Here is a 101,455-nt window from a genome sequence, read left to right on the forward strand (position 1 = left end):
GCTTTTCGAAACACATGTGGCTTCTCAGCTATTGGATTCTTCTCTGTGGTTGGTTAGTCTTCCGGTTTCTAACCAGCCCCCCCTATTCACACTTCACACCGATACGAGGAATGTATTTCCATGACTTCCGTTTTTCTTACCCGCCGCGCGATGTTGAGCGGCGGCGCATTTGTGGGCCTTGGCGCCCTGCTTGCGGCGTGTGGCCAGCAGGCAAATAACGAGGGGGCAGCCACCGCCTCTGCCGCGCCGAGCGAGACCGCTTCGGCGTCTGCAGTGGCATCTGAGTCTGCATCTGCTTCGGTCTCAACCACCCCGAAGCCTGTTGTGACTCGTGGATATTCGGGCAATTCCAAAGCCCCGGATGGCGAGTATCGCAAAGCTGATGGTTACGGCCCTGCGCAGAACGTCCAGGAACCCCGCAAAGAGCCCGCACAGTACCCTGAGACCGAACAAGGCCTCTACCGCATGATGAAGGACTGGCTTGTCTCCCATAACTACGCCATCCAGACCGGTGACTGCTCCTACGCGTTCAAGTACATCACGAAAGACGCTGAAGAATATGAGTTCTACCTGTATATTCAGGGTCTTTATCAGCGCGGTGGTTGGACTGTTGATGGTCTGGATAGCTACCAGCCAGAGGGCCCGCTTATCTACGATGAAGCAAAGAAAATGTATCGTATGAAGCATCGTCGGTTCTGGAGCACTGTTATGTACGTGGAATCTAATGGCCACCTCACAATGCAGGCTAACACTGAGACTAGTGACGATACTTTCTATTTCCTTTTCACCTACTCTGATGGCTATTGGAAGATTGCTGGAAGTAAATCAATTGAGGAAATAGATAGCTAGCAATAGTCTCTTTCTTCAATTCACACACCACACTGATAGAAGGAATTTACTTCCATGACTTCCGTTATTCTTACCCGCCGCGCAATGTTGAGCAGCGGCGCGATGCTGGGCCTTGGCGCTCTGCTTGCGGCGTGTGGCCAGCAGGCGGCTAACGAGGCGGGGCACCTCGGCTTCTTCGGTAGCTACGCCAAGTGAGACCGTTTCAGCTTCTGCGGCAGCATCTAACGCTGCTTCTGCTTCCGCTACTCCGAGCCCGGTCATTACCCGCGGCTACTCCGGCGGATTAAAGGCGCCCGACGGCGAATACCGTGAAGCTGATGAATACAGTATGGCTCAGAACCTCCCTCTCCCCCAAGACTAAGCCGCAACAGTACCCTGAAACCTTTGCTGGTCTTCGTGAGATGATGACCGATTGGGTCAGAGCCCGTAACTACGGTATTCAGACCGGTGACATGCAGTATGTATGGCCCTCTATGCTGGATACCTACGAGAAGGATATTAAGTTCCTCAAGGATATCGAAGGCCTTTATCAGCGCGGAGGCTGAGGTGGTGCGCTCCCCGGACTGGGTCTGTATTCCTACTTTCTAGTTTACCAAATAAGACTATAATAAGGAGTATCTATTTTCGGAGGTTTTTATGTCATTTCTATCAAAAAATTGGGCAGGGCTGTCAGTCTGTCTGATCATTTCTATCATCTCTTGGGTTTTAGGAGGATTTCTGCCTGTTGTGGGAGCACCTGTTTTCGCCATTTTTATCGGAATGATTCTCCATCCCTTTCTCACTTCCTATACACAACTGGATGCCGGTTTGACTTATAGCTCCAAAAAATTGCTTCAGTATGCTGTTATTTTGCTTGGGTTTGGACTCAGTATCTCACAAGTTTTCGCAGTTGGAAAATCTTCCCTTCCTGTCATCATTTCGACCATTTCTATCGCTTTAATTATTGCTTTCTTTTTCCAACGCTTTTTTAATCTGGATACAAAGCTTGCTACCTTGGTCGGTGTAGGTTCTTCTATCTGTGGCGGTTCTGCCATTGCAGCGACTGCTCCTGTTATTCACGCCAAGGAAAAAGAAGTGGCCCAAGCCATTTCTGTTATCTTTTTCTTCAATGTCTTGGCAGCTCTTATCTTTCCAACTCTAGGTTCTTGGCTCCATCTTTCCAACGAAGGTTTTGCTCTCTTTGCGGGTACTGCGGTCAACGATACTTCCTCTGTGACAGCTACTGCTAGTGCCTGGGATAGTCTTTACAATGCAAACACTCTTGAGCCTGCAACTATTGTCAAGCTGACACGTACTCTAGCTATTATCCCTATCGTTCTCTTCCTCTCCTATTGGCAAAGCCGTCAACAAGGCAACAACCAAGGAGTGAAGCTTAAAAAAATCTTCCCCGTTTTCATTCTCTACTTTATCCTAGCTTCTCTGCTAACTACTCTTCTCACATCTTTCGGTGTCAGCAATAGCTTCTTTTCACCTCTCAAACAACTCTCCATATTCCTCATCATCATGGCTATGAGTGCTATTGGTCTCAAAACCAACCTCATTGCTATGATCAAATCCAGTGGAAAATCCATTTTTCTTGGAGCCCTTTGCTGGATTGCTATCATCTTGACTAGTCTTGGCATGCAATTACTCATCGGTATTTACTAAGAAAAAAGGGAGCCTAAAGGCCACCTCAGAACGTAGACAAATCAGATGGATTTTGGACTGTCGTTGGCTCGCTTTCTCAAGAGCAGCTGAAGGAAAAAGGGTTACTGAGATAACCCCATAACCATTGAGAAGCCACATGTGTTTCGAAAAGCCACCATTATTGTGGCTTTTCGAAACACATGTGGCTTCTCGGCGCATGGGTATCAGCGCATAGGTATCAGCGCATGGTGACTTCCGTAAAATGGTGTCTATGGCTAAGAAAACTAAAGGTAAGAAGAGCGGCGCAGCAACCGCCGCCGTAGCACTGCTGACCGAGACGAACACCCCCTTCCAGATGCGTGAATACGAGCACGTTGAGGGCGTCACCTCCTTCGGTGAAGAGGCCGCGAAGAACCTCGGCGCCTCCGAGGAGCAGGTGTTCAAGACCCTGCTGATTGTGCACGAGAAGGATTTCGCGGTCGCAATCGTACCCGTGTCTGGCAAGCTCAACGTGAAGGCGGCCGCCGCAGCCCTCGGCTGGAAGAACGCCTCCATGTGCGACCCGAAGGTCGCCGAACGCCGCACCGGCTACGTGGTCGGAGGCATCTCCCCGCTGGGCCAGAAGACCCCCTCCCCCACCCTGCTCGATGAGTCTGCGCAGCTTTTTGACACGATCATGGTCTCTGGCGGTAAGCGCGGCCTGGATGTTGAGCTCGCCCCGGACGACCTGCTGAAGCTCACCAACGGCAAGTACGCTGACATCCGCGCTTAGTCCGCGCTCAGCGGGAATAATCCGCCCGGCCGCGGCGTTACATATGCCGTAGGAGCCTGGGCATGAGAGCAAACTGAAAGGAGTCATCATGGGCAATTCGCTACCCGGCGTGGGTGCTATCGCCAAGAACTGGCGTGAAGTGCTCAAGCCTGAAGAGTACGCTGTTCTGCGTGAGGGCGGCACCGAGCGCGCGTTCACGGGCGAGTACTGGAACACCCACACGGAGGGTGTGTATTCTTGCCGTGCTTGCGGTACGGAGCTGTTCCGTTCCGATCAGAAGTTCGATTCGCATTGTGGTTGGCCGTCGTTTTTCGCGCCGCTGGCTGAGGATCGTGTGCGTTACCTGGAGGATACGACGTTCGGTATGCGCCGTGTGGAGGTGCGTTGCGCCGCCTGCGATTCGCATCTGGGTCACGTGTTTGAGGGTGAGGGTTTTCCGACTCCCACGGATTTGCGGTATTGCATTAATTCGGTGTGTCTGACGCTGACCCCGGCGGGTGAGGCACAGCCTAGTGAAGCACAGCCTGGTGATACTCCGGTTGACGAGGCGGAAGCCGCCGAATAGAGCCCGGCAAGCCCCCTCGCGGGCGTACCGGTGAACCCCTTATTGTGAGTATCTCTAAATTCGAGGCTTTAAGCTCGGGCGGGTAGAATGGCGTAGTGCCTTCGCGGGCACGCCACCCCGCCCGGGCTCGTGTTTGCTCGGGCGTACGCCTACCCGGGCATCTGGCGCGTCGAATCAGACAGAGGAAAAGGATTGAGTGCATGAGTACCGCAGCTGAACAGAATGCCGCAGGCACCCCTCAGCTGACCCTTCACGGTATCGAAGTTCCGGACGTTGTTCCTCTGGAGGCCCCTTCCTCACCGATTCCGACTCTCATCACCACTGAGAGCGGTCTGCGTCGTGCCGCTGAGCAGTTGGCGGCGGCGTCCGGCCCGGTGGCTGTTGATACTGAGCGTGCTCAGGGCATCCGCTACGGTTCGCGTGCTTTTTTGGTGCAGCTTAAGCGTGAAGATCAGTTGTACCTGATTGACCCTGAGGCGTTTAAGGATTTGCGCATTATTAACGATGCTTTGGCGGATGCTGAGTGGGTTATTCACGCCGCGATTCAGGACTTCCCGAGCCTGGACATGCTCGGTATGCGCCCGAACCGCCTGTTTGATACGGAGCTTGGTGCGCGTCTTGCCGGTCTGGAGCGCGTGAATCTGGGTGCGACCGTTGAGGAGCTGCTCGGCTATAAGCTGGCGAAGAAGCACTCGAAGGAAGACTGGTCGCGCCGCCCCCTGCCGGAGTCGTGGCTGAACTATGCGCTGCTGGACGTTGACGTGCTCATTGATTTGCGTGACGCATTGGAGGATTTGCTCCGCCAGCAGGGTAAGCTGCAGTACGCCCTGGAGGAGTTTGAGTACCTGTGCAAGACCCCGGTGAAGGATCCTACGGATCAGCCGGAGCGTTGGCGTAAGACGAAGGGCCGCACGATGTTGCGTTCGGTCAAGCAGCTGACGGCGCTGCGTAACCTGTGGCTTGAGCGTGACTCGCTGGCGCGTAAGAAGGACGTTGACGCGAAGCGTCTGCTGCCCGACTCTGCGATTGTGGAGGCGGCACGCACCATGCCGCGTAACGTGCCCGCTATCATGGCGATTCCTGGTTTTCAGACGCGCGGTTTGCGTCGTGAGGGCCCGCGCTGGGTGCGTGCTATTGCCGCGGCGGCACGCGGTGAGAACGCCGTACCGTTCACTTTGCCGTCAACTGCCCCGCCGCCGTTGAAGGCATGGGAGTCTAAGCGCCCCGAGAACTTGGCGCTGTTCACCGAGGTTCGTCAGGCAATTGATGAGCTCTCGGAGGAGCTGAATATCCCGGCGCAGAACCTGATCACGACCGATTATGTTCGCCGCCTCTGCTGGGAGCCGCCGGCTCGTTTTGACGAGCAGACCCTGCGGGATGCGCTCACCGAGTACGGTGCGCGTTCGTGGCAGACGGGTCTGGTTGCCCCCGTGATTGCGCCGATTTTTGCCCGCCACCTGGGGTAGATTTCTCTAACGTTGAATAGATGTGTGTGCCGGTTGGGTGCGTTGCTGATGCGACCGCCCGACCGGCATTTTGTGTGCCTCAGGAGTTTGTCTCGGGTTTTTGTCTCGGGGAGTTTGCATGAGGTGCAAACGCGAACCAAGCTTAGCCTGCTCTCATTCGATTTTTGTCCCAAACCGGCATAGGGTGGAGAGAGTACACGAAAGGAACCACTATGCCCGCACCCAACGGATGCTGCCGCTCTCAGAAGGCGTGTGCCTCCCCCGCCGCAGTCGAATCTAATGCCGTCGATGCCGCAGCAGCTACCGCAGAGACGGATTCTTCTGCTCGCGTCTTCTCCCGCCGCGCAACCCTCATCACCGGTGCCGTCGCATCCGGTGCGTTGCTCGCCTCCTGCGCTGAAGGTGACTCCAACGTCACCGCCCCCGAAGGCACCGTTGAGGTGGGTTCCGCCTCCGCAGTGGGCGTGGGCAAGGCAGCTAAGCTGACTCACGGTTCCACGACCGTTATCGTGTCCCAGCCGTCCGCGGGTGAGTACAAGGCGTTCAGCACCGTGTGCACCCACCAGGGCTGCCAGGTGCAGGTGCAGGATTCCAACCGTATCGTGTGCCCCTGCCACGGCTCCGAGTACGCCGTAGCTGACGGCTCGGTCGTGCACGGCCCTGCAGAGGAGGCGCTGACCAGCTACCCGGTGCAGGTGAAGGGCGGCAAGATTTTCGTCACCCACACCTCCAACGATTCCTAAACCGGCGGCTCAGAACCTACGTACAGCAAAACCTCTACACAGCAAGACCTGCGCACAGCAAAGTCCCGCCCATCACGACTGATGGGCGGGGCTTTATGCTGTCTGATGGTGCCCGCGGCTACTGATGCCCGTTACTAAGGCGCGCTCAGGCGGCACTCAGATACGACCGCTTAGCGGGTGTGTCGCGGCTTCTGACCCTCTTCACGAGCGAACGGAACCTTATCGCCAGCCAGTTGCGCACGCAAATCCGCGATAATGGTTTCGGCGGTCAGGCCGACCTCCTCCAGAATCTGCTCGCGAGAAGCATGCGGAATGAACTCCGCCGGAAGACCCAGCTCGCTCAGCGCGGTATCCACGCCAGCCGCACGCATTTCCTGGCGGATGCGCGAACCCACACCACCGGAACGCACGCCGTCCTCAATGGTCACCACAATGCGGTGATCACGAGCCAGCTCAACGACCGAAGACGGCACCGGCATCACCCAGCGCGGGTCAACCACGGTGGACTGGATGCCCTCGGCGGCAAGCACCTTGGAGGCTTCCAGAGCCACGCGAGCCATAGCGCCCACGGCAACGAACAGCACGTCACGCTGACCGGTCTCCGGGTGGGGTTCACCGGTGCGTGCCAGCACATCCACGCCGTCGCTGCGGCGCTCCAGGGCGGGAATGTCCTCGCCCACGGAGCCCTTCGGGTAGCGAATCACGGTCGGTGCATCGTTAATAGCTACAGCCTCACGCAGTTCTTCACGCAGGGTCGCACCATCACGCGGAGCCGCCAGGTGCAGGCCCGGAATGAACTGCAGCATCGCCAAATCCCACATGCCGTGGTGGCTTGCGCCGTCCGGGCCGGTAATGCCGGAGCGGTCCAGCACCACGGTCACGCCCGCCTTGTGCAGGGCAACGTCCATGAGCAGCTGGTCAAAGCCGCGGTTCAGGAAGGTTGCGTAGAGGGCAACCACCGGGTGCATGCCGCCGTACGCCAGGCCGGCGCTCATCGCCACGGCGTGCTGCTCAGCGATACCTACGTCAATAACGCGCTCGGGGTGGCGTTTCTGGAATTCGCGCAGACCCACGGGGATGAGCATCGCGCCGGTAATACCGACGACGTTCTCCTGCTCATCCGCAATATCCGCGATTTCGCTACCGAAGACACCGGTCCACGACTCGGAGGTGCTGGTCGAAACATCCTCACCGGTCAGCGGGTCAATCTGGCCCACCGCGTGGAACTGGTCGTCCTCATTCGCGCGGGCGGGCGCGTAGCCGTGGCCCTTCTCGGTAATGGCGTGCACAATCACCGGGCCGGCGTAGTTCTTCGCCGCTGTCAGTGCGTTCTCCACAGCCTGCTGGTCGTGGCCGTCAATGGGGCCCACGTACTTCATGCCCAGGTCTTCAAAAATGCCCTTGGGTACGACGACGTCCTTAATGCCCGCCTTCATGCCGTGCAGGCCGCGGTACACCATCTGACCGACGGGGCCGCCACGCTGCAGACCGATGCGCACCGCATCCAGAGCATTGTCGTAGCGGTGATCGAGGCGCACACGATCCACATGCTGCTGCACACCGTGCTTGAGCTCAGAGAGCTGGTTCGCGAAACCGCCAATGGTCGGCGCGTAGGAGCGGCCGTTATCGTTGACCACAATCACGACCTTGCGGGTGCGGTCGGCAGCAATATTGTTCACAGCCTCCCACGCCATGCCGCCGGTCAGCGCGCCGTCACCAATGAGGACCACGGTGTAGCGGTCATCTTCACCGTTGAGCTTGTGCGCGCGAGAAATACCGTCAGCCCACGAAATCGAGCTGGAGGCGTGCGAAGACGCGATAATGTCGTGCTCAGACTCGCCACGATCCGGGTAACCCGACAGGCCACCCTTCTGACGCAGAGTCTTAAACGCGTGACGACCAGTCACCAGCTTATGCACATAGGACTGGTGGCCGGTGTCGAAAAGAATATTGTCCTTGGGAGATTCGAAGACACGGTGAATGCCGAGGGTCAGCTCCACAACGCCCAGGTTCGGGCCCAGGTGACCGCCGGTCGCCGACACGTTCGTCACGATGAACTGGCGGATTTCCTTAGAGAGCTCCTCCAGCTGCTCGTAGCTGAGGTTCTGCAGGTCCGCCGGGGACTGAATACCCGGGAGCAACTTGGCAGTGGCACCATCGCCAATGCTGTAGTCGGCGGTGGGTGCGCCACCGGCGGCGCTATTCGGGGTCTCCTCCTGCGGCAATGCGTTTTCAGCGGACATACACCCACACTCCTCAAGGTCGGGGCACGGCTCATTCCGTGCGTTGGTTCTTCAATGATTCTACCGTTTACGATGCCAAAAAGCAGATTTATGCGCCCGCAGAGCAAGACGCACCGGGTTGAGCGAAAACGGCCTGAAATAACCCCTAGTGGGCAGGCTGGTGAACAGCCCAACCCGTCCAACACGGCGATTATTTGCTGCTTTGTTACGGCTACTAGCCTCGCGCTACTCTCCGCACTACTTGGTGCGGCGGCGGCGCGGACGAGGTTTCGCCGGGGCACGCTCAAAAAGCGCAACCGTCTCCACATGATGCGTATTCGGGTACATATCAAACGCCCGAAGCTGCACCATGTCCCAGCCCAGCTCACGCAAAATACCGGTGTCACGACCCAGGGATGCCGGGTCGCACGCCACGTACAGAATACGCTTGGGGTCCAGCGCATCCAGGCGTTCCAGGGTGGTGCGGTTCGCGCCCTCACGGGACGGGTCAAGGACCACCGCATCAATAGCGGGGATTTCGCCAAACTCAAGGGCGGTCTTCAAATCGACCAGGTGGCGTGCCACATCGCCGCGAATCACCTCAATGCGGGTGTCCGCAGAGTTCTCGGTGCGGGAGCAACCATCCGGCGCGAAGTTCGAGCGCGCATCCTTATGGGTCACCGGGGAGCCCTCAATGCTGACGACGGTACCGGTTGCGCCCACGGCGTCCGCGAGCGCGGCGGTGAACAGGCCCGCGCCAGCGTACAGGTCGAGGGTGCATTCGCCTTCCTGCGGGCGGAGCATGGTGAGCATGGTTCCGACCATGGTGGAGGGGGCGGCGCGGTGAATCTGCCAGAAGCCGCCGGCGGATACCTGGTAGCTGAATCGGCGGGAGCCGAAGGTGACTTCTTCGGTGACGGAGCGCAGGCCCGCGCCGAGCAGCTGGTCACCTTCGGGTACGCGGCGGTAGGGGGTGTGGGAGGAGCCGGGGCGGCGGCGCTTGGGCTTGCCGTTGGAGGTGGCCTGCGGGGTGAAGAAGAGGGAGATCTTGCGCTTGGCGAGCAGACCCCAGGCGTCGGATGCCTGCTGTTCGATGTCCTTAGCGACCTCCTCGACGGAGAAGCGCGGGTCGACGATGAACTGCAGCAGGACCCTACCGCGGGAGGAGACGGTCGCCTCGACTTCGCGTACGCCGCGCAGGTTCAGCTGTTCAAGCTGCAGGTTACGCAACTCGGTGGCGGCGAGGGGAAAGTCGACGACCGGTACGGGCTGGGAGGCGCGGTACGGGTGCATGCCGACGCGCCAGGTGACGGCAGGGCTCTTCTTGCCGCCGTTCTGCTCTTCGCTATTGTGCGCGCGGACCTTGGTCACGTTGTAGCGCACGCGGCTACGCCAGGACAGACCCTCGTTGTTATCGCGCAGGGGCAGCTCTTCAACCATGAGGTTGGTCAGCAACGGCGATTCGAGGGGCAGGCCGCCCAGGCGGTTGATTTGGGTGCGGACGATATCGGTCTTGTAGCGTCGCTGCTCATCCAGGTTGATGTGGCCGTACTCCATGCCGCCGAGTAGTTCGGGTACGCCGGTTGCTGCGGCGCGTTCCTCTTCGGTGGCGAGCGCATCCGCCTGAATCCAGGGGTGGGCACGGCGCGCCAGGGAGGGTACGGGTACGGAAATAACGTCCGCGAAGTAGAAGCGGCGCTTGGGGCCGATTGCGGTGATGCGCACTTCAGCCTGTTCGCCGACGATGCCGTGACGCACAAAGATGACGCCCTGTTCGGTGCGCGCTACGAAGGCGCCGCCGTGTGCGGGTGCCTCACAGGTGACGGTGAGGGTCTGCCCGACGCTGTATCCGTCTACTTTTTTAGAGGCGGCAGGCGTGGTAGCAGTGTGAGTCACAGCATTGTCTCCTAAAGAATCACTTAATGTGAACTATTTTACACCGGTTTGTATCTTTATTCCGATTCCGACGCCCCGCTAGGGGTACCGAATAGGGCGTAAAGGGCAAAGTCCAGGCGCTATTCGAGGGGATGTACGAGGCTACGTACGGGGTGTACGGAGGCTCAGAAATCGGCTTAGCCGATACGGCTAGCGCTTCTTCTCGCGCGCCACAGCGTCCGCCTCGTGCAGGCGGCCGCGGTACACCGCGTGGCGGTTGCTCTGAATCAGCTCGCGGCCACCACCGGCTGAACGAGTAATCTTCGGGGCGACTGCAGCCGCAGAGCCGTCAGTATCAGCCTCTGCGGTCAGCTCATTGGTAGCCGAGTCCTTACCCTGCAGGCGCTGATCAAAAATCTCATCATACACCTCATCCTCGTGCATCGCCCAGGGCACGGTTGCCGTCATAACGCCTGGCTCATGCAGAAGCGCCTGCTTGAGGCGGCGCACCGTGCGGCGGTGCAGAAGACGCTGCCACCAGTGCTCCACCACGAATTCCGGCAGGTAGACCACCAAAATATCGCGCGGTGACTTCTTGCGGCGGCGGCGAATATACGAGACGACAGCATCCACCGTGTCACGGTACGGCGAGTCAATGACCGACAGCGGCACCGGAATACCGAGGGCGTACCAGCGCTTCTTCACGACCTCCAGGGCGGCCCGGTCGTTGTTGACCGTCAGCGCCTCAATCGTGGAGGGGCGACCGGCACGCGCATAGGAGAGAGCACGAACCACCGGGCGGCGCACACGCTCCACGTACACGATGGCGTGCACACGCGAAGGCAGGGCCGCCACATCCGCAACGGATTCGGCGTTCAGGGGGACGTCCAGGGCGGCATCCACCGCATCGTAGTGGCGGCGAGTCACAACCATACCTCCAACCATCAGGGCAATCATTCCAAGGGAGAGCCACGCACCGGCGGCGAACTTCGTCACCACGACGATGACCAGCACCGCGGCGGTTACGACCACGCCCACCGCAGAGACAGCGATATCACGTAGCAGGGCGCGACGCGGCATCTGTGCGAGAGTAATACGCAGCAGGCGCATGCGGTAGCGCACCACCGCCAGCTGCACCAGCACCATGGACAGGCACATGCCCACGATGTACAGCTGAATCAGCGAGTACACGTCCGAGCCGAAAACGGTGGTGAGGAAAATTGAGAATGCCGACAGCGCCAGCACACCGTTCGCATACAGGCCGCGTGATTCCATGCTGCGGAAGAACACCGGCAGGTACTGGTAATCAGCCAGCGACGAGGCAATCACCGGGAAGCCGGTAAACGCAGTCAGCGAGGCAATAATCAGCACGCCCACCGTGGCAAACACCAGCAGCTGCGCGAAGAACGGAACACCCTGATAAATCGCCAAAGCCACCTGGTACAGCGCCGGCTTCTGGTGGAAGTACTCCCCCGGCGCGTGCCCGTCAATGAACAAGAAACGGGTCGTATCGTGCACCATGTGCACGCGGGTTGCCGCCGCAAAACCGAGCAGGCTCACCAGCAGGACCGAGGTAATCAGGCCCATCATCATCATGGTGACCGCCGCGTTATATTTCTTCGGACGGCGGAAATACTTCACCGAATTAGAGATCGTAGAAACACCCGAGAACGCCACCACACCGGCGGAGAACGAACGCGCCAGAAGCAGCACCAGCGCCAAGCCTTCCAGGGCATGATCGTGGTATTCGGGGGCAATCACGTAGGTCGCCGACTCAGCCAGCGGCAGGGTACCCGTCGCGGCACGAATCCAACCCACAATGAGGGTCGCTCCTAACAGCGCCAAGAAAACGTACAGCGGCCAGTACGCAATCTTGCCCAGCAGCTGCACGCCACGCAGCGCAAACAGCGTCAGGGCAACAATGAGCAGCACCGCAATGAGGGTGCGCCAATCCTGAATCTGCGGGTACAGCGCCACCAAAAACGAGGACGCCGAAGACATCGACACCGCCACTGTGAGCATATAGTCCATCAGCGACGAAGCGCCCATCACAATCGACGGCAGCGCACCCAGTTTGCGGTGCACCAGCTGAATATCGCCCTCAGAAGCAATCTGATTAATGTTGTACCGGTACGTGCCAATCACCAGCAGACCCACCATCGCCACCCCCAAACCAATCCAGGGCGAAAAAGCGAGCGCAGACGCACCCGCGGCGGCAAGGGTCAAAATCATCTGGTCGGCGGCGTAGGCGACCGAAGAGATGCCGTCGGCACCGAAAAGAGGCAGGGCGTAGCGCTTCGGCAGATTGACAGCCGAAAGATTTCGCGTGCTGACCGGCCTGCCGGTCAGGGCGATGCGCATCTTATCCCAACGATTCCTCACGCTGTTAAGGCTATAGGTCGCGGCTTCAAAGCTCAATTTTATTCAGCCGAATAGTGGGCATGGCGAGCGGAATATCACGGAGCATCGGCGCGGAGGCTCACCCGCCCATTACACTGGTAGGGGTAGGCGGTAACGCCTTATCGACACAAAACATCAACACATTCGGAGGGATGTATGCCTCACTTCGTCATTATGGGTGCCGGGCGCGTGGGCGTCATGTTGGCGCGCACTCTGGAAGCTTCGGGGCATACGGTCGCCGTCATTGACCAGGACGAACGTGCTTTCCAGCCGCTGCGTAAGGGCTTTGAGGGCCGTCTGGTGACCGGTGTTGGCTTCGATGAGGACACTCTCAAGCGTGCCGGTATTACCGAGGCGTATGCTTTTGCCGCCGTCTCTTCGGGCGATAACTCGAATATTATTGCCGCCCGTGTGGCACGCGAAATGTTCAAGGTGAAGAACGTTGTGGCGCGTGTGTACGACCCGAACCGCGCCGAATTCTTCCAGCGCATGGGTATTCCCACGGTCGCTTCGGTGCGTTGGTCCACCGACCAGGTGCTGCGCCGTCTGCTGCCCGAGCAGGCGCTCAAGGGCGACTTCCGCGAGCCCTCGGGCCGCCTCATGCTCACCGAAATTCCGCTCGACGACGGCTGGGCGGGTCACGCCCTGACCAGTATCGAACGTGCCGCCGGGGTGCGCATCGCCTACATCACCCGCTTTGGTGAGGGCATGCTCCCCCGCCCCGATTCCGCCTACCAGCAGGGCGATAGTGTGCACGTCATGATGCGCACCGACGACGTTGCGGACGTAACCCGTATTCTCTCCCGCCCGCCGCGCGTTGAAGACGAAGAAGTGGAGGCGAACTACGCCCCCGCCTCGGGCCACCGCAAGCACCCCCACGCCCCGAAGAAACCCGCCGAGCAGAAGCACAACGACGGCCCCGTTATCGAGCATGAATTCCACCTCGGTGACACTCCCCCGGAGCTGCCCGACCCCCTCGAACTCATCGGCCGCCATCGTGATTCCTCGAAAGGTGAGAAGTAAGTGAAGGTCCTCATTGTTGGTGCCGGTTCCGTGGGCGCCTCCATCGCTAAAGAGCTCATGATGAACGGCCACGACGTGGCCATCATCGACTCCAAGCCCGAAGTCAAGAAACGCGCCGATCTGCCCGGTGTGCGCTGGCATATTGGTGATGCCTGCGAACTGTCCGTACTGCGCCAGGTGCACCCGAACAAGGCGGATGTGGTCGTTGCCGCAACCGGTGACGATAAGGCAAACCTGATGGTCTCCCTGCTGGTTCGCAGTGAGTTTGGTGTGCCGCGTACCGTGGCGCGTGTGAACAACCCGCGTAATGAGTGGCTCTTTGACGATTCCTGGGGTGTGGATGTTGCGGTGTCTACCCCGCGTCTGATGACCGCCCTCGTCGAGGAAGCCGTGGAAGTCGGCGACGTGGTGCGCCTGCTGACCCTGCAGGCTGGCGGCGCGACCCTCGCCGAGTACACCGTGCCGGATGACCACCCCGTCATCGGTTACCGTGTGGATCACGTGCAGTGGCCCGTCGATACGGTGCTCACCGCAATCCTGCGTGACGGCGCGCCAATCCCGCCCAGTGCCGATGTGGCGATTGAGGGCGGCGACGAGCTGTTCTTCATCACGACCATTGCCGGTGAGGACCAGATCCGCGCACTGTTTGCATAGCGTTTATGCTTAAGTTTTTGAGGAGGCGAAAGCCCCGGTCACGGGTACCGGGGCTTTCGCGTACTTCTATGAAGTTCTTCTACATATGAAGTTGTGGGTTAGCGGCTTTCTGAACCGTCAGCTTCGGTAGCGGCAGATGCTTCAGCTTCAGTAGCCTCGGATTCCTCGCCCGTCAGCGCCTCCTCCGGTGCCGATACGCGCCACGCCAGCCACACACCCAAAGCGTACAGCGGCAGACCCATGATCAGGCGGGTCGCGCCCAGCGCCTCCACATTATTCGCAAAATACAGGGGCACCTGCACGGCAAGGCGTAGCATCATCAGCACGGTAATAATCCAGGTCGCCAGCATGTACTGGCGCAGACGCACCGGGTTCTGGCGCCAGCTCAGCGCCTCACCGCGAATGACCGCAAAAATCAGACCCATCAGCGGCCAACGCACCAGCATCGACAGCAGATACGCCAGGATGTACACGCCGTTCGTCCAGAAGCCCACCACAAAGTAGTCGCTCGCATTACCGGTACGGTACGCGGCAAACGCACAAATTGCCACGCCCACCAGACCGGTCAGCGCACTCACCAGCTTAGAGCCCTGCACCAGACGAATCAGCGTGAACACGCCCGCCGCAGCCAGCGCCGCAATCAGGGACAGGTTCAGTTCCTTCGTCACGGTGAACAGCACCAGGAACGCCACCGCGGGCAGGGAGGATTCCACCAGGCCGCGCCAGCCGCCAATAGCGTGCAGAATATCCACATCGCCGTTGGCGGTGCGGCGCATATTCGCACCCATGGAGGCGCTCAGGCTCTGCGCCAGCTGATTTTCCTCCCGCGCCGGGTCAGCAGCCGGGCTAGTTGCGGGGTTAGCGTTCGGATCGGGCTGGGTCGAAGACTGCTCAGCGCTCATGTTTTCCCTTCTCAGCAAAGAATTGCGGCACGATCTCATAGCGCGGGTTATAAATCACCGGCTGATGAGCCCTCACCGACACCACACCGGAACAGCGCAACAACGCACCGGCAAGCACGCCGGGCACCATCCGCTGCCCCTGCCATTTCAGCAGCACCCTATCCCCCGGGTTGAACGGCGCATACGGCGGGAAAGACACCTCGTGAGGCTCCTGCACCGCCACGGTCGCCAAAGACGCCGTGTTCAGATGGTGCTGCTTCTCGGGGTCCTCGGATTCCTCCTCGAAGTCCTCACCGGGCGGCTCCACAATCGGCATACCAATCAGCGCCAGCGGGCTCGACCACTGCAGGGGCTTCGACTTAGCCACCACCAGCTCGGCACGGTACATCGGCTTATCCTGCAGCGCAGGCAGCCATACCTGCTCCACGCGTCCGGCAAGGCGTACGCGAAAGCGCTCGGGGTACCCGGGAGCAAGAATCTGCTCCTCAGGAACCGCGAGCGCACTCGGGTAGTTCGAGAACTCAGGCATTAGCCAATCTCGGTAATCTCAGGGCCGCGGCGAGGCATCGGGCGCAGCTTGCTGTGCTCGTTCTCGGTTTCTTCCTCGACGGCGGGCTCTTCCTCAGCCGCAACGATCAGGTCGGCGGGCAGAGTCATGGGCAGCAGTTCACGCGGCGGGCGCGGCTCGTCGCCACGGTCCACCACGACGGTGCGGAATACTTCTTCCACGGAGGCGGCAGCCTTATCGTCACCGAGCACAGCCGCGCCGGAGATGACGCCTCGCAGGAACCAGCGGGGGCCGTCCACACCCACGAAGCGGGCGATGCGCTCGCCGGGCTGGCCGTCGGGGGTGACGGCGGGCAGGCGGGTGAGCATTTCTGCACCGAATACGCCGGCGTAGATTTCGACGATGCCGCCCTGGGATTTGACGGACTCGGTCAGGTCGTGACGGATGTCGTCCCAGATGCCGGTGGTGCGCGGTGCGGCGAATGCCTGCACCTGCAGGGTTGCGCCGTCGCGGGTGATGGTTGCGGCGATCACCGCGCCGGTTGCGTCGTCAGTTTCGAGGCGCAGGTTCATGCCGTCGAGCAGCTTGATGCGCAGCGCACCCAGGTCGACGTAATCTTCGAGGTCTTCGGCGGTGACTTCTTCAATGTCGTGCGGGCCGTTGACACGGTCGTACTTGATGACCTCGGGAGAGTTCTCCTCTTCCTTCAGCTCCTCAACCTCGACGCTGGTCTCCTCAATCTCTTCGGCGACAGCCTTGTCGATGGCGGCCTTTTCAGCCTCCTCGGCGTGCTTCTTCTTACCAAATCCGAACATGGTATTCCTACTTTCACCGCACGCAGGGTGCGGGGGTTTCTTCTCTTCTCTCGTGCGACAATCGCGGTGAGGGCAGACTAGTAGATTCCGCTGGAACCGAAGCCGCTGGAGCCGCGTTCGGTCTGTTCCAGTTCATCCACCACGGTAAAGGTTGCGTGCTCGTACTTCTGAATGACCAGCTGGGCGATGCGGTCGCCGCGCTGCACGTGGAAGGACTTGGTCTTGTCAGTGTTGAGCAGGGTGACCATCAGCTCGCCGCGGTAGCCGGAATCAACGGTGCCGGGTGCGTTCACAATGGTGATACCGTTCTTGGTTGCCAGGCCGGAGCGCGGGTGCACCAGACCAACGTAGCCTTCGGGCAGGGCGATTGCCACGCCGGTGGGGACGAGGGCGCGTTCGCCCGGTTCCAGTTCGAAGTCGATGCGGGAGCGCAGGTCAGCGCCGGCGTCGCCGGGCTTTGCGTAGGCGGGTGCGGGCAACTCGGGGTCGAGCAGCTTAATGTGGACGTTTACGGGGGTCATCATGGTCAATACTCTAACCTTTCGCGGGTGTCTGTGCCATCACCTCGCGCTGTGTTGAGGCTCTACTGCGGGGTGTTTTCGTTGTGTGTTCGCGTTCAGCACGTGCGGCGGCGTGCCGTGTTGGGTGCGACGCGGCGCTGTTCTTGCGTGCGCGGCTTTCACATACTCAACGGGGCGGGTGCACTCGGCACTCGCCCCGTCATGAGGTGTATGTCGGGTGGGTGTTAGCCCTTCCCTAAAGTTTTAGCCCTCGCACTCGATGCAGTAGGACAGGCCGCCCTCTTCGCGTGCAATCTGCGAGCGGTGGCGCACCAGGAAGCAGGATGCGCAGGTGAACTCGTCGTCCTGAGCGGGCAGAACAACAACGTTCAGCTCCTCGTTGGAGAGGTCAGCACCGGGCAGCTCGAAGCTTTCTGCTGCGCTGTTCTCGTCTTCGTCCACCGCACCGGACTGCATCTCGGAACGGCGGGCGTTCAGCTCCTCGTAGGACTCTTCGTTCTGCTCTTCGTCCTGCTTGCGAGGTGCATCGTAATCAGTTGCCAAACTTTCACGCTCCGTTGGTTCTGTGGCTGTGTGTTGGACTAGGCCACGCTGGTTTATTGAGTGCTCTAGGTGCCGCTGGTGTGTAATTAACCCTGACGGCATGCCAGGTATTGTTCACCATTGGCACCCTATTTGTCTAATCCTGGGTAGGCTTTGGACTGTTTAGGCGTCACATTCTAGCTTTTTCGGCGCGAAAAGTACATCTTTTTTTGGTGAAAATCCCGCCTCCGCTACTGATTTACCGCGCTTTCACGGTACCCTGGTAGGTAGTTTGCGTTCCGTGCAACACATTCACGAACGCGTCCGGTTCACCTATGGAGGTTCTCATGCTTGAACTGCGTCTGATTGGCGTTCACGATGACGGCGAAAATCTGGTGCTTGAGTCTGCTGACGGCACCCGCTTCTTGCTGCCGATTGACGCGAACCTGCGCACGAGCATCACCAAGGCTCGCCGTATTCAGCCCGCCCGCGGTCTGGGCGCTAAGGGCACCTACGGTCCGCGCGATATTCAGACCCGTTTCCGTCAGGGTGCCTCCGTTGAGGAAATCGCTGAAGAGTCCGGTTGGGAGCCGGAGCGCGTGCGCCGCTACGAGTGGCCGATTGTTGCTGAGCGTGCCCACATTATTCGTGCCGCTCAGAGCGTGAAGATTGGTCGCCGCAGCTCCGCTTCGGGTACCGCACAGATTCCCGTGACCCTGAGCGCCCGCATTGAGGAAGTCTCCGAGCGCTACGGTTTTGAGGACGCAACCCAGGACTGGACCACCCGCCAGCAGGAGAACGGCCAGTGGCGCGTTGAGGTTGATATTGCGCTGAAGGATTCGGTGCGTCAGAACCTGCCCGCGCAGGTCGTCTTCCCCGCACGTTGGGTGTACAACCCGGCGAACCAGGGCCTGTACGCGTCGAATGAGGCGGCGTACTTCCTGATGGGCAATAGTGAGGACGCTGTTGCCGCCGCCGCTAAGAAGGCTCCCGTGGAGGTTCCTCCCGCCCGCCTGCCGAAGGCACCCGAGCCTGCACCGGCACCCCTTACTTCTTCTGAGAGCGCTGATGAGCGTAAGCTCAAGGAGCTTCTGGAGCGCGCCCGTTCGGTGCGCCCGGCACAGGTTGAGGAGCCCGAGGTGTTCGTGCACCGCGAGTCCGCTCAGCCCGCTGAGCCTGTAGCACCGGCTGCGCCCGCTGCGCCGGTAGCGTCTGCCCCGGCTACGCCTGTAGCTCCTGCGGCACCCGAGCCCACCGTAGAAACCACCGACCCGCTGGCTGTGGATTCGGAAGCACCCGTTGAATCCGTTCCGGTCGAGTCCTTCGCCCTGCCGGCACCCATCGAGGACGCACCCGCAGATGCAGCTCAGGCACCCGCTGTTGAGGCACCCGCAGCTGAAGCACAGACTGAGTCCGCTTCCGAGCCCGCCTCCGAAGAGAAGCCTAAGCCTTCCTCCTCGAAGAAGCAGCGCGTGAGCGTTCCGGCATGGGATGACATCATCTTCGGTAGCCGCAAGTAAGCGAGCACCCTCGCGCCGCCCGATCAAGGGCATCTAGACATACGAAAACCGCTGGTTATTCACCCGAATAACCAGCGGTTTTCGTTTATCCTCCAACGTTTTAGAAGGTCTTGAGCATGCGCAACGGCACCAGACGTTCCGCGTCCGTGAGCGAACCGTGCTGACCAACCATGTGCAGGGCACGCTCCTGGTAGTGGCGCATATCGTACAGCGCCCAGTCGTCGCGAGCACACACCATTAGGTCGCCAATGCGGCCGCGCGCCGCATCCGTGATGACCGGGCCGAAGTAGCCGGCACGCATCAGTTCGCGAGAGTCAATCACCCAGGCGCGCTCGCCCCAGTACTGCGCCCAACGCTGAGCGGTGGCGGTACGTGCCGCCTCCGAGGTGTCTTCGAGGTACAGGTGCACGGCGCGCGGTTCACCGGCGGTCATGGCGATATTGCGGGTCAGCTCTTCCACACCGGAGTAGTCGATGCGATGGTGTGCGGGCACGTTCGCCATGCCGTGATCGGCGGTGACGAAGAGTGCCGCCCACGCTGGGGCGCGCTCCGCCAGACGCTTCAGCGCCGAGTTCAGTTCCTCCAGCTGTTGCAGCCATTTGTCGCTGCCCACACCGTAGCGGTGGCCCGCCGCGTCAATCTCGCCCCAGTACAGGTACACGGTGGTGGGGGTGCGGCTGGAGAGCGCCTCCAGGGCGTAGGTGACGCGGGCGTTATAGCCGACAGCATCCACGAAGTCGCCGCCACGCAGCGCCGCCTCCGTCAGACCGGTACCGCGGTACTTACCCAGCGAAATGGTGAGCACGCGGCGGTTCGTATGGTGGCGTTCCAGCACGGTCGGCAGCGGCTGCCAGGCGTGCGGGTCCACCGACTGATCCCAGCCGGACAGGTGGTTCATGACCGAGCCCGCTCCCCCATTACCTGCCGGGTTGCGCACCTCATAGCCGGCAATGCCGTGCGCGCCGGGTGCCGTGCCGGTACCCAGCGAGGTCAGGGAGGCGGCAGTCGTAGTGGGGAACGCGGCGTCCAGCGGGCCCAGGTTCAGGGTCTTACGCAGGGCGGGCGCGTAGCCACCGTAGCTGTTGAGCAGCTGCTCACCCAGGCCGTCCACCATGATCACGCAGGCGTGACGGAAAGACACCGGATCAACATCCTGCTCCGCGAGGCGGCCGGCAAGGTTCAGCGGGTCGGCAACAGCGTGGAACGCCGGGTCAGAATCCAGGGCGTGCGCGGGGCGCGCCAGGCTTCGCTGAGCCACCAGAGAGGAGGCGGACTCCAGCACATCGGCGATGCTATTGCTACCGTAGGCGGGCGCGGGAGGCAACGGCGCTCCCAGAACATCGTGCAGAGTGGGCTGTTCGGTGCGGGACGGGGCCGTCATAAGTTCCTCTCGGGTGTGTCTCTCAGGGTGTGGCGAGTGCTAATCGCGAGCGCCGTTGGGTGGCAGGCGCGGGATGCCGGTGGTTATCGGCGGGTTGCGTACATGCGGGCACGGTGCAGAGCACGCGCAAAATGCTGCGCACGCTGAACCGACTCCGGGCCGTCAGCGGTCGCAGACACACGCACCGCAATGTCCTCGCGGCGCGCATCACCGGTGTAGCCGTGGTCGGCGTTGCACTGCGGATCCTGGCAACCGGCGGGCGCCAGCTCCACGTGCAGGGAGCCGGTCCAGGCAATCTGGAAGGAAATCTCGGTCGGGGCGGTGCTACCGGCGTTGTACGCCTGCGGCTGGCTGAAACCGTAGCTGATGGTGACCGCGTTCAGGGCGCTCAGGTGCACCGCCTCCACGCTCACATGCGCCACGGTGCCCTGCGCGTCACCTTCAAGGTGCTGGTCGTCCAGGTGCGCAAAGATGACGTGCTCACCGCAGAGCACCATCACGGTGATGTGGCGGTGAAAATCATCGCGTGAGAAGTGGGTTTCATGCTGTACGAAGTGCGCGTCCGGGTTCATGCCCGCCAGCGCGTCATCCACCACTTCCAGCACGAGGTCGGGGTAGAAACCGGCATGCTTAATGTCTGCGACCAGTTGCTCGCGTTCGGGGGTGGTGGCGTACATCGTACCTCTTTCGTGCGGTGCCCTCATGAGGCGACGTCGGTCGGCGCACACGATGAGGGCGGTTAGGTATTACTCCCCTCTACCTTAGAGGGTTCCAGCCGGGCTGTGCTAGTTAGGCACGCTCTGACGGCGCATATGACGTCATACGCACCCCGCGATATCTCTGCTGTCCGTTTGTCGTTACCCCGTTGGCGTTCCCTTCTGCGCTTTGATGAAGGCTCCGCTACGTTCTTGGTACACCCCACAGATGATGCTGACCAGCCAGTCCGTCTCATCCGCTACCACCCGCTAAAATAGGAGGAGCGAAAACACACCGACACGAGGAGATATATGGCTCGCCGATCCAAATCCGCCGTCAGCGACTACCCGGTGGATGTGGTAGAGAATATCGTCGACATCGACGTATCCGCCGAGATGGAAACCAGCTTCCTGGAATACTCCTACTCGGTGATTTATTCGCGCGCCCTCCCCGACGCCCGCGACGGCCTCAAGCCCGTGCAGCGCCGCATCCTCTACATGATGCAGCAGATGGGTCTGCGCCCCGACAAGGGCCACGTCAAGAGCGCCCGCGTGACCGGCGAGGTCATGGGTAAGCTCCACCCGCACGGCGACGCCGCCATCTACGACGCCATGGTGCGCCTCGCCCAGCCCTTCGCGCTGCGTCTGCCCCTCGTTGACGGTCACGGTAACTTCGGCTCCCTCGACGACGGCCCGGCAGCCGCCCGATACACCGAAGCACGCATGGCACCCGCCGCGCAGGCACTCACCGCAGACCTCGAAGAAGACGTGGTTGACTTCGTACCGAACTACGACAACCAGTTCATGCAGCCCTCCGTGCTGCCCGCAGCGTTCCCGAACCTGCTCGTCAACGGCACCACCGGCATCGCGGTCGGCATGGCAACCAACATGGCGCCGCACAACCTGCGCGAGGTCATCGCCGGTACCCGCCACCTCATCGCTCACCCCGAGGCGAGCCTCAAAGACATCATGAAGTTCATCCCCGGCCCCGACCTGCCCACCGGCGGCACCATCGTGGGTCTGGGAGGCATCCGTGACGCCTACGAAACCGGCCGCGGCACCTTCAAGACCCGCGCGAAGGTCTCCATCGAGCAGGTCAGCCCCCGCAAGCAGGGCATCGTCGTCACCGAACTGCCGTACATGGTCGGCCCCGAAAAGGTCATCGAAAAGATCAAGGACGGCGTCAACTCCAAGAAGCTCACCGGCATCTCCGACGTGGTCGACCTGACCGACCGCACCCACGGCCTGCGCCTCATCATCGAAATCAAGAACGGCTTTAACCCGGAGGCGGTGCTCGCCGCCCTCTACAAGCACACTCCGCTTGAGGACTCCTTCGGTATCAACAACGTGGCGCTCGTGGACGGTCAGCCGCAGACCCTCGGCCTGCTCGACCTGATGCGCGTGTACATTGACCACCGCCTGAACGTGGTCCGCCGCCGCACCGAATTCCGCCTGGGCAAGCGCACCGACCGCCTGCACCTGGTGGAGGGCCTGCTCGTGGCGATCCTCGACATTGACGAGGTCATCCAGATTATCCGTGAGTCTGACGAGACCGCTCAGGCACGCGAAAAGCTGAAGGCCGTCTTCGACCTGACAGACACCCAGGCGAACCATATCCTGGAGCTGCGCCTGCGCCAGCTCACCAAGTACTCCCGCCTGGAACTCGAGGCAGAACGCGACACCCTGCAGCAGGAAATTGCGGAATTGCAGCGTATCCTCGGCTCCGATGCGGCACTGCGCGAACTGGTCTCCGAGGAGCTCGCAGAGGTCGCCGAACGCTACGGCACCGACCGCCGCACCCAGCTCAAAACCAAGGACGAGATGCAGGTCGCCATTGAGGCGGTCACCGCGCAGTCCAAGGCGAAGAAGAGCCTGGGCCTCGCCCTCGAAATCGCGGACGATCCCTGCTGGGTGCTGCTTTCGGCATCCGGCATGATGGGACGAACCCCCGGCAAGCCCATCCGCGAGGCGCTCGTGGATCCCGGCAAGCGTTTCAAGCACGACGTGTTCACCTCGATTGTGCCGACCACCGCGCGCGGTGAGATCGGTGCCGTGACCTCCGCAGGACGCATGGTGCGCCTGTCCGTCATGGACATTGCGGTGCTAGACGAGAACGGCGGCACCCCCTCCATGGCGTCGGCGGTGAAGGCCGCCGAGCTGGTTCAGCTCGCCAAGGGTGAGAAGCTGGTCGCCCTCGTACCGCTGAACACGGTGCTGGCACTGGCAACCGCGGGCGGCGTGATTAAGCGTCTCAACCCGGAATACCCGCTCAACCAGACCGAGTGGGACATCATGAAGCTCAAGGACGGCGACGAAATCGTAGCCGCCGCCCCCTGCCCCACCGATGATATGGTGCTCACCTTCGTCACTCGCGACGCGAAGCTGCTGACCTTCGACGCCGCCAAGGTACGCCCGCAGGGACGCACCGGCGGCGGTATCGCAGGCGTTAAGCTTGCTGACGGCGACCGTGTGATTGCCCTGGGCGTGACCGCACCCGGTGACGCGGCGGAGGTCGTGACCGTCACCAACGGCAAGGACGGCCTGGCGAGCGCCAAGGTCACCGCCCTGAGCGAGTACCCGCAGAAGGGCCGCGCAACCGGCGGTGTGCGTGCGCACCGTTTCCTCACCGGTGAGAGCCAGCTGGCTCTGGCGTGGGTGGGCGTGGGCCCGGCGAAGGCGGCGTCCACCGGTGGTGTGGCTCGTTCCCTGCCGACCGAGTACGGTGCTCGTGACGGTTCCGGTGTGATGCTCACTCAGAGCATCGGCATTGTGGGCCCGAACTATGCGGCTGTTTCTGCTGCGATGGCGGTTAGCCCGGAGGGTGAAAAGCTCTTCTAGGCGCGCGGTTCACGGCCTTTCGACCTCAGGTTGTTTACAAAGCCGGGGGTGAAGACACGTTGTGTGTGTCTTCACCCCCGGCTTTTATGTGGTGTACCTTAAGTAACACAGCACACATTTATTGACGCATTATTCCTAGAGGATTTGTCGTGCTTGATTTAATGTCCGTCACACCAGAGTTATTTATCGTGCTCCTGCTCGCTGCCTTCTGTGCGGGATGCATCGACTCTGTCGTGGGCGGAGGCGGCATGATCCAGCTCCCCGCACTGCTCATGGCACCCGGATTCTCACCCGTCGCCGCCCTGAGCACCAATAAAGTTGCCAGTTCCATGGGCACTTTGACGAGTGCCTCAACCTATATTCGCTCACTCAAAATCCCGTGGAAAATCCTACTCCCCGTAGCGTTCGTGGCGTTCTGCGCCTCCGCCGCCGGCGCATACTGCGCCACGATCCTGCCGGCACATATTTTCCGCCCCGCAATTGTGGTGGTTCTAGCCGCTATCCTCGTCTTCTCGGTGCTACAACCGCGCATACCTCGCGGGCAGCCTCGCGCGCTCACAACCTCATCGTTCCTAGTGCGCGGCTTTGCGCTGGGTCTGATTCTGGGCGGCTACGACGGCATCCTCGGGGCTGGCACCGGCGCGATGATGCTCGTCGCCCTGCAGATAGCCATGGGCTACGATATGCTCCACGCAACCGCAGCCGCCAAGATTCTCAACACTGCCACCAACCTCGGCGCGCTCCTCTACTTCATTCCGCTGGGCTCAATTCACTGGCTCCTCGGAATCGCCATGGGATGCGCCAACATGGCGGGAAGCTGGGTTGGTGCCCGCACCGCAATTCACCTGGGCGAGCGATTCATTCGCCGCGTGCTCGTTATCGTTATGACCCTCATGCTGCTGCGGTTGAGCGCGCAGATACTCGGCTGGGTCTAGCTCTCTCCTCCCCACCCTCACCCGAACCTATTCGCGCACAAGAAATGCCCCGGTACTTTCACGAAGTACCGGGGCATTCCTCGCAGTTTCTTGCGTTCAATCTCGCCCGCGATGGCTACGCTCAGCTGCGTTTAGAGACGAACCACCTCATCGCAACGGGCAATATCCTCAGGACGGTGCGACACCAAAACCGTAGCCACAGAGCTAGAGCGGGTCGCCGCATCCAAGTCAGCCATCAGCGCACGGGCAGACTCAGCGTCCAGGTGCGCGGTCGGCTCATCCAACAGCAGCACCGGCGAATTCACCAGCAGGGCACGAGCCACCGCCAGACGCTGACGCTGACCACCCGACAGGAAAGAACCGCCAGCACCCACCGGGGTGCGCAGACCCTGAGGCAGAGCGTCAAACCACTCGCCCAGACCCACACGGCGCAGAACCTCAATCAGCTCTTCCTCGCTCGGGCGATCCGAACGGTCACGAGCCAGCATCAGGTTACCCTCAAGGGTCGACTCAAAAATGTGAGCCGCCTGCGGGCACCACGCCGCGTAGCCGCGCAGTTGCTCACCCTCCAGGACCTCACCGGAAGCCAGCACACGGCCGGACTCCAGCGGCAAGAAGCCCAGAACGGTTGCAAGCACCGTAGACTTACCGGAACCGGAGGGGCCGGTCACCGCAGTCCAGGAGCCCGCGCGGGCGTTCATGTTCAGGTCGGTGAAGACCGGGTGATCCATGCCGGGCCAGCGGGCGGCAGCGTCCTGCAGGCTCAGGGCGGGGTCGGTGACCTTCACGCCAAGCTCCTGCGGGGTACCGCAGCTGACCAGGGTGGGCTCGCCGGGCTTCGGCGGGCGCGGGGTATCGCTCTTAGAACCAGCCGCAGATTCGGGGCGGTCAAAGCGGTGAGCACGCTGACGGTCAGCCTCCAGCAGCTCCTCCATCTCGGCCTCCGCGCGGGCACGCAGACGCTCAACACGACGCGGCAGAACGTGGGTGTCCACCTCAGCCTCGGTCGGCACGGAACGCTTCAGGGTCGAGGTGGCGACAATACCCTCCAGGGATACGTCACGCACGCTCGGGGCAATCGTCGCGAGCAGGCGGCTGAACGCGGGCCAGGAGCGGACCGCCTCAACATGGCCCAGGGAGCTTTCCAGCATGCCGGTGCACAGCAGTACCACAATCGCCGCTTCGGGGGCACGCACGGTGCCGTCAACAGCCAGCGGGTACGCAATGACTGCGCTCGCCAGAGCCGCACCGAACCAGCTCAGAGTCACGAGGGTACGACCCACGCCCTGAGCGGTCGAGCCCTTCTGCAGGGCGGACAGGTTCTCGGCGTCCAGAGCGCCGTTAGCCTTCTCAGCGGTGGTTGCCACGCCGTTAGCGCGCAGATCCTCAGCCGCCGAAAGCATGCCGGTGCCCAGGCGCAGCATCTGCGCGGTGGAGCGGCGAGCCAGCGACTCCGCACGGGCATCAGCGCGAAGCACAATCCACGGAGCCACAAAAGTGCTAACCAGCACGGCAAGCAGAACCGGAATCAGAGCCTGCGGCAGGATGCACGCGGTCGTAATCAGCGCCGCGGTCATGACCAGCAGGTGCGCAGCCGGCGGAATAATAACGCGCGGCACGCCGTCACGTAGCTCATCAATACCGCCCACGAGGCGTTCGAGCAGCGCGTCACCACGCAGCAGGGCACGCACGCTGCTCACGCTCTGCCATGCGCCAACCCAGGCGCGCAGACGCAGAATATTTGCGGCGGCAAGAACCTTCGAGTGGGTCATTAGACGCTCAGCGTAGCGGGCGCAGGCACGACCCAGGCCGAAGAAACGCACGCCCACAATGGCGACCATCAGGTACATCATTGCCGGGCCCTCGGCGGCGCGAACAATCAGCCAGCCGGACAGCGCGGTCAGTGCCGCAGCCATCAGGGAAGTAATCGCAGCCATGATCACCGGGCCGGTTGCGGCGCGAACACCGATACCGGTCAGTTCCTTCAGGGTGTGCAGGCTTGCGAACAAGCCGGCAGGCTCGACTTCCTTGACCTCGGCAGCTGCGGAGGCGCCCGCCGGGGCAGTGCTTTCAGCCTCGTACTCTTCCCTGTCCTTGAGCAGGTGCGCGGGGGCTTGCGCGGGAACCGCAACGCGGGCGGTGTTCGCCTCGGCGGTCCAGGTGTAGCCCTGGGCGGTCTGAACGGCACGAACGAGGGTGTCGCAGCCAGCGGCGAGTTCCTGCTCGTGGGTCACGATCAGCACGGTTGCGCCAAGTTCCGCCAGGCGGTGCAGGGCGCGGGTCACCAGGTATGCCGAGTAGGCGTCCAGGTGCGCGGTCGGCTCATCCACCAGGACGGTCAGCACGGTCTGCTCACCGCCGGCACGGTAGATAGCCTCGGCACGAGCCAGGGTACGTGCCACGGCGAGGCGGCGCGCCTGACCTGCGCTGAGGGCACCGGGTTCAAGGGCGGTGAGCTTCTCCATGCCCAGCTGAGCCAGCGGACCAACCAGCAGAGCAGACTCGGCATCGGTGGCGGACAGCTTCTTGGAGTCCATCGCCTCACCGAGCAGAGCGGCTGCGCGCTCACGCTCAGCCTCAGTGGCACTGAGTGCGTAGAGCGCCATTTCGGTCTGCACGGTCGGTGCGGTGAAGACCGGCGACTGCGGGATGACCAGGGTGGTGCCCAGACCGGTCACGCTACCGGTCAGGTGCACGGGTTCCTCCGAGCCGGTGGGCACCAGGCCCTCACGCACGGCACCGGAGAACACGTTCAGCAGGGTGGACTTACCGCAGCCGGATTCACCCATCACGCCAATGACCGCGCCGCGCTCACCGTTGGCAGTGGCAACGCGACGGTCCAGGTTCAGCGACAGGTGAGTCAGCACGGCAGGACGCGCCGGGTAGCTCACCGACAGGTCCTCAACAGCGATCACGGAAGGCTGAGCCTTCTGTGCTGCCGAATCCTGGGCAGTCGAGTCCGCAGCGGCGGCGGGCAGGGGCGCATCAATAATCTTCTGGGCGCTACGCAGGGCGGCAACGCCGTCCTCCGACTGGTGGTAGGCGGCACCCACATCACGCAGCGGCTGGTAGCATTCGGGAGCCAGCAGCAGCACGAGAATTGCGGTGTCCAAGCCCAGGGTGCCGTTGACCAGGCGCACACCAATCAGCACAGCAATCAGCGCCACCGAAATGGTGGTGATGAGCTCCAGCGCGAGCGAAGACATGAAGGCGCTACGCAGGGTCTGCATGGTGCGTTCACGGTAGCGCTGACCCAGGGCGTTCATGGCGCGGGTCTGCGCACGTTCGCGGCCCAGACCGATAATAACGGGCAGGCCGCGCACAAGCTCCAGAATATGGTCGGAGAGGCGATGCAGTTCAGCCTGAGCTTCTGCGGTTTCGTCGCGGGTGTTCTTACCAATCAGGATCATGAACACCGGAATAAGCGGCAGGGTGCATGCCAGCACCATGGCGCTCATCCAGTCCAGGGATGCCACAACGACCCAGAGGATGAACGGCACAATCGCGGTGGACACGAACGCAGTCAGGGTCTTGGTGTAGTAGTCATCCAGAGCGTTCAGGCCGCGGGACAGCAGCACAGCGGTCGCGCCGGTACCTTCGGGGGTGTCTGCGCCACCGGTGGCGAGCACGCGCTTGAGCAGCGAGGAACGAATCTGAGACTTCGCCCCGGAGGCGGCACGCTGCGCGCTCACAGCCAGCAGGTAGTCGGTACCCGAGCGGACAAGCAGGGCAGCCACGGCGACCGCAATCAGGCCGGGGGTAATGGTGTCTGCGTCACCGAAGATACCACCGAGGCCGAGCAGCCAGCCGCCGTGCGCCTCCAGCTGTGCCTGCGCGGAGCCAGCGAATTCGACGTAGGCGCGGTACACATCCGGCGCGCTGGTCTCTTTGAGGCGCGCGTGTTCGGCGGCGACAGCGGCGAAACCGGCGTGTGCCGCACGGGCAATAATCACAGCCAAGGCGGCACTGAAAAGTACCGTCGCGAGGGTGTGCACAGCGGTGATAACACCGAAGGTGCTGAGGGTTTTACGGGCGTCAGGGCCCAGGGGCGGGCGACGGTCAGCGCGGTCGTTGCGCTTTCCCGCGGTCACCTCTGGTGCCTCAGTGTTCTGATGTTTGTCAGCATGACGCGGTGTGTGCGTTCGACTCACGTGTTGTCCTTTGACCTAGTCTTCTGCTGTTTTTACCTTCTATCAGTTTAAGGGCTGGGCTATCTAATACCTATTTGACCAGTTAGGTTTCAGATATTTGGTTGCCCCCCACCCAGCGCTATCTTTAGCCGCGCATCGCGTCGGCGGGGCTCTTGCGGGACGCCACCCACGCCGGGTACGCCGAAGACACCAGACCGGTAAGGGCGCCAACGCCCACGCCGAGCACCACGAATCCGGGTGAGAGAACCGCCTGCCAGCCTTGCACGAGCGAAAGAATAATCGTCGCAATCATGCCGGAGCAGGCGCCGATGGAGCCGCCGAGCACACCAAGCATGACGCCCTCCATGAGGAAGATGCGGGCAATCAGCCATTTACTCGATCCGATGGCGCGGCGCAACGCAATCTCTGCGGTGCGCGATTGCACGGACAGGTACATTGCGGTTGCCGCCGAGAGGGAGGCAAGCACCAGCAGAATACCGGAGAGCACACCCACGTACAGACCCAGATCCGAGGCGATAGACGCGCGCAGGCTCTGCAGGTCGGAGGGGGTTTCCACGTTAATCTGGCTGGGTTCAGCGGGCTTGAGCGTCAGCGGAATTGCCTTGGCGACCGCCTTGCCGTAGCCTCGTTCGGTTTCGGCAATGTAGGTCACCTGGCCGCGTCCGGTGCGCTGAAGGGTGCCCGGCGAGACAATGACCGTATTCCTGAATTCGTAGCCGCTATTGCCGGGGTCGAAAAGGCCGACGACCGGCATCAGCTGACCATCCACCCAGATGCTCACACCGGGTGCCACCTGCGGCAGTCCGCCGAGCTTAATGCCGTACTCGACGGCGGGTAGCTCGCCGGGGCGGGGCTCGGTTGTGGCGTTATCTGCCGCTTTATCTTCGGGAATAATGCCGAGGGCGCGGGCAGCGGAGACCGAGACGATAGCGCCGGAGAGCTGCTCGGCGCGTTCACGGTCGGCAACGTTCTCCTGGGTGAGGGTCGAGTTCATCTGTTCAAGCGCACGCAGGGTTTCGGGGTTCATGCGAGCACCGATTTGCTCGAGCCTGGTCTTCGAGGTGGAGCTGAGGCCAATCGCCGTTTTGGGTTCGTCCTCGTAGGGGCTGAAACGGGTGATTCGCACGTCCGCTGGTGCCACGCTGCTGACGAATCCGGTGTTCTTCACGTAGTCCAGCGCGCTAATGCGGTCGGCAACATTCTGCGCGGATTCGCCCTGCCGGTAGGTTCCGAGCATGTTCTGGTCATTGTCCCTGTCGCTGATGTAGAGCGTGGATTGTTCGGATCCGAGCAGGCGCTGGTTCACCTGGTAGCTGGCGGATTCGCTCATGCCGGAGGCGCTGATGAGTCCGCCCACGCCCAGTGCGAAGGACAGGCCCAGCAGCAGGGTGCGTAGCGGTCGTGAGGTGAGCGCGGAGATCGCCTCGATGCTGTCGTCGGTGAGGAAGCTTCCGCGGCGATGCGTAGCGGGCTTCTCCCCCACAGCGAGGGTGGCGGGGGCACCTACCGGGGCACCTACCGTAGCTTCTGCAGGGGTATCCGTTGTAGCCGGCACAGCCTCGGCAACCGGCACCTCAGCGACCGGCACCGTAGCCAAGTCGGCGCGGCTCTGCTCGTGCAGCTGCCCATCCTCAATGCGGATCACGCGGCGGGCGGCGGCGGCAACCTCCGGGTCGTGGGTAATAACCAGCACGGTACAGCCGGTCGCGTTAATGCGCTGAAGAATCTCAATGACCTTGGCGCTATTGTGGCTGTCCAGGTTGCCGGTCGGCTCGTCGGCAAGAATCAGCGGCGGGCGCGTGGCGAGGGCACGGGCAATGGCGCAACGCTGCTTTTCGCCGCCGGAAAGGTAACGGGTACGGATGCTGGCGCGGTCGCTCAACCCCAGAAATTCTAGGGTTTCTTCGGTGCGTTGCAGGCGCTCGCTGTAGGGTACGCCCTGCACGCGCAGACCCATGGAGGCGTTGGTTGTGCTGGTTTCGTCCAGCAGCATGTTTGAGGATTGGAAGATGAAGCCGAGGTGGTCTCGGCGCATTTCGTCGCGTTCTCTGTCGCTGAGTCCTTCCGTGTTTTTGCCAAAGAGGCTGTAGGTTCCGCTGGTGGGAGTGTCGAGCAGGCCAATGGCGTTGAGCAGGGTGGATTTACCGGAGCCCGACGGACCAATAATGGCGAGGAATTCGCCGCGTTCCACCACCAGGTCGAGGTGGTCGAGGACGGCTCGTTCGCTCCCCTCGAAAACACGGGTAATGCCGTGCATTTCAATAGCGGGCGCGGTACCGAGCCCGGCGGCAGGTGTAGCGGCGGACGCTACGTTGGGCGCAATTGTAGGCGCACGTCCTGGGCTTGCGTCTGGGGTTCTCTTACGGCGGCTCATGAGACAAGCACCTTCTGTCCCGCGCTGAGGTTCGCGTTGATTGCGGCATATCCGCCGGCGGTGCGCAGAACCTCAACATTGACTCGTTCGGTGGCGGGCGCATCCTTGCTGGTCGAGGTGGAGCTTCCGCCCTTTTCAACGAGCACGTAGGTGCCCTGGGAGTCCTGGCGTACCGCGGTAGTCGGCACGGCGAGGGTGGTTGAGGTGTTGCCCTTGCTGGTGATGGAGGCGCTCTGCCCCGGAGTGAGCTTGCTCGGGTCGTCGGCGCTGAATCGCACGCTCTTCGCCGCACCCTTGGAGGGGTCGTTCTGCAGCTCACCAATGCTGGTGATGGTGCCCTCCACGCTGCCGGTAGAAGTGCGCAGGCTAACGCGGTCGCCGGCCTTGAGCTTATTGGCAACGGAGAGCTCAACGCTGGATTCCACGTAGGGTTCGCTGGTTTCTACACTCGCGATGGGGTTGCCGTCGTTAATGAGCTGGCCGACTGCCGCAACTGCGGTGACGGTGTGGCTTCCGCCGGGCAGAATCGCGTAGTTGTTACGGGCAATGCTGGTGACCCCTTCGCTGGGCACGCCGGTCAGGTGCGCGCGGTGCAGGCGCGTGACGGCGTCGAGGGTGTCCTCGGTGACGGTGCCGCTCTGAGCGGTGGCGTACCCGGCGGAGTTCAGTGCCTTCTGGAAGGCGAGCACGTCGTCGCCGTTATCGCCTAGGTTGAGGTCGCGGTACAGCGGCAGCGGCCCTTCCAGCACGAAGACGGGGTCGGCGCCAATAATGCCGATGAAGTCACCGGCTTTGAGCACGTTACCGGGCTTCTGGTTCTGGTAGACGAGCACCGGCTCACCGTTGGTGCGCGCGCTAATCGGGGCGGTCTCCCCAGCCTTGGTGGTTCCGGCAATGGCGAGGCCCTCGCTGACGGTTCGTTCTTCAACCTTCGCCCAGACCGGAATCACGGTTTTCGCCTGCACGGCCGGGTCGGGGCCCGTGGCGGCGTAGCGGGTGCCCAGGTAGAAGGACAGCATGAGCGAGCCGATGGCGAGGATTGCCAGCAGCAGGAGCACGCGGGGTCGGGCGATGCACTCGCTGAAGCGGTGACCGCTGTTTTGGTTCTGTGAGTGAGTGGTCATGGCGGTGTCTTTCTGAGCTGTTTTTGCGCTGTCTTTTGTGGTGCTGTCTTTCAGCGTCCCGGTTTACTGGTGCTCCATAACGTACTGCTTGAACTTCTCGTCACGCTCACGTTCTGCCTTGCGTTCCTGCTCAAGCTGCGCCTGGTACTTGCGGATGAGCGGCATCTGATACTGAGCTTCCAGGTCGTAGAGCTGCTGGCTCATGCCAACCTGTTGGTTGCATTCGGCCATGATGGTGGCGATGCGAATTTCCTCTTCGGAGGCGGGCTCGTTGAAACCGCCGTTCTTGCTCAGCTGCTCATTCAGCGGGCTTTCCTCGGCGACATAGCCTGCCTTATTGGGGGTGAGGCCGCGGTCAGAGACGCACTGCTTCCACTTCTCTTCGAGCTCGCGGTGCAGTTTGCTACCGTAAACGGCATTGCCCGCCTCGGTGGAGATACGACTGTATGTGGACTGCACGTCATTCTCGAGCCTCTTACCTTCGGGCACCGCGGCGTCCAGGGTCTCGCGGGCCTTGTCAAGACATTCGGTGCGAAGCTGCTCCTCGGGGCTCAAGCTCTCCGGTGAGCTAAAGGAGATGGGGGCGGCGTTGGGGTCTCGCTTCTGAAAACCGTACTTCTTGGCGTACTCGACGTTCCAGGGACCGTACTTTCGGCCCGGATCGCCACTCGGCGCGCTTTCAGATTGGGAAGCTTGGTCGGGGTCGGTGTAGCTCTGCCCGTGTTCGGCGTAGCACTGCTTCATGGCGATTTGATGGGCCGTGTATTCGTAATGAGTGCCCCCCTCGTAGTAGGGGTAATCGTCCAGGGGCATCTTCACGATGTCCTGTTCCGCGTCAAAGACGGCGTGGACGCTTTCGTCACGTTCCAGCGGCGGGTTGAAGAGCGAGCATGCGCTCAGCGGGAGCACGCCGATGGCCAGCAGGGCACCCGTGGTGAGCAGGCGGCGGCTCATGCCAGTGCGAGAAGTAGCTCCGGTGCGGCGGTTGGGGGACTTCATCGTCAAACTCCTTATCGTGAGAGTGAGTTGTACACCACATTACACCTTTTACTCCCTGTCACGCCCGAATTTCGGGGGGGGTGTGCACCAAAAAATTTTTGCGCGCCCACTCGCCTGCCGCAAGCTGCATCCTCTGCGGGAATATCCTCTGGGGACATAGAAAAATCCCCCGAACTTCTCAGAAGAGAAATCCGGGGGATTCTTCAATCAGCTACAGGCTACTTGGTCGGCAGTTCAGCCAGTTCGGTAGCGTCGTGTGCTTCGGGGATGTGATCCACGTGCAGACGCTTACGGAAGACCCAGTAGGTCCATGCCTGGTAGACGAACACGACCGGCAGACCAAGGCAGGTCACAAAGGTCATAACGCCCAGGGTGTACTCGGAGCTGGATGCATTCGCAATGGTGAGCGAGTATGCCGGGTCCAGGGTGGAGGGCAGAACGTTCGGGTACATTGCGGTGAAGATTGCCAGCGCACCGAATGCGAGGAACACGGACAGGCCTGCGAAAGCGCGACCCTCACGGCCACCCTTTGCGGAGGTCCAAGCAATCAGAACAGCAACCACAGCTAGGATGGTGCACAGCCAGGAAATGCCGTTACCGGTGGTGAAGTCCAGTGCCAGAACCCATGCAACAATCGGCAGCAGCAGGACGGGAGCCCAGCGTACCAGGATGTTGCGAGCACGGTGGCGGATGTCACCGTCGGTCTTCAGAGCGATGAAGGCAAGACCCTGAACCAGGGAGAAGCCAACGAAGCCCAGACCGCCGAGCAGAACCGGCAGGGAGACCCATGCGAAGGCGCCGCCGACGCGGTCGCCGTTCTCGTTGATGGGCAGACCCATGGAGGTCAGACCCAGCAGAGCACCAACGAGCAGTGGGATAAAGAAGGAAGAAACAGACAGAGCGATGTTCCAGTTACGGATCCACTTCTCGTCGTTCTTCTTGCCGCGGTATTCAATGGCGACCACGCGCAGAATCAGGAAGACCAGCGCGAGGGTCAGGGGGATGTACAGAGCCGAGAAGAGGGCTGCGTACCAGATGGGGAATGCAGCGAACAGAGCTGCACCACCGGTCACAAGCCACACCTCGTTACCGTCCCAGACGGGGCCGATGATGTTCAGCAGCAGACGACGTTCCTTTTCGTTCTTTGCGAACTTGGAACCCATCAGCATACCGACACCCAGGTCAAAACCGTCGAGAATCATGTACATGATGAAGAAGACACCAATGGCAGCAAACCAGAGGGTGGGCAGACCAGGCTGACCGGCAAAGATATTGAAATCAAAGTTCATGGTGAATCAATCCTTACCCGCCTAGTAGGCGAACTCCAGCACGTCGCGCTTGGACTTGTCGTTGGACTCGTCCTCGTGGTGCGACTGAACCAGCTCGGGCATTGCAGCAACCACACCGGCCTTGACGTACTTGATGAGCAGGTAAACCTCAACCACCATCAGCACGCCGTAGAGCAGGCCCAGGGTGAGCAGGGAGAAGAGGATTTCTTCACCGGAAACACCCGGGGAGATAGCTGCTGCGGTGTACAGGCGGATTGCGGGATCGCCCTCAAGGTTGGGGACAACCACGAAGGGCTGACGGCCCATTTCGGTGAAGATCCAGCCCAGTGCAATTGCGAAGAAGGGAGCCAGGATGGACCAGACGGCAACGTTCTTGAGCAGCTTGGACTCGGGGACGGTGCCCACGCCCTTCTTACGGGTAACCCACAGTGCGTAGAGGTAGAAGGGAACGACGACTGCGCCCAGACCGATCATGCCGCGGAAGCCCCAGTAGGAGACCTCGAGGGAGGGCAGGTAATCAATCTTCTGACCTGCACGCTCACCGTAGAGCGGGTTATCGGGCAGGTTGGTGCCGTACTTAGCTTCGTACTCGGGAACCAGGGTCTGGATACCCTTCACCGGGGTGTTGAAGTTGTCGTATGCCAGGAAGGACAGCACGCCGGGAACCTCGATGATGGTGTGAATCTTGTCGCAGCTCTGAGCGCCAAGCTCACCAACGGTCAGCACGGAGAAGGAGGTACCGTCGTGGCAGGCGGCCTCGGCGGCAGCCATCTTCATGGGCTGCTCGTGAATCATCATCTGTGCCTGCATGTGGCCGGATGCGCCAACACCAGCGAAGCCGATGAGGCCCACCACTGCGCCCAGGCGCAGGGACTTGAGCCAAACCTGGAAGTCCTTCTTGTCGCGTGCGCCCTTGTCGGACTCACCAACGACAACCTTGCCGTCAACGACCTTGTCAATGCCGTCCTTGCGGCGGCGCCACAGCTTGTACCAGGCGATACCGACCAGGAAGCCACCGGCAACCTGAATGGATGCGGTGATGACGTGCGGGAAGGTGACCCATGCGGTGGGGTTCATCAGCACGGCGCCGATGTCGGTCATACGGGGACGACCGTCAATCATTTCTGCACCGACGGGGTGCTGCATCCAGGAGTTTGCAACCAGAATGAAGAATGCAGAAATCCAGGAGCCGAGAACTGCCATGAACAGACAGAAGGCGTGGACTGCGGGCTTGAGGCGGTCCCAACCGAAGATCCACAGACCAAGGAAGGTCGACTCAACGAAGAAGGCGAAGAGGCCTTCCATTGCCAGCGGAGCGCCGAAGACGTCGCCGACGAAGCGGGAGTATTCACTCCACGCCATGCCGAACTGGAATTCCTGAACCAGACCGGTGGCCACACCCATAGCGAAGTTAATGAGGTACAGCTTGCCCCAGAACTTCGTCATGCGCTTGTATTCGTCCTTCTTGGTACGAACGTAGCAAATGTACAGGTAGGTCACCACAAGGCCCAGACCCAGAGTCAGCGGAACCATGAAGAAGTGGTAGACGGTGGTAATACCGAACTGCCACCTACCAAAATCAAGGGGATCCATTGATAGGTCCTTACTATGTGTGTACTTAATGTGCGTTTGTGCCAGATTTCGGGTAGTCCACCATCGATGGAGGGCATACGAGAGTTACTGACACAGTGTCTCTCATGCTTCTAAGGTACAGGGTTTTCCTAAGAAGCTGTGAGTAGGCTGTGCATAGTATGGACGTTTATTGTTTGACGTTTCGCTAAAGGTACCTTGAACGTTATCCCTCGATGCAAGGGTGGTGAGAGGAATGAGACACGATGGTGCCTTGCGGGGTTGAGAAGCAGTTTCGGAACCTTGGTGAAATATTGCAGTTTTTAATATTTTCTGCAAAATTTTGGTGACAGATTTCGTGATTGTGACAGGTGCTTCAAGTAGTGCTCAAAGCTTAAATTTGCCTGTTTCATGCGGAATTTACGCGGAATCTCCGAGAATTGCGTGACTATTCTCACACAAAATTCATGGATTGTGACACGCCAGCCACCACTGCCCCGCAAGGCACCGCAATGCCCCGCAAGGTACCGCACGCTACATATCGATGCTCTACATATCAATGCTCTCGGCATCCAGCTGATGAGCACCCGCAATAATGAATTCCTTACGCGGAGCCACCTCAGAACCCATCAACAAGGAGAACGCACGCTCGGCAGCCTCCGCATCCTCAATGCGAATACGGCGCAACATGCGATGACGCGGATCCATCGTCGTCTCAGCCAGCTGGTCAGCGTCCATCTCACCCAGACCCTTATAACGCTGAATGGGTTCCTTATAGGACACCCCCTGCTCCCGCAGAGAATCCAGAAGCTCGTGCAGCTGCTTCTCCGAGTAGGTGTACACCATCTCGTTCGGCTTGCCGCGGCGCACCACCTCCACACGATGCAGAGGCGGAACCGCAGCGTACACGCGACCCGCCTCAATCAGCGGACGCATGTAACGGTAGAACAGGGTCAGCAGCAGGGTACGGATGTGGGCGCCGTCCACGTCCGCATCGGTCATCATAATGACCTTGCCGTAGCGAGCAGAGTCCAGGTCAAAGGTACGACCCGAACCCGCACCGATCACCTGAATCAGCGCCGCGCACTCAGCATTCGCGAGCACATCAGTCACCGAAGCACGCTGAGTGTTCAGGATCTTACCGCGAATCGGCAGCAGAGCCTGATACGAGGAAGAACGCGCCAGACGCGCCGTGCCCAGCGCCGAGTCACCCTCCACAATGAACAGCTCAGAATGCTCAACATTGGTCGAACGGCAATCCACCAGCTTGGTGGGCATGGACGAAGACTCCAGCGCGGTCTTACGGCGCTGAGTTTCCTTATGGATGCGCGCCGAGACGCGGGTCTTCATCTCAGAGACGACCTTCTCACACAGAGCGGTCGCCTGAGCCTTCTCCGCACGGGCGGTCGACTCCAGGCGAGCCTTCAGCGCATCGCCCACGACCTTCGACACGATCTGGCGAACCGCCGGGGTACCCAGAATCTCCTTGGTCTGACCCTCAAACTGCGGCTCGGCAAGACGCACGGTCAGCACGGCGGTCAAGCCGGCGAGCACGTCGTCCTTCTCAATCTTGTCGTTACCCACCTTGTACTTGCGGGCATTATCGGCAAGGTGCTTGCGCATCACGCGCAGCAGGCCCTGCTCAAAACCGGTCGTGTGAGTACCGCCCTTGGGGGTGGCAATAATGTTCACGAAGCTGCGGACCGTCGTCTCGTAACCAATGCCCCAGCGCAGCGCAACGTCCACTTCGCAATCGCGCTCCACGTCGGTCAGCTGCGAGCGGCCGTCCTCACCCAGCACCGGCACGGTCTCGGTGAAAGATCCGCTGCCGCTAAAACGCCAGGTGTCGGTAATACGCTCATCGTGCGCCAGAAACTCGACGAACTCGCTAATGCCGCCGTCGTACTGGAAAACTTCCTCGTGGGGTTCCAGCTCGCCGGGGGTGCCGGGCAGTCGGCGCTCATCACGGATGCAAATACGCAGACCCGGAATGAGGAACGCGGTCTGGCGCGCACGAGCAGCCAAGTCCTCGTAGCTGAACTTAGCGTCGGGGGTGAAAATCTGCGGGTCAGCCCAATAGCGCACACGGGTGCCGGTCACGCCACGCTTAGCGCGACCCACAATCTGCAGGGCGTCAGTGCCCTCGGTTGCGGGAGTGAACGGATCTTCGGGCTTGGGGGTGCGGCCGGACTCGAAGAATCCGGGAATGCCGTGGCGGAAGGACATCTGGTAGGTCTTCGAGCCACGGTCCACCTGCACGTCCAGACGGGAAGACAGCGCGTTCACCACGGAAGCGCCCACACCGTGCAAACCACCGGACGCGTTATAGGAGCCGCCGCCAAACTTACCGCCGGCGTGTAGCTTGGTGAATACGACCTCGACACCGGACAGGCCGGTGCGCGGCTCAATGTCGGTGGGGATACCGCGGCCATCATCGCGCACCTCAACCGAACCGTCACGGTACAGAATGACCTGGATGGACTGGCCGAAACCGGCGAGCGCCTCATCCACCGAGTTGTCGATAATCTCCCAGAGGCAGTGCATCAGGCCGCGAGAGTCGGTGGAGCCAATGTACATGCCCGGGCGTTTGCGTACAGCTTCCAGACCTTCCAGCACGGAGAGGTGACGGGCGGTGTAGTTCGAAGACGCCACGGGAATCCTTTCGGCAAGTGATGACTGTGTGCAAGTGATGACTGTGTATTCAGCACGGCAAGCTTGCGGAAGGGAGAAAAAATGCCCCGGGCTTGCGCTCATAGTGCTCTAAGTTTCTATTCTATCGTGGCTTGTTGCCCGCTTCTGCCTGCGCCGTCATGAGGCTCTCTGTACCGTTATTAGACGCTGCCGCGAGAATGAAACAGCAGAAAAGCACCGGCTACCACTCCCCTATGGAGTAGCAGCCGGTGCGTGGATGTCTGAATTTTTAGGATGCGTTTCTGAGGTGTCCACTCTGGGCGCCTCATAGCAGTGGCACTGCCCTAGTGAGCCTCACCCGAGGCGCGCGAGGAGCTCTCGTGACGGTTCGTGACCATGATATTGGACTTGAAGTAGAACTCTTCGGGAAGCTCGTTCGTGACCGGGCCGTGCGGGAATTCGCTGAGCTTCGGCACGAAGTACCAGTCCATCAGCTCGCCGCTGCTCTGCTTGAGCACGCGGCGTTCCCTCATGGCGTGGCGTACCTTGCGGCGCAGGCGCGGGCTGTCTTTCAGGGTGCTGGTGAAGACCCACGGAGTCTCGTAGCCCTCGGTAATCATGCCGAAGGTGATGCGCAGGTTGCCGTTCTCATCGGCGTCCATCGTGAAGTCGCCGTCTGCAATATCGGTGAAGGCGAGCATCCAGCTGTGGCGGCGTTCGTAGCTTTCGCGGGTGGTCTGCAATGCCGCAATGATGCGGTGGTCGACCAGCAGCTCCACCTTGCGTTCGGTGATTTCACCCAGACGAGCGTAGGATCCGAAGGCGCGGTTCGCACCGCTGCGGCGAGGCCACTTCGTCACCGCACCGTGCGGCACCTCCCCCGCAAAGGTGAAGGGGCCCGTCATGGTGCCGGGCAGACGCAGACGCTCAAACGGAGCCGTCGGCAGGAAGGTCGTCAGCAGCTGATCGGAGCTGACCGATTTACCCCAGCGCGCCATCTCAAAAATGGTCGGTTCGGGGCCCACCGGGTAGAGGCGCGGCATCTTGCGGCCGAACTCGTCAAAGCCCTCAATAAACTCGCCGTTGGAGCTGTACCCGGGCATGGTCGCACCGAGCGGGCGAGTCCACGATCCCGAATACGGCTTGGTCAGGTGCGGGTTCTCCACCGGCAGGATGCTGGTGCGAGCACCCAGGTAGGCGGGCATGCGCGAGAGGTTACGCCAGGCGAACTTCGCGGCAACCGCCTCACGCCACCACATCGGGCGTTTGCCCGGAGTCTGCCCGCCCAGGCAGTGCATGAGCAGCCAGAATCCAGCCCAGCCGAGGCACCCTGCGGCAACCACGCAGAAAATAATCGTCAGCACAGTGTGCAGGGTTCCGGTCGCCCAGATATTCGTGGCGATCAGAGCCATGAACGCCACCCACGCCGCCATGACGTACGGGCCGAGCGTAATCATCGGGTCGACCACCTTCACGGCGGCAATGACGCGGCGGTTCAGGCCGCGCCACACGTAGGAGTACGCCCAGCATCCGGCGGCAAGGGCGAGTGCCATCAGCAGAAGAAGGATGAGCATCAGTGTGTCTCTTTCGCTGCAGGTTTTTCTACCGCGGTCGGTGACCGGCGGGCATCGGGTAGGTGCCCCGTTGACAGATGCACCGTTGAAATGCTCTTCAACAACAAAACTCGCCTGCCGAAGGTACCTTCAACAGACGAGTTTCTTTGGTGTCACTAACCTTGAGGTAAAGCTTCTCACACTATTGTGCCTTTAATTGGTATCCCTGTGGGGGATTTTAGAGGGATGCGTGAAAAAATCGCACCCAACCCCGCGTTTCCACCCAACAGAGCGGCACAGTGAGAGCGGCGCAGCGAGTAGGCTCTGGCGCCTCAGCGACGGTTTTAGACAGAGGTTTTAGACAGCGGTTTTAGGAGGTCAGCGCGGCAGCAATCTGAGGAATCAGCGCCTCAAAAGCACGCGCACGGTGGCTAATCGAGTTCTTAATCTCGGCGGGAATCTCAGCGCACGACTTGCCAGCGTACTGCCCCTCGTACAGGGCGTTCTCACCGTTCAGTTCCACGGGACGCAGAATCGGGTCGTAACCGAAGCCGCCCTCCCCCGCCGGTGCGGTCAGCAACTCGCCGGGCAGCTCGCCGTACTCGACCGCCTCAAAACCGCTCGGGGAGGCAACCGACGCCGCGCAGCAGAACTTCGCGCCGCGGTGCTCGGCAGAAATATCGCTCAGCTGAGCCAGCAGCAGGTTCAGGTTCGCGGAGTCATCGCCGTGGCTACCCGCCCAGCGTGCCGAGAAAATACCGGGAGCGCCGTTGAGCACATCCACCGACAGACCGGAATCGTCAGCAATAGCGACCAGGCCGGTTGCCTCGGCAACAGCGCGCGCCTTCAGCAGGGAGTTCTCCGCGAAGGTCACGCCGGTCTCGGGAACGTCGGGGGCGTTCACGCTGGAGGCGTCAACCACCTGGGTGTCAACGTCCAGGCCGTCAATGCGTCCGCGCAGAATTTCACGCAGTTCCTTGAGCTTGCCCTTATTGTGGCTTGCCAGAACGATCTTTGCGTCTGCCATAGTTTCTCCTTGTCGACGGAACTAGTTACTGGGACGGGTTAGTGTGCCAGTGCTTCACGCTGAATCTGAGCCAGCTCAGCGGTGCCTTCCAGCGCCAGGTCGAGCAGGCTGTTGAGCTCGTCGCGGTCGAAAGGTGCACCCTCGGCGGTGCCCTGAACCTCAACGAACTTGCCGCTACCGGTGACGACCACGTTCATGTCGGTCTCGGCGCGAACGTCCTCGGTGTAGGGCAGGTCCAGCATGGGGGTGCCGTCAATAATGCCCACCGAAATTGCGGACACCGAATCGATCAGCGGGTTCGCCTTAGCGGGCAGAATCTTCTGCTCCTTCGCCCAAGAAATAGCGTCAGCCAGCGCCACGTACGCGCCGGTGATGGAGGCGGTGCGGGTGCCGCCGTCAGCCTGCAGAACGTCACAGTCAAGCACGATGGTGTTCTCGCCCAGCTCATCCATGTTGATGACCGCACGCAGGGAGCGACCAATCAGGCGAGAAATCTCGTGGGTGCGGCCACCCACGCGGCCCTTGAGCGACTCGCGAGAAGAACGGGTGTTGGTGGCGCGCGGCAGCATCGCGTACTCGGCGGTCACCCAGCCCTTACCTTCGCCCTTGAGCCAGCGCGGCACGCCCTCAGTGAAGGATGCGGTGCACAGCACGCGGGTGTTGCCGAACTCGATGAGGGCGGAGCCCTCAGCGTTGCGGGACCAGCCGCGGGTAATGGTGATGGGGCGCAGCTCGTTGAGGGCGCGGCCGTCTTCGCGGGTTGCAGTCATGGGTTCTCCTTGAATCTGTCTGCGGAATCTGTGTCTGTCTGTTGACTCTATGTCGAAAGGCAGGCGGAGCTGAGCGCAGTTTGCACTAGTCCAGCTCGTTTTAGCCTAGCTCGGTTTGGTCTAGTCCAGCTCGGGTTTGGTCTAGTCCAGCTCGGGCTTGGGCAGCGCAATCGCGGTGTTCAGCGGCGGATCGAGCACCTCCACCACGTTCAGGGTGGACGTGACCGGGTGAGCCTCCGTCGGGCGCGGGTAGATGCGGTAGCTTGCCGCCATTTCGGCAATGCCGACCGGGCCGGAGAAGGCGCTGCGCGCCTCCGCGCGGGCGATGTCCGGGTCGTTCCACACGGGCAGGTGGGTCAGTAGCAGGTTACGCACGCCCGCCTCCTGCGCTGCCTCACCGGCACGCTTACCGGTCAGGTGAATACCGCGCAGGGCGTCATCGCGGCCCTCCTGGTAGGCAGCCTCGCACAGGAACAGGTCGGCACCGCGCGCAGCCTTGACCAGGCCCTCGCACAGGTCGGTATCGCCCGAGTACGAGAACACTGTGTGGCCCTCGCGGTCGTTGCAGGTGATGCGCAACGCGTACGGGTCCTTCGAGGGGTGAACCACGCGGAACGGCTCCACGCGGAAGGGGCCAATCTGCACGGGCTCACCCTCAGTCCAGGTGTGGTACTCAAACTCGGTGCTCATGCCCGGATCAGGGTCCAGGCCGTGAGTCGCCGAAAGGTACTCGTTAATCGCGGCGGGACCGTACAGCGGAATGCGGCCCTTGGGCCAGCCGCGCGGATCCCACTTGACCGCCACGTGCAGACCGGACAGGTCGATGCAGTGGTCCGGGTGCAGGTGCGAAATCAGAATCGCGTCGATATCGCTCAGGTCGATATGGCGCTGGAGCATGCCGAGGGAGCCGTTGCCCATGTCCATGATGATGCGCCAGGTTCGACCCGCGAAGTCCGTGGCGGTGAGCATGTAGCAACTAGCCGGTGAGACGGGGCCGGGAAAGGAGCCCGTGCAACCGATAACGGTTAGACGCATGAGGTGTCGTCCTTAGGGGTGGTGCCAGAAAATTCGGTGCCCGCGACAGTGTGTGCTGCCTCTGCAGGATCTGCCGATTCGTCGAGGGTAATGCTGCGGTGTGCCGCAAGCATTTCGGGAGTGAGTGCCGCCAGCGAGCCGGTCGGGTAGCGTTCCGCCACGGAGCTGGTGTGGCGCACGTTGGTGACCTCGGGGCCAAGGAAGCGGCGCGCCAGCTGCGAGAACGTCTCAGATTCGCCGGTGGCGAGGAATTCGTGGTGCGGGTTTTCCGTGGGGACCGGGCTTTCAATGGCGTGGTTGAGCAGTTCGCGGTACACGTCCTTCGCGGTCTCATCCGCGGAGGACACCAGGGTGACGTCCTCACCCATAATGTAGGAAATCACGCCGGCCAGCAGCGGGTAGTGGGTACAGCCGAGCACGAGGGTGTCCACGCCGGCGTCCTTGAGCGGCTGCAGGTACTCGCGGGCGGTCTCCAGCAGCTCGGGGCCGGAGGTAATGCCCTTCTCCACGAACTCCACGAAGCGCGGGCACGCTACCGAGTGCACCTCAAGGTTCGGGGTGATCGCGAAAGTGTCCTCGTAGGCGCGGGAGGTGACGGTCGCCTCCGTCGCAATCACGCCGATCTTGCGGTTGCGGGTTGCGGCGAGCGCACGGCGGGCGGCGGGCTGAATCACCTCAATGACGGGGATGCCGTACTGGCGGGTGTAGCGTTCGCGGGCGTCGCGGAGCACCGCTGCGGAGGCGGTGTTGCAGGCGATGACGAGCATTTTCACGCCGGAGTCGACGAGTTCATCCATGATGCGCAGCGCGTTGGCGCGTACTTCTGCGATTTTGAGGGGGCCGTAGGGGCCGTGGGCGGTGTCGCCGACGTAAATGATGCGTTCGTGAGGCAGCTGGTCCATGATGGCGCGTGCCACGGTAAGTCCACCAACGCCGGAGTCGAAGACGCCGATGGGTGCCGCGGCGGTGGGGCCTACGGGCGCTGGGCTTCCCCAGGGGGTGCGGGCACGGTAGGGATTGGTTGCATCAATGCTGTCACTCATGTGTCACCTACACTTCGTTATCGGTCGGGTACCACGTTCTATGCTAACTCGCTAAGGTTACCCTTTTAGTCCGTTGAGCGGTTAGATGAGTCGAGAACCACCATTATGTGGTTGTATATGACGGTAGTTTGAGGGAAATTTGAAAAATTCGTTCTATTCTTGCTCGTCTGCCCCGCCATTTTCCCCGCCAAATACTCCGCCGGTCGTTTCTTCGTCGTCCAGCCCGTCGAGCATGGCGAGCATGAGCGAGTCCTGAACCCAGGAGATGAAGTTGTACACCACAGCCATGTACTCTTCTTGGGTCTCGATCTCGGAAGGGTCGGTGAACGCCGCAATATCTTCTGCGGTGTCTTCGTCCACGATGTAGAGGCGGTCGGCGAGCACCAGGCGAATATCGCCGAGCGCGGCAGCCCAGGCGCGGGCGTGTTCTTCGTTCAGGCGCAGGTCGCTGGACTCAATGTCGAAGGCAAGCATGGCGAGGTTCGCGCGTTTGGTTTCGCGCAGGTCGCGTTCGGTGTAGCGGCGGTATTCGGTGGCGGCCTCGTCGTTGCTGCTTGCGGCGGGGAGCAGGCGTGCTACGGCACTGTCGGCGGGAATGATGGGGTTTTCGGTGATGCCGACCAGCGCCTCCAGCGGGTCGACGGTGCCGCCGTCGGCGGTGGTATCTGCCGGGCGCAGTAGCGCGCGCACGTCTTCGGCGAGTTCACGGATCAGGTCGCGTTCGGCGGGTTCGAAGGAGGCGGTGTAGCCTCCGGGGGTGCGGCGGAAGGGTCGCGCCATTAGTTTTCTACTTTCTCGAAGGTTGCCAGCAGACCCCAGGCGTGCATTGCCTGGGTATGTTTTTCGGCGTCTTCGCGCGAGCCGGTGAAGACGATTGCCTTGCCGTTGTTGTGCACCTGCAGCATGAGCTCTTCGGCGCGGGCGCGGGAATAGCCAAAGTGACTGCGGAAGACGTAGGACACGTAGGTCATGAGGTTGACGGGGTCGTTCCAGACGATGACTTTCCAGGGGGTGTCTGTGGCGAGGATGTTCTCCAGGGCGGTGTCGAGGTCGGTGTCCTCGAGGGTTCCGGTAGAGAGGGTCACGGCGGTAGTGTTCATTGGTTTCCTTTGCGGCCGGTTCCCTTTGATTATACGGGCGGGTATGTGTTGCCCCTGTGTGGCCCCTGTGTTCGTCCTGCGCTACTGCGATGTTCGTCCTGCGTTGCTCCCGCGCACAGTGCTGGTAATTTGTCATACTACAGCACTTAGAGTCAAGAATACTTTATGTAGTGATTGACACGCCGACTCAAGAGGAAAAATACCCTAATCCCCCACTACAATAAACACATGGCTACTACCTCTCTTCTCACCGATCACTATGAACTGACCATGCTCCAGGCGGCACTCGCCTCCGGCGCAGCCAACCGTAAGTGCACCTTCGAAGTCTTCACCCGCCGCCTGCCCGCGGGCCGCCGCTACGGCGTCCTCGCAGGCACCGGCCGATTCCTCGAAGGCCTCGCAGACTTCCGCTTCAACGACGAAGAACTCTCCTTCCTCTCCTCCCGCAACATCGTCAACAAAGAAACCCTTTCCTACCTCGAATCCTTCACCTTCAGCGGTAACATCCGCGGCTACGCAGAAGGCGAAGCGTTCTTCCCCCACTCCCCCGTCATGCAGGTCGAAGGCACCTTCGCCGAAGCATGCGTCCTCGAAACCTACCTGCTGTCCATCCTGAACTTTGACTCCGCCGTGGCGAGCGCCGCCTCCCGCATGAGCGCAGCCGCAGGCAACCGCCCCTGCCTCGAAATGGGTTCGCGCCGCGCCCACGAACGCGCCGCCGTCTCCGCCGCACGCGCCGCCGTGATTGCCGGCTTCGCGGGCACCTCCAACCTGGAGGCTGGTCTGCGCTACGGCCTGCACACCATCGGCACCAGCGCCCACGCCTTCACCCTGCTGCACGACAGCGAACGTGAAGCGTTCGAGGCGCAGTTGCGTTCCCTCGGTGCCCGCACCACCCTGCTCGTCGACACCTACAATGTGGACGAGGCAGTCCGCCTCGGCGTGGAACTCGCGGGCGAAGAGCTTGGCGGCGTGCGCCTGGACTCCGGCGACCTGGTTGCCACCGCGGCACGTGTGCGTGAACTGCTCGACTCGCTTGGCAACACCCACACCAAGATCACCGTCACCAGCGACCTGGACGAGTACGCCATCGCATCCCTGGCGGCAGCACCCGTGGACTCCTACGGCGTGGGCACCAAGCTGGTCACCGGTTCCGGCGCGCCGACCTCCTCCATGGTGTACAAGGTCGTTGAGCGTGAGAACTCCGCCGGTGAAATGCAGCCGGTCGCTAAGGCGTCGGCTGGCAAGGCGTCCATCGGTGGCGCCAAGCGTGCGGCCCGCCGCCTCAACAGCATGGGCATTGCGACCGCCGAGGTTCTGGGCACCCACGAGGACCCGAGCCTGCTCGAGGACACCCGCCCGCTCATGGTGGACTTCGTCCGCAACGGCGAGCTGCTCCCCGGCTTCACCGGTGAGGAAGGCGTGCGCCGCGCGACCGCCCGCCACGCAGCCTCCCTGGCTGAGCTTCCGGAAGCTGCCCGCCGCCTCTCGGAGGGTGAGCCAATCATTCCTACCGAGTTCATCTAAACCACCCTTCTGAGATACTGTTTTCACCTGGCGAATCAGAGTGAAAACTCATTCCTACTTGTAAAGGACAGACATGTCTAAGGCACTGATTATTGTTGATGTGCAGAACGATTTCTGCGCCGGCGGCGCCCTCGCCACCGAGCGCGGTGCGGACGTTGCCGCGCTGATTAGCGAATACGTGGAGAACAACCACCACCGCTACGACGCGATTGTCGCCACCCAGGACTGGCATATTGATCCGGGTTCACACTTCTCTGACACCCCCGACTACGTTGACTCCTGGCCGGTGCACTGCGTCGCCAAGAGCGAAGGCGCGCAGATTCACGAGAACCTGGACACCGACTACATTGAGGCGTACTTCCGCAAGGGCCGCTTCGAGGCAGCCTACTCGGGTTTTGAGGGGCTTCTCGCCCCCGAGGATGAAGTCGCAACCGGCGAGCACGAGCCCGGTGCGGATGCATCCGAGGACGGTCCGCAGACTCCCCTGTCGGAGTGGCTGGATGAGCGCGGTATCGAGTTCGTCGATGTTGTCGGTATCGCCACCGATTATTGTGTGTCGGCAACCGCTCGCGATGCGGTCGATGCAGGCTACGAGACTCGCGTGCTGCTTGACCTGACCGCGCCCGTGCACGAGGACAAGCTCGACGACGTGGTTGCCGAGCTTGAAGATGAGGGTGTCGAGGTGGTTGAGGTTCTCTAACCTCCACTATCGTTGTAGGTAACTCGCCATTTCAGGCGGGTACTAAAGATACAGAGGCGTTGAATATACAGAGGCGGGGAGCCTGGGATAGTACATCCCAGGCTCCCCGCCTCTAGCATGCCCATAACCTAGCGTGTCTGCAACCAGCCGAGGTCATGAAACCTCTGCGGTTATGTAGCAGATTGAGCCGCTTACTTAAAGCGGACCTCCGCCATGCCGTTCACGCGCACGTTCGGGCCGGCCGGCACCTCCTTAGTGCCGACGATCGCGCCGTTACGCACGCTCGGCGCCAGGTAGGATCCGCCTGCACCACCGGCGCCGCCCTGCTGAACGTAGCCGACCGCGCGGCGCGGGTTTTTCGGGTTGTTGCACCACTGCTGCGAGATGATGATTGCCGAAACCGCGTTCGCCACGCCGGAGCCGCCACCACCGTAGCCTGCACCGCCACCAGCAGACACTACGGTCTGGTAGCCGAAGAAGTTCTTGCTGATGGTGATGCTGGTGGTTCGTGCGGTTGCGGTACCGGTCAGGTTCTTCGGGTCGTTCTTGTCATACTGGTAGGCGTACGCGCCCACGCCGTCCGCACCGTTCGCATTGAAGCCGCTACCGCCGGTTGCGCCCGCGGTACTGGTGCTGTGGATGACCTGCTTGTTCTGGGAGCCGAAGCCGACCAGACCGTGGTCACCGGTGGGCAGGGGGTCTGCGATAGCACCCATGCCGCCTCGACCGCCGGAGCCACCCGTGCCGGGGGTTGCGATGATCTGCAGGTTCGCCTCGACGCTGTAGGCGTCGCTTGCGGCGGCACCTTCATAGCCCATGGAGGCTTCTGCATTGCCGCCGGAGCCGCCGCGTACCCATTCCAGGCCGCAGACCGGGCTAATGGCGTAGCTGGAGCCGGGCAGCGGTGCGGTGGAGCTGGAGTTACGCACATGTCCGCCGCCGCCACCTGCTGCGATAGCAACCACGGTGCCGTTGACCAGCAGTGCAGAGGAGCCGCCACCGGATGCGGCGTAAATGCTGCGCTTGAAGTGAGTGTGGGGTGCGCCGTCGCCTGCAGTGGGGTTGCCGTAGGTGCGGGGATTTGCCGTGTCGATAATAGCCTTCGGACCTGCGGGAACGGTGACCTGAGCGGCGGAGGAGCCACCCTTGCCGTAGCCTTCACCGCCGGTTGCGGGCTTGGATTCGTTCCAGCTTGCGCCGTTGCGGGTGACGCGCTCAAGCACGCCGATACCGCCGGCTGCCGCGACGATTTCTACGGTTGCGCCGGGGGTGACACTGACGGTGCCGGTGACCTTGGCGCCGCATCCGCCCTGGCTGCGTGCCATGACGGTGCCGCCAGCGCCGCCGGTGAGGGTGAAGCTGAGTTCGCGTACGCCCGCCGGGACGGTGAAGGTTTTGACGGTCTTGCGGCCGTTTGCCTGTCCCTTGATGGTGTGGGAGGTGCCGGTCTGCGCGCCGTTGGCGGCGTATGCGGGTACGGCGGCGGAGGTTGCGATGATGGGCAGTGCCCAGGCTGCGCCGGTGAGGATGGTGCGGCGGGTGGGGTGTGCGTTGTGGGGCATGAGGTTTTCTTTCATGAGGGCTGAGGGTACGGGTTGAGTAGAGTGAATAATTTACACCATTGTGCACTGAGTGCAATATTCATTTTATAGAGTATAGACCCCGAAAAACATTCTCAACTCGCCGCGCTATGCCCCCGCTCAACCCGGCATTTCCGGGGTATAGCGAAGGCCCGCAGACACCGAAGTGCCTGCGGGCCTTCAGGTTGGCGCATTACTACCAACCTTTTCCTCAAAAGCCATTGGTTTCATCGTTGAGACTCAACGAGACATCACTCAATGGCATTCTCCGTGAGTGGCCAAAATACACCAAGAGACCACTCGCCAGAGAAGCACACAGTCCTCATGCCAGATACGCGCGGATGCACATCTGGGGGACTAAAACTTAGGGGCCGGTTCTCCCACTCCTGATGAGATTTCAGGAGCGGGAGAACCGGAAGGGTTAGTGTCTAACCCACCGAGCAACCCAAGAGGGAGACTCGGATAAGCACGCTATTAGGAGCGCTCGCAGAGGGTGACCTTCACGTAACCGGGGTTACGAACGCCGGATTCCTTTGCAGCGTTGTTAGCGGAGGAGATAGAGCCTTCAGCGACAGAGGGAGCAACGTAGGAGCCACCTGCGCCACCTGCACCAGCCTGAACCAGCGCACCAACATTCTGGCGGACACCACCCTTAGCAGCAGTGTTACCGTTCCACTTTTCACCGGTCAGGATCGAGGAAAGTGCGCGAGCAGCACCGGAGCCACCGCCACCGTAGCCAGCGCCACCACCTGCGGAGACAACAGTCTGGTGACCATTGAAGCTCTTCTGAGCAGCGATAACCTCAAGGCCACCCTTTTCGTCACCCTTAACTACACCTGCAGCGATAGCTTCCTGGTTAGTGACGGGGATAGATTCACGCGGCTCGTCAGGGTGGTTATCAACCTGGTAGGAGTATGCGAAGACGCCATCTGCACCCTTACCGTCGAAGCCTGCACCGCCCTGGTCGCCAGCGGTGGAGGAGCTGAAGATAACCTGGTTGTTCTGGCTCGTGAAGCCAAGCACACCGAAGACGTTAGCCAGAGCGTACAGGCGAGGCTTCTCGCCACCGGTACCACCGGTGCCATTGCCGCCACCCTTACCGCCAGCGACCTCCATTGCAGAGGTGGGGGTACGCTTACCGGATGCATCCTTCAGGTGGGTGTACCAGGAGACGGAGGTCTCTGCGTCGCCACCGGTTGCTGCGGATGCGCTAGCACCAGCAGGCAGAACGGAGATGTTCGACTTGTCACCCAGAGTGGTGGTGCCAGTGTCCTTCGCGTTGGGGTTGAAGAAGGGGTTGGGTTCCTGACCGATAACCTTACCTGCAGAATCCGTCTTATTACGCATCTTCGCCAGAACATTGTTGGTACCGGGCTGGGTACGGATACCCGCACCGCCACCGCCACCCGCGAGGGCAACAACCTTGCCATCGATGACCAGAGCGGAGGAGCCACCGCCGGAGCCACCGTACAGGGCTGCCTTCATATCGGAGTGAGGAGCGTACTTTGCGTCAACCAGAGCCTTAGCGTCTGCAGGCATTGCCTGAGCGTTTACGTCACCACCGTTACCGTAGCCTTCACCACCGGTTGCGGGACGGGTAGCCCAGATGTAGTACTTCTGCTCCTCCTTCGGGTTCGCGGGAACCTCCGCACCATAAACGCGCTCCAGGTAAGCCACACCACCGGCAGCAGCGACCAGCTCAATAACCTGGCCTTCCTTGACGGGAATTTCACCCACAACAAGAGCACCGGAACCACCGTTAACCGACGAGGAACCGCCACCTGCACCACCGGCAACCTCGAAGCGAATCTTGTCGACCTTAGCGGGAACGGTGAACTTCTGAGTGTTCTTAGCACCGGAAGGCTGACCGGAGATGTTGAACTTGGGAGCAGATGCGTACGCGCACTCAGTAGAAGATGCGAAAGCGGGAACCGCAGCAGATGCTGCAACAACCGGAGCAGCCCATGCTGCGCCAGCAACAACCTTGCGGCGAGAAATGTTAGTAGACATGTATGTCCTTCGAGAGTGATGTCTTGGGCATTCACTCCCACCAAGAACGCGGCCGATAAATCCACGCAGGGCAGACGCACACAAAAAGTGAAGATAGCGTGCAGAAGAGAGTGAATGCATGATGTTTCTATACAAGCGTCAGCCCCTGCACGCCCAGAAGATCAAAAAACACAAAGGTCAGCTTCAAAAGCACAGGGAAACCCAACACTTGGAGAAAGCATACCCCCCCCCCGTATTAAAATTTCAAGCGAAAAACGCACATAATCTTCCATAAACCCACTTTGACATGCAGTGTTCAACCAGTACTTGAACTTTTATTCACACACATTTCTCCCCTAAATCCCTCTGATGCTCCTCCCATAAACAACCTTCAGGCGATGTTTTTCTCAAATTAGGGAGCAAAAACCAACATTAAGTTTTTTAAGAACCACCTATTCCCACTATCTAACCGACTTATTTCTCCGCGTATGTGCTTTTAAGCACCTAAGAAAACCTTCAGGTAAAAACCACTCAAAGAACTACAGGTACCCTACATACGCAAGAAGCCCCGCGAGCGCACTCACTCGCGGGGCTTCTCTATACGTTCTATCCACCTTCTAGCGTCGGCCTACGAACCAGTCCGACAGCTTATCGAGACGCGCCTGAATCTGTTCTGCAGAAGCCTGCGCGACCGCCGGGCCGCCACAAATCTTACGCAGCTCATTATGAATCACGCCGTGCGGCTGACCCGAACGAATCGACCACGCCGCCACGTTCTTCGCCAACTTATTGCGTAGCTCCTTCAACTGGCGGTGATCCACCACCGAAGGTGCCGCAGTCGCCGGGCGGCGTGCCGCGTGCTCACGCTGATGCGCTCGCAACAGCGTACCGACCTGTTCGGCATCCAGCAGGCCCGGAATACCCAGGAAGTCCTGCTCCTCCTCACTGCCCACGGCAAGGTTGCCGGAGGCGAACTCGGCGCCGTCGAACAGCACACCGTGGAAGGACGCCTCGGAGCCGAGCGCCTCGAACTTGCCGCGTGCCAACTGCTCGGAGGCGCGCTCCTCGCGGTTTGCTTCTTCGAGCAGGTGGTCGTCCAGGCCCTCAACCATGGGGTCGATTTCCTGGGGTGCGCCGCGGTCGAGGGCGTGGTCGCGCTCGACCTCCATGTCATTGGCGAGCATCATCAGCTGCGGCACCGACGGCAGGAACACGGATGCGGTTTCGCCGCGCTTGCGGGCACGCACGAAACGTCCGATAGCCTGGGCGAAGAACAGCGGGGTGCTGGTGCTGGTGGCGTACACGCCCACGGCGAGGCGGGGCACGTCCACACCTTCGGACACCATGCGCACGGCGACCATCCAGCGCTGCATGCCCTCACGGAACTCATCAATTTTCGCGGAGGCTTCGCGGTCGTCCGAGAGGATCACGGCGGGGTATTCGCCGGTGATTTTCTGCAGCTGTTCGGCGTAGGCTTTGGCGTCCGCATGGTCGGTGGCGATGACGAGCGCACCGGCGTCGGGCACGGTGCGGCGCACCTCGGTCAGGCGCTTGTCGGCGGCGGCGAGCACGGTCGGAATCCATTCGCCGTTGGGGTCGAGGGCGGTTCGCCACGCCTGGGAGGTGATGTCCTTGGTGAAGCCCTCACCCAGGTTTGCCGCCATTTCCTCACCTGCGGAGGTACGCCAACGCATCTGGCCCGAGTACGCCATGAAGATGACCGGGCGCACCACGTGGTCTTTGAGCGCGGGGCCGTAACCGTACGAGTAGTCAGCCTTGGAGCGGCGAATACCGTCGTTGTCGACCTCGTAGGTGACGAACGGAATCGGGGAGGTATCCGAACGAAACGGGGTACCGGTCAGCGCCACGCGGCGGGTCGCATCGTCAAACGCTTCACGCAGGCCGTCACCCCAGGAAAGGGAGTCGCCGGCGTGGTGAATCTCGTCAAAAATCACGAGGGTCTTCGACGCCTCGGTGTTGCGGGCGTGCAGCTGCGGCTTATTCGCCACCTGCGCATAGGTCAGCGCCACGCCCTTGTAGTGGCGGCTGATGGTCACGTCCGCGTTCTTAAAGTTCGGGTCAATAGGAATGCCGACCTTCGCGGCGGCGTCCGCCCACTGCTTCTTCAGGTGGTCGGTCGGCGCCACAACGATGAGCTGGCGGACAGTGCCGCGGTTGAATAGTTCCTTGGTGAGGGTCAGCGCGAAAGTGGTTTTACCCGCGCCGGGGGTTGCGACCGCCATGAAGTCGCGGGGGTTGGTTTCGAAGTACTTCTGCATGGCTTCTGCCTGCCATGCGCGCAGGCTGACGGAAGTACCCCAGGGGGCGCGGTCGGGGTATGCCGGGGAGAGCTTCGGCTTCACCATACTGTCGAATAGTGTGGGTTCCTCTGCGGGTGCGCTCATTCTCTCCTTCTTCCTCGTCTGCCTCTGCTGGTTCCCTCTGCCTGCTCAGAGCAAGATGACTCAGCGCAGGCGCCTCTCCCCCGTTAGGAGGCGGCACTCTGGTGTTCCTGATGCTCTGGTGTTTCTGTCGCTCTGGCGGTCTGGGCACAGCGAGGTTAAATTCTAGCACCACATCCGCGGGTTGGGCCGGGCTGTGGTGCAAGAATTTGGTGCTCGTCAGCAAAGTCTCATGAGCGGTGTTGGGCCGTTGAGTCTTGCTGCTGCGGCGTGTTATTTATTCGTATTTATTCAGGCGTATCGCCCAGGTTGTATCGCCCCGGTTGTGTTGTCTGAAGCGTGTCGTCTGGCGCGTATTATTCGCCGGAGCCGTTGTCGCCGTCGTTGCCGGGTGCGAGGCCTTCGTAGATTTCCTTGCACTGGGGGCAGACGGGGAACTTCTGCGGGTCACGGCCGGGTACCCACATTTTGCCGCAGAGGGCGCGTACGGGTTCACCGGTCAGCGCCGATTCGAGGATCTTTTCCTTGCGTACGTAGTGGGAGAAGCGCTCGTGGTCGCCGGGCTCAGAAAGCTGGGTTTCTTCGCGTTCGAGCAGGGCGGTGCCGCCTGCGGTTCCGGGGCCAAAGGGGTCTTCGATGCCTTCGATCGAGCTCATGTTTCTCCTTGATGATGAGGTGGGATACATAGGGTGAGGGGTGCCGCTGCACGGTTGGGTGATCAGCACTTTCTCTATTTTAGTAGCAGTTGGGAGGTGCTGAGCCCCCGGGTGGTCAATATGGAGGCAGGCCACAGCTCAACCATAGACTCTTAGGTATTGCGGTGAGCTTCTTTCCGCTAGAAGTTCGGGCGGCACAGAAAAGGGGTTCCGTGCCAGGCTTAGTACCTAACACGGAACCCCTCTCGTTTATTCCTGATGTGCTGGAGCTTCGACTCTTGTTAGTTCGCCTGGAAGCGTGCCACACGCTCCAGCATCTTGGAGCTGACCTTGTCGTAGCGGTGACCGCCCCATGCCACGCCGCCCACGAGCAGTGCGGCACCAATCAGCAGCTGAATCAAGCCACCGTAGACGAGGGTTAGTAGATCTTGGGTCACGAAAATGTACACAACAACCGAGATACCGCCGGGTAGCGCGCTGAGCATCACCAGAATTACGGTGAGCATGAGCAGCAACTGATTAGCGAAGCCCTCATTGTTCTTCGGGTTCTTGAACGGGTTAGCACCCGGAGGCGCCACGGGCGGGCTAATGAAGGTGTCCATCACGCTGCCCATACCAGCCGCTGCGGCGAGCACGCCCAGCTGGTGCATCAGCACGATGGGGAAAAGCTCCAGGTGTCCATTTGCCGCTGAGGCGACGAACACCATCACCACCACGATCGGAACCATCAGGATGCTGTAACCCCAGAGACGGCCGAGACGATCGTCAATACCGCGTAGCGGGGAGAGCACGTGCAGGCTGAATGCGGTGTTGTCGTAGGAGACGAGGTAGCACATGTAGTAGCCGGTGAAGACGGTGCAGAAGTACATCCAGAATCCGAAGAGCTGCATCACGCCGCTATTGATGATCTGGTTAGCTTCAGCCGCGTTGACGCCGTTAAAACTGGCCCGACTTTCGAAGGAGCCTACAGAGCTCAGGAACAGGGGCATAGCCACCGTCAGTATCAGGTAAAGCATGGCGGTGCTTGCGGTCAGCAGCTGCAGACGGTTGTCTTTCAGAAATGAGTGCAGGGTTCGTGCCGCCACGGCACCACGCGGGGTTGCGGGGAACCGTGCCAACAGACCCAAATCACCCGCGGCGACTTCAGCTGCGCTCGCGTGGTGCGCGCTACCGCCCACATTCGCCATGGAGCGTGCCAGGTTCTTACCCCACAGCCACCATCCGCCAGCCAGGTAGACGAGGGTCAGAGCCAGGCAACCAAGGGCGGTGCCCATATTGCCGGTCGCCATAAAGTAGGGCACCGCAAATGCCGACCCGAAGGGCGTCACGCTGAGCCACGGCAGGTAGGGCAGCACCTCTTCCCAGTGCTTGGTCAGGTAGGTTATCGTTCCACCGAAGATAAAGCCGGCGCTCATCATCAGTAGCATGGCAACGATCATCAGGGTGTTGGCGATGCGCGGGTTATCATTCAGCGCCATGCCCAGGCGGTTGGCGAGACGAGCCCACACCATGAGGTTCGCAAGGCCGAGCACGCAGCAGATGAGGTACACGACCAGCGCGAGCGGTTGCGATATAAACGCGATCGCACCCAGCAGCACGGCAATGATGCTGGCAATGCCGGGGATACCCACGAACCCGCCGAGGAACTGGCCCTTCTGCAGGGTGGAGGGCTTGATGGGGAAGAGCACGAATCGGCTCTCGTCCAGGGTGCCGTCCAGTCCGCTAAAGAAAATGGGGACAATAGCCCAGGCGAGCGCAATAACCGCGCCTACCAGGAGGGTTCCGAGCTGACCGTATTCGGGTACCTCCGAGTTAGCGATAAAGTATGCGGAGCCGAGGCCGAAGAGCATACCGCCCGCGTAGAGCGCCGCAAAAATCAGGCCGATGAGCGCCCAGATGCTACGGCGGAAGGCGGCGAGCACATACTGCCACTTTAGTGAGACGAGGTGCCCAACCATGACAATCCTTCCGAGGAGGTGCGGCCGCCGACCAGCTGCACGAATCGTTCTTCAAGGCTCATGCCGGCGCGTACTTCGTCGACGGTTCCGGCGGCGAGAATACGGCCGGAGTCCATGACGGCTACGTGGTCGCACAGGCGCTGGACAAGGTCCATCACGTGCGAGGAGATGACGACGGTACCGCCGGAAGCAACGAAGCCACGCAGAATGTCCTGAATATTAGCGGCAGAAACCGGGTCGACCGCCTCGAAGGGCTCATCCAGAATCAGCACGGAGGGCGCGTGGACAAGGGCGGCGGCGAGCGCAATCTTCTTGGTCATACCGGCGGAGTAATCGGCAACGGCACGACCCGCAGCGTCGGTCAGGTCCATTGCGGCGAGCAGGTCCTTGACGCGGGAGGCGACGGTTTCCTTATCGATGCCGTGTAGGTAGCCGGAGTAGGTGATGAGCTGCTCGCCGGTGAGCTTGTCGAAGAGATGCACGCCGTCGGGCAGCACACCCAGGTGCGCTTTGGCCTTGAGCGGGTCGGCCCACATGTCGATGCCGCGCACGTAGGCGGTGCCTTCATTGGGCTTGAGCATGCCGGTGACCATGGAGATGGTGGTGGTTTTACCGGCGCCGTTGCGGCCGACCAGTCCGTAGAAGGATCCGGAGGGGATGTCGAGGTTGATGCGGTCGACGGCGACCTTCTGACCGAATGCCTTGGTGAGGCCGCGGATTTCGATGGCGGGGCGAGCGCCAGCTGCAGGTATAGTCTGCGGGGTGACGGGTAGCTGCGGTGCTACCGATGCGGGAACTACAGCTTCCGGCGCTACAGGCTCGAGGTTTGTAGCTTCCGGCGCTGCAAATTCGGGGACTATAGCTTGAGGTACTGCCGCGGCGGGGGTTGCCTCTACTGTGGTCTCTAGTACCGGGTTGGTCTCTTGTACCGGGTTCTGCGGTGAACCTGGTTCTTGCGGGTTCGGGTCCTGGGGAAAGTGACTAGTGTTCATATTTTTACCCTACCACCCCCCCATGAGGTCTAGCAGGTTTGGTGATGAAACCTGCATTATTAAGTACTCACAACGCATATTATGGACATTCCGGAGTGCTATAGATACCATCCAGCCGCGCTATCAGACAGGTTGAGTCGATAAGCTCTCCCCACCCTCAAAACCGCCGAAAACCGCAAATGCAGAACGGGCTACCGCCTACCCTACAGCCCGAGTGCAGGGGTAGACGATAGCCCGTCCGTATTCAACGTTTCAGCCGGTTAGACCGGCTCAAGAGGTTTCCGGGGTGACAGCCGTTTTTAGAACAGCGCCATGGTAAGTGCCGCACGCGCCTTGACGGTGCGCGGGTCAGATGCACCCACCACGTCGAAAAGCTGCACGAGGCGCTCGCGCACACGCGCCTTATCGTCGGGACCTACCGCGCTGAACAGGCGCAGCAGACGGTTGTACGCGTCCTCCACGTGGCCACCGACCAAGTCCAGGTCGGCTACGTTGAACGCCGCCTCAATGTTCATGGGGTCTGCCGCGGCCGCCGCACGTTCGGTTGCCATGTCCAGGTCCTTCACGCGGGCGAGCAGTTCAACCTGTTCCAGGCCGAGCTTCGCTTCCTTATCGCCGGGGTTCTCGGTGATTGCCTTGCGGTATGCGGCGCGGGCACCCTCCAGGTCGCCGCGGTCGAGGGCGGCGACGGCTTCTGCGTGCAGGGGCGGCAGGGGCTTTTCATCGTCGGGAACGACCGGGTCGAAGCCGCCGGGCAGCTGGTACTGTGCCGCGAGCTGCAGAACCTGGGAGAGTACATCGCCGAGGTCTTCTGCGCTGACCGGGCCGGTGTAAATCGGTGCCGGGCGGCCCGCCAGAACGGCAACGCCCGCGGGCACGCCGCTCACGCCGAATACCTGGGCAGCTTCGGGGAGCTTGGTAACGTCCACGGCGGCGCAAATCATGGTGCCTGCGGCGGAGTCGACGAGCTTCTGCACGCCTTCGAGCATCTGCAGGGAGGAGGGCGAGTGCGGCGCGTAGAGCGCAAAAATTACGGCACCCTGGCTGGAGAGCTGAACGAACTTCTGGAACTCTTCGGGGGTGTTGACCTCGTAGCGCCAGGTGGGAGCGGAGGGGGTCTGCTCGCCGCCCTGTTCGCCAGCAGACTGTGCCGCGTTGGGGTTTAGTTCCATGGCGTTGCGTACGGAGGCGGGAATCTCCTGCGCTGCCCCGTTCTGCGCTGCACCACCCTGCGCGACATGACCCTGTGCCGCGTTCTGGGATGCGCCGCGGTCTGCCGGATCAAAAATAATGCTCATCCTGGGCTCCTTTACGTTCTGTACCTATTGTTGCGTGCGGGCTAAATCCTTCACGCGTTCCTTCCTCTATTATCCCCACAACGCACCGTTGCGAGCGCCCGTTCTCTGTCGCCTACGCTCTGAGCTCATGCCGGGGATAGCGTTTGGGCTATTGCCCGATCCGTCCCGCAAATATCTCTCCCACATGCACTCCCCTGTCCTTGGGATTCACCGTGGACGCCGTAACAAAGTAAACCAGCCGGTAGAATGGCACAGTAGAGAAAAAATACCCGGAATGATTCGGAAAGGAAGAGCATGAGCGAGAAGAAAGCCTCAGAAGCTCCCGCAGAGACGACATCGTCCCCCGAGACGCGCAAGAAGGAATCCCTCACCGATCAGCTAACGGAGACCTTCAGCGAGCTGACCGAAAGCATTAGCCAGGTGCGTTCCAACCGCCGCCGCGCTTCTATGCCTCCTACGGATACCATTCCGGTGGTTCCCGCCGCTTCTGAGGATGCGCCTCCCGCACCGAAGGTGGTCGGCAACGGCAAGACCTCGATGATGCATAACCCGGTCGCTTTTGGTTTCCTCATGACCGTGGGCGTGGGTCTGGCGCTCTTCGCCTACTACATTTTCAATAATGTGGGTGCCCTGGTGGGTTGGGTGACCGGTGCTATTTTCATTGCTCTGGGTCTGGACCCGATTGTGCGCCGCCTGGAGTCTTGGGGCATTAAGCGCGGTATCGGCGTGATTGCTGTGCTTGCTGGTTTTGCTGGCGCTGTGACCGGTCTGGTGATGACGATTGGCCCGGTCATTAGCGAGCAGGCGTCTAAGTTTGTGCAGTACGCGCCGGGTATTTATCAGAACACGATTGATTCTGATTGGTACCACGAGCTTGATCAGCGTTTTAGCATCAGCACCTGGGTGAATGAGAACGTCCCTAAGTTCTTGGAGTCGACGTTCTCCTCTTCGCAGGTCAATAGCTTCATGTCGAGCCTGGTTTCTGCGGGTTCTACCCTGGCGCAGAGCGTGACCGGCGTGATTATTGTGCTGTTCCTGTCCCTGTACTTCCTCACGTCGATGGACACGATTAAGGCGTGGGGTGTGCGTTTGGCGCCGGCGTCTAAGCGTGTGCGTGTCAAGTACATTACCGACAAGATTACTGAGTCGGTGGGTAACTACGTGATGGGCCAGGCGATGGTAGCCATTCTGAACGCCCTCTTCGCATTCTTCATAATGTTGTTCTTGGGCTTTAGCTTCCCGCAGTTGATGGCTTTGGTCGTTATGATTCTGGCGTTCATTCCGCTGGTTGGTGGCGTGATTGCGCTGATTTTGACCTCGCTGATTCTGCTGACTCAGGGTTGGAGTCTGGCGCTGTGGTTTGCGGTGGCGTACTTCCTGTACTTGCAGGTGGAGGCGTACCTGATTTCTCCGCGTATTATGGCTCGCGCTGTGTCGGTCCCTGCCGGTGTTGCGATTATTTCGGTGGCTGCCGGTGGCGCGCTATGGGGCGTGCTGGGCGCGCTGATTGCTATTCCGGTGGCGGCTTCCATGCTGATTCTGGTGCGTGAGGTGTTCATTCCTCGCCAGGACCAACTATAGTCACCGCCCAGTTGTAGTCGCCTCCCAGCTGTAGAGTCCCCTCTAGGTTCTCTACGCGCTCACGGCTCTTCCACCGAGCAGGCGTTTAAGACATAAGGCGGCGGCTTTGGATGTTCTATCCAAAGCCGCCGCCTTGATATTTTTATGCAGTGTTTTTACGCTGTGTTTTTATGCCAAACCTTTAGAGCTCAGTAATTTCTTCTGCCACCGGGCCGTTGTACTCGGTGGGCAGTTCAGTGGGCACACCGGTTACGATGCTGACAATAGTGTTCAGGACCTGCTGCACGGACTTCTCGCCCACCCACAGGTGCTTGCAACCCTCGAAGGGAATTACCCGAGTACGCGGTACAGCCGCGAAACGCTCACGCGCTGCCGGAGGCTGCAGGTAGTCGTCATGCTCGGGCACCAGCGCGTACAGCGGGTTCGAGATCTTGTTCCACTCGTCCAGCTCAGCCGGGTGCACGCGGTGCAACGGCGGGGAGAGCAGAATGGCGCCGGTGAACTCGTTCGCGTATTCGGGCGCGTACTTGAGCACCAGCTCGGTGCCGAAGGACCAGCCGACCAGCCAGGGGTTCGGCAGGGCACGCTCGCGTACAAACTTCAGGATTGCGTCAAAGTCCTTCTTCTCGGCAAAGCCGCCGTCAAAGACACCTTCGCTGGTGCCGCGAATCGAGGAGGTGCCGCGAGTGTTGAAACGCAGCACCGCGATGTTCGACAGCGCCGGCAGGCGGAAGGAAGCCTTCTTGTACACGTGCGAGTCCATGTAGCCGCCGTGGGTGGGCAGCGGGTGGAAGGTCACCAGGGTTGCCTTGATTTCGCCTTCGGGCAGGGCGAGTTCACCGACGAGGCGCTTACCGTCCGCGGTGATGACGGTGAAGTTCTCGCGGCGTGCAGGAAGCACAGTACGTGCCTTAATGGGGGTGGGCTCAGCAGCGGTGCTGAAGACGTAGCGGGCGGGATCGAATTCCTGCTCGCGAGTGATATCGGCGGTGTTGCTCATTGCGTTCCTTCAAGAATTGGATTCGAGAATGTGGTTTTGGTCAAGAATGTAGTCTTAGGCTGCACCTCAAGTGCAGTGTTCAGCCTATTTGCGGCGGGTGCGCCAGCAATGCTGATGCCAGTGCCTGCGCTCGTCAATGGCGCGGCTACGGCCCATCGTGTGGCTTTCTTGCCACACCACCAGGTGCGCTGTTCTGGGCGGAATCGGGCGGTAGCATTCGGGGCAGGTGTAGGTTTTTTGGGCGTTGACGGCGGGAATGTATTGCACCAGCCAGTCACCGTATCGGTCACGTTCCAATCGGGGCGCAGGGTCGAGGATCCTGCTGATATCACGCCCTGCGGGTGCTTGACGGTGCCACTTATCGCTGGTGGTGCCGGATGCTCGCCTGCCGGGATGATTCTTACGTGCCATGAGCCCTATTCTACCGCGCCGCTCAGCTATCTCTACCTATCGGTCCTGCCGCTGTTCGCTCTACGCTCTTCCACATACTGGCGTGGTACTCATGTTGAGGCGGTACTCCCCCGCTCTGTGCCGTACTTCCCTGCTGTGCCCCGTCCGCGACCTGTACCAAGCTCAGGTTCCCTATCTCATACCCTCACCTGCTAGAGCCAAACACTCGTACCTGCTAGAGTGGACGGATGCGTATTGTCATTGCTGAATGCTCCGTAGATTATGAGGGCCGCCTCCGCGCCCACCTGCCCCGCGCTACCCGCCTGCTGATGGTCAAGAATGACGGCTCCGTCCTCATTCACTCCGACGGCGGTTCCTACAAGCCTCTGAACTGGATGAGCCCTCCCTGCTCCCTGCTGGTGGCTGAGCGTGAGGACGTTCCGCAGAGCATCCGTGAGGACCTGGAGTCCGATGTTCAGCAGCTGTGGACCGTTCAGGCAGCTAAGAGCGATGATCGCCTCATGATTCGTATCTACAAGATTGAGCACGAGCACGCCACCGACCTGGGTGTTGACCCCGGCCTCATTAAGGACGGTGTGGAAGCTGACCTGCAGCGCCTGCTGGCCGAGCAGATCCACACTCTGGGTGAGGGCTATTCGCTGGTGCGCCGCGAGTACCCGACCGCTATCGGTCCGGTAGACATCATGGCGAAGGATGCGCACGGCGTCTCCGTGGCGGTCGAGCTCAAGCGTGTGGGCGATATTGACGGTGTGGAGCAGCTGACCCGTTACCTGGAGCTGCTCAACCGTGACCCGCTGCTGGCACCGGTGCGCGGCGTGTTTGCGGCGCAGACGATTAAGCCGCAGGCTCGTACCCTGGCTGAGGACCGCGGTATCCGCTGCGTGAGCCTGGACTACGACGCGATGCGCGGCGTGGACGATTCGGCTGACCGCCTGTTCTAGCTGACCGGCCTGTTCTAAACGGCTCTAGCTAAGCGGCTACACATAGCTTGAGGGGCGCCTCCCGATACATGGGAGGCGCCCCTTTTCTGTGCACATCATCTTTCTACACACGTAGTCGTTCTGCGCGTGCTCTTTCTATGCACGCTGTCGTTCTGCACGCGCGCTCTTTCTGCGCACACGCTCTACCCCAGATACACCAATCGCCGGTGCCCGCCCCTTTCGGGGAGGAACACCGGCGAGGTGTACACAGTGGTCAATTCCCCTTACGGGGAACTGGCTTTAGATCTCTGCGTGCTTTGCAACGATGGTCACGTGATCGTTCGAGACGGTCAAGAAACCTGCGTTGAGGATGGTCTTAATGGGCTCACCATCAACGGGTTCAATGAGCAGCTCGCCGTCCTGTGCCAGCAGCGTGCAGGTGGGGATCATACCCGGCAGGATGCCGAGGTCACCGCTGACGGAGCGTGCACGAACGTACTCCGCTTCGCCAGTCCACACGACGCGTTCGCGGGAAACAACTTCAACTTTCAGAGCCATGATTACTTAGCTCCAGTCTGTGCCTTGATTTCCTCGTAGCGGCGCATAACGTCGTCCATACCACCAATGTTGTAGAACGCCTGCTCGGGGATGTGGTCGACATCGCCGTTGCAGATCATCTGGAAGGACTCGATGGTGTCCTTCAGCGGAACGGTCGAACCCTCGACACCGGTGAACTGCTTTGCAGTGTAGGTGTTCTGGGAGAGGAACTGCTCGATACGACGTGCACGTGCCACGACGATCTTCTGCTCCTCGGAGAGCTCGTCCACACCCAGAATCGCGATGATGTCCTGCAGTTCCTTGTTTTCCTGCAGAATAGCCTTCACGCGAATTGCGGTGTCGTAGTGCTCCTGACCGATGTACTGTGCGTCCAGAATTCGGGAGGTGGAGGACAGCGGGTCAATTGCCGGGTACAGACCGCGCGATGCGATTTCACGAGAGAGCTCGGTGGTCGCATCCAGGTGCGCGAAGGTGGTTGCCGGCGCCGGGTCGGTGTAGTCATCCGCAGGCACGTAAATTGCCTGCATGGAGGTGATGGAGTGACCACGGGTGGAGGTAATACGCTCCTGCAGCAGACCCATTTCGTCCGCCAGGTTCGGCTGGTAACCCACTGCGGAGGGCATGCGGCCCAGCAGGGTGGAAACCTCAGAACCTGCCTGAGTGAAACGGAAGATGTTGTCGATGAACAGCAGCACGTCCTGGTTCTGAACATCGCGGAAGTACTCCGCCATGGTCAGACCGGTCAGTGCCACGCGCAGACGGGTTCCCGGGGGCTCATCCATCTGGCCGAACACAAGAGCGGTGTCCTTCAGAACGCCTGCTTCTTCCATTTCGACCCACAGGTCGTTACCCTCACGGGTACGCTCGCCAACACCGGTGAACACGGAGGTACCACCGAAGTTACGAGCCACACGGGTAATCATTTCCTGGATCAGCACGGTCTTACCCACGCCTGCACCACCGAACAGACCGATCTTACCGCCCTTGATGTAGGGGGTCAGAAGGTCGATGGACTTAATACCGGTCTCCAGCATTTCGGTGGAGCCTTCCAGCTCTGCGAAGCCGGGAGCGGCACGGTGAATCGGCCAGTAGGTGTCAGCCTTAATCTCGGAGTTCGGCACGTCGAGTGCGTCACCAAGAACGTTGAAAATGTGGCCCTTCACGCCGTCACCAACGGGGACGGAGATCGGTGCGCCGGTGTCGACTACAGCCTGACCGCGGACCAGGCCGTCAGTCTGCTGCAGGGAGATAGCGCGAACGATCGAGTCGCCCAGGTGCTGTGCGGTCTCGAAGGTGATGGTGCGGGTGCGACCGTCGAGGGTCAGCTCGGTGGTCAGAGCGTTGTAAATCTCGGGGACCTGACCGGCGGGGAACTCGACGTCGACCACGGGGCCGATGACGCGGGCAATACGACCCGTTGCGCCCTGAGTCGGTGCGGAGACCGATTCGTTGTAGGTGGCAGTCATATTTCTCACTTACTTAGAAAGTTTGGACAGTTGATGGCTTCGTTGGCGTACAAGTACTAGGAGCCGAGGGCGTCTGCGCCGCCCACGATTTCGGAGAGCTCCTGAGTAATTTCCGCCTGACGTGCGTTGTTCATCAAACGGGTGTACTTGGTAATCAGCGTCTCAGCGTTGTCACCTGCGGTCTTCATCGCGCGCTGGCGGGATGCCAGCTCACTTGCTGCTGCCTGCAGGAGGCAGGAGAAGATACGCGATGCAATGTAGCGCGGCAACAGCGCGTTGAGCACTTCCTCGGCGGAGGGCTCGAACTCGAAGGATGCCGCCTGCTCGTACTCAGCCTTGGTCAGTTCCTGGTCGGGAACGATTTCCTCGCCCATAGCCTTTGCGTCACCCACGTGGATGGGCAGCAGGCGCAGGATCTTGGGTTCCTGAACAACCATCGACTTGAACTCGGTGTATACGATGTGCAGTTCGTCCACGCCGCCCTCTTCGAAGGGCAGGTCGTAGGCTTCGAGCAGCGCGTCACGAATTTCGACGGCAGTTTCAACACGAGGTGCATCGGTGTGCCCCTCCCACGCACGGGCGTAGGGGCGCTCACGGAACTCGAAGTAAGCCTTTGCCTTACGGCCAACCAGGTACAGCTGTACCTCCTGGCCGTTAGAGCGCAGCCTCTCAATCAGAGATTCGGTACGACGCAGGATAGCGGAGGAGTACGAACCTGCCAGACCGCGGTCACTGGTAACAACCAGGATTGCGGAGCGACGGTGTTCGTAGGTTCCGAGCTCGTGCGGCTTGTGAATCAGCGGGTGCTTAATACCGTGCTGAGTTGCAACCGCAGTCACCACGCGGGTCAGAGCGTTCGCGTAAGGGCCGGCTGCCTGAGCAGCGTTACGAGCCTTGTTAATGCGGGAGGTCGCGATCATCTCCATCGCCTTGAAGATCTTCTTCATAGACGACGTCGAAGCAATCTTCTGTCGGTAAACCCTAATCTGGGCTCCCATAGAGCTTCCTTTCTCCTTGCTTTCTGCCCCGCCCCAGCCTCATAGCTGAGGCGGGGAGAAGGCGAGGACTAATCGCTAACCGATGGTTTCCTGAGTGATGTCGCTATCGCGAGCTGCCTTGTGCTCCTCGTGACCTGCGTCGACGAGGTGGCTGCTGCCCTCAGACTTGAAACCCTGCTTGAAGTCAGTAACTGCGGACTTCAGAGCTGCAACGGTGTCATCCTCAAGCTTGCCGGAGGAAGCGATATCGGTCAGTACCGAGGTCTTGTGACGCAGGTACTCGATGAAGCCTTCCTCGAAGCGCAGCACGTCGGAAACCTCAATGTCGTCGAGGTGACCGGAGGTACCAGCCCAAATGGAGACAACCTGCTCTTCAACTGCGTACGGGGTGTACTGCGGCTGACGCAGCAGCTCGGTCAGGCGAGAACCGCGGGTCAGCTGTGCCTTGGTAGCGTCGTCCAGGTCGGATGCGAACATTGCGAACGCTTCCATTGCACGGTACTGTGCCAGCTCCAGCTTCAGGGTACCGGAGACCTTCTTCATAGCCTTGGTCTGTGCGGCACCACCAACACGGGAGACGGAGATACCGACGTCGACTGCCGGACGCTGGTTAGCGTTGAACAGGTCGGACTGCAGGAAGATCTGGCCGTCAGTAATGGAGATGACGTTGGTCGGAATGAAGGCGGAAACGTCGTTTGCCTTGGTCTCAATGATCGGGAAGCCGGTCATCGAGCCTGCGCCCAGGTCGTCAGAGAGCTTAGCGCAACGCTCCAGCAGGCGGGAGTGCAGGTAGAAGACGTCACCGGGGTATGCTTCACGTCCCGGCGGGCGGCGCAGCAGCAGGGACACAGCGCGGTATGCTTCTGCCTGCTTCGACAGGTCGTCGAAGATGATGAGGACGTGCTTGCCACCGTACATCCAGTGCTGGCCGATAGCCGAACCGGTGTAGGGTGCCAGGTACTTGAAGCCTGCTGCGTCGGATGCGGGAGATGCCACGATGGTGGTGTACTCCAGCGCGCCGCGAGTCTCAAGGGTGTGGCGGACAGCTGCAATGGTGGATGCCTTCTGGCCAACAGCCACGTAGATGCATCGAACCTGCTTGTTGGGGTCACCCGAAGCCCAGTTGTCCTTCTGGTTCAGAATGGTGTCGATCGCAATAGCGGTCTTACCGGTCTGGCGGTCACCAATGATCAGCTGACGCTGACCGCGACCAATCGGAATCATCGAGTCGATTGCCTTCAGACCGGTCTGCAGCGGCTCGTGAACCGACTTACGCTGGGTCACGCCGGGAGCCTGCAGCTCCAGTGCGCGGCGACCTTCAGCCTCAATGGGGCCCAGGTCATCGATCGGGTTACCCAGGGGGTCAACAACGCGACCGAGGTACGCGTCGCCAACGGGCACCGAGAGGACCTCACCGGTGCGGTGTACGACCTGGCCCTCTTCAATACCGGTGAAGTCACCCAGGACGATCACACCAATATTGCGGGTATCCAGGTTCTGTGCGAGGCCGAGGGTGCCGTCTTCGAAACGAAGCAGCTCATTCGCCATAACCGAGGGAAGGCCCTCGACACGAGCGATACCGTCGGAGGCCGATACAACTCGACCCACCTCAACACGTTCTGCATTGCCGGGTTCGTAAGACGCTGCAAACTCGTTCAGCGCATTACGGACATCTTCGGCATTGATGGTCAGTTCGGCCATCTTGTGTCCCTGCTCTCTCATTGTGGTTGCGTTCCGTCAACGGAACCAACCGAAACTTGCAATTCGGGTTGAACGGGCGGGCAATGCCGCCGCTTCTGCGAAGGAGGCATCTGCCACGCACCCGCTACCCGAGGTATCTTCTAAATCACCGTTGCGACGAACGGTTCAGCGTCGCTAGCTTGAGCCGCTAGCCGATGGAACGAGCCAGGTCGGACATGCGGGTCTCGACGGTACCGTCGATCACCTCGTCGCCCACCTGAACACGCAGACCGCCCAGAACGGCGGGGTCCACCGAAACGTCGAGCTTCAGCTCACGGCCGTACACGGCGTTGAGCGCGCGACCGAGACGTTCAAGCTGTGCCTGCGACAGCGCAATCGCGCTAGTTACTCGCGCAATGTAACGGTTCTGTCGCGTGACGATGATTTCTGCGAACTCATCGGCTACCCGTGCAGCGTGACGGCCGCGGGGGTTGGAGCCAACTCGTTCGAGCAGAAGCACACCTTCGGCGGTGGTGGCGGGGCCACCGAGCGCCACGGCGAGCTTCTTCTTTGCTTCTTTGCTTGCCTGATGGTCGGACAGCGCTTCCTGCGCCTGAGCGTTGGAATCAACGGTACGCACAAAGGTGAGTAGTTCGTTGAGTACCTCGTCCAGGGCGTCCACGCCACCGCGAGACTGAGCCGATGCGGTCACGGCGAGCACTGCTGCACGCTCCAGGGCATTCGCCAGATCAGCATCATCGGACCAGCGCTGAGCCACCGCACTGGTGAGCACAGCCATAGCCTGAGAAGAGATCTTGCCGCCGAAGACGGTGTTAGCGATACCCTGACGTGCTGCTGCATCACGCGAAGAATCGGTGACAGCACGGCGCAGGGTGCCGTTGTGGTCGAGAACATCAACCACAGCGAAAAGCTCGCTCGCCAGGTTCAGGGGCTGCAGGGAAGCGTGAGCTTCCAGCACCTCTTCCACCTTGCTCAGTGATTCAGTAGATACTCCTGCCATTACCGAGCCGCACCTGCGTTCTGCTTCTCGGTTTCAAGGTCAGCAAGAAAACGATCTACCACACGGGCCGATCGCTCATCATCGTTGAGGGCTTCGCCCACAATCTTGCCGGCAAGGGTCGTAGCAAGAGTGCCAACCTCGGAACGGAGGGACACTGCTGCTGCCGCACGCTCTGCCTCGATAGCCTTTGCTGCATTATCGCTAATGCGCTGAGCCTCAGCGGTTGCACGCTCGCGAGCATCGGCAATGATTGCCTCGCCCTCTGCGCGTGCCTCTTCACGAATCTTCTGAGCCTCCAGTCGAGCGCTTTCGAGCTGCTGGGTGTACTCATCGCGAGCCGCTGCAGCCTCTGCCTGTGCCTTCTCGGCCTTGGCAAGGCCACCTTCGATTGCTTCCTTACGGTCCTGGTAGATCTTCTCGAACGCCGGGACAACGTACTTAGCAACGATGTAGTAGAGGATCAGGAATCCGATGAGGGTAATGACAATTTCCCCGACGTCGGGAATCAGGGGGTTCGAAGTTGCCTCCGCTCCCCCTTCGCTTGCCAGATAAATCATGGAGGGAATCCTGTTCTATGGGATGGGTCGTTTAGGATGTGGCAGAGCCGGTTACTTGATGAAGACGAGAACCAGGCCCAGAATTGCCAGCGCCTCGACCAGTGCGAAGCCCAGGAACAGCATGGGCTGCAGGGTCTTCTGGGACTCGGGCTGACGAGCAACGCTGGTCATGTATGCCGCGAAGATCAGACCCACGCCGATGCCGCCGCCAATAGCTGCCAGACCGTAGCCAACCGCAGTGATGGAACCAACCATTATTTTTCCTTTCAACAGTGTTCGACCGGGAACATACCCGGACCGAACAGAGTTTGATTTGAGTTAATAGCCCGCACAGTGAACGTGTGGGTTGCTTTATTCACGCCCAATGACGAACGCGAAAACCTAAAAAACTAGAGAGTTTAGTGTCCCTCGGAAACCGAGCCCTGCAGGTACACAGCCAGCAGCAGAGCGAACACATAAGCCTGGATGCACTGAATCATGAATTCCAGGAAGTACAGGAACAGGCCCAGAGCACCGGGAGCAATAGCAGCCAGGTAGCCGATACCACCCAGAGTCTCAACCATGTAGGTCACCATGCTGGATGCAACCATCAGCGCCAGGTGACCACCGAACATGGTCGCGAAGAGACGTAGCGCGTGAGTTGCGGGACGAATCAGCAGGTTCGAGAAGAACTCGATCGGGATCAGGATGGGGTAAATCCACACCGGCAGACCCGAGGGCATGGTGATGTCCTTGAAGAAGCCGCCCAGGCCCTTGCGCTTGATACCAACGCCAACCCAGGTCAGGTACGCTACGCCAGCCAGTGCGTAGGCGCTACCGGGGTGCGAGAAGGTGGGCAACTGAACAAACGGAATCGAACCGTAGAGGTTGTTCACCAGAACGAAGAAGAAGGAGGCGAACAGAATCGGCACGAACGGCTTGTAGTGCTGTACGCCCAGGGTTTCCTTACCGAGGGAGTTACGAGCAAACATGTAGCCGGACTCAGCGATGAACTGAGTCTTGCCGGGAACCATGGCGCGCTTACGTGCTGCGGTGAGGAAGAAGACCGCGATAATCACCACGGACAGCAGAATCAGTACGTTCTGCTTACCGAAAGCGAAATCACCAATGGTGAAGAAGGGTGGCAGATGCATGTCTTCGGGGGTCGGCGGCACATAGGCTTCCGCGAGGATCAACCCGTTCTCGATCAAAGCAAGTCCTTTCTTGCTACTAGTGGCTTCAAGAGCCCATGTCTGCCTATAAACGACTGACATGCTAACTACATGGATGAATGTGTGACCTAGCGGTCCGCGTTCAATGACCTAGCGGTCTTTATTCTGCCTGGTCATATGGGTAAAGACGAGGGTCAAACCTCCGATAGCGCCAATCAAGACACCAACCCACACCAGCCAGGTGGTGGAGAAGACCAGGTCACCGAGGTAACCGATGCCGCCCCACACTGCTATACCGATGATCAGATAGAGAATCGACATGACTGCACCGGAGAGCCCTCCGTCAGACACCAATTCTCCGGTAGTGCGGAGCTTTTTATCTCCGTCCCACCACTTCTTCTCTTCGGCCAAACGTATTTCCTTTCAAACACCAATCGCGTTACCGACCATGGTCTTCCAGATCGGTGTCGAAGTATAGAATTCTCAGTCGTGCGATGCTGACTGTTTCAATAACAATCCACAGAATCACGCCGGTACATGCGCCTGCGAGAGTCCAACCGTGCCTCAGATTCTGGGGGAATGGCACAAACATCAATACCAGACCGAGTAGGGCAATCTTCACGAGGTAGCTCACCACCAGCGATTTGGGTACACCCCAGTCGAAAATGGGAGCAACCAACATAACTAATACGCCCAGAGTGAAGCATATATAGATTATCAGAAAGCCCAATGTTATTCCTAGCGCGCCCACGGGGCCCGCAAACAGGTACGCACTCATCATACCGCCCAACCAAGCCAGCAGAGAGTAAGCCGATACCCTGTAGAACAAAAATTTCCAGGAAAGCTCTTGACTCTCGAAAGAAGAGGCCTTTAAACCTGCTTGAGCACGCTCTCGGCGGCGTTTCTGCTGCTTCTTGCGCTCCGCCGGCGGATACCACAGAACGTCCACCACGCGCCTCCAGAGAGGCTCTGCGGGGGCCTGAGATTTAGGCTGCTCAGAAGCCATTAGTGTTTCTCCCCACGATTCTGATTAGACTGAGTCGAATTAGGCTGCGGCGAAGAAGAGGAAGCAGAAGAAGGACGACCCGCACGATCCTTCACGGAATCCGGCATGATCGGCTCCGGATGCAACGAGGTCGGCTCCACGTTCTCGGGAGTCGCTGGAACGCCAGTTGCCGAGGTCAAAGAGCCGGTAGCAGGCTCCGAAATAGTCTTCTTCTCCTTAGGTGCAGAAGCAAAGCGCTTCGACAGGTCAATCGTGGAGGTAGGTGCCTCGCCGCCAAAGAGCTGCGGCATGCGCAGGTACACGGCGAGCACGGCAAGAGCCACCAGCACCACGCCAACAGCCGCCAGCACGGCACCCGAAGCAAACAAATCAGAGGCAAACGCCAACAGCACCCACACCAGAATGGTCGTACCGGTCACCACGGCGGTCGAGCCAAGGTGGCTGAAACCAACGTCCGTCAGACGCTGATAGGTGTGCGTGCGGTGAGGCTTATACCACTGCTCCCCCGCCATAAAACGACGGAACAGAGTCGTACCCGCGTCCGCCAGATAAGTCATCAGCGGAGCGAAAGCCAGCAGGAACGGAACATCCGCAAACCACGCACCCACAGCCAACGTGCCCAGCGCCGCGCCCAAAACATAAGAACCCGCATCGCCCAAAAACACGTTCTTACCCGGGCGCACATTCCACGGCAGGAACGCCGCAAAAGCACCGGCAACAGCCACACCAGCCAAAGCCAGCCACGGCAGGTTCACCATCCAACCGGTCAGCGCATACGCCAAACCAGCCACCAGACCGTGAGCACCAGAAATGCCGTTAATACCGTCCATAAAATTCGCCACGTTAATGTAGCCGGCAATAAAAATCGCGCCAAGGATCAGCAGCAGAATATTCGTGCCCTGTACCGTCGCAAAGCTCACGCTTACCAGAAGACCAATGACCAGCTGCAGGCCCGCACGACGCACAATGCTCACGCCGCGGATATCCTCAAGCCAGCCCAGGGCAAGAGCACACAGAATCGCTGCGGCAATCGTCACCGCCAGCTGCAAAGACTCAGCAGAACGGTACGTCCAGCCGAACAGGGTAGCCACCACAAACGCCACAAGAGTCGCGGCTGCAGTCGCCAACCCCATACCGCGGTACGTCGGAGCAGTATGCGAAGAACGCTCATTAGGAACATCCACCATGTCGTAGCGGTGCAAAATCGGGCGCACCGCAAACGGCAAAAGGGCACCCAAAACAAAAGCAAGAGCAAAAATACTCAACAGCTCAGAAAAGGAGGTCATACCAGCTCCAAAGCATTGGCGCCGCTCCCCTGGACGCAAACTCCAGAATCGCGGCTGAGGGACGATGTGTGCGTAGTGTGTGTGTTTACTTCGTATTCTATAGAACTCTTCAGTAGCCCGGGACTAAACGGTACAGAATCTCTCCATACGCTCTGCATATTCTGCGTCCTGAAATGTTCTACACCCGAGAAAGAGAAAACACCGGATACCGCACCTGCCACGCAAGTGCAGCATCCGGTGTCATTTCCGTAAAGATTAGAACGTCTGCGCATCCGCCAAAGTACGCGGATCAGGGGCACGCTCCAGGCCATGACGCTCATAGCCGCTGTGCTCCCGATAGTTCTGAATCCACAGCTCGTAATCGAGCTCATCAGGGTCAAGTGCCGGGGCACTCGACCGGGAAATATACCGGTTCTCCTCACTAGGTACCAGCTTCTCGGTACCGCCGAAGAGAGCCTCATCCAGCTTCTCACCCTTGCGAAGACCAATCTCCTTGATCTCCACGTCATACCGCTCATACGCCTGGCGCATCGCCTTCGCAACATCCAGGATCTTGACCGGCTGACCCATATCCAGCACCATGACCTCGCCCGGGCGACCAATCGCACCGGCAAGCATCACCAGCAGGCAGGCATCGGTAATCAGCATGAAGTAACGGGTCGCACGCTTATCCGTCAGAGTAATCGGACCACCCGAAAGAATCTGCTTCGTAAAGAGCGGCTTAATCGAACCGCGCGAACCAAACACATTACCGAAACGAACCGACACGTAGGTGTTGCCGGTCTTCTCACCAAAGTACGCAGTCAGACGCTCCGCCACGCGCTTGGACTGACCCAGCGCAGTCTTCGGATCCGCCGCCTTATCGGTCGAAACGTTCACGAAGGTCTTCACGCCCACCGCCTCCGAGGCACGCAGCACGTTCAAAGTGCCCAGGGAGTTCGTCTTCCACGCCTCCTGCGGGTACGCCTCCAGCGCCGACACATGCTTCAAAGCCGCAGCGTGGAACACCACCTCGGGGCGACGGTCACGGAAAATCTCCAGCAGATTATCGCCCTCACGAATATCAGCCAGAATAATGCGGTCATCATCCAGGCTCGACTCGTGAGTAATCGAAACCTTCGTCTCCATCAGCAGAGTCTCATCATGATCAAGCATCATGAGAGTCTCAGGACCAAACTCGCTAATCTGACGGCACAGCTCCGAACCAATCGAACCGCCCGCACCCGTGACCAGCACGCGCTTACCGTGCAGGTACGAACGCAGAATATCGCGGTCAATATCGTAGTTAATCTCGCCACGAATCACGCGCATCAGGTCGTTATCGCTCGCGGTAATCAGACGCTCACCCATCAGTCGAGCATTCGCGCTACTAATACGCTGAACCTCAACCTTAAGCTTACGCATGCGGTTGCAGAAGGACTCGAAGTAATCCTCCGACATATCCGAAATCGTCACCAGAATCTTACGGGTACCCGACTCACGAATCACCTGCTCCAGCTCACGGTACGTCGTAATCACCGAAATGCCGTGGAACTTCGTACCAGCCTTCAACTGGTCATCATCAAAGACCGCAACCGGGCGAAGCTTCGCATCCTCATCGTGCAGCATCGAATCCATGACCATGCCGCCAATAAAACCGGCACCGTACACAATCACCGGCTCACCGGTCAGCTCACGCACCGCACCACGCTCAGTGTAGACGCGCTTCGCCATGCGAGCGCCCGCCATCATAATCAGGCTAAACGCCGCCGCAATCGCAGGCACGCTATGGGGAATATGCGGCAGACCCAACAGCTCATCCACAAAGGAGAAAGCCGTCAACGCCGCACCCGCGCTCAAAGCAGCCGCGCCGGCACGCCACGACTCGTCAAACGAACCGTACGAATACACGCCGTTATAAATCTTCACGCCCGCCAGACCAATGACCAGGTGCAGAACCACAGCCAACGTAGCGGTCATCGTCAACGACGCCGGGTGAATAATATCGAACACCGAACCGTTACTGAGCAGCACACTATAGCGGAGCATGTACGCGAACAAAACCGACAGAACCCAGGCACTCGAATCAATCAGCGCCTGCGCAATCAGCCACCACGGCTTACGCTCATACAGGCGGTTCACCAGCATCGTGCCAGAGTCACCCTCCGTCACCATCGTGCCGCGCTGGGCCGCCTTCTGCATCACCACATGAGCGTGAGGTTTCAACTGAGCCACTACATGCCTCCTTCAGATGCGGTACCAGAAGAACGAGAAGAAGCACGAGCCGTCAAAGACGACAACGCACGAAACGCCAAACGGCGCGCCTGCTCAGGAACAAAACGGTACACACTGCGCACCGCCATATTCTGAGCCCACTGAAGCTTAGAAATACCGTGACCGGTGTACAGTCGACGCTGAATCGCCACATCCTGCAACCAGGCGTCCACTCCCCCGCGCTTCGTGTACGCGCCCGCACCCACGCGGTAACGCACCAGAGCCTCGGGGATATTACCCAGACGATAGCCGGCATCGCGCAGACGCATCCACAGCCACCAATCCTCAGCGCCGGGCACGAACTCGTAACCGCCCAGCTGCTGCACGGCGCCCTTCACGAACGCCACGGACGGGTGATAAATCGGGTTGCGCGAATCCATCGCGCGCAGCAGACGCTCGGAACCAACAATCGCCTCGCGGGTCGACTCCACCGCAGTATTGCTCTCATTCACCTCAAGCATGGCAGAGCCCAGCACCGTGTAGCCGCCCTGCACCAGGGCAGGAATCAGACGCGCAAAACGAGTCGGCTCAGACAGATCATCAGAATCAGCACGAGCCACCAGCTCATAGGCGCACGCCTGCAGACCGGCGTTCAGCGCCTCCGCCAAACCAACATTCTGAGCCAGATCCACCACCTGAATCGGCGGGCAATCCAGGTTCTTGGCACGCTGAACCCAGCGATCCACCACGGCATCCAGCTCGGGGGTCAGCGGACCATCCTTCACCAAAACCAGCTCGGAAGGACGCACCGTCTGGTTCAGAAGATTCGACTCCAACGCCTGATCCAGATAGGCGGGGTTCTCCTTCGCGTACACGCTCATCAGCACCGAGAAATCGGGTACAGAGCTCACGCAACCGCGCGCCTTCTCAGAATCAGCGGGACTCTCAGCGGATGCAGGCACGCCGTAGCGGCCCGGGAAAGTCAACGGGTAAATACCCTCAAGCACCTGAGCATTCGGGCGAGGCGCACGCAAACCATCACGCACACCATTGAGGAAATACCCCAGGTAGGTGCGGCGGTCATCAGTACGCAGAACAGTAGAAATCCACAGGCGCGCCGACGAGCCACCGTACAGCAGCTTCTCCAGCGGGTTCAGAGTACGCGAACGAGTAAAGACCCACAGCTTATTGCGCACATCGTTATAGAAACGCGGGCCCGGGTCAGCGTTCGTCGTACCAAACGTCTTCGTGTGGTGCTTAGCCACAGAAGACGGCACCGCAATGCCGTCACGGTGATGAATCAGACGAGTCGAAAACTCGAAGTCATCATTCCAAATGAAGAACTCAGCAATCGGTAAACCACCGTTACGGCGAATAGCCTGCGCATCCATCAGAATCGACACGAACGAGGCGCTACGAATCGGGCGGGCACCCACAGCCTGCGCACGAGCATGACGCTGCTGACCCGCCGCAAACATCGTGCGCGGAGTGTTCATCGGGTGGTCCTCGCCGTTCGTCCACACCACACGAGATGCCACCACCGCGGGGCGCTGCGAAGGCACCGGCGAATAGTTCAGCCAGGCGGCAACCGCCTCCGACAGGGTATTCTCGGTTGGCTCGGTGTCATCATCCATAACCCACACCAGGTCCGGGTTGTGGCGTTCCAGGGCACGGTCAATGCCCACCGCAAAGCCGCCAGCACCACCCATGTTCTTCTCCAGGCGGATGCAATCCACCGGCAGCTCATAGTCCAGGGCGCGCAAATACTCGGCAGTACCGTCCGTGGAGGCGTTATCAACGATCACCACCGCCGCAGGCACACGCTCACCAGAAGCGATACCAGCGAGGGTCTTCGGCAGCAGGTCCTCACGGTTATAAGTCACCACCACGGCGACCGTGCGGGGATACTCGTTCAAAGAATCGTGAGAAGAAGACTGATCGGAAGAAGGCTGGACAAAAACGGTCACGTCGCTGTACTTTTCTGCCATAAGTTCTCCCTCCGCGGCGCGATGCGCCTGAATCAGCCGGTACGCGATATACCCATACCGTACTGGGCGCTTCTGGTGTTTCTCGCGCCCGCGGCATTCAACCGTGTGGATATATCACTCAAAGAAAATATTCTACCTGCGGTCTCCACTAGAGAGTGAACCATCACCCCAAAAGGCGCACTTTATGACAAATAAACAACCGAATTCAGTTGATTTATCCGCATAGCGGACGTACCGGCACACCCAGTTTTGGGTATCCATCAAGCTACCAGCTTCACAGCCTGTGTTTGCGCTGTGCACCCCGTGCGAAAAAACGACCAGAGACCGAATAAAACCCCACAAATTCCCCATAAACTGTTCAAATATGGGAAAGTTGAAATGACCCCATTTTTCCCCGCAACGTACGCGGGCTCGTGAGAGGTAAAAGAGATGTCCGAATCCAAGTGGAAAGTCATTGGCGCCAGCGGCTTCGTTGGTTCCTCCATCGTCGCGCGTCTGAACGCAGAAGGTATCAGCGTCGACCCCATCGAGGCACCTCGACTCGCAACCCGCGCCCTCGACGTAGACAGCATCATCGACGAAGCAGACCAGCTTGAAGGCATCATCGACTCCCTCGCAGAAGCCTTCGCCGGCGCGCAGGTCGTCGTCAACGCGGCGGGCCTCGCAGCACCCAATATGCAAGATCTGCCCCCGCTCGTCGGCGCAAACGCCCTGCTTCCCGCCGTAATCGCCATCGCCGCGCAGCGCACCGGCGTGCGCCGCGTCATCCACCTCTCCTCCGCAGCAGTACAGGGCCCGCGCCTCGTGCTAGATGCTTCCGAAGAGACCAACCCGTTCAGCGCCTACTCCTTCTCCAAGGCACTCGGCGAAGAAGCGCTGCTCGACCTGCAGGACTACTTCCTCGAAGAGCACCCCGACTGCGCACCCGAACTGTGCATCCTTCGCGCAACCAGCGTGCAGGGCCGCGGCCGACGCACCACCGAACTCTTCGCCAAGATGGCCTCCTCCCCCTTCGCATCCGTTGCGGGTGCAGGCACCGGCAAGTCCCCGGTTTCCAGCGTGCACGCCCTCGCAGAATTCGTGGTCATGCTCGGCACCTTCCCCGGCGAGCTACCCACCATCGTGCTGCAGCCCTGGGAAGGCGCAACCGTCGCCTCCGCATCCGTGGATGCTGGTCGCCGCCACCCGCACCGCCTGCCCGAGTGGCTCTGCCGCGCGGCCGTCAAGGCGGGCTACACCGTCTCCGAACTAATGAACGACAAGTTCGCAGGATCCGTACGTAAGGTCGAGGTCATGTGGTTCGGCCAGGGCATCGACGACTCCTGGGCACGTGACAACAACCTTCTGCCCACCCCGCGCGTGCGTGAAGTACTGCGCAACGCCCACACCGCGCTGGGTAAGAAGAAGGACCGCCGCTTCGAGAAGAACTAGGTAGCGCGCGTGCTCTCCTAAAGGTGCACGACCTGAGGCAGGCAGCCTGATGTATGCAGCCTAGGGGCGCATAACCTAGAGGACTCATAACGAAAGGGAACCCCCGATATATCTGAACGATATATCGGGGGTTCCCTATACGTTTTTATGCTCCGAGATTTATACCCGAGCGCTATAACCCGCAGAGGTTTAGAGGTGGTCCTCCGGGGCATCCTTCTGCTCGGTCTTTGCCTCAGCTTCAGTCTTGGTAGCCTCAGTCTTAGCGTCTTCAGCCTTAGCTTCTGCCGGCTTAGCCTCGCTCTGAGCGGGTGCACTCTGAGCGGCAGTCTCAATCTTCGACTCGCCAAAGACCAGCGCGCGAGCAGTATCAGCAGGAACCGGGTGGGTCTGCGGCTCATCCGCACGAACCGGCTTCGGAGTGTTGTCACGGTAGCCGCGCGAACGCTCCTGATCCACGCCAGTGCTGAAAGCAGAAGACAGAGCCGAAGTAGCGCCCAGCAGAGACGCAGCGACAGAACCGGCAACCGGTGCCGAAGCGCGACGAGCAGGCTCACCGCTCACAGTGTGGGTGCTGTCCCACTGCTCGTACGCCTCATCCAGGTCAGCCTGCTCATCCAGAGCACGCTCAGAAGGAGTCGACTCAGACGGCGCAGAAGAAGCAGTCTCAGCTTCCTCAACCTTACGAGCTGCCTGCTCGTCAGCCTCCGCACGAGTCAGAATGGTCGGAACGACCTCACGCAGCTCCTCCACCGAAATCGCACCCTCACGAACCACCACGTAGGGGAAGGAAGTGCAATCCAGAATCGTCGACGGTGCCGGGTCACGCTCAGTCACCACAACCACGCCGTCCTCATTCGGCTCAGACTCAAGCGGCTTAGGACGAACGCCACCGTCAATAACCACGGCAACATCCTCACCCAGCGAATCCATGGCGGTCTGTGCGTCCAGTGCGGCTTCCTGACCGGTCTTGTTCGCGCTAGAAACCGCCAGCGGACCGTGCTCAGTCAGCAGCTTTAGGGCGAACTCGTCATCGGGAACACGCACGGCAACAGTGCCGCGAGTCTCGCCCAAATCCCAGCTCAGCGACGGGTACGCGTGAAGAATCATAGTCAGCGCGCCAGGCCAGAAGCGACCACCCAGATCGTAAATATCGTCCGGAACGTCGTCGACCACGCCAGCGAGCGCAGCAAGATCAAAGATCAGCACGGGCGGCGGCATGGTGCGGTCGCGGCCCTTATCTGCCAGCAGCTTGGCAACGCCCTGATGCGAGAAAGCATCGGCGGCAATACCGTAGACGGTATCGGTGGGCATCACAATCGTGTCGTGCGCCTTCAGCGCCTCGCGGGCAGCTTCAATGGCCTCGCGGGTCTCAGTTTCAGTCGTTACGGGGTACAGCTTTGCAGTCACGGGTTTTATTCTCTCATGTTTTTCTGGATGCGGCGAGACACCGGCACCCACAACGCGCCATGTGGAAGCACTCTTCCGGGGGTTCACCATATCTCACCGGCTCTGAGCAGGTTGAGGAGGTGGACGCGTTGCCTTCACGCAGCCCGGCACGAGCTAGATGGTGCATCTACTAGTCTAAAGGCTCTAATGGGCGCGGTTTATAACCGACGCTATGACGCGGACGATTATTCAGGTCACGCACCGGGTAGCAACCCTCGAAGCCGATGCGCCCCAGCAGTTCGGCGACGGCTTCTTCCTGGGTGTCGTCGTGCTCCATGATGAACAGGCCGCCGGGGGTAAGAAGCTCGAAGGCGCGGGCGGCAATTGCGGAGGGCATCTGCATGCCGTCCTCTCCCCCTCCGTACAGTGCCATGTCCGGGTCGTGCAGGGCGGCTTCCGGGTCGGCGGGTACGTTCGCCGGCGGAATGTACGGAGGGTTCGAGAGTACTGCGTCGAAGGTTCCGGCAAGTTCGGGCAGGGCGGTGAGAGCGTCCCCCTGTACCAGGTGCACGCCGAGCGGCTCCAGGTTTTTACGGGTGTAGGGGATGGCGTCTTCGGAGAGTTCCACCGCGAACACCTGGGCGTTCGGCAGTTCGCTCTTGATTGCCGCGGCGATAGCGCCGGAGCCGGTGCACAGGTCGACGATGCGCAGCGCACCGGTTGCCGAATCGGTGCGTGTGTTCAGCGCTTTGAGGGCTTCTTCGACGAGCAGTTCGGTTTCGGGTCGGGGTACGAACACGCCCGGTCCGACTGCCAGTTCTAGGCGGTAGAAGGGAGCGGAGCCGGTGATGTGTTGCAGCGGTTCGCGGCAGACGCGGCGGGCGACTAGCGCCTCGTACTCTGCGACCTGGTCGGGGGTGAGCCGTTCCCCCATCAGCGCGGCGTGCTGGAGGCGCGAGCGTGAGCCGTCGTAGAGCAGGTGCGCGGCGAGTAGCTCAGCATCGACGCGGGGGCTGGGCACCTGCGCCAGTGCCGCGGTGGCGCGCGTGAGTACCTGCGCGAGTTCTTCCCCGCGCGGGTCGTGCACATTCACCTTCATGAGCTCTCCTTACGCTCTCTCAACAGCTCAAAACCTGTCACAGCATATGGCTAAGGGGCTCCACCGCCGTAGCGGCGAGCCCCTCACCAACATCTCACGTCGATTCAGTGAATCGACAAGAGTCTATATACAGAACCTACGTCTGCACAGAACTACTTCTGTTCCTGGCCCACCTGAGCGAGGCGGTGCGCCTCATCCATCTCAATAGCGGACTGAACCACAGGCTCCAGGTCACCATTCAGTACAGCATCCAGGTTGTACGCCTTGTAGCCGGTACGGTGATCCGCAATGCGGTTCTCTGGGAAATTGTAGGTACGGATACGCTCCGAACGGTCCATGGTACGCACCTGCGAAGCACGGTGCGCCGCGTTCTCAGCGTCAATCTGCTCCTGCTGGTGAGCCAGCAGTCGCGCACGCAGAACGCGCATCGCGGCTTCACGGTTCTGCAGCTGAGACTTCTCATTCTGCATCGCCACCACAATACCGGTCGGCAGGTGGGTAATACGCACCGCCGAGTCAGTGGTGTTCACAGACTGGCCACCGGGGCCCGAAGAACGGTACACGTCAATCTTCAGGTCGTTCTGGTTAATCTCGATTTCCTCGGGCTCATCCACTTCGGGGAACACCAACACACCGGCGGCGGAAGTGTGAATACGGCCCTGAGACTCAGTCGCCGGAACACGCTGCACACGGTGCACACCACCCTCATACTTCAGGTGCGCCCACACGCCCTCAGCCGGCTCATTCGAGGAGCCCTTAATAGCAATCTGGGCATCCTTATAACCGCCCACGTCAGTGCTGGTCGAAGAAATAATCTCAGTCTTCCAGCCCTTGTGCTCGGCGTAACGCATGTACATGCGCAGCAGGTCACCAGCAAACAGAGCCGCCTCGTCACCACCGGCACCAGCCTTCACCTCAAGAATGACGTTACGGCCATCATCCGGGTCACGCGGAATCAGCAGGCGGCGCAGCTTCTCCTGAGCAACCTCCAGCTCCTCCTCCAGACCGGGAATCTCCGCCGCGAAATCCGGATCCTCATCAGCCATCTCGCGAGCAGCCTCAAGGTCATCCTTCAGCGAAGTGTACTTGTTGTACGCAGTCACAATACCGGTCAGCTCCGCGTAACGGCGGCCCACACGGCGTGCCTTACCCTGATTCGCCTGCACGGCGGGGTCAGCCAGCTGATTCTGCAGGTCAGCGTGCTCATCCAGCAGAACCTGAATAGATTCAAACATTCTGTTCTCTCTTCCATCTCCCGCACTTTACGCCGCACGGGCAGGCACTAGACATCTCACACCCCTCACAACGGGGATGCACAAAACGAACGGCTCACGCGCCCCACCCACAATGAGGAGGTGGGGCGCGTGAGATACGAGCCTTAGTCGACCAGACGCAGACCGTTCTTCTGAACCGTCAGAAGGAACTCCACGTTGCTTTCAGTCTTACGCAGCTGGTTGGTCAGAACACCCAGAGCCTGCTCGGGTTCCATACCCGCCAGGGCACGGCGCAGACCCCACATAATCTTGATCTCATCCGGGGAGAGCAGGTTCTCCTCGCGGCGAGTACCAGAAGCATTAATATCAACCGCCGGGAAGATACGCTTATCCGCCAGCTGACGGGACAGGCGCAGCTCCATGTTACCGGTGCCCTTGAACTCTTCGAAGATCACTTCATCCATCTTCGAACCGGTCTCAACCAGCGCGGTAGCCAGAATGGTCAGCGAGCCGCCCTCTTCAATGTTGCGGGCAGCACCGAAGAACTTCTTCGGCGGGTACAGTGCAGCAGAATCCACACCACCGGACAGGATACGACCGGATGCGGGAGCCGCCAGGTTGTATGCGCGGCCCAGGCGGGTCATGGAGTCCAGCAGCACGACCACATCGTAGCCGAGCTCCACCATACGCTTCGCACGCTCAATAGCCAGCTCAGCCACAGTGGTGTGATCCTCAGCCGGGCGGTCGAAGGTCGAGGCAATAACCTCACCCTTGACGGTGCGCTGCATATCGGTCACTTCTTCAGGACGCTCATCCACCAGGACCATCATCAGGTACACGTCCGGGTTGTTCACAGTAATCGCGTTCGCAATGGACTGCAGCATGAGGGTCTTACCCGCCTTCGGCGGGGACACAATCAGACCACGCTGACCCTTACCAATCGGGGACACCAGGTCCACCACGCGGGTGCCCAGCTTCTTCGGGGTGGTCTCCAGGCGCAGACGCTCCTTGGGGTACAGCGGAGTCAGCTTCGAGAACACGCGGCGGTTCGCTGCTTCCTCAACACTCTGACCGTTAATCGCCTCAACCTGGACCAGGGCGTTGAAACGCTGGCGGCTGTTCGACTCACCCTCACGCGGCACACGAATCGCGCCGAGCACGTGGTCACCCTTACGCAGGTTGTACTTCTTCACCTGAGCCAGGGAGACGTACACGTCGTTGGTGCCGGGCAGGTAGCCGGTGGTACGCACGAAAGCGTAGTTGTCGAGAATGTCCAGAACACCCGAAATCGGTGCCAGCACATCGTCTTCGCTCAGGCGAGGCTCGTTCTCCTCGCGGCGGCGAGCCTGCTTCTCAGCACGCTCAGCCTGACGGTCACGCTTAGAACGGCGCTCAGTACGCTCGGCACGCTCTGCGCGTTCTGCACGCTCAGCAGCCTTACGCTCGGCACGTTCGCTACGCTCAGTGTTGCGCTCTGCACGCTCTGCGTTACGCTCACGCTTAGTGCGACGCTCGGTGCGCTCGCCATCCTGGTCGCGGCGACGCTCACGGGTGCGGGTACGCTTCGAGCTCTTCTCACCGTCGGGGGTGCCAAAAGTCATGTCCAGGGCAGCGTTCAGGCTGTCCAGGCTCGCGGTGCCGTCAGCGGTAGTAGCCTTCAGCTCAGCAGAGTTACCGGGCAGGTCAACCTGCTCCGCACGCTCGCCAATACGCTCAGCAGCCAGCTCAGCGCGCACATCCAGCGGAGGAAGCTCAGCGGGCTTCTCGTCCTTACGGGTGCGGGTGCGGCGGGTACGCTTCTCCGGCTTCTCGTTATTCTCAGTCTTCTCGGACTGCTCAGCCGATGCGTCCTCACCCTCAGCGGCACGGCGAGCGCGCGCACGCTTCTGAGCGGGAGTCTCGTAACGGGAAGAGCGGGTACGCTTCTCAGACTTTTCAGCCTTCTCAGCGCCCTCGGCGGGAGCCTCAGCAGACTCAGCGTTTTCGGTCTTCTCAGCCTTCTCCGCCTTCGCCTCAGCATCCTTCTGGGTGCGAGTACGACGGGTACGGCGAGGCTTAGACTCCTCAGCCTTCTCAGTAGCGGGGGTCTGGGCAGACTCAGCGGGAGTCTCAGCCTTGGGCTCAGCAGGAGCGGCTACGGCGCCACCACGCTGATGCTCCTCAAGAGCCTGAACCAGCTCAGCCTTCTTCAACTTCAGATAGCCGCGGATGCCAAGCTGCTGGGCGAGGACACGCAGCTGCGCGACCTTCAAGTTTGCAAGTTCCGGTGCGGCAGCTGCCGTACCGTACTCATCGGTGACAACAATATTCTTTGCCAACTACAATTCCTTTGGTTATAAGCCCTGAAAATCTTCAGAATAAAGATCGGGCGGGCGCTATAGCGCGGTCAAAGGTTTAGACACTGCCGAAAGAAAACAGCAGTCTGCACCTTCGACTCCCTCGAACCGCGCTGGAGGCGGTTCGCGTCTCTTACCGTACCCGCTGATTCAGACACAGCGAGCACACACGGAAGATAAGGCGCTCTATCACAAATGTGGGTAAGCCCAAACCATCATCTATACAAACCATCTACGCGAGATGAAGAGGATGGATTGGTCACTTTGAAAGGGCACCCGCCGCGAAACCGAACCCTCAGAACAGTCTTCCTTATGCGTCAGAAATAAAGAAAGACATGAATCCCAAAGGCACTCCCCCGAACCTTGCCGGTTCCCGCTCAGACACAAAAAGCATCTGAGGCATCAGGGGAAACGGAAGTACGTTACGAAGGATAGTATCGACGGTCTACATTGAACGACGGGCGAACCTCAACGTAGGACGAACTAATAACGTCCTACTGAGTAACTATAACACCTTCAGTGTCAATTTCAAGGGGAAGAACCCGCCAGTTCAGGCGGCGATCCGCAATAACGCTACTAGGGTGGGTCGCCTCAAACTCGGCAATAGCGTCCTGAACCTGTCGCACCTGCTCATCGCCGTGGGCAAAGGTCAAAACGGTCGGGCCAGCACCAGAAATCACCGCCGCAAAACCCTGACCGCGCAGGTACGCAACCAGCGTAGCCGACGGTTCCATCGCGGTCACGCGGTACCCCTGATGCAGGTAATCCACGGTCGCATCCATCAGGTACTCGGGAGTATCAGAGAGGGTGCGCACCAGCAGCGCCGCACGAGCCGAGTTCGCCGCCGCCTCAACGTGGGGCATCTGCGCAGGAATCAGCGAACGGGCAAGCTTCGTCGACACCTCATAATCGGGCACAGCCACCACAGGGTGAACGTCAGGATGCACCGGAATAATCACGGTCTTCCAGTTACCCATCTCGCCCCAAGACACCGACAGGTTGCCGTAAATCGCCGGAGCTACGTTATCCGGGTGGCCCTCCATATCGGAGGCGACCTGCAGCATCTGCTCACGGCTCAGACGGTGCTCCTCCGGCAGCAGACCGCTCGCCGCAGCCACACCCGCCACAATAGCGGACGCCGAAGAACCCATACCGCGAGAATGCGGAATCTTATTATCAGCAATCAGCTTCACCGGCGGCAGCTCATCCAAACCAGCCGCCGCAAAACCGGCCTTCATCGCCTGCAAGACCAGGTGGCTCTCATCGCGAGGAACATCCGCGCTACCCTCACCGCTGAGCTCAAACTCCAGGCCGGACTCAATGCGCTCAACAACCAGCTCATCATAGAAGCCAAGGCCCAAACCCATGCTGTCATAGCCGGGACCCAGGTTAGCGCTCGTAGCGGGAACGCGAACCTTAACGGACGCGCCCACCGGAATATCAGAAATATGCAGGGAAGACATGAGAAGAACCTCGCGATCGGTGACGTAATGAGTGAATAGGTGAAAGATACAAAAAGGGGCTGTCATGCAGGTGCACCCCGCCCCGCAAACACGGGACGGAGTGCACATCGTAGTATGAACAGACTAGTTCAAATCAAGAATATCTGCCACAGCAACCACGTCGAAGGGAGCCTTAGTCGGCTCAACCTTCACACCGTTAACAGCCTCAAGAGCCCACTGGGGGTCCTTCAGACCGTGACCGGTCACGGTAATCACGATGGTCTTACCCTCGGGAGCTTCACCTGCGCGGTGCTTCTTCAGCAGACCCGCAACGCCAGCAGCCGAAGCCGGCTCCACGAAGACACCCTCGCGGGCAGACAGCCAGCGGTGCGCCTCCAGAATCTCCTCATCGGTGACAGCCTCAATCACGCCGCCGGACTCGTCACGAGCAGCTTCAGCCTTCTCCCACGACGCGGGGTTACCGATACGGATTGCGGTCGCAATGGTCTCAGGAGCCTCAATCGGGTGACCAGCAACGATCGGTGCAGCACCAGCAGCCTGGAAGCCCCACATAATCGGACGCTTGGTCGCAACCGGCTCCAGCACCTTACCGTCACGGTTGGTGTAAGGCTCCGAGTACTCCTTGTAGCCCTTCCAGTACGCGGTGATGTTACCCGCATTGCCAACCGGCAGCAGGTGGTAATCGGGAGCGTCACCCAGGGTGTCAACAACCTCAAACGAACCGGTCTTCTGACCCTCAATACGGTAAGGGTTAACCGAGTTCACCAGGAACACCGGGTAGTTCTCGCTGAGCTTGCGAGCAATCTCCAGGCAGTTATCGAAGTTGCCGTCAATCTGAATGATGTCAGCACCGTGAGCAATAGCCTGAGACAGCTTACCCATGGAAATCTTGCCGTCCGGAACCAGCACTGCACAGCGCATACCAGCCTGCAGAGCGTACGCAGCAGCCGAAGCGGAAGTGTTACCGGTCGAAGCACACACAACAGCCTTCGCACCGTCACGCTTAGCGGCGGTCATCGCACTGGTCATGCCGCGGTCCTTGAACGAACCGGTCGGGTTCATACCCTCAAACTTCAGGTAAACGGTGTTACCGGTCTCAGCAGACAGTGCCGGCGCGTGAATCAGCGGGGTACCGCCCTCGCCCAGGGTCACAGCCTTCACATCGTCTGCGAAGGGCAGACGGTCACGGTACTCATTGATAACGCCCTGCCACACGTGTGCCATTGGCTTCTCCTTCAATCTTGGCGCCCCGCCCGCCGAACCTTCCGTAGGTTCGGCGCGGTAGCGGGTACGCGGGTTCGTTCGTGAGCGATGCTTCTACACGCGAGCATCGCACGTTTAGTGAGCGGCGCGTGCCGCACATCAGTTAGCGCTAAGCGCCTAGTGCTTCTCAGACTCCACGCGGATGACCGAGTTCACCTCACGCACAGTGTCCAGAGCGTCAATCACAGCAATCGCACGGCGCAAATCAGCGTCCTTCGCAGAGTGGGTGACCATACGAATCTGAGCCACACCCTCCTTCGGGGCGGACTGGCGCAGAGAATCAACAGAAATGCCGTGCTCAGTCAGGATGCGGGTAATGTTCGCCAGAACACCCAGGCGATCCTCTACCAGAACACCCACCGAGTAGCGAGACACCACGTTATCCAGGCTAGTTGCGTGCAACTGAGCGTGAGAAGTCTCCGGAACACCGGGACCGCCCAACACCAGACGACGAGCCAGGGACACGAAGTCACCCAGAACAGCCGAAGCAGTCGGAGCGCCACCTGCACCGGGGCCGTAGAACATCAGCTCGCCGGCGTTCTCCGCCTCAACGAACACAGCGTTGAACGCACCGTGCACACCAGCCAGCGGGTGCTGACGAGGAATCAGAGTCGGGTTCACGCGAATGTTCGCGCCGTTCTCACCCTCGCGCTCGCAAATAGCCAGCAGCTTGATGACGTAACCATCAGCATCCGCGGCAGCAACATCATCAGCGGTGATGGAAGTAATGCCCTCGGTGTGCACATCATCAATAGTGAAAGTCGAGTGGAACGCCAGCGAAGCAACAATCGCAGCCTTCGATGCGGCGTCGTGGCCCTCAACGTCAGCGGTCGGGTCAGCCTCCGCGTAGCCGAGCTTCTGAGCCTCAGCCAGTGCATCCGCGAAGGATGCGCCGGTGGTGTCCATCTGGTCAAGAATGTAGTTGGTGGTGCCGTTCATAATGCCCAGAACGCGGGTCACACGGTCACCAGCCAGAGAGTCGCGCAGGGGGCGCAGAATCGGGATAGCGCCCGCAACAGCAGCCTCATAGGAAAGCTGAGCACCGGACTTATCAGCGGCCGCCTGCAGCTCCACGCCGTGCTTAGCCAGTAGCGCCTTGTTACCGGAGACCACCGACTTACCAGCCTCCAGAGCACGCAGAATACGAGTGCGAGCCGGCTCAATGCCACCAGTCAGCTCGATGACCACATCCGCCGCATCAATCAGGGATTCAGCGTCGGTGGTGTACAGCGAGGGGTCCGCATTCCAGTGGCGGGATGCATTAGTATCGCGCACAGCAATACCGATCAACTCCACGGGGGCGCCAATGCGCTTTTCAAGGACGGCGTTATCCTCTACCAGGATGCGAGCAGCCTGGGAACCGACATTACCGGCACCAAGCAGTGCTACTTTGATCTTTTCAGCCACGATAGTCTCTTTCTACGGTCTGTTCCGGGTTCGCCCCGGTATCTCTTCGGGCTACGGCGTGGATGCGGCGCAGAGCACGCACTCAACAACCACTTTATCAAGAGCCGGGGACGGCTCAGCAGCCTCAAGCTGCGACTTTTACTCTCTGAGACGAGGTATCCCTCACAGTGATGAGGTGAACCTTAGTGTCTGCAGAGTTTTGAGCACTCAAAACCGTGAAGACCCCGCCCGCAACCGCCACCTCACGGCGTCCATTGCCAGAAACGGGAACTTCACGGCTTTTCATGATGTCAGACAGGGTTCTTAGATTTCCGACCCCATATCCAGCGCCAACATATCCTCCTCACGCTGACGGCGAATCATCATGCGAGAAGGCTTACCCTCAGCAGTGGCAATCACCGGCGGGCGAGTCAAGAAGTTATAGTTCGAACCCAGCACATAGCAGTACGCGCCGGTCGCCGGAACCGCCAGAATATCGCCAGCCTGCAGGTCAGCGGGCAGGTAGCAGTAGCGCACCACCACATCGCCAGACTCGCAGTGCTTACCCACCACGCGAGAGAGCACCTGCTCCCCCGCCGGAGCACGATTCGCCAGGGTCACCGAATAATCCGATTCGTACAGCACCGGGCGGGCGTTATCGCTCATACCGCCGTCCACCGAAACGTAGCGGCGCACACGGATCTCGCCGTTCTCATCCTCAATGCTCACGTTCTTAATGGTGCCCACCGTGTACAGGGTCGCACCCGAAGGACCGGAAATGGAACGGCCCGGCTCGAACGACATGTGCGGAATCGCCATGCCCAGGCGCTCACAGGTCGCCGCGACGGAAGCGGCAATCGACTCGGTCACCTCGGTAATGGAGCGGGGGTGATCCGCCTCGGTGTAGCCGATGCCGTAGCCACCACCCAGGTCCAGCTCCGGCAGGGTCACGCCCAGGTCACGGTTGAGACGGTTCATGAACTCCAGGGCGGTAGTAGCCGCCTGCTCGAAGCCCTCCGCCTCAAAAATCTGCGAACCAATATGGCAGTGAATACCGCGGAAATCCAGGGAATCGGTCGCATTCAGAATCGCGGCAGCCAGAGCCGCGTAAGAATCGGTAGCCTCAACACCCCAGTGTTCCAGCTCCTCCTCGTCCAAACCGGCGAGCGCGGCGGTGCCGGGCTGTAGGGACATGCCGAACTTCTGATCCTCGTGTGCGGTCGCAATGGACTCGTGGGTCGAGGCATGCACGCCGGGGGTGATGCGAATCAGCACCGGAACCGGAGCGTAGGGTTCCTCGCCCTCAGCCACACGCTCGGCGGCAAGCTCGGCGTACACGCGCTCAATGAGCTTGAGCTCGTCCACCGAGTCAGCCACCACGCGGCCCAGGCCGTTACGGATCGCGCGGGCAATCTCAGCCTCCGACTTGTTGTTACCGTGCAGGGCGATGTTCGCACCGGGCACCTGTGCGCGCAGAGCCAACGCCAACTCACCACCGGAGGCGGTATCCAGGCACAGGCCCTCCTCGGTCGCCCAGCGCGCCACGGCAGTGGACAGGAACGACTTACCGGCGTAGTAGACGCTTACCTTCGCACCGTGCGCGGCGAAAGCCTGCTCAAAAGCGGTGCGGTAGGCGCGGGCGCGGGTACGGAAGGTCGTCTCGGAGAAGACGTACTGCGGGGTTTCGTGCTCATCAACCAGGTCGCTGACGGTCACGCCATCAATGCAGAGCTCGCCCTGCTCATTGCGGGTGAAGGAGTCAGTCCAGATGGTGCGGGACAGGGTCTCGGGGTGCTCGGGGTAGGTGAGCCATTCGGGGGCGTAGAGGGCGCGGGCTTCGCTCATCGTGTCTCTTTCTTAGCTATCTTGCCGGCATACGTTCAACCCCCGCCCCAGTAGCACCGGGTCGGGGGTTGAAACGAGAGTATTACATGCGCTCGGGTGCGCTCACACCCAGCAGGTTCAGGCCGTTAGCCAGCACCTGCTGTGCCGCGTTGTTCAGCAGCAGGCGGGTACGGTGCAGGTCGGTGACCTCTTCATCCGCCTTGGGGGCGACGCGGGAAACGCCGTACCAGCTGTGGTATGCCGAAGCGAGCTGCTCCAGGTAGCGGTTCACGCGGTGCGGCTCGTAGAACTTCGCGGCGTCACGCACGGCAGCCGGGAACTGACCGAGTACAGCCAGCAGCTCGCCGTCAGCAGCCGAGTCGAGCAGGGAGGTGTCCACGCCGTCCTCGACCTTCACGCCAGCCTCCGCGGCGTTGCGTGCCACAGCGGCGGTGCGTGCGTGAGCGTACTGCACGTAGTAGACCGGGTTCTCGTTGCTCTTGGAGGTCAGCAGGCCCAGGTCAATGTCGATGGGGGTGTCCACCGAGTAGCGGGTCAGCTCGTAGCGTGCCGCGTCAACGCCAACAGCCTCGACCAGGTCCTCGAGGGTGACCACGGTGCCGGCACGCTTGGACATGCGGACGGGCTTGCCGTCCTTGACCAGGTTCACCAGCTGACCGATCATGACCTCAATCTGGTCGGCGCGGTAACCAAGAATCTGGGCGATAGCCTTCAGACGGCCCACGTAGCCGCTGTGGTCAGCGCCGAGCATATAAATCGCCACGTCAGCGGGGTTTACTGCACGGGTCATCTTGTCCTGGTAGTAGGCGATATCACCCGCCACGTAGGCGTGGTTACCGTCAGACTTAATGACCACGCGGTCCTTGTCGTCGCCGTAGTCGGTGGTGCGCATCCACCATGCGCCGTCAGCCTCGAAGAGCTGACCGTTCTCGCGCATAGCGTCGAGCAGGGCGTCCACCTTGCCGCCTTCGAACACGGAGTTCTCGTGGAAGAACACGTCGAAGTGAGTACCGAATGCCGCCAGGGACTCCTTGATCTGATCGAACATCAGGTGAGTACCGATTTCGCGGAAAATCTCTTCGGGGTTCTCAGCCTCAAGCGCGTCGGGGCGCTGAGCCAGAATCTGGTCCTTAATGTCAACAATGTACGCGCCAGCGTAGCCGTCCTCGGGGGTCTCCTCACCGCGAGCAGCGGCAATCAGGGAGCGCACGAAACGGTCAATCTGGGTACCGTGGTCGTTGAAGTAGTATTCACGCACGACGTTAGCGCCCTCAGCCTCAAGGACGCGGGCGAGCGCATCACCGACGGCAGCCCAGCGGGTGCCACCCAGGTGGATGGGGCCGGTGGGGTTCGCGGAAACGAACTCAAGGTTAATGGTCTTACCAGCGAACTTGTCGCTGCGGCCGTATGCTTCACCAGCCTCAACGATGGTGGCGGCAAGCTCACCAGCAGCTGCGGCGTCCAGGGTGATGTTCAGGAAGCCGGGGCCAGCAATATCTACGGATGCAACACCGGCGATGGCGCCAATCTTCTCTGCCAGAAGAGCTGCTACCTCACGCGGGTTCTTGCCCACCTTCTTGGCGAGCTGCAGAGCGACGTTAGTTGCCCAGTCGCCGTGTTCGCGGGACTTGGGGCGCTCTACTCGGACGGCGGGCAGTTCAGCGCCCTCCACGAGGGTCAGCTGGCCGGAGGAAATGGTTTCTTCAAGGGCAAGCGCAATGGCTTCAGAGAGTTCTTCAGGAGTCATAACAAACTATTCTAGCAAGCCTTGGCGGGTGCCTGACCGTATTATCTAGCGCATATCTGATACCATGGTGGGGTTGCCTCTGTAGCTCAGCGGATTAGAGCACCAGTTTCCGGTACTGGGGGTCGAAGGTTCGAATCCTTTCAGGGGCACGATGTTCTTATTCGAGAGGGAACACGGGAGCCGATATCCGAGGCGTATTGTTCGGGTATCGGCTCCTTTTTATTTAGCGGCCATGCTGGGCAGCTCCCTCTTCAACTTCAGAGGGTGGACACTACCCTCCTGCCTGTTGTGGCAGCGCTAACAACCCTGAGAGAATAGGGAAACGCGCACACTGTTCAACTCAACCCGAACTTTAAGCCACAACAGCGGAGGTAAACCCGTGACCACCATGCGCCAGATTCAGCTCACCGAATGGGGCGACGAAAGCGTTCTGCACGAAGCAAACGTGCCCATCCCCGCCCCGGTGCGCGGTCACGTGCTCGTCAAGACGGTTGCCGCCGGTGTGAACCCGATTGACCTGACCACCCGCAAGGGTCTGGGCCCCGCAGCTCAGCTTGCCGACCCGTCGTACAAGCCGTTCGTTCCCGGTTGGGATGTTGCCGGCACCGTGGTTGCCACCGCTGGTGACTACACGGGTTTCAAGGTGGGCGACGGCGTTTTCGGTCTGGTGTCTTTCCCCGCCCCCGCAGGCGCGTACGCCGAGTATGTGCTTGCCCCGGCACATCAGCTGGTGAAGGTGCCCGCCGATGTTCCCTGCGCGCAGTTGGGCGGCGCTCCCCTGGCGGCGCTGACCGCATACCAGGCGCTCTTCGAAGTGGCGCGATTGAAGGAAGGTGAGCGCGTGCTCATTCACGCCGGTGCCGGAGGTGTCGGTCATCTCGCCGTTCAGTTGGCGGCTCAGGCTGGCGCTCAGGTTTTTGCGACCGCCTCCGCGGCGAACCACGAGTTTGTGCGCTCGTTGGGTGCCCAGCCCATTGATTACCGCACCGAGGATTTCCGTGCCGCGCTGGGTCAGACCATGGATGTGGTGCTCAATTCCACCGGTCAGCAGACCTTCCTCGATTCGCTGGAGGTGTTGGTTCCCGGCGGTCGTATTGTTACCCTGACCAGCCCCGACCCGCTGGATGTTGCGCGTGAGCGCGGCTTCGAGGCGCAGTGGCTGACGGTTCACCCGGACCGCACGCAGATGCAGGAGATTGCCCGCCTCATGTCCTTGGGCCTGTTGAAGGTGCACGTGGATCAGGTGCTTGATTTTTCGCAGGCTGCGCAGGCTCATGCCCTGGTTGCGACGGGTCGCACCCGCGGCAAGATTGTACTGGTTCCCTAACGCGGCGCTGATTCATGCAGACTTCTGAGAGCATGTCGAACGCTGAGAGTGCACCCGTCGTTGAGAGTACCGGGTACCGCTCCGGTTTTTACCGCGAGGCGGGCTTTTACGATGCCCACTCGTTACCCGACTACGGTGCGCAGTCGCCGGTAACTCGCGAGGCGTTCGCCTACGATTTCTTCCCCGCGGCTGCTGATTCTTCAACTGCCGAAACTTCAGCTACCGAGCCTTCTTCCCCCGCGCCGTTGCTGGTGTGGGTTCACGGTGGCGCCTGGCGCTTCGGCACCAACCAGGCCCTACGCGACACTATCCTGCGCACCCCTGGCGGGGAGCAGCCTAATACCCAGGCGCTCATGCGCGCCGCTTTTCAGCAGGCAGGCTGGGCGGTCGCGTCCATCAACTACCGGTATTCGCATCAGGCGCTCTTCCCGGGTGCCCTGCACGATGTGAAGGAGGCGGTGCGTTTCTTCCGCGCCAACGCGCACGAGTTCGGTATTGACCCGCAGCGCATTGCGGTAGCGGGCGGAAGCGCCGGCGGGCACCTGAGCATGATGGTTGCGCATACGGGAGATTCCGCCGCCGGTGACTCTGCATTTGGGGATTCTGCGAGCACACCCGAGCACGACGAATACTTTGAAGGCAGGGCGGCAAGCGCCTACCCGTCCCATAGTTCGCAGGTGGCGGCGGCGGCTTCGTTTTACGGGGTCAGCGATTTGAGGACCATCTTCACCGATCGCCCTCTGGCTGGCTACGCCCTCGATCATCCCGAGGATGATGGCGCCGAATGGCGACTGCTGGGAAGCACCTACCCCGTACCCGCAGATGTGTCTACTATCGACGCGTCCAAGGGTGAGCGGGCGGTTCCCGGTGTCTGCATCGAGCGCGCCCAAAAGAACTGGGAGCGTGCGCATCCTATTGATGCGGTACGCCCCCAGAAACGAGTGAATAAGATCGAAAGTGCCTCTGCACAGGGTGCGAGCGGCGGTGCCACTCCCCTCATGCTCGTGCACGGTATTAGTGATTCGTGTGTGCCGTACCAGCAATCGGTGCGGGTGTATCAGGCGCTGCGCACGCGGCAGGTACCTACCGATTTGGTGCTGGTTCCGGATGCCGAACACGGGGATTCGCGCTGTTTTAGCCCCGACATTGTTCAGCAGATGCTGCAGTTCTTCAACCGCATTGTATAGCTCAACTGCGCTATCTGAACCGTACTGTCCGGTCTGGGTGATTGATCAGAAAGTAATCGACCAGATGCGGGTTTAGCGAACGCAGCGGTTCACGTATTCGTGCTCAAGGCGGTAACGTTCGAGGTCATCAAAAGCAACGCGACGGTGCGTGTTAATGCGCTCGAACGGAATATCTCCGCGCTCCAGCAGGCGAACAACGGTCGGGCGGGATACGCCCAGGTAGTCTGCCGCCTCCTGCGTGGTCATGAGGCGGTCCTGGCGTACCACGCAGACGTCCTTACGGTCGGCGAATGCGCGCGCTACGGAGGTGAGGGGCCCGTACATTTCGGGGGAAATTTGTACGCGCTCGCCGTCGCCGGTGACCAGGTAGAGGGTTTCTTCGGCACTGAGGCGGTCGAAGTGGGTGCGCAGACTCGCGTGAACGAGGGCTTGGAAGAGCTCTTCGCAGCGGTGGTGAATTTCTTCGTGCTGTCCGTCTTCGTAGCAATCCAACACTGCAACACGTGTTGCCGGGTACGTCTTTGGTGATGGCATAGTCACTCCTTCGTTACTGTGTTATTCACCACTGTAGCAGTTGAACGAAACTATCGAAAGAAAGTTAAGAAGCGCAGTTAATTCGCATCTACGGTGCATAAAATTCAGATGAATAATTATTAACTCTCTTAATAGCATTTGATGTCATTTATTGTACATTAAATGCTCTCCTGGTGTCAGTATTCCACCACCGCCCACCCCTGGGTTACCGCGAACAAACCCAAATATGACAAACAAAGCACACCCCAAGCCCACCGCGGGCAAGGCGAGTACACTGGATAGGATATGTCTGAGCAGAAATCCACGAAGAAACACGCAGATACTTCTAAGGCCCCCCGCACCGCCCCCACCATGGCGAGCATGGCCGCCGCAATCCATGCGGCAAAGGTACGATCCTCTGAAAAAGCCGGCGAAAAAACCGCAGATAAAACTACTGAGAACTACGCGGTAAAAAACGACGCCCCGAAAAAGGGTGCGCAGAAGAATAACGCAGACCGCAAGAACTCCTCCCGCGGCACCACCGAACGCAACTCCAACGCCTCCCGCTCCAACCGACGCGGAGGCGCCAACAACCGCGCCCGCAAGCAGGGTAACCAGCAGGGCGGCACCAACGGTAACCGCCAGGGCGAGCAGCAGAACCGCCCGGCACCGCGCCGCTACGAGCCGCTCATCCCCGAGGTCATCACCTACCCCGAAGAGCTGCCCGTCAGCGAACGCCGCGAAGACATCATGAACGCGATTCGTGACAACCAGGTCGTCATCATCGCGGGTGAAACCGGCTCCGGTAAGACCACCCAGATTCCTAAAATGTGCCTCGACCTGGGCCTGGGAGAGAAGGGCCTCATCGGCCACACCCAGCCGCGCCGCCTCGCCGCACGCTCCGTCGCCGAACGCATCGCCGAAGAACTCGGACAGAAAATCGGTGAAACCGTCGGCTACCAGGTGCGATTCACCTCCGAAGTGGGCGAACACAGCGCTATCAAGCTTATGACCGACGGCATTCTGCTCGCCGAAATCCAGAACGACAAGCTGCTGCGCCGCTACTCCACCCTCATCATTGACGAAGCGCACGAACGCAGCCTGAACATTGACTTTATCCTCGGTTACCTTAAGCGCATCCTACCGCAGCGCCCGGATCTGAAGGTCATCATCACCTCCGCGACCATCGACCCGGAGCGTTTCGCACGCCACTTCTCCCCCAGCTACGTGCCGGGTAAGGGCATCGTCGACGAAAACCTCAGCGCCGAAGAACGCGAAATCGCCGAAGCAATCCTGCCCGACGACGCGCCGCCCATCATTGAGGTGTCCGGCCGAACCTACCCCGTGGAAATCCGCTACCGCCCGCTCGACGAGGAAGACTACCTCAGCGACGACGAAATCGAAGACGACCACGACCCCACCGACGGCATCCTCGACGCCATCAAGGAACTCTCCAAGGAAGCGCCCGGCGACATCCTCATCTTCTTCTCCGGCGAACGCGAAATTCGCGACGCCAAGGACGCCATCGAGGCAATGGTTCTCAAGTCGCCGCGTCTGAACTACGAAGTGCTGCCCCTGTACGCGCGCCTCTCGCTCGCCGAACAGCACCGCGTGTTCTCCCCCGGATCGCGCCCGCGTATCGTGCTCGCCACGAACGTTGCCGAAACCTCGCTGACCGTGCCCGGCATCAAGTACGTCATCGACACCGGCACCGCACGCATCTCCCGCTACTCGGCACGCACCAAGGTTCAGCGCCTGCCCATCGAACGCATCTCGCAGGCAAGCGCCAACCAGCGCTCCGGTCGATGCGGCCGCGTCAGCGACGGCATCGCAATCCGCCTCTACTCCGAAGAAGACTTCAACTCGCGCCCCGAGTTCACCGACCCCGAAATTCTACGCACCAACCTCGCAGCCGTCATCCTGCAGATGATCGCAATCGGCGTGGTCCGCGAACCCGGCGACATCTCCCGCTTCCCGTTCGTGCAGCCGCCCGCATCCCGCGCCATCAACGACGGCGTGAACCTGCTGCGCGAACTCGGCGCGCTCACCGAACGCCCCCGCCAGCCCCGCAAGGGCCGCGGCAATAGCGCAACCCTCACCGCCATCGGCCGAGCCATGGCGGCATTCCCCGTGGACCCGCGCCTGGCCCGCATGATCATTGAAGGCGGCCGCCGTAACTGCGCCAAGGAAATGATGGTGCTCGCCGCCGCCCTGACCATCCAGGACCCGCGCGAACGCCCCGCCGACGTGCGCGCAGAAGCCGACGCGATGCACGCCCGCTTCGTTGACGACACCTCCGACTTCTCCTCCTTCCTGCTGCTCTGGGACTACATCAACGAGCAGCAGGCGGCGCTGTCCTCCTCGCAGCTACGCAAAATGTGCCACCGCGAATACATCAACTACCTGCGCATCCGCGAATGGCAGGACCTCTTCGCCCAGCTGCGCGAAATGGGACGCACCGCCAACATTCACGCCAGCGGCGGCAGGGACATCAACGCCTCCGCCCACGAAATCGACATCCACAAGAGCCTGCTCTCCGGCCTGCTCTCGCACGTAGGCGTCAAAGAAGAACGTGAAAAGGACTCCAAGGGACGCAACCGCGGCCCCCGCGAATACCTCGGCGCACGCGGCACCAAGTTCGCGATCTTCCCCGGCTCCGGCCTGTTCAAAAAGAGCCCCGACTGGGTGCTCTCCGCCGAACTCGTCGAAACCTCCCGCCTGTGGGCGCGCACCAACGCCTCCATCGACCCGCAGTGGATCGAAGAAATCGGCAAGCACCTCATCAGCGTGCAATACTCCGAACCGCACTGGTCCCTCAGCTCCGGCGCGGCAGTCGCCTACGCCAAGGGCACCCTCTTCGGTCTGACCATCTACGCCGACCGCCCCGTACAGTACGCCCGCGTAGACGCCGCCGCGGCCCGCGAACTGTTCATCCAGTCCGCCCTCGTCGAAGGCCAATGGCACACCCAGCACAAGTTCTACCTGCGCAACCAGCGCGCCCTCGCCGAAGTCGAGGAACTTGAAGCACGCCTACGCCGCCGCGACCTGCGCGTGGACGACTCCGTACTCTTCGCCTTCTACGACGCACGCATCCCCGCCCACGTCACCGACGTGCGCGCCTTCGACAAGTGGTGGAAGCAGGCACGTCTTGAAGACGACAACTACCTGGACTTCAACCCCGAAAAGCTCATCAATGAGGAAGCCGCCGACTACGACGACTCCCAGTTCCCCCGCCAGTGGGTGCAGCGCACCGACAGCGGCGAACTGACCCTCGACCTGCGCTACGAATACGCCCCCACCGCCGACGTGGGAGGCGCACGCACCGACGCCGCCAAGCGCGACGGCGTAGCAGTCCAGGTACCCATCCTGTTCCTCAACCAGCTGAACCCCGAACCGTTCCGCTGGCAGATTCCCGGCCTGCGCCACGAACTCGTCACCGCGCTCATCAAGTCCCTCCCTAAGGCGATTCGCCGCAACTTCGTGCCCGCACCCGACGTGGCACGCGCCGCCTGCGCCGCCCTCGAGGAGGACTACTCCCCCGCCACCGACGAGCTCATCCCCTCCCTGGCACTCGTACTACGCCGCCTGCGCGGCGTGGTCGTCGAGCCCGAAGCCTTCAACTGGGACGCCGTGCCCGAACACCTGAAAATGGGATTCCAGGTACGCAACGCACGCAACAAGATCCTGGGCGAAGGCAAGGACCTGCGCGCCCTACAGCAGCAGCTACACAAGGAGATTCGTGGCGCCCTCGCCGACTCCCTTGGCGCATCCGACGACACCATGGCAAAAATGGTGGCGCTCGCGCAGGGTGGATCAGGCAATTCAGGCGGCTCGAGCAACGCGAGTGGCCCCGCGGCTTCTGCCAAGAAGGGCGCGAAGAACCCGGCGAAGGGCACCCAGGCCGAGGCGGGTGCATCCGGCGGAGTACGCGAGGTCACCGGCCTCACTGCCTTCCCCGCCGACCTCTTCCCCAACGGAGAAATCCCCCGCAAGGTACAGCGTGTCATCGCGACCCAGGCGGTTAACGGCTACCCCGCTCTCGTGGACGAAGGCTCTAGCGTGGGTCTGCGCATCTTCCCCACCGAAGCAGAGCAGCTGCACGCGCAGCGTCGCGGCATCATCCGCCTGCTCCAGCTGCAGGTGCCCTCGCCCGTGCGCTACGTGAGCGAACACCTCTCCCACAAGGAGAAAATCGTCTTCACGCAGAACCCGCACGGCTCCATCGACGAGCTCATTCGCGACTGCACCGTCGCGGCGCTCGACCACCTCGTGCCGCACACGCCCATCTTCACGCACGCCGAATACAGCGAACTCTACGAGCACGTGCGCGCCGAACTCATCGAGACGGTCTTCGACGTGACCAAGCTCGTCGCCGAAATCCTCTCCGAAGCCACCGCGCTGAAGAAGGCTATCAAGAAGGCCACCTCGCTGACGACCATGCACGCCGTCTCCGACGTGAAGGCACAGATGGAGAACCTCGTCTACCCCGGATTCGTGGCGAAAACCGGCTACGACCAGCTGGTTCACATCCCCCGCTACCTCAAGGCCGCCCAGGTACGCCTGACGAAGCTCGGACCGAACCTGCACCGCGACAACCAGCTCATGCTCACCGTGCAGGACCTGGAAGACTCCTACGATAACGCGGTCAAGTCGCTGCCGGCCGGCACCATCGTTCCGGATGCGCTCCGCCGCGTGAACTGGATGATTGAGGAGCTACGCGTCAGCTTCTTCGCCCAGGAGCTTGGTACCGCCTACACGGTGTCTGAGAAGCGCATTGCGAAGGCTCAGCGTGAGGCGCTAGACGCCATCAAGCGTTAGATTGTGAGGCTACCGGTTGTGCGGACGGCGGTGTTCGTCCTCGCTCCTACTCAGGTGTAGGTGCGCCGCATGTTTCCTCCGCGCCTACGCAGGGGCACCCGTCACCCGGACGCTCCGTCCTCTCCTTGCTTCGCTGCGGAGAGCGTCCGGGGTGACACCCTGAGGGCGCTTCCGGAAAACACGGCTGCACCTGCAGCACAAGCAAAGAGCCCCCACACGAGGTAATCGTGTGGGGGCTCTTTGCCGTTCACAGCGCAAGCTAAGCCGGGAACCTAGCACGGAAAGGCGGTGTCGTCCGTAGCGACATCAGGGTGCCCGAGCTCTGCGAGGGCGGGTGCCCCTGTAGGAGCGAGGACGAACACCGCCTCTCAGCGGGAGAAGCGTTTAGACAGCCGCCTCGCAGAAAGTTACCGTCACCGAACCGTTACCGCGCTCGCGCATCCACTGCGGCGCGTTCTCAGCCGAAACAATCGCCCCCTCGCTCACGGACGGTGCAATGTACGAGCCGCCCGCGCCACCTGCGCCGCCCTGCATCGTGTAGCCGATACCCTGACGCACGCCAGTCGGGCTGTTCAGCCACTTCTGAGTCAGCACAATCGAGGAGACAGACTGTGCCGCACCGGAACCGCCACCACCGTAGCCTGCACCGCCACCGCCGGAGACCACGGACTGATAGCCGTTGAAGTTCTGCGCGTACGCGCCCTCGTCATTGTAGATGTCCAGGTCCCAGCTACGGTCCTCGTAGGTGCCCTTCTCGTGTACGCTGGCGGGGTTCTCATCCAGCTGGTAGGAGTACGCGGCCGCGCCGTCGCCGCCGTTGCCCGCGAAGCCGCTCGTGCCCGCATTACCGGCAACAAACTGGCTGAACAGTACCTGGTTGTTGGTGGTTTCAAAGCCGATGATGGGGCCGCTTGCCGGCAGGGTGCCCGCCGCGCCACCGGCACCGCCAACGCCCGCTGCGCCACCGAAACCGGAGTTATAAGTCAGGACCTTGGAGCGTTCAGCGTTGTAGACTTCGTAGCCGGGGGTACCGTTGGAGCCTGCCGCCGCGGAGGCGCTACCCGCCGCATCGAATTGCGGGGATGCATCCGAGCCGAGGGCCGCCACGCCGGCATCGATCTGGCCGTCGAGGTTGGAGTACCAGGGGTCTGCGTAGGACACGGCGGAGGTGGTCATGCCCGCGCCGCCACCGCCGCCTGCTACAGCTACGACGACGCCGTCGATGAGCAGCGCGGAGGAGCCGCCGCCGGATGCAGCGTACACCTGGCTCTTGGAGTTTGCCGGGTCCGCATACTTGGCGTCGACCTGCGCGGTGATGGTGGCGGGGATGGTGTAGGCGGGTACGGAGCCGCCGTTGCCGTATCCTTCACCACCTGCGGTGGGGGTGAGGGAGCCGTCACCGATACCGCCTGCCGCGGCGATAATCTGCACGGTGGAGCCGGGGGTGACGGGGACGATGCCGCTGACCTTCGCGCCGGAGCCGGCGGGGGTCATACGATTGTTGGTGCCGCCCGCGCCGCCGACCAGTTCAAAGTGGAGCTTGTGGACATTGTCGGGCACTGCGAAGGTCTGCACGGTCTTGGTGCCTTCTTCGGTGCCGGAGATGTTGTACGCCGGGTGTGCGGCGAGGGTGCAGTCGTTGGTTGCGGCGACGGATGCCGCGTAGGAGGGGATGGTTGCGGAGGCGGCGACGACGGGTGCCGCCCAGGCTGCACCGGCGACGAGCTTGCGGCGGGTCAGAGATGTAGACATGGTATGCCCTTTATTCGGGTGGGGTGATGTGTTTGTGGCGCGGATGCGGGAGCCTGCAGGCCTGCGCCCGGACGCCGAGGAAAAGCATACCTTGAACCTCAGCTTTAACATAAATCCCTGGCTAGCCCACTGTGCGGGAGCTTTAGGACACCTCGCGCCGCTCCTTTCCTGCGCTCCTGCAGGGGAACCCACCACACCCGGACGCTCCGCTTCTCCTTGCTTCGCTGCGGAGAGCGCCCGGGCGGGCACCCTGATGTCGCTTTCGGAAGGTGC

78 protein-coding genes and 1 tRNA gene are annotated in these 101,455 nt (G+C 60.8%); 22 read left to right on the plus strand and 57 right to left on the minus strand.

Annotated features, from left to right (window positions below; genetic code table 11):
• Positions 1-120 precede the first annotated feature (120 nt).
• From HMPREF2710_RS07030 to HMPREF2710_RS07060, 8 genes are all read left to right on the plus strand, one after another.
• The gene (locus tag HMPREF2710_RS07030; RefSeq protein WP_070600312.1) at positions 121-849 is read left to right on the plus strand and encodes a DUF6318 family protein; all 729 of its coding nucleotides are present in this window, start codon (positions 121-123) and stop codon (positions 847-849) included.
• A gap of 54 nt (positions 850-903) precedes the next feature.
• Positions 904-1,044 (plus strand): hypothetical protein, encoded by a 141-nt coding sequence (locus tag HMPREF2710_RS09560; protein WP_246824548.1) that lies wholly within the window; start codon positions 904-906, stop codon positions 1,042-1,044.
• Positions 1,045-1,166: 122 nt separating this feature from the next.
• A complete protein-coding gene (locus HMPREF2710_RS09565; RefSeq protein ID WP_253746091.1) occupies positions 1,167-1,394 on the plus strand; it encodes a DUF6318 family protein in 228 nt (75 codons plus the stop codon).
• A 91-nt stretch (positions 1,395-1,485) separates the two neighbouring features.
• Positions 1,486-2,496, plus strand: a complete 1,011-nt coding sequence (locus tag HMPREF2710_RS07040) for a YeiH family protein (RefSeq protein ID WP_049340581.1) — start codon at positions 1,486-1,488, stop codon at positions 2,494-2,496.
• Positions 2,497-2,746: 250 nt separating this feature from the next.
• A complete protein-coding gene (ybaK, locus tag HMPREF2710_RS07045; protein WP_070506566.1) occupies positions 2,747-3,247 on the plus strand; it encodes a Cys-tRNA(Pro) deacylase in 501 nt (166 codons plus the stop codon).
• 88 nt (positions 3,248-3,335) lie between these two features.
• On the plus strand, positions 3,336-3,812 hold the full coding sequence (gene msrB, locus HMPREF2710_RS07050) for a peptide-methionine (R)-S-oxide reductase MsrB (protein ID WP_070543214.1): 477 nt from the start codon (positions 3,336-3,338) through the stop codon (positions 3,810-3,812).
• 200 nt (positions 3,813-4,012) lie between these two features.
• A complete protein-coding gene (locus HMPREF2710_RS07055; RefSeq protein WP_070600314.1) occupies positions 4,013-5,278 on the plus strand; it encodes an HRDC domain-containing protein in 1,266 nt (421 codons plus the stop codon).
• Positions 5,279-5,490: 212 nt separating this feature from the next.
• Positions 5,491-6,021: a Rieske (2Fe-2S) protein gene (locus HMPREF2710_RS07060; RefSeq protein ID WP_070600316.1), complete on the plus strand. Its 531-nt coding sequence runs from the start codon at positions 5,491-5,493 to the stop codon at positions 6,019-6,021.
• A 170-nt stretch (positions 6,022-6,191) separates the two neighbouring features.
• Here HMPREF2710_RS07060 and dxs read toward each other — a convergent pair whose 3' ends face one another.
• The 3 genes from dxs to HMPREF2710_RS07075 form a co-directional block, all read right to left on the minus strand.
• On the minus strand, positions 6,192-8,264 hold the full coding sequence (dxs, locus tag HMPREF2710_RS07065; protein WP_083303510.1) for a 1-deoxy-D-xylulose-5-phosphate synthase: 2,073 nt from the start codon (positions 8,262-8,264) through the stop codon (positions 6,192-6,194).
• A 237-nt stretch (positions 8,265-8,501) separates the two neighbouring features.
• Entirely contained in the window at positions 8,502-10,139 is a 1,638-nt protein-coding gene (locus HMPREF2710_RS07070; RefSeq protein ID WP_070600318.1) for a class I SAM-dependent RNA methyltransferase, read from the minus strand.
• Between the two features lie 189 nt (positions 10,140-10,328).
• Positions 10,329-12,479 carry an APC family permease gene (locus HMPREF2710_RS07075; protein WP_070600320.1) on the minus strand — a complete coding sequence of 717 codons (2,151 nt, stop codon included), beginning with the start codon at positions 12,477-12,479 and terminating at the stop codon, positions 10,329-10,331.
• Between the two features lie 195 nt (positions 12,480-12,674).
• On the opposite strand from HMPREF2710_RS07075, the gene HMPREF2710_RS07080 reads away from it, so the two are divergent.
• Positions 12,675-13,541, plus strand: coding sequence for a potassium channel family protein (locus tag HMPREF2710_RS07080; RefSeq protein ID WP_070484239.1), 867 nt, complete (start codon positions 12,675-12,677; stop codon positions 13,539-13,541).
• Complete coding sequence (locus HMPREF2710_RS07085) at positions 13,542-14,195, plus strand: potassium channel family protein (protein ID WP_070600322.1); 654 nt, start codon at positions 13,542-13,544, stop codon at positions 14,193-14,195.
• Positions 14,196-14,293: 98 nt separating this feature from the next.
• Here the strand turns inward: HMPREF2710_RS07085 and HMPREF2710_RS07090 are convergent, their stop codons facing one another.
• From HMPREF2710_RS07090 to HMPREF2710_RS07110, 5 genes are all read right to left on the minus strand, one after another.
• Positions 14,294-15,097 (minus strand): DUF3159 domain-containing protein, encoded by an 804-nt coding sequence (locus HMPREF2710_RS07090; RefSeq protein WP_070600323.1) that lies wholly within the window; start codon positions 15,095-15,097, stop codon positions 14,294-14,296.
• On the minus strand, positions 15,087-15,626 hold the full coding sequence (locus HMPREF2710_RS07095) for a hypothetical protein (protein WP_012903717.1): 540 nt from the start codon (positions 15,624-15,626) through the stop codon (positions 15,087-15,089). Before HMPREF2710_RS07095 ends, HMPREF2710_RS07090 begins: the two co-directional genes overlap by 11 nt.
• A complete protein-coding gene (locus tag HMPREF2710_RS07100; protein WP_070600325.1) occupies positions 15,626-16,420 on the minus strand; it encodes a DUF3710 domain-containing protein in 795 nt (264 codons plus the stop codon). Before HMPREF2710_RS07100 ends, HMPREF2710_RS07095 begins: the two co-directional genes overlap by 1 nt.
• Positions 16,421-16,497: 77 nt before the next feature.
• Positions 16,498-16,944, minus strand: coding sequence for a dUTP diphosphatase (dut, locus tag HMPREF2710_RS07105; RefSeq protein ID WP_070600327.1), 447 nt, complete (start codon positions 16,942-16,944; stop codon positions 16,498-16,500).
• Between the two features lie 240 nt (positions 16,945-17,184).
• The gene (locus HMPREF2710_RS07110; protein ID WP_005506382.1) at positions 17,185-17,484 is read right to left on the minus strand and encodes a DUF4193 domain-containing protein; all 300 of its coding nucleotides are present in this window, start codon (positions 17,482-17,484) and stop codon (positions 17,185-17,187) included.
• 326 nt (positions 17,485-17,810) lie between these two features.
• Between HMPREF2710_RS07110 and sepH the strand changes: the two genes are divergently transcribed.
• The gene (sepH, locus tag HMPREF2710_RS07115; RefSeq protein ID WP_210388906.1) at positions 17,811-18,983 is read left to right on the plus strand and encodes a septation protein SepH; all 1,173 of its coding nucleotides are present in this window, start codon (positions 17,811-17,813) and stop codon (positions 18,981-18,983) included.
• 100 nt (positions 18,984-19,083) lie between these two features.
• Here the strand turns inward: sepH and HMPREF2710_RS07120 are convergent, their stop codons facing one another.
• Positions 19,084-20,364 carry an alkaline phosphatase family protein gene (locus tag HMPREF2710_RS07120; RefSeq protein WP_070600330.1) on the minus strand — a complete coding sequence of 427 codons (1,281 nt, stop codon included), beginning with the start codon at positions 20,362-20,364 and terminating at the stop codon, positions 19,084-19,086.
• Positions 20,365-20,447: 83 nt separating this feature from the next.
• The gene (locus tag HMPREF2710_RS07125; RefSeq protein ID WP_044150558.1) at positions 20,448-21,041 is read right to left on the minus strand and encodes a DUF5998 family protein; all 594 of its coding nucleotides are present in this window, start codon (positions 21,039-21,041) and stop codon (positions 20,448-20,450) included.
• A 330-nt stretch (positions 21,042-21,371) separates the two neighbouring features.
• Between HMPREF2710_RS07125 and HMPREF2710_RS07130 the strand changes: the two genes are divergently transcribed.
• Together HMPREF2710_RS07130 and HMPREF2710_RS07135 are read left to right on the plus strand one after the other, a co-directional pair.
• Positions 21,372-23,897 (plus strand): DNA gyrase/topoisomerase IV subunit A, encoded by a 2,526-nt coding sequence (locus HMPREF2710_RS07130; protein ID WP_070600332.1) that lies wholly within the window; start codon positions 21,372-21,374, stop codon positions 23,895-23,897.
• A gap of 161 nt (positions 23,898-24,058) precedes the next feature.
• Positions 24,059-24,832: a sulfite exporter TauE/SafE family protein gene (locus HMPREF2710_RS07135; RefSeq protein WP_070600513.1), complete on the plus strand. Its 774-nt coding sequence runs from the start codon at positions 24,059-24,061 to the stop codon at positions 24,830-24,832.
• A gap of 131 nt (positions 24,833-24,963) precedes the next feature.
• Here HMPREF2710_RS07135 and HMPREF2710_RS07140 read toward each other — a convergent pair whose 3' ends face one another.
• The 14 genes from HMPREF2710_RS07140 to clpS all read right to left on the minus strand — a co-directional run bounded on the left by HMPREF2710_RS07140 (position 24,964) and on the right by clpS (position 45,497).
• Positions 24,964-28,923 carry a thiol reductant ABC exporter subunit CydD/CydC gene (locus HMPREF2710_RS07140; protein ID WP_246824551.1) on the minus strand — a complete coding sequence of 1,320 codons (3,960 nt, stop codon included), beginning with the start codon at positions 28,921-28,923 and terminating at the stop codon, positions 24,964-24,966.
• Between the two features lie 184 nt (positions 28,924-29,107).
• The gene (locus HMPREF2710_RS07145; protein ID WP_070600337.1) at positions 29,108-31,357 is read right to left on the minus strand and encodes an ABC transporter ATP-binding protein/permease; all 2,250 of its coding nucleotides are present in this window, start codon (positions 31,355-31,357) and stop codon (positions 29,108-29,110) included.
• Complete coding sequence (locus tag HMPREF2710_RS07150; protein ID WP_070600339.1) at positions 31,354-32,481, minus strand: efflux RND transporter periplasmic adaptor subunit; 1,128 nt, start codon at positions 32,479-32,481, stop codon at positions 31,354-31,356. Before HMPREF2710_RS07150 ends, HMPREF2710_RS07145 begins: the two co-directional genes overlap by 4 nt.
• Before the next feature lie 63 nt (positions 32,482-32,544).
• Positions 32,545-33,480: a multidrug transporter gene (locus tag HMPREF2710_RS07155; RefSeq protein ID WP_083303512.1), complete on the minus strand. Its 936-nt coding sequence runs from the start codon at positions 33,478-33,480 to the stop codon at positions 32,545-32,547.
• Positions 33,481-33,698: 218 nt separating this feature from the next.
• The gene (gene cydB / locus HMPREF2710_RS07160; protein ID WP_070600341.1) at positions 33,699-34,769 is read right to left on the minus strand and encodes a cytochrome d ubiquinol oxidase subunit II; all 1,071 of its coding nucleotides are present in this window, start codon (positions 34,767-34,769) and stop codon (positions 33,699-33,701) included.
• 21 nt (positions 34,770-34,790) lie between these two features.
• Positions 34,791-36,362 (minus strand): cytochrome ubiquinol oxidase subunit I, encoded by a 1,572-nt coding sequence (locus HMPREF2710_RS07165; RefSeq protein ID WP_070600343.1) that lies wholly within the window; start codon positions 36,360-36,362, stop codon positions 34,791-34,793.
• Positions 36,363-36,887: 525 nt separating this feature from the next.
• Positions 36,888-38,990 carry a DNA gyrase/topoisomerase IV subunit B gene (locus tag HMPREF2710_RS07170; protein ID WP_070543255.1) on the minus strand — a complete coding sequence of 701 codons (2,103 nt, stop codon included), beginning with the start codon at positions 38,988-38,990 and terminating at the stop codon, positions 36,888-36,890.
• A 323-nt stretch (positions 38,991-39,313) separates the two neighbouring features.
• Positions 39,314-40,543, minus strand: a complete 1,230-nt coding sequence (locus HMPREF2710_RS07175) for an RDD family protein (RefSeq protein WP_070600345.1) — start codon at positions 40,541-40,543, stop codon at positions 39,314-39,316.
• A gap of 349 nt (positions 40,544-40,892) precedes the next feature.
• On the minus strand, positions 40,893-41,549 hold the full coding sequence (locus tag HMPREF2710_RS07180; RefSeq protein ID WP_049337375.1) for a non-canonical purine NTP pyrophosphatase: 657 nt from the start codon (positions 41,547-41,549) through the stop codon (positions 40,893-40,895).
• A gap of 38 nt (positions 41,550-41,587) precedes the next feature.
• Complete coding sequence (gene rph / locus HMPREF2710_RS07185) at positions 41,588-42,319, minus strand: ribonuclease PH (RefSeq protein WP_005506419.1); 732 nt, start codon at positions 42,317-42,319, stop codon at positions 41,588-41,590.
• A 141-nt stretch (positions 42,320-42,460) separates the two neighbouring features.
• Positions 42,461-43,354 (minus strand): MBL fold metallo-hydrolase, encoded by an 894-nt coding sequence (locus HMPREF2710_RS07190; protein ID WP_070600348.1) that lies wholly within the window; start codon positions 43,352-43,354, stop codon positions 42,461-42,463.
• On the minus strand, positions 43,345-44,397 hold the full coding sequence (gene murI / locus HMPREF2710_RS07195) for a glutamate racemase (RefSeq protein ID WP_070600349.1): 1,053 nt from the start codon (positions 44,395-44,397) through the stop codon (positions 43,345-43,347). The genes HMPREF2710_RS07190 and murI overlap by 10 nt, the downstream gene beginning before the upstream one ends.
• A 153-nt stretch (positions 44,398-44,550) precedes the next feature.
• Entirely contained in the window at positions 44,551-45,177 is a 627-nt protein-coding gene (locus tag HMPREF2710_RS07200) for a DUF2017 domain-containing protein (RefSeq protein WP_049362041.1), read from the minus strand.
• On the minus strand, positions 45,177-45,497 hold the full coding sequence (clpS, locus tag HMPREF2710_RS07205) for an ATP-dependent Clp protease adapter ClpS (RefSeq protein WP_005507825.1): 321 nt from the start codon (positions 45,495-45,497) through the stop codon (positions 45,177-45,179). Before clpS ends, HMPREF2710_RS07200 begins: the two co-directional genes overlap by 1 nt.
• 228 nt (positions 45,498-45,725) lie before the next feature.
• On the opposite strand from clpS, the gene HMPREF2710_RS07210 reads away from it, so the two are divergent.
• Positions 45,726-47,024: a nicotinate phosphoribosyltransferase gene (locus HMPREF2710_RS07210; RefSeq protein WP_070600351.1), complete on the plus strand. Its 1,299-nt coding sequence runs from the start codon at positions 45,726-45,728 to the stop codon at positions 47,022-47,024.
• A 73-nt stretch (positions 47,025-47,097) separates the two neighbouring features.
• Positions 47,098-47,724, plus strand: coding sequence for an isochorismatase family protein (locus HMPREF2710_RS07215; protein WP_070600355.1), 627 nt, complete (start codon positions 47,098-47,100; stop codon positions 47,722-47,724).
• 191 nt (positions 47,725-47,915) lie between these two features.
• On the opposite strand, the gene HMPREF2710_RS07220 is transcribed toward HMPREF2710_RS07215, so the two are convergent.
• The 7 genes from HMPREF2710_RS07220 to HMPREF2710_RS07250 form a co-directional block, all read right to left on the minus strand.
• On the minus strand, positions 47,916-49,286 hold the full coding sequence (locus HMPREF2710_RS07220) for a hypothetical protein (protein WP_070600356.1): 1,371 nt from the start codon (positions 49,284-49,286) through the stop codon (positions 47,916-47,918).
• 492 nt (positions 49,287-49,778) lie between these two features.
• Positions 49,779-51,314 carry a transcriptional initiation protein Tat gene (locus HMPREF2710_RS07225; RefSeq protein WP_070600358.1) on the minus strand — a complete coding sequence of 512 codons (1,536 nt, stop codon included), beginning with the start codon at positions 51,312-51,314 and terminating at the stop codon, positions 49,779-49,781.
• 596 nt (positions 51,315-51,910) lie between these two features.
• Positions 51,911-53,698: a DEAD/DEAH box helicase gene (locus HMPREF2710_RS07230; protein WP_070600360.1), complete on the minus strand. Its 1,788-nt coding sequence runs from the start codon at positions 53,696-53,698 to the stop codon at positions 51,911-51,913.
• Positions 53,699-54,051: 353 nt separating this feature from the next.
• A complete protein-coding gene (locus tag HMPREF2710_RS07235) occupies positions 54,052-54,351 on the minus strand; it encodes a DUF3039 domain-containing protein (RefSeq protein WP_005506434.1) in 300 nt (99 codons plus the stop codon).
• A 281-nt stretch (positions 54,352-54,632) separates the two neighbouring features.
• Complete coding sequence (locus HMPREF2710_RS07240; protein ID WP_070600362.1) at positions 54,633-56,309, minus strand: transporter; 1,677 nt, start codon at positions 56,307-56,309, stop codon at positions 54,633-54,635.
• Positions 56,285-57,301: an ABC transporter ATP-binding protein gene (locus HMPREF2710_RS07245; RefSeq protein ID WP_070600364.1), complete on the minus strand. Its 1,017-nt coding sequence runs from the start codon at positions 57,299-57,301 to the stop codon at positions 56,285-56,287. Before HMPREF2710_RS07245 ends, HMPREF2710_RS07240 begins: the two co-directional genes overlap by 25 nt.
• Before the next feature lie 299 nt (positions 57,302-57,600).
• Complete coding sequence (locus HMPREF2710_RS07250; protein ID WP_070600366.1) at positions 57,601-58,599, minus strand: co-chaperone YbbN; 999 nt, start codon at positions 58,597-58,599, stop codon at positions 57,601-57,603.
• Positions 58,600-58,893: 294 nt separating this feature from the next.
• Between HMPREF2710_RS07250 and HMPREF2710_RS07255 the strand changes: the two genes are divergently transcribed.
• On the plus strand, positions 58,894-60,180 hold the full coding sequence (locus HMPREF2710_RS07255) for an AI-2E family transporter (protein ID WP_049347476.1): 1,287 nt from the start codon (positions 58,894-58,896) through the stop codon (positions 60,178-60,180).
• Positions 60,181-60,361: 181 nt separating this feature from the next.
• Here HMPREF2710_RS07255 and HMPREF2710_RS07260 read toward each other — a convergent pair whose 3' ends face one another.
• Complete coding sequence (locus HMPREF2710_RS07260; protein WP_070543285.1) at positions 60,362-61,180, minus strand: alpha/beta hydrolase; 819 nt, start codon at positions 61,178-61,180, stop codon at positions 60,362-60,364.
• Between the two features lie 84 nt (positions 61,181-61,264).
• Positions 61,265-61,591, minus strand: a complete 327-nt coding sequence (locus HMPREF2710_RS09295) for an ATP/GTP-binding protein (protein WP_080562540.1) — start codon at positions 61,589-61,591, stop codon at positions 61,265-61,267.
• A gap of 227 nt (positions 61,592-61,818) precedes the next feature.
• Between HMPREF2710_RS09295 and nucS the strand changes: the two genes are divergently transcribed.
• Positions 61,819-62,532, plus strand: coding sequence for an endonuclease NucS (nucS, locus tag HMPREF2710_RS07265; protein WP_005506450.1), 714 nt, complete (start codon positions 61,819-61,821; stop codon positions 62,530-62,532).
• Positions 62,533-62,811: 279 nt separating this feature from the next.
• On the opposite strand, the gene HMPREF2710_RS07270 is transcribed toward nucS, so the two are convergent.
• The 13 genes from HMPREF2710_RS07270 to HMPREF2710_RS07330 all read right to left on the minus strand — a co-directional run bounded on the left by HMPREF2710_RS07270 (position 62,812) and on the right by HMPREF2710_RS07330 (position 76,415).
• On the minus strand, positions 62,812-63,069 hold the full coding sequence (locus tag HMPREF2710_RS07270; RefSeq protein WP_049363883.1) for a F0F1 ATP synthase subunit delta/epsilon: 258 nt from the start codon (positions 63,067-63,069) through the stop codon (positions 62,812-62,814).
• 2 nt (positions 63,070-63,071) lie between these two features.
• A complete protein-coding gene (gene atpD / locus HMPREF2710_RS07275; RefSeq protein WP_005507810.1) occupies positions 63,072-64,535 on the minus strand; it encodes a F0F1 ATP synthase subunit beta in 1,464 nt (487 codons plus the stop codon).
• A 56-nt stretch (positions 64,536-64,591) separates the two neighbouring features.
• Complete coding sequence (locus HMPREF2710_RS07280) at positions 64,592-65,533, minus strand: F0F1 ATP synthase subunit gamma (RefSeq protein ID WP_049363885.1); 942 nt, start codon at positions 65,531-65,533, stop codon at positions 64,592-64,594.
• 75 nt (positions 65,534-65,608) lie between these two features.
• On the minus strand, positions 65,609-67,234 hold the full coding sequence (gene atpA, locus HMPREF2710_RS07285) for a F0F1 ATP synthase subunit alpha (protein WP_049340655.1): 1,626 nt from the start codon (positions 67,232-67,234) through the stop codon (positions 65,609-65,611).
• Between the two features lie 187 nt (positions 67,235-67,421).
• Complete coding sequence (locus HMPREF2710_RS07290; RefSeq protein WP_049340656.1) at positions 67,422-68,234, minus strand: F0F1 ATP synthase subunit delta; 813 nt, start codon at positions 68,232-68,234, stop codon at positions 67,422-67,424.
• Positions 68,234-68,791 (minus strand): F0F1 ATP synthase subunit B, encoded by a 558-nt coding sequence (locus tag HMPREF2710_RS07295; protein WP_049326923.1) that lies wholly within the window; start codon positions 68,789-68,791, stop codon positions 68,234-68,236. The genes HMPREF2710_RS07290 and HMPREF2710_RS07295 overlap by 1 nt, the downstream gene beginning before the upstream one ends.
• A gap of 51 nt (positions 68,792-68,842) precedes the next feature.
• Entirely contained in the window at positions 68,843-69,046 is a 204-nt protein-coding gene (gene atpE, locus HMPREF2710_RS07300) for an ATP synthase F0 subunit C (RefSeq protein WP_005506461.1), read from the minus strand.
• Positions 69,047-69,189: 143 nt separating this feature from the next.
• Entirely contained in the window at positions 69,190-69,981 is a 792-nt protein-coding gene (gene atpB / locus HMPREF2710_RS07305) for a F0F1 ATP synthase subunit A (RefSeq protein WP_049347485.1), read from the minus strand.
• 111 nt (positions 69,982-70,092) lie between these two features.
• Positions 70,093-70,353, minus strand: coding sequence for a hypothetical protein (locus HMPREF2710_RS07310; protein ID WP_012903763.1), 261 nt, complete (start codon positions 70,351-70,353; stop codon positions 70,093-70,095).
• A gap of 28 nt (positions 70,354-70,381) precedes the next feature.
• Positions 70,382-70,948 carry a hypothetical protein gene (locus HMPREF2710_RS07315; protein WP_070506656.1) on the minus strand — a complete coding sequence of 189 codons (567 nt, stop codon included), beginning with the start codon at positions 70,946-70,948 and terminating at the stop codon, positions 70,382-70,384.
• Positions 70,948-72,234, minus strand: a complete 1,287-nt coding sequence (locus HMPREF2710_RS07320; protein ID WP_070600368.1) for an MraY family glycosyltransferase — start codon at positions 72,232-72,234, stop codon at positions 70,948-70,950. Before HMPREF2710_RS07320 ends, HMPREF2710_RS07315 begins: the two co-directional genes overlap by 1 nt.
• Before the next feature lie 255 nt (positions 72,235-72,489).
• A complete protein-coding gene (locus HMPREF2710_RS07325) occupies positions 72,490-74,448 on the minus strand; it encodes a polysaccharide biosynthesis protein (RefSeq protein ID WP_070600370.1) in 1,959 nt (652 codons plus the stop codon).
• Complete coding sequence (locus HMPREF2710_RS07330; RefSeq protein ID WP_070600373.1) at positions 74,448-76,415, minus strand: glycosyltransferase family 2 protein; 1,968 nt, start codon at positions 76,413-76,415, stop codon at positions 74,448-74,450. The genes HMPREF2710_RS07325 and HMPREF2710_RS07330 overlap by 1 nt, the downstream gene beginning before the upstream one ends.
• A gap of 429 nt (positions 76,416-76,844) precedes the next feature.
• Between HMPREF2710_RS07330 and HMPREF2710_RS07335 the strand changes: the two genes are divergently transcribed.
• Positions 76,845-77,846, plus strand: coding sequence for an NAD-dependent epimerase/dehydratase family protein (locus tag HMPREF2710_RS07335; RefSeq protein WP_012903767.1), 1,002 nt, complete (start codon positions 76,845-76,847; stop codon positions 77,844-77,846).
• A 189-nt stretch (positions 77,847-78,035) separates the two neighbouring features.
• Here HMPREF2710_RS07335 and HMPREF2710_RS07340 read toward each other — a convergent pair whose 3' ends face one another.
• The 9 genes from HMPREF2710_RS07340 to argS all read right to left on the minus strand — a co-directional run bounded on the left by HMPREF2710_RS07340 (position 78,036) and on the right by argS (position 91,585).
• A complete protein-coding gene (locus HMPREF2710_RS07340; RefSeq protein WP_070600375.1) occupies positions 78,036-79,253 on the minus strand; it encodes an L-threonylcarbamoyladenylate synthase in 1,218 nt (405 codons plus the stop codon).
• Positions 79,254-79,422: 169 nt separating this feature from the next.
• Positions 79,423-80,331, minus strand: a complete 909-nt coding sequence (gene prmC / locus HMPREF2710_RS07345; RefSeq protein WP_070600377.1) for a peptide chain release factor N(5)-glutamine methyltransferase — start codon at positions 80,329-80,331, stop codon at positions 79,423-79,425.
• A gap of 152 nt (positions 80,332-80,483) precedes the next feature.
• Positions 80,484-81,566, minus strand: a complete 1,083-nt coding sequence (gene prfA, locus HMPREF2710_RS07350) for a peptide chain release factor 1 (protein WP_005507792.1) — start codon at positions 81,564-81,566, stop codon at positions 80,484-80,486.
• Positions 81,567-81,709: 143 nt separating this feature from the next.
• On the minus strand, positions 81,710-83,863 hold the full coding sequence (gene rho, locus HMPREF2710_RS07355; protein ID WP_070593478.1) for a transcription termination factor Rho: 2,154 nt from the start codon (positions 83,861-83,863) through the stop codon (positions 81,710-81,712).
• A 512-nt stretch (positions 83,864-84,375) separates the two neighbouring features.
• On the minus strand, positions 84,376-85,344 hold the full coding sequence (gene thrB, locus HMPREF2710_RS07360; protein WP_049363912.1) for a homoserine kinase: 969 nt from the start codon (positions 85,342-85,344) through the stop codon (positions 84,376-84,378).
• Positions 85,345-85,467: 123 nt separating this feature from the next.
• Entirely contained in the window at positions 85,468-86,568 is a 1,101-nt protein-coding gene (gene thrC / locus HMPREF2710_RS07365) for a threonine synthase (protein WP_044150573.1), read from the minus strand.
• 156 nt (positions 86,569-86,724) lie between these two features.
• The gene (locus HMPREF2710_RS07370) at positions 86,725-88,014 is read right to left on the minus strand and encodes a homoserine dehydrogenase (protein WP_070600379.1); all 1,290 of its coding nucleotides are present in this window, start codon (positions 88,012-88,014) and stop codon (positions 86,725-86,727) included.
• 303 nt (positions 88,015-88,317) lie between these two features.
• Positions 88,318-89,838, minus strand: coding sequence for a diaminopimelate decarboxylase (gene lysA, locus HMPREF2710_RS07375; RefSeq protein WP_070600382.1), 1,521 nt, complete (start codon positions 89,836-89,838; stop codon positions 88,318-88,320).
• 82 nt (positions 89,839-89,920) lie between these two features.
• Positions 89,921-91,585, minus strand: a complete 1,665-nt coding sequence (gene argS, locus HMPREF2710_RS07380; RefSeq protein WP_049347504.1) for an arginine--tRNA ligase — start codon at positions 91,583-91,585, stop codon at positions 89,921-89,923.
• A gap of 75 nt (positions 91,586-91,660) precedes the next feature.
• Between argS and HMPREF2710_RS07385 the strand changes: the two genes are divergently transcribed.
• From HMPREF2710_RS07385 to HMPREF2710_RS07395, 3 genes are all read left to right on the plus strand, one after another.
• Positions 91,661-91,734 (plus strand) — tRNA-Arg (locus HMPREF2710_RS07385).
• Between the two features lie 239 nt (positions 91,735-91,973).
• Complete coding sequence (locus HMPREF2710_RS07390) at positions 91,974-92,912, plus strand: NADP-dependent oxidoreductase (protein ID WP_246824554.1); 939 nt, start codon at positions 91,974-91,976, stop codon at positions 92,910-92,912.
• Positions 92,913-92,926: 14 nt separating this feature from the next.
• Positions 92,927-94,099, plus strand: a complete 1,173-nt coding sequence (locus HMPREF2710_RS07395) for an alpha/beta hydrolase (protein ID WP_070600386.1) — start codon at positions 92,927-92,929, stop codon at positions 94,097-94,099.
• Between the two features lie 72 nt (positions 94,100-94,171).
• Here the strand turns inward: HMPREF2710_RS07395 and HMPREF2710_RS07400 are convergent, their stop codons facing one another.
• The gene (locus HMPREF2710_RS07400; protein ID WP_070600388.1) at positions 94,172-94,633 is read right to left on the minus strand and encodes a helix-turn-helix domain-containing protein; all 462 of its coding nucleotides are present in this window, start codon (positions 94,631-94,633) and stop codon (positions 94,172-94,174) included.
• A gap of 285 nt (positions 94,634-94,918) precedes the next feature.
• On the opposite strand from HMPREF2710_RS07400, the gene hrpA reads away from it, so the two are divergent.
• The gene (hrpA, locus tag HMPREF2710_RS07405; protein WP_070600390.1) at positions 94,919-99,430 is read left to right on the plus strand and encodes an ATP-dependent RNA helicase HrpA; all 4,512 of its coding nucleotides are present in this window, start codon (positions 94,919-94,921) and stop codon (positions 99,428-99,430) included.
• A gap of 384 nt (positions 99,431-99,814) precedes the next feature.
• Here the strand turns inward: hrpA and HMPREF2710_RS07410 are convergent, their stop codons facing one another.
• A complete protein-coding gene (locus HMPREF2710_RS07410) occupies positions 99,815-101,182 on the minus strand; it encodes a hypothetical protein (protein WP_070600392.1) in 1,368 nt (455 codons plus the stop codon).
• Positions 101,183-101,455: the final 273 nt, after the last annotated feature.

This window comes from Rothia sp. HMSC069D01, from assembly GCF_001810135.1.
GTDB lineage: Bacteria > Actinomycetota > Actinomycetes > Actinomycetales > Micrococcaceae > Rothia.

Bases quoted from the DNA above. Each gene is read 5' to 3' on its own strand.
- cydB (WP_070600341.1), bottom strand. From the start codon at position 34,769: ATGAACTTTGATTTCAATATCTTTGCCGGTCAGCCTGGTCTGCCCACC.
- HMPREF2710_RS07270 (WP_049363883.1), bottom strand. From the start codon at position 63,069: ATGGCTCTGAAAGTTGAAGTTGTTTCCCGCGAACGCGTCGTGTGGACT.
- HMPREF2710_RS07055 (WP_070600314.1), top strand. From the start codon at position 4,013: ATGAGTACCGCAGCTGAACAGAATGCCGCAGGCACCCCTCAGCTGACC.
- msrB (WP_070543214.1), top strand. From the start codon at position 3,336: ATGGGCAATTCGCTACCCGGCGTGGGTGCTATCGCCAAGAACTGGCGT.
- prmC (WP_070600377.1), bottom strand. From the start codon at position 80,331: ATGAAGGTGAATGTGCACGACCCGCGCGGGGAAGAACTCGCGCAGGTA.
- HMPREF2710_RS07130 (WP_070600332.1), top strand. From the start codon at position 21,372: ATGGCTCGCCGATCCAAATCCGCCGTCAGCGACTACCCGGTGGATGTG.
- HMPREF2710_RS07210 (WP_070600351.1), top strand. From the start codon at position 45,726: ATGGCTACTACCTCTCTTCTCACCGATCACTATGAACTGACCATGCTC.
- thrB (WP_049363912.1), bottom strand. From the start codon at position 85,344: ATGTCTTCCCTGCATATTTCTGATATTCCGGTGGGCGCGTCCGTTAAG.
- HMPREF2710_RS07295 (WP_049326923.1), bottom strand. From the start codon at position 68,791: ATGATTTATCTGGCAAGCGAAGGGGGAGCGGAGGCAACTTCGAACCCC.
- HMPREF2710_RS07125 (WP_044150558.1), bottom strand. From the start codon at position 21,041: ATGTACGCCACCACCCCCGAACGCGAGCAACTGGTCGCAGACATTAAG.
- HMPREF2710_RS07280 (WP_049363885.1), bottom strand. From the start codon at position 65,533: ATGGGAGCCCAGATTAGGGTTTACCGACAGAAGATTGCTTCGACGTCG.
- HMPREF2710_RS07330 (WP_070600373.1), bottom strand. From the start codon at position 76,415: ATGGCAGAAAAGTACAGCGACGTGACCGTTTTTGTCCAGCCTTCTTCC.
- atpA (WP_049340655.1), bottom strand. From the start codon at position 67,234: ATGGCCGAACTGACCATCAATGCCGAAGATGTCCGTAATGCGCTGAAC.
- argS (WP_049347504.1), bottom strand. From the start codon at position 91,585: ATGACTCCTGAAGAACTCTCTGAAGCCATTGCGCTTGCCCTTGAAGAA.
- HMPREF2710_RS07030 (WP_070600312.1), top strand. From the start codon at position 121: ATGACTTCCGTTTTTCTTACCCGCCGCGCGATGTTGAGCGGCGGCGCA.
- HMPREF2710_RS07255 (WP_049347476.1), top strand. From the start codon at position 58,894: ATGAGCGAGAAGAAAGCCTCAGAAGCTCCCGCAGAGACGACATCGTCC.
- hrpA (WP_070600390.1), top strand. From the start codon at position 94,919: ATGTCTGAGCAGAAATCCACGAAGAAACACGCAGATACTTCTAAGGCC.
- HMPREF2710_RS07320 (WP_070600368.1), bottom strand. From the start codon at position 72,234: ATGACCTCCTTTTCTGAGCTGTTGAGTATTTTTGCTCTTGCTTTTGTT.
- HMPREF2710_RS09560 (WP_246824548.1), top strand. From the start codon at position 904: ATGACTTCCGTTATTCTTACCCGCCGCGCAATGTTGAGCAGCGGCGCG.
- thrC (WP_044150573.1), bottom strand. From the start codon at position 86,568: ATGGCACACGTGTGGCAGGGCGTTATCAATGAGTACCGTGACCGTCTG.
- HMPREF2710_RS07395 (WP_070600386.1), top strand. From the start codon at position 92,927: ATGCAGACTTCTGAGAGCATGTCGAACGCTGAGAGTGCACCCGTCGTT.
- HMPREF2710_RS07315 (WP_070506656.1), bottom strand. From the start codon at position 70,948: ATGGCTTCTGAGCAGCCTAAATCTCAGGCCCCCGCAGAGCCTCTCTGG.
- HMPREF2710_RS07215 (WP_070600355.1), top strand. From the start codon at position 47,098: ATGTCTAAGGCACTGATTATTGTTGATGTGCAGAACGATTTCTGCGCC.
- dxs (WP_083303510.1), bottom strand. From the start codon at position 8,264: ATGTCCGCTGAAAACGCATTGCCGCAGGAGGAGACCCCGAATAGCGCC.
- HMPREF2710_RS07225 (WP_070600358.1), bottom strand. From the start codon at position 51,314: ATGTCTACTAACATTTCTCGCCGCAAGGTTGTTGCTGGCGCAGCATGG.
- HMPREF2710_RS07400 (WP_070600388.1), bottom strand. From the start codon at position 94,633: ATGCCATCACCAAAGACGTACCCGGCAACACGTGTTGCAGTGTTGGAT.
- clpS (WP_005507825.1), bottom strand. From the start codon at position 45,497: ATGAACACTACCGCCGTGACCCTCTCTACCGGAACCCTCGAGGACACC.
- HMPREF2710_RS07120 (WP_070600330.1), bottom strand. From the start codon at position 20,364: ATGACGGCCCCGTCCCGCACCGAACAGCCCACTCTGCACGATGTTCTG.
- HMPREF2710_RS07190 (WP_070600348.1), bottom strand. From the start codon at position 43,354: ATGCGTCTAACCGTTATCGGTTGCACGGGCTCCTTTCCCGGCCCCGTC.
- HMPREF2710_RS07390 (WP_246824554.1), top strand. From the start codon at position 91,974: ATGCGCCAGATTCAGCTCACCGAATGGGGCGACGAAAGCGTTCTGCAC.
- HMPREF2710_RS07235 (WP_005506434.1), bottom strand. From the start codon at position 54,351: ATGAGCTCGATCGAAGGCATCGAAGACCCCTTTGGCCCCGGAACCGCA.
- HMPREF2710_RS07200 (WP_049362041.1), bottom strand. From the start codon at position 45,177: ATGGCGCGACCCTTCCGCCGCACCCCCGGAGGCTACACCGCCTCCTTC.
- HMPREF2710_RS07240 (WP_070600362.1), bottom strand. From the start codon at position 56,309: ATGGTTGGGCACCTCGTCTCACTAAAGTGGCAGTATGTGCTCGCCGCC.
- nucS (WP_005506450.1), top strand. From the start codon at position 61,819: ATGCGTATTGTCATTGCTGAATGCTCCGTAGATTATGAGGGCCGCCTC.
- lysA (WP_070600382.1), bottom strand. From the start codon at position 89,838: ATGAGCGAAGCCCGCGCCCTCTACGCCCCCGAATGGCTCACCTACCCC.
- HMPREF2710_RS07165 (WP_070600343.1), bottom strand. From the start codon at position 36,362: ATGGATCCCCTTGATTTTGGTAGGTGGCAGTTCGGTATTACCACCGTC.
- HMPREF2710_RS07090 (WP_070600323.1), bottom strand. From the start codon at position 15,097: ATGAGCGCTGAGCAGTCTTCGACCCAGCCCGATCCGAACGCTAACCCC.
- HMPREF2710_RS09565 (WP_253746091.1), top strand. From the start codon at position 1,167: ATGAATACAGTATGGCTCAGAACCTCCCTCTCCCCCAAGACTAAGCCG.
- HMPREF2710_RS07040 (WP_049340581.1), top strand. From the start codon at position 1,486: ATGTCATTTCTATCAAAAAATTGGGCAGGGCTGTCAGTCTGTCTGATC.
- HMPREF2710_RS07150 (WP_070600339.1), bottom strand. From the start codon at position 32,481: ATGACCACTCACTCACAGAACCAAAACAGCGGTCACCGCTTCAGCGAG.
- HMPREF2710_RS07245 (WP_070600364.1), bottom strand. From the start codon at position 57,301: ATGAACACTAGTCACTTTCCCCAGGACCCGAACCCGCAAGAACCAGGT.
- HMPREF2710_RS07175 (WP_070600345.1), bottom strand. From the start codon at position 40,543: ATGCTCATCCTTCTTCTGCTGATGGCACTCGCCCTTGCCGCCGGATGC.
- ybaK (WP_070506566.1), top strand. From the start codon at position 2,747: ATGGCTAAGAAAACTAAAGGTAAGAAGAGCGGCGCAGCAACCGCCGCC.
- murI (WP_070600349.1), bottom strand. From the start codon at position 44,397: ATGAGTGACAGCATTGATGCAACCAATCCCTACCGTGCCCGCACCCCC.
- HMPREF2710_RS07290 (WP_049340656.1), bottom strand. From the start codon at position 68,234: ATGGCAGGAGTATCTACTGAATCACTGAGCAAGGTGGAAGAGGTGCTG.
- HMPREF2710_RS09295 (WP_080562540.1), bottom strand. From the start codon at position 61,591: ATGGCACGTAAGAATCATCCCGGCAGGCGAGCATCCGGCACCACCAGC.
- atpD (WP_005507810.1), bottom strand. From the start codon at position 64,535: ATGACTGCCACCTACAACGAATCGGTCTCCGCACCGACTCAGGGCGCA.
- atpE (WP_005506461.1), bottom strand. From the start codon at position 69,046: ATGGTTGGTTCCATCACTGCGGTTGGCTACGGTCTGGCAGCTATTGGC.
- HMPREF2710_RS07180 (WP_049337375.1), bottom strand. From the start codon at position 41,549: ATGGCAGACGCAAAGATCGTTCTGGCAAGCCACAATAAGGGCAAGCTC.
- HMPREF2710_RS07145 (WP_070600337.1), bottom strand. From the start codon at position 31,357: ATGAGCCGCCGTAAGAGAACCCCAGACGCAAGCCCAGGACGTGCGCCT.
- HMPREF2710_RS07080 (WP_070484239.1), top strand. From the start codon at position 12,675: ATGCCTCACTTCGTCATTATGGGTGCCGGGCGCGTGGGCGTCATGTTG.
- HMPREF2710_RS07155 (WP_083303512.1), bottom strand. From the start codon at position 33,480: ATGAAGTCCCCCAACCGCCGCACCGGAGCTACTTCTCGCACTGGCATG.
- HMPREF2710_RS07220 (WP_070600356.1), bottom strand. From the start codon at position 49,286: ATGCCCCACAACGCACACCCCACCCGCCGCACCATCCTCACCGGCGCA.
- dut (WP_070600327.1), bottom strand. From the start codon at position 16,944: ATGATGACCCCCGTAAACGTCCACATTAAGCTGCTCGACCCCGAGTTG.
- prfA (WP_005507792.1), bottom strand. From the start codon at position 81,566: ATGTTTGAATCTATTCAGGTTCTGCTGGATGAGCACGCTGACCTGCAG.
- rph (WP_005506419.1), bottom strand. From the start codon at position 42,319: ATGACTGCAACCCGCGAAGACGGCCGCGCCCTCAACGAGCTGCGCCCC.
- HMPREF2710_RS07260 (WP_070543285.1), bottom strand. From the start codon at position 61,180: ATGAGCAACACCGCCGATATCACTCGCGAGCAGGAATTCGATCCCGCC.
- HMPREF2710_RS07250 (WP_070600366.1), bottom strand. From the start codon at position 58,599: ATGAGCATTATTTTTGATCCGGCAGACCGCGGCGCATCCCAGAACGCG.
- HMPREF2710_RS07100 (WP_070600325.1), bottom strand. From the start codon at position 16,420: ATGTTCGGATTTGGTAAGAAGAAGCACGCCGAGGAGGCTGAAAAGGCC.
- HMPREF2710_RS07335 (WP_012903767.1), top strand. From the start codon at position 76,845: ATGTCCGAATCCAAGTGGAAAGTCATTGGCGCCAGCGGCTTCGTTGGT.
- HMPREF2710_RS07230 (WP_070600360.1), bottom strand. From the start codon at position 53,698: ATGAGCGCACCCGCAGAGGAACCCACACTATTCGACAGTATGGTGAAG.
- HMPREF2710_RS07095 (WP_012903717.1), bottom strand. From the start codon at position 15,626: ATGCCTGAGTTCTCGAACTACCCGAGTGCGCTCGCGGTTCCTGAGGAG.
- HMPREF2710_RS07410 (WP_070600392.1), bottom strand. From the start codon at position 101,182: ATGTCTACATCTCTGACCCGCCGCAAGCTCGTCGCCGGTGCAGCCTGG.
- HMPREF2710_RS07075 (WP_070600320.1), bottom strand. From the start codon at position 12,479: ATGCGCATCGCCCTGACCGGCAGGCCGGTCAGCACGCGAAATCTTTCG.
- sepH (WP_210388906.1), top strand. From the start codon at position 17,811: ATGCTTGAACTGCGTCTGATTGGCGTTCACGATGACGGCGAAAATCTG.
- HMPREF2710_RS07135 (WP_070600513.1), top strand. From the start codon at position 24,059: ATGTCCGTCACACCAGAGTTATTTATCGTGCTCCTGCTCGCTGCCTTC.
- HMPREF2710_RS07060 (WP_070600316.1), top strand. From the start codon at position 5,491: ATGCCCGCACCCAACGGATGCTGCCGCTCTCAGAAGGCGTGTGCCTCC.